108 protein-coding genes and 7 pseudogenes (2 of these 115 only partly in view) are annotated in these 115343 nt (G+C 53.4%); 41 read left to right on the top strand and 74 right to left on the bottom strand.

Annotated features, from left to right (window positions below):
* Positions 1–418 (top strand): annotated as a pseudogene (locus tag EDC52_RS11430) (integrase core domain-containing protein); its annotated part reaches 101 nt to the left of the window's first position; the annotation flags it as partial.
* Between the two features lie 591 nt (positions 419–1009).
* Here the strand turns inward: EDC52_RS11430 and EDC52_RS11425 are convergent.
* From EDC52_RS11425 to EDC52_RS11410, 4 genes are all read right to left on the bottom strand, one after another.
* Entirely contained in the window at positions 1010–1264 is a 255-nt protein-coding gene (locus EDC52_RS11425; RefSeq protein WP_131865447.1) for a DUF7683 domain-containing protein, read from the bottom strand.
* Entirely contained in the window at positions 1261–2838 is a 1578-nt protein-coding gene (locus tag EDC52_RS11420; RefSeq protein WP_131865446.1) for an S-type pyocin domain-containing protein, read from the bottom strand. The genes EDC52_RS11425 and EDC52_RS11420 overlap by 4 nt, the downstream gene beginning before the upstream one ends.
* Entirely contained in the window at positions 2838–3326 is a 489-nt protein-coding gene (locus EDC52_RS11415; RefSeq protein WP_131865445.1) for a PAAR domain-containing protein, read from the bottom strand. The genes EDC52_RS11420 and EDC52_RS11415 overlap by 1 nt, the downstream gene beginning before the upstream one ends.
* 130 nt (positions 3327–3456) lie before the next feature.
* Positions 3457–3726: a hypothetical protein gene (locus tag EDC52_RS11410; RefSeq protein ID WP_131865444.1), complete on the bottom strand. Its 270-nt coding sequence runs from the start codon at positions 3724–3726 to the stop codon at positions 3457–3459.
* A gap of 799 nt (positions 3727–4525) precedes the next feature.
* On the opposite strand from EDC52_RS11410, the gene EDC52_RS11400 reads away from it, so the two are divergent.
* Together EDC52_RS11400 and EDC52_RS11395 are read left to right on the top strand one after the other, a co-directional pair.
* Entirely contained in the window at positions 4526–5227 is a 702-nt protein-coding gene (locus tag EDC52_RS11400; RefSeq protein WP_131865442.1) for a hypothetical protein, read from the top strand.
* A gap of 101 nt (positions 5228–5328) precedes the next feature.
* Positions 5329–5796: a DUF4756 family protein gene (locus tag EDC52_RS11395; RefSeq protein WP_131865441.1), complete on the top strand. Its 468-nt coding sequence runs from the start codon at positions 5329–5331 to the stop codon at positions 5794–5796.
* A gap of 47 nt (positions 5797–5843) precedes the next feature.
* Here the strand turns inward: EDC52_RS11395 and EDC52_RS11390 are convergent, their stop codons facing one another.
* The 10 genes from EDC52_RS11390 to frmR all read right to left on the bottom strand — a co-directional run bounded on the left by EDC52_RS11390 (position 5844) and on the right by frmR (position 14449).
* On the bottom strand, positions 5844–6059 hold the full coding sequence (locus EDC52_RS11390; RefSeq protein WP_131865440.1) for an H-NS family histone-like protein: 216 nt from the start codon (positions 6057–6059) through the stop codon (positions 5844–5846).
* 235 nt (positions 6060–6294) lie between these two features.
* Complete coding sequence (locus tag EDC52_RS11385; RefSeq protein WP_131865439.1) at positions 6295–7437, bottom strand: Fic family protein; 1143 nt, start codon at positions 7435–7437, stop codon at positions 6295–6297.
* A 676-nt stretch (positions 7438–8113) separates the two neighbouring features.
* On the bottom strand, positions 8114–8686 hold the full coding sequence (locus tag EDC52_RS11380) for a hypothetical protein (RefSeq protein ID WP_131865438.1): 573 nt from the start codon (positions 8684–8686) through the stop codon (positions 8114–8116).
* A gap of 166 nt (positions 8687–8852) precedes the next feature.
* On the bottom strand, positions 8853–9464 hold the full coding sequence (locus EDC52_RS11375; RefSeq protein WP_131865514.1) for an alpha/beta hydrolase: 612 nt from the start codon (positions 9462–9464) through the stop codon (positions 8853–8855).
* On the bottom strand, positions 9464–10432 hold the full coding sequence (locus EDC52_RS11370; protein ID WP_131865437.1) for a glutathione S-transferase family protein: 969 nt from the start codon (positions 10430–10432) through the stop codon (positions 9464–9466). The genes EDC52_RS11375 and EDC52_RS11370 overlap by 1 nt, the downstream gene beginning before the upstream one ends.
* Positions 10433–10442: 10 nt before the next feature.
* On the bottom strand, positions 10443–10850 hold the full coding sequence (locus EDC52_RS11365; protein WP_131865436.1) for a DoxX family protein: 408 nt from the start codon (positions 10848–10850) through the stop codon (positions 10443–10445).
* Between the two features lie 97 nt (positions 10851–10947).
* Entirely contained in the window at positions 10948–11862 is a 915-nt protein-coding gene (locus tag EDC52_RS11360) for a LysR family transcriptional regulator (RefSeq protein ID WP_131865435.1), read from the bottom strand.
* A 482-nt stretch (positions 11863–12344) separates the two neighbouring features.
* A complete protein-coding gene (gene gfa / locus EDC52_RS11355; RefSeq protein ID WP_131865434.1) occupies positions 12345–12920 on the bottom strand; it encodes an S-(hydroxymethyl)glutathione synthase in 576 nt (191 codons plus the stop codon).
* Between the two features lie 77 nt (positions 12921–12997).
* A complete protein-coding gene (locus EDC52_RS11350) occupies positions 12998–14107 on the bottom strand; it encodes an S-(hydroxymethyl)glutathione dehydrogenase/class III alcohol dehydrogenase (RefSeq protein ID WP_131865433.1) in 1110 nt (369 codons plus the stop codon).
* Positions 14108–14173: 66 nt separating this feature from the next.
* Positions 14174–14449 (bottom strand): formaldehyde-responsive transcriptional repressor FrmR, encoded by a 276-nt coding sequence (gene frmR, locus EDC52_RS11345; RefSeq protein ID WP_131865432.1) that lies wholly within the window; start codon positions 14447–14449, stop codon positions 14174–14176.
* A gap of 290 nt (positions 14450–14739) precedes the next feature.
* On the opposite strand from frmR, the pseudogene tnpB reads away from it, so the two are divergent.
* The 6 genes and pseudogenes from tnpB to EDC52_RS11315 all read left to right on the top strand — a co-directional run.
* Positions 14740–14916, top strand: a pseudogene (gene tnpB, locus EDC52_RS11340) (IS66 family insertion sequence element accessory protein TnpB); the annotation flags it as partial.
* Positions 14917–15014: 98 nt separating this feature from the next.
* Positions 15015–15288 (top strand): annotated as a pseudogene (locus EDC52_RS11335) (IS66 family transposase); the annotation flags it as partial.
* 134 nt (positions 15289–15422) lie between these two features.
* Entirely contained in the window at positions 15423–16124 is a 702-nt protein-coding gene (locus EDC52_RS11330; protein ID WP_131865430.1) for a helix-turn-helix transcriptional regulator, read from the top strand.
* Between the two features lie 30 nt (positions 16125–16154).
* Entirely contained in the window at positions 16155–16511 is a 357-nt protein-coding gene (locus EDC52_RS11325; protein WP_131865429.1) for a RidA family protein, read from the top strand.
* A gap of 24 nt (positions 16512–16535) precedes the next feature.
* Positions 16536–17447 (top strand): pyridoxal-phosphate dependent enzyme, encoded by a 912-nt coding sequence (locus EDC52_RS11320; RefSeq protein ID WP_131865428.1) that lies wholly within the window; start codon positions 16536–16538, stop codon positions 17445–17447.
* A gap of 114 nt (positions 17448–17561) precedes the next feature.
* On the top strand, positions 17562–17774 hold the full coding sequence (locus tag EDC52_RS11315; RefSeq protein WP_131865427.1) for a hypothetical protein: 213 nt from the start codon (positions 17562–17564) through the stop codon (positions 17772–17774).
* A 217-nt stretch (positions 17775–17991) separates the two neighbouring features.
* Here the strand turns inward: EDC52_RS11315 and EDC52_RS11310 are convergent, their stop codons facing one another.
* A complete protein-coding gene (locus EDC52_RS11310; protein ID WP_131865426.1) occupies positions 17992–18876 on the bottom strand; it encodes a LysR family transcriptional regulator in 885 nt (294 codons plus the stop codon).
* Positions 18877–19024: 148 nt separating this feature from the next.
* Between EDC52_RS11310 and EDC52_RS11305 the strand changes: the two genes are divergently transcribed.
* Positions 19025–19774 (top strand): SDR family NAD(P)-dependent oxidoreductase, encoded by a 750-nt coding sequence (locus EDC52_RS11305; protein ID WP_131865425.1) that lies wholly within the window; start codon positions 19025–19027, stop codon positions 19772–19774.
* Positions 19775–19785: 11 nt separating this feature from the next.
* The gene (locus EDC52_RS11300) at positions 19786–20337 is read left to right on the top strand and encodes an SDR family NAD(P)-dependent oxidoreductase (RefSeq protein WP_131865424.1); all 552 of its coding nucleotides are present in this window, start codon (positions 19786–19788) and stop codon (positions 20335–20337) included.
* On the opposite strand, the gene EDC52_RS11295 is transcribed toward EDC52_RS11300, so the two are convergent.
* The 22 genes and pseudogenes from EDC52_RS11295 to tssB all read right to left on the bottom strand — a co-directional run bounded on the left by EDC52_RS11295 (position 20295) and on the right by tssB (position 48498).
* Positions 20295–21656, bottom strand: a complete 1362-nt coding sequence (locus EDC52_RS11295) for a VasL domain-containing protein (protein WP_131865423.1) — start codon at positions 21654–21656, stop codon at positions 20295–20297. The two genes, EDC52_RS11300 and EDC52_RS11295, sit on opposite strands and share 43 nt — an antisense overlap.
* Positions 21657–22089: 433 nt before the next feature.
* Positions 22090–22542, bottom strand: a complete 453-nt coding sequence (gene tssE, locus EDC52_RS11290; RefSeq protein WP_131865422.1) for a type VI secretion system baseplate subunit TssE — start codon at positions 22540–22542, stop codon at positions 22090–22092.
* Positions 22535–23071: a type VI secretion system lipoprotein TssJ gene (gene tssJ / locus EDC52_RS11285; protein WP_196237758.1), complete on the bottom strand. Its 537-nt coding sequence runs from the start codon at positions 23069–23071 to the stop codon at positions 22535–22537. The genes tssE and tssJ overlap by 8 nt, the downstream gene beginning before the upstream one ends.
* Positions 23052–24110, bottom strand: coding sequence for a type VI secretion system baseplate subunit TssG (tssG, locus tag EDC52_RS11280; RefSeq protein WP_196237763.1), 1059 nt, complete (start codon positions 24108–24110; stop codon positions 23052–23054). Before tssG ends, tssJ begins: the two co-directional genes overlap by 20 nt.
* Positions 24110–25873: a type VI secretion system baseplate subunit TssF gene (tssF, locus tag EDC52_RS11275; protein WP_131865419.1), complete on the bottom strand. Its 1764-nt coding sequence runs from the start codon at positions 25871–25873 to the stop codon at positions 24110–24112. The genes tssG and tssF overlap by 1 nt, the downstream gene beginning before the upstream one ends.
* Positions 25874–25893: 20 nt before the next feature.
* A complete protein-coding gene (gene tssA / locus EDC52_RS11270; RefSeq protein ID WP_131865418.1) occupies positions 25894–27489 on the bottom strand; it encodes a type VI secretion system protein TssA in 1596 nt (531 codons plus the stop codon).
* On the bottom strand, positions 27489–30908 hold the full coding sequence (locus tag EDC52_RS11265) for an ImcF-related family protein (RefSeq protein ID WP_131865417.1): 3420 nt from the start codon (positions 30906–30908) through the stop codon (positions 27489–27491). Before EDC52_RS11265 ends, tssA begins: the two co-directional genes overlap by 1 nt.
* Positions 30895–32049, bottom strand: a complete 1155-nt coding sequence (locus EDC52_RS11260; RefSeq protein WP_131865416.1) for a hypothetical protein — start codon at positions 32047–32049, stop codon at positions 30895–30897. The genes EDC52_RS11265 and EDC52_RS11260 overlap by 14 nt, the downstream gene beginning before the upstream one ends.
* Positions 32050–32100: 51 nt before the next feature.
* Complete coding sequence (locus EDC52_RS11255; RefSeq protein WP_131865415.1) at positions 32101–32319, bottom strand: PAAR domain-containing protein; 219 nt, start codon at positions 32317–32319, stop codon at positions 32101–32103.
* Between the two features lie 32 nt (positions 32320–32351).
* A complete protein-coding gene (locus tag EDC52_RS11250; RefSeq protein ID WP_165911701.1) occupies positions 32352–32585 on the bottom strand; it encodes a hypothetical protein in 234 nt (77 codons plus the stop codon).
* A 26-nt stretch (positions 32586–32611) separates the two neighbouring features.
* Positions 32612–33106, bottom strand: a complete 495-nt coding sequence (locus tag EDC52_RS11245; protein WP_131865413.1) for a hypothetical protein — start codon at positions 33104–33106, stop codon at positions 32612–32614.
* A gap of 147 nt (positions 33107–33253) precedes the next feature.
* A complete protein-coding gene (locus tag EDC52_RS11240; RefSeq protein ID WP_131865412.1) occupies positions 33254–34000 on the bottom strand; it encodes a hypothetical protein in 747 nt (248 codons plus the stop codon).
* On the bottom strand, positions 33997–35877 hold the full coding sequence (locus EDC52_RS11235; RefSeq protein WP_131865411.1) for a lipase family protein: 1881 nt from the start codon (positions 35875–35877) through the stop codon (positions 33997–33999). Before EDC52_RS11235 ends, EDC52_RS11240 begins: the two co-directional genes overlap by 4 nt.
* Positions 35874–38399: a DUF2345 domain-containing protein gene (locus tag EDC52_RS11230; RefSeq protein WP_131865410.1), complete on the bottom strand. Its 2526-nt coding sequence runs from the start codon at positions 38397–38399 to the stop codon at positions 35874–35876. Before EDC52_RS11230 ends, EDC52_RS11235 begins: the two co-directional genes overlap by 4 nt.
* 294 nt (positions 38400–38693) lie before the next feature.
* The gene (locus EDC52_RS11220) at positions 38694–39326 is read right to left on the bottom strand and encodes a hypothetical protein (protein WP_131865409.1); all 633 of its coding nucleotides are present in this window, start codon (positions 39324–39326) and stop codon (positions 38694–38696) included.
* Between the two features lie 11 nt (positions 39327–39337).
* Complete coding sequence (gene tssH, locus EDC52_RS11215) at positions 39338–41986, bottom strand: type VI secretion system ATPase TssH (RefSeq protein ID WP_131865408.1); 2649 nt, start codon at positions 41984–41986, stop codon at positions 39338–39340.
* 179 nt (positions 41987–42165) lie between these two features.
* Entirely contained in the window at positions 42166–42657 is a 492-nt protein-coding gene (gene hcp, locus EDC52_RS11210; RefSeq protein ID WP_131865512.1) for a type VI secretion system effector Hcp, read from the bottom strand.
* 4 nt (positions 42658–42661) lie between these two features.
* A pseudogene (locus EDC52_RS11205) lies at positions 42662–44387 on the bottom strand (OmpA family protein).
* Between the two features lie 3 nt (positions 44388–44390).
* Entirely contained in the window at positions 44391–45044 is a 654-nt protein-coding gene (tssL, locus tag EDC52_RS11200; protein ID WP_131865406.1) for a type VI secretion system protein TssL, short form, read from the bottom strand.
* Positions 45041–46378, bottom strand: a complete 1338-nt coding sequence (gene tssK / locus EDC52_RS11195) for a type VI secretion system baseplate subunit TssK (RefSeq protein ID WP_131865405.1) — start codon at positions 46376–46378, stop codon at positions 45041–45043. Before tssK ends, tssL begins: the two co-directional genes overlap by 4 nt.
* A gap of 18 nt (positions 46379–46396) precedes the next feature.
* Positions 46397–47944, bottom strand: a complete 1548-nt coding sequence (tssC, locus tag EDC52_RS11190) for a type VI secretion system contractile sheath large subunit (RefSeq protein WP_131865404.1) — start codon at positions 47942–47944, stop codon at positions 46397–46399.
* 56 nt (positions 47945–48000) lie between these two features.
* Complete coding sequence (tssB, locus tag EDC52_RS11185; RefSeq protein WP_131865403.1) at positions 48001–48498, bottom strand: type VI secretion system contractile sheath small subunit; 498 nt, start codon at positions 48496–48498, stop codon at positions 48001–48003.
* A 761-nt stretch (positions 48499–49259) separates the two neighbouring features.
* On the opposite strand from tssB, the pseudogene EDC52_RS20440 reads away from it, so the two are divergent.
* Positions 49260–49407 (top strand): annotated as a pseudogene (locus EDC52_RS20440) (IS3 family transposase); the annotation flags it as partial.
* Between the two features lie 7 nt (positions 49408–49414).
* On the opposite strand, the gene EDC52_RS11180 reads toward EDC52_RS20440, so the two are convergent.
* On the bottom strand, positions 49415–50332 hold the full coding sequence (locus EDC52_RS11180; RefSeq protein WP_131865402.1) for a LysR family transcriptional regulator: 918 nt from the start codon (positions 50330–50332) through the stop codon (positions 49415–49417).
* Positions 50333–50869: 537 nt separating this feature from the next.
* Here EDC52_RS11180 and EDC52_RS11175 point away from each other — a divergent pair.
* A complete protein-coding gene (locus EDC52_RS11175) occupies positions 50870–52045 on the top strand; it encodes an MFS transporter (RefSeq protein ID WP_131865401.1) in 1176 nt (391 codons plus the stop codon).
* 51 nt (positions 52046–52096) lie between these two features.
* Positions 52097–52549 (top strand): universal stress protein, encoded by a 453-nt coding sequence (locus EDC52_RS11170; RefSeq protein ID WP_131865400.1) that lies wholly within the window; start codon positions 52097–52099, stop codon positions 52547–52549.
* A 150-nt stretch (positions 52550–52699) separates the two neighbouring features.
* Here EDC52_RS11170 and EDC52_RS11165 read toward each other — a convergent pair whose 3' ends face one another.
* Positions 52700–53611: a LysR family transcriptional regulator gene (locus tag EDC52_RS11165; RefSeq protein ID WP_131865399.1), complete on the bottom strand. Its 912-nt coding sequence runs from the start codon at positions 53609–53611 to the stop codon at positions 52700–52702.
* 341 nt (positions 53612–53952) lie between these two features.
* Here EDC52_RS11165 and EDC52_RS11160 point away from each other — a divergent pair, with 341 nt between their 5' ends.
* Positions 53953–54636, top strand: coding sequence for a glutathione S-transferase family protein (locus EDC52_RS11160; RefSeq protein ID WP_131865398.1), 684 nt, complete (start codon positions 53953–53955; stop codon positions 54634–54636).
* 89 nt (positions 54637–54725) lie between these two features.
* Here the strand turns inward: EDC52_RS11160 and EDC52_RS11155 are convergent, their stop codons facing one another.
* From EDC52_RS11155 to EDC52_RS11140, 4 genes are all read right to left on the bottom strand, one after another.
* Positions 54726–55436 carry a FadR/GntR family transcriptional regulator gene (locus tag EDC52_RS11155; RefSeq protein WP_131865397.1) on the bottom strand — a complete coding sequence of 237 codons (711 nt, stop codon included), beginning with the start codon at positions 55434–55436 and terminating at the stop codon, positions 54726–54728.
* Between the two features lie 94 nt (positions 55437–55530).
* Positions 55531–56307 carry an SDR family NAD(P)-dependent oxidoreductase gene (locus tag EDC52_RS11150; RefSeq protein WP_131865396.1) on the bottom strand — a complete coding sequence of 259 codons (777 nt, stop codon included), beginning with the start codon at positions 56305–56307 and terminating at the stop codon, positions 55531–55533.
* A gap of 10 nt (positions 56308–56317) precedes the next feature.
* Entirely contained in the window at positions 56318–58456 is a 2139-nt protein-coding gene (locus tag EDC52_RS11145) for a heparinase II/III domain-containing protein (protein WP_131865395.1), read from the bottom strand.
* Positions 58453–59796, bottom strand: coding sequence for an alginate lyase family protein (locus tag EDC52_RS11140; protein WP_131865394.1), 1344 nt, complete (start codon positions 59794–59796; stop codon positions 58453–58455). The genes EDC52_RS11145 and EDC52_RS11140 overlap by 4 nt, the downstream gene beginning before the upstream one ends.
* A gap of 256 nt (positions 59797–60052) precedes the next feature.
* Between EDC52_RS11140 and EDC52_RS11135 the strand changes: the two genes are divergently transcribed.
* Positions 60053–61834, top strand: a complete 1782-nt coding sequence (locus EDC52_RS11135; RefSeq protein ID WP_131865393.1) for a sodium:solute symporter family transporter — start codon at positions 60053–60055, stop codon at positions 61832–61834.
* A gap of 164 nt (positions 61835–61998) precedes the next feature.
* Here the strand turns inward: EDC52_RS11135 and EDC52_RS20435 are convergent, their stop codons facing one another.
* The gene (locus tag EDC52_RS20435) at positions 61999–62163 is read right to left on the bottom strand and encodes a hypothetical protein (RefSeq protein ID WP_407924209.1); all 165 of its coding nucleotides are present in this window, start codon (positions 62161–62163) and stop codon (positions 61999–62001) included.
* Here EDC52_RS20435 and EDC52_RS11125 point away from each other — a divergent pair.
* Complete coding sequence (locus EDC52_RS11125; protein WP_407924213.1) at positions 62100–62507, top strand: LysR substrate-binding domain-containing protein; 408 nt, start codon at positions 62100–62102, stop codon at positions 62505–62507. The two genes, EDC52_RS20435 and EDC52_RS11125, sit on opposite strands and share 64 nt — an antisense overlap.
* 6 nt (positions 62508–62513) lie before the next feature.
* Here the strand turns inward: EDC52_RS11125 and EDC52_RS11120 are convergent, their stop codons facing one another.
* Positions 62514–62921, bottom strand: coding sequence for a winged helix-turn-helix transcriptional regulator (locus tag EDC52_RS11120; RefSeq protein ID WP_131865391.1), 408 nt, complete (start codon positions 62919–62921; stop codon positions 62514–62516).
* Positions 62922–63129: 208 nt separating this feature from the next.
* Here EDC52_RS11120 and EDC52_RS11115 point away from each other — a divergent pair, with 208 nt between their 5' ends.
* Positions 63130–64002 carry an SDR family oxidoreductase gene (locus EDC52_RS11115; RefSeq protein WP_131865390.1) on the top strand — a complete coding sequence of 291 codons (873 nt, stop codon included), beginning with the start codon at positions 63130–63132 and terminating at the stop codon, positions 64000–64002.
* 133 nt (positions 64003–64135) lie between these two features.
* Here the strand turns inward: EDC52_RS11115 and EDC52_RS11110 are convergent, their stop codons facing one another.
* Positions 64136–65062 carry a LysR family transcriptional regulator gene (locus EDC52_RS11110; RefSeq protein ID WP_131865389.1) on the bottom strand — a complete coding sequence of 309 codons (927 nt, stop codon included), beginning with the start codon at positions 65060–65062 and terminating at the stop codon, positions 64136–64138.
* 137 nt (positions 65063–65199) lie between these two features.
* Between EDC52_RS11110 and EDC52_RS11105 the strand changes: the two genes are divergently transcribed.
* Positions 65200–66222, top strand: a complete 1023-nt coding sequence (locus EDC52_RS11105) for a zinc-dependent alcohol dehydrogenase family protein (RefSeq protein WP_230468026.1) — start codon at positions 65200–65202, stop codon at positions 66220–66222.
* A gap of 324 nt (positions 66223–66546) precedes the next feature.
* Here EDC52_RS11105 and EDC52_RS11100 read toward each other — a convergent pair whose 3' ends face one another.
* On the bottom strand, positions 66547–68397 hold the full coding sequence (locus tag EDC52_RS11100) for a M48 family metallopeptidase (RefSeq protein ID WP_131865388.1): 1851 nt from the start codon (positions 68395–68397) through the stop codon (positions 66547–66549).
* A gap of 353 nt (positions 68398–68750) precedes the next feature.
* Between EDC52_RS11100 and uxuA the strand changes: the two genes are divergently transcribed.
* The 3 genes from uxuA to EDC52_RS11085 all read left to right on the top strand — a co-directional run bounded on the left by uxuA (position 68751) and on the right by EDC52_RS11085 (position 72061).
* On the top strand, positions 68751–69818 hold the full coding sequence (uxuA, locus tag EDC52_RS11095) for a mannonate dehydratase (RefSeq protein ID WP_131865387.1): 1068 nt from the start codon (positions 68751–68753) through the stop codon (positions 69816–69818).
* A gap of 57 nt (positions 69819–69875) precedes the next feature.
* Entirely contained in the window at positions 69876–71210 is a 1335-nt protein-coding gene (locus tag EDC52_RS11090; RefSeq protein WP_131865386.1) for a gluconate:H+ symporter, read from the top strand.
* Positions 71211–71317: 107 nt separating this feature from the next.
* Entirely contained in the window at positions 71318–72061 is a 744-nt protein-coding gene (locus tag EDC52_RS11085) for a GntR family transcriptional regulator (protein ID WP_131865385.1), read from the top strand.
* Here the strand turns inward: EDC52_RS11085 and EDC52_RS11080 are convergent.
* The 4 genes from EDC52_RS11080 to EDC52_RS11065 form a co-directional block, all read right to left on the bottom strand.
* Positions 72048–73028: a PfkB family carbohydrate kinase gene (locus tag EDC52_RS11080; protein ID WP_131865510.1), complete on the bottom strand. Its 981-nt coding sequence runs from the start codon at positions 73026–73028 to the stop codon at positions 72048–72050. The genes EDC52_RS11085 and EDC52_RS11080 overlap by 14 nt on opposite strands.
* A complete protein-coding gene (locus EDC52_RS11075) occupies positions 73015–74043 on the bottom strand; it encodes an ADP-ribosylglycohydrolase family protein (protein ID WP_131865384.1) in 1029 nt (342 codons plus the stop codon). The genes EDC52_RS11080 and EDC52_RS11075 overlap by 14 nt, the downstream gene beginning before the upstream one ends.
* Before the next feature lie 12 nt (positions 74044–74055).
* On the bottom strand, positions 74056–75330 hold the full coding sequence (locus EDC52_RS11070; protein WP_131865383.1) for a nucleoside permease: 1275 nt from the start codon (positions 75328–75330) through the stop codon (positions 74056–74058).
* 200 nt (positions 75331–75530) lie between these two features.
* Entirely contained in the window at positions 75531–76286 is a 756-nt protein-coding gene (locus tag EDC52_RS11065; RefSeq protein WP_131865382.1) for an SDR family NAD(P)-dependent oxidoreductase, read from the bottom strand.
* A gap of 158 nt (positions 76287–76444) precedes the next feature.
* On the opposite strand from EDC52_RS11065, the gene EDC52_RS11060 reads away from it, so the two are divergent.
* Both EDC52_RS11060 and EDC52_RS11055 read left to right on the top strand, forming a co-directional pair.
* A complete protein-coding gene (locus tag EDC52_RS11060) occupies positions 76445–77323 on the top strand; it encodes an AraC family transcriptional regulator (RefSeq protein ID WP_131865381.1) in 879 nt (292 codons plus the stop codon).
* A 55-nt stretch (positions 77324–77378) separates the two neighbouring features.
* The gene (locus EDC52_RS11055) at positions 77379–77579 is read left to right on the top strand and encodes a Csu type fimbrial protein (protein WP_131865380.1); all 201 of its coding nucleotides are present in this window, start codon (positions 77379–77381) and stop codon (positions 77577–77579) included.
* Positions 77580–77684: 105 nt separating this feature from the next.
* Here EDC52_RS11055 and EDC52_RS11050 read toward each other — a convergent pair whose 3' ends face one another.
* The 3 genes from EDC52_RS11050 to EDC52_RS11040 all read right to left on the bottom strand — a co-directional run bounded on the left by EDC52_RS11050 (position 77685) and on the right by EDC52_RS11040 (position 80093).
* Positions 77685–78719 carry a hypothetical protein gene (locus EDC52_RS11050; protein ID WP_131865379.1) on the bottom strand — a complete coding sequence of 345 codons (1035 nt, stop codon included), beginning with the start codon at positions 78717–78719 and terminating at the stop codon, positions 77685–77687.
* A gap of 698 nt (positions 78720–79417) precedes the next feature.
* A complete protein-coding gene (locus tag EDC52_RS11045) occupies positions 79418–79591 on the bottom strand; it encodes a DUF2382 domain-containing protein (RefSeq protein ID WP_131865378.1) in 174 nt (57 codons plus the stop codon).
* Complete coding sequence (locus tag EDC52_RS11040; protein ID WP_131865377.1) at positions 79575–80093, bottom strand: hypothetical protein; 519 nt, start codon at positions 80091–80093, stop codon at positions 79575–79577. Before EDC52_RS11040 ends, EDC52_RS11045 begins: the two co-directional genes overlap by 17 nt.
* Before the next feature lie 350 nt (positions 80094–80443).
* On the opposite strand from EDC52_RS11040, the gene EDC52_RS11035 reads away from it, so the two are divergent.
* Positions 80444–80671, top strand: coding sequence for a hypothetical protein (locus EDC52_RS11035; RefSeq protein WP_131865376.1), 228 nt, complete (start codon positions 80444–80446; stop codon positions 80669–80671).
* Between the two features lie 6 nt (positions 80672–80677).
* Here EDC52_RS11035 and EDC52_RS11030 read toward each other — a convergent pair whose 3' ends face one another.
* Positions 80678–81262 carry a CGNR zinc finger domain-containing protein gene (locus EDC52_RS11030; protein WP_131865375.1) on the bottom strand — a complete coding sequence of 195 codons (585 nt, stop codon included), beginning with the start codon at positions 81260–81262 and terminating at the stop codon, positions 80678–80680.
* A gap of 161 nt (positions 81263–81423) precedes the next feature.
* Here EDC52_RS11030 and EDC52_RS11025 point away from each other — a divergent pair, with 161 nt between their 5' ends.
* Complete coding sequence (locus EDC52_RS11025) at positions 81424–82314, top strand: alpha/beta fold hydrolase (protein WP_230468025.1); 891 nt, start codon at positions 81424–81426, stop codon at positions 82312–82314.
* Positions 82315–82341: 27 nt separating this feature from the next.
* Here the strand turns inward: EDC52_RS11025 and EDC52_RS11020 are convergent, their stop codons facing one another.
* Positions 82342–83247, bottom strand: a complete 906-nt coding sequence (locus tag EDC52_RS11020; protein ID WP_131865373.1) for a LysR family transcriptional regulator — start codon at positions 83245–83247, stop codon at positions 82342–82344.
* Positions 83248–83519: 272 nt separating this feature from the next.
* Here EDC52_RS11020 and EDC52_RS11015 point away from each other — a divergent pair, with 272 nt between their 5' ends.
* Positions 83520–84260, top strand: a complete 741-nt coding sequence (locus EDC52_RS11015; protein WP_131865372.1) for an SDR family oxidoreductase — start codon at positions 83520–83522, stop codon at positions 84258–84260.
* Here the strand turns inward: EDC52_RS11015 and EDC52_RS11010 are convergent.
* Positions 84241–85038 (bottom strand): YdcF family protein, encoded by a 798-nt coding sequence (locus tag EDC52_RS11010; protein WP_131865371.1) that lies wholly within the window; start codon positions 85036–85038, stop codon positions 84241–84243. The two genes, EDC52_RS11015 and EDC52_RS11010, sit on opposite strands and share 20 nt — an antisense overlap.
* A gap of 165 nt (positions 85039–85203) precedes the next feature.
* Here EDC52_RS11010 and EDC52_RS11005 point away from each other — a divergent pair, with 165 nt between their 5' ends.
* The 7 genes and pseudogenes from EDC52_RS11005 to EDC52_RS20430 all read left to right on the top strand — a co-directional run.
* Entirely contained in the window at positions 85204–86166 is a 963-nt protein-coding gene (locus tag EDC52_RS11005) for a VirK/YbjX family protein (RefSeq protein ID WP_131865370.1), read from the top strand.
* A gap of 304 nt (positions 86167–86470) precedes the next feature.
* Positions 86471–88567, top strand: coding sequence for a TonB-dependent siderophore receptor (locus tag EDC52_RS11000; protein ID WP_131865369.1), 2097 nt, complete (start codon positions 86471–86473; stop codon positions 88565–88567).
* Positions 88567–89541: an ABC transporter substrate-binding protein gene (locus EDC52_RS10995; protein ID WP_131865368.1), complete on the top strand. Its 975-nt coding sequence runs from the start codon at positions 88567–88569 to the stop codon at positions 89539–89541. The genes EDC52_RS11000 and EDC52_RS10995 overlap by 1 nt, the downstream gene beginning before the upstream one ends.
* 1 nt (position 89542) lies before the next feature.
* Positions 89543–90292 carry a class I SAM-dependent methyltransferase gene (locus tag EDC52_RS10990; RefSeq protein WP_131865367.1) on the top strand — a complete coding sequence of 250 codons (750 nt, stop codon included), beginning with the start codon at positions 89543–89545 and terminating at the stop codon, positions 90290–90292.
* Complete coding sequence (locus tag EDC52_RS10985; RefSeq protein ID WP_131865366.1) at positions 90293–91315, top strand: FecCD family ABC transporter permease; 1023 nt, start codon at positions 90293–90295, stop codon at positions 91313–91315.
* A 206-nt stretch (positions 91316–91521) separates the two neighbouring features.
* Entirely contained in the window at positions 91522–92646 is a 1125-nt protein-coding gene (locus tag EDC52_RS10980) for a dienelactone hydrolase family protein (RefSeq protein WP_230468024.1), read from the top strand.
* Positions 92647–92725: 79 nt separating this feature from the next.
* Positions 92726–92875: pseudogene (locus EDC52_RS20430) on the top strand (helix-turn-helix domain-containing protein); the annotation flags it as partial.
* Between the two features lie 15 nt (positions 92876–92890).
* Here EDC52_RS20430 and EDC52_RS20345 read toward each other — a convergent pair.
* Complete coding sequence (locus EDC52_RS20345; RefSeq protein ID WP_329955556.1) at positions 92891–93385, bottom strand: LysR substrate-binding domain-containing protein; 495 nt, start codon at positions 93383–93385, stop codon at positions 92891–92893.
* 18 nt (positions 93386–93403) lie between these two features.
* Positions 93404–93664, bottom strand: a complete 261-nt coding sequence (locus tag EDC52_RS20340) for a LysR family transcriptional regulator (protein ID WP_329955555.1) — start codon at positions 93662–93664, stop codon at positions 93404–93406.
* Here EDC52_RS20340 and EDC52_RS10965 point away from each other — a divergent pair.
* Positions 93632–93844 (top strand): annotated as a pseudogene (locus EDC52_RS10965) (MBL fold metallo-hydrolase); the annotation flags it as partial. The gene EDC52_RS20340 and the pseudogene EDC52_RS10965 overlap by 33 nt on opposite strands.
* Before the next feature lie 459 nt (positions 93845–94303).
* Positions 94304–96259 carry a hypothetical protein gene (locus EDC52_RS10960; protein ID WP_131865364.1) on the top strand — a complete coding sequence of 652 codons (1956 nt, stop codon included), beginning with the start codon at positions 94304–94306 and terminating at the stop codon, positions 96257–96259.
* A gap of 80 nt (positions 96260–96339) precedes the next feature.
* Here EDC52_RS10960 and EDC52_RS10955 read toward each other — a convergent pair whose 3' ends face one another.
* A complete protein-coding gene (locus EDC52_RS10955) occupies positions 96340–97233 on the bottom strand; it encodes an NmrA/HSCARG family protein (protein WP_131865363.1) in 894 nt (297 codons plus the stop codon).
* A 94-nt stretch (positions 97234–97327) separates the two neighbouring features.
* On the opposite strand from EDC52_RS10955, the gene EDC52_RS20260 reads away from it, so the two are divergent.
* The gene (locus EDC52_RS20260) at positions 97328–97741 is read left to right on the top strand and encodes a winged helix-turn-helix transcriptional regulator (protein ID WP_131865362.1); all 414 of its coding nucleotides are present in this window, start codon (positions 97328–97330) and stop codon (positions 97739–97741) included.
* Positions 97742–97890: 149 nt separating this feature from the next.
* On the opposite strand, the gene EDC52_RS10945 is transcribed toward EDC52_RS20260, so the two are convergent.
* Positions 97891–98499 (bottom strand): TetR/AcrR family transcriptional regulator, encoded by a 609-nt coding sequence (locus EDC52_RS10945; RefSeq protein WP_131865361.1) that lies wholly within the window; start codon positions 98497–98499, stop codon positions 97891–97893.
* Between the two features lie 150 nt (positions 98500–98649).
* Here EDC52_RS10945 and EDC52_RS10940 point away from each other — a divergent pair, with 150 nt between their 5' ends.
* Positions 98650–99405: an SDR family NAD(P)-dependent oxidoreductase gene (locus tag EDC52_RS10940; RefSeq protein WP_131865360.1), complete on the top strand. Its 756-nt coding sequence runs from the start codon at positions 98650–98652 to the stop codon at positions 99403–99405.
* On the opposite strand, the gene EDC52_RS10935 is transcribed toward EDC52_RS10940, so the two are convergent.
* The 5 genes from EDC52_RS10935 to EDC52_RS10915 form a co-directional block, all read right to left on the bottom strand.
* A complete protein-coding gene (locus EDC52_RS10935; RefSeq protein WP_131865359.1) occupies positions 99383–100630 on the bottom strand; it encodes an epoxide hydrolase family protein in 1248 nt (415 codons plus the stop codon). The two genes, EDC52_RS10940 and EDC52_RS10935, sit on opposite strands and share 23 nt — an antisense overlap.
* A gap of 203 nt (positions 100631–100833) precedes the next feature.
* Entirely contained in the window at positions 100834–101574 is a 741-nt protein-coding gene (locus tag EDC52_RS10930) for a class I SAM-dependent methyltransferase (RefSeq protein ID WP_230468015.1), read from the bottom strand.
* The gene (locus tag EDC52_RS10925) at positions 101507–102052 is read right to left on the bottom strand and encodes an Rrf2 family transcriptional regulator (protein WP_131865358.1); all 546 of its coding nucleotides are present in this window, start codon (positions 102050–102052) and stop codon (positions 101507–101509) included. The genes EDC52_RS10930 and EDC52_RS10925 overlap by 68 nt, the downstream gene beginning before the upstream one ends.
* Before the next feature lie 79 nt (positions 102053–102131).
* Positions 102132–103325 carry a winged helix-turn-helix domain-containing protein gene (locus tag EDC52_RS10920; protein WP_131865357.1) on the bottom strand — a complete coding sequence of 398 codons (1194 nt, stop codon included), beginning with the start codon at positions 103323–103325 and terminating at the stop codon, positions 102132–102134.
* A 109-nt stretch (positions 103326–103434) separates the two neighbouring features.
* Positions 103435–104214, bottom strand: coding sequence for an AraC family transcriptional regulator (locus EDC52_RS10915; protein ID WP_131865356.1), 780 nt, complete (start codon positions 104212–104214; stop codon positions 103435–103437).
* Between the two features lie 145 nt (positions 104215–104359).
* On the opposite strand from EDC52_RS10915, the gene EDC52_RS10910 reads away from it, so the two are divergent.
* Entirely contained in the window at positions 104360–105547 is a 1188-nt protein-coding gene (locus EDC52_RS10910; RefSeq protein WP_131865355.1) for an MFS transporter, read from the top strand.
* Here EDC52_RS10910 and EDC52_RS10905 read toward each other — a convergent pair.
* On the bottom strand, positions 105542–106087 hold the full coding sequence (locus tag EDC52_RS10905) for an NUDIX domain-containing protein (protein ID WP_131865354.1): 546 nt from the start codon (positions 106085–106087) through the stop codon (positions 105542–105544). The two genes, EDC52_RS10910 and EDC52_RS10905, sit on opposite strands and share 6 nt — an antisense overlap.
* A complete protein-coding gene (locus tag EDC52_RS10900; protein ID WP_165911700.1) occupies positions 106077–106874 on the bottom strand; it encodes a DeoR/GlpR family DNA-binding transcription regulator in 798 nt (265 codons plus the stop codon). Before EDC52_RS10900 ends, EDC52_RS10905 begins: the two co-directional genes overlap by 11 nt.
* A gap of 193 nt (positions 106875–107067) precedes the next feature.
* Between EDC52_RS10900 and EDC52_RS10895 the strand changes: the two genes are divergently transcribed.
* Positions 107068–108231 carry an MFS transporter gene (locus EDC52_RS10895; RefSeq protein WP_131865352.1) on the top strand — a complete coding sequence of 388 codons (1164 nt, stop codon included), beginning with the start codon at positions 107068–107070 and terminating at the stop codon, positions 108229–108231.
* A gap of 88 nt (positions 108232–108319) precedes the next feature.
* Here EDC52_RS10895 and EDC52_RS10890 read toward each other — a convergent pair whose 3' ends face one another.
* Both EDC52_RS10890 and EDC52_RS10885 read right to left on the bottom strand, forming a co-directional pair.
* Entirely contained in the window at positions 108320–109570 is a 1251-nt protein-coding gene (locus EDC52_RS10890; RefSeq protein ID WP_131865351.1) for an MFS transporter, read from the bottom strand.
* A gap of 360 nt (positions 109571–109930) precedes the next feature.
* The gene (locus tag EDC52_RS10885; RefSeq protein WP_131865350.1) at positions 109931–110257 is read right to left on the bottom strand and encodes a hypothetical protein; all 327 of its coding nucleotides are present in this window, start codon (positions 110255–110257) and stop codon (positions 109931–109933) included.
* 146 nt (positions 110258–110403) lie between these two features.
* Here EDC52_RS10885 and EDC52_RS10880 point away from each other — a divergent pair, with 146 nt between their 5' ends.
* A complete protein-coding gene (locus EDC52_RS10880; protein WP_131865349.1) occupies positions 110404–110700 on the top strand; it encodes a hypothetical protein in 297 nt (98 codons plus the stop codon).
* A 758-nt stretch (positions 110701–111458) separates the two neighbouring features.
* Here the strand turns inward: EDC52_RS10880 and EDC52_RS19875 are convergent.
* From EDC52_RS19875 to EDC52_RS10860, 4 genes are all read right to left on the bottom strand, one after another.
* The gene (locus tag EDC52_RS19875; protein WP_165911699.1) at positions 111459–112184 is read right to left on the bottom strand and encodes a cytochrome c oxidase assembly factor Coa1 family protein; all 726 of its coding nucleotides are present in this window, start codon (positions 112182–112184) and stop codon (positions 111459–111461) included.
* Positions 112185–112508: 324 nt separating this feature from the next.
* Positions 112509–112949 (bottom strand): alpha/beta fold hydrolase, encoded by a 441-nt coding sequence (locus tag EDC52_RS10870; RefSeq protein WP_131865348.1) that lies wholly within the window; start codon positions 112947–112949, stop codon positions 112509–112511.
* Positions 112950–113004: 55 nt separating this feature from the next.
* Positions 113005–114210, bottom strand: a complete 1206-nt coding sequence (locus EDC52_RS10865; protein WP_131865508.1) for an MFS transporter — start codon at positions 114208–114210, stop codon at positions 113005–113007.
* A 574-nt stretch (positions 114211–114784) separates the two neighbouring features.
* Positions 114785–115343, bottom strand: partial view of a 6-phospho-alpha-glucosidase gene (locus tag EDC52_RS10860; RefSeq protein WP_131865347.1) — the 3' portion only. The gene runs 764 nt beyond the window's last position; only the last 559 of its 1323 coding nucleotides appear in the window; the start codon falls outside the window, past its right edge; the stop codon is at positions 114785–114787.

The raw sequence follows: 115343 nt of genomic DNA, 5'->3' as shown, positions 1-115343 counted from the left end.
TAACCGGGAAGCACTGGCGATTGAAGTTGACTTGAATATACCGGCTCATCGTGTTGTGCGCATTCTGGAGCGGTTAAGTGCAGAACGAGGCTATCCGGCTTTTATCCGAAGTGATAATGGGCCAGAACTCACTGCCGCCGCCTTAGGCGAATGGGCAGAGATGCACGGCGTGATACTCGATTTTATTCAGCCCGGTAAGCCGATGCAGAACGGATTTATTGAGCGATTTAATAAAACACTACGAACAGAAATACTTGATATGTATCTGTTCAGAACACTGTCAGAAGTCCGCGTGCTAACAGAAGACTGGCGCACAGAATATAACGAAGAACGCCCGCATAGCTCACTGGGTGATATACCACCTGTTATCTATGCGAGGGAAAAACTGGCCGTAGATCCTCATTGGCGGTGGTACTAAAAACCGGAGGGACTACAGAACCAGCGCAGCGCCTGCCATAAGTAAGATTTTTTTCATCTTAATATCCCATCAATGTTAACGAACTGACTGTTCATGGCAGGAATGAAAGCAAAAGAGATCCTATTCTTAGCCTAATCACACCCGATCCAGAAGCAGTCTGTTTAACCAATTGATAGAATTGAATTATTTTTGATGTTCGTCATATCGTTTAAATCGATCGATAAAAAGCAAATGATAGCTAAAAACTATCAAATAAAGTATATCGATCGATTTGATCAATTAATATAACGATCAATAAATCGTTTTTTAATCGTCAGAAGCTATCAATATCAACATATCGATCTTTTATATCAATTGATTGTGGTGGTGGACGGCGGCTCGCCAATGTTGGTGTGCTTTGGCTGAATGTTCGAAAGGATAAGGAATGAAGCAGCACTACCGACATGTCGTGCTGCTTTGGGAAGATGGCCTAAGCAACGGATCAATGCCCCAATATTTATTGTCATTTATATAATTCCATTGATGAGAAGGGATAAAAGATGAAGCAGCACCCAAGGTATTTCGTACTGCTTCAGAGATATTTGTAATGTATTAGACACTGCCGCCTGAAATCTGTAGGGAGTTATCAGAGGAATAGAATTTTTTACATAGCAAGCTCTCTAATTTAATCGCTTGGTTTTCATTAATATTATAAACACCAATTCCTAATGAAAATTCCTTTTTATCCTCTTCACTCCACCCCATAATTTCAGCTACATCTGACAGTTTATTCTCCGGGATTTCAATTTCAAGAAGCAACGCCTCATCCACTTTACTATATACATCAATAGTATACGCTATCGTCATTTTTCCACCTTTCTTGTTGGGTCCGCGGGTTTTGTTTGCTCACCAGTGATATGATTAAATTCACCTAAATGATTGCGACCTGAACGATCATAAACTTCTACCGTGCCATGTTGAGAATCCCACTCATAGATTTTTCCTTTTGAATCTTTCCAACGATTACGTAGTTTCCCACCTCCCTTAACAGGTGTTTTAGCTTGCGCTTTTTTGGCATCAGGATACGCAGGTAGTGGAGGATTTTCTTTCGGCGGAGTGTAGTATTTATGATCCGCGTTTATATAAATATAAATCGGCGGAATATCCGATATAGGAAGAACAAGAATGTAATCCGCAAAATTCTTTTCCTCCGGCGCAGGGCTGGTTGTAGCATCAATACTGGTATTTTCCGGCAGCGGATCAACAATAACAGGGTTAGGTATTCTTACCGGGTTCTGGTTGCCTGTATTTGAAGGAACATTGACACCTGAACTGTCTGGCGTCCAGATGATGGTAATACGCGGATCTTCCTCTGTGGTGAACGTATACGCCTTACGGCTGCTGTCCCACTCCATTTTGCGCACACGCACCATATCTTTACCCGGTGGCGTATGCCAGCCATGAGGAACCGGATTACCTTTATCGTCTTGTTCCCATGTATAACGCACACGGCTTGGCGCTTCACGCATTTGCTCCAGCCTCATGCGGTCAATAAAATCCTGTTCACCGTCATTGAGCCTTCCGGGCATCATTCCCATCACGACTGCTGCGATAGGAGCACCGGGACCGCTGGCGGCTATTCTTCCAAGTCCTGTAGCCATCTCACCCAGTTTTACCGCCCACGTTCCTGACGTAATGGCACTTCCACCTACCAACCCAAGAACACTGGCACCTTCAACAGCCGTCTGGGCGTTAGCAGCACTTGTAGCAGCGGCTGTTGCCCGCTGGTATTCGATTTCTTCATGATTACCATTCAGCCATTTATACAGGGCGCTTCGCTTTTTCGGCTCTGGAATATCTTCAGCAGGTTTCTTTTTCTTGGCGGTCTGAGCATGTTGGGGAACATCAGTATCGGAAGCTGGATCAGCAGGTGGAACTGCCTGATAAAATGCCATTGCCGCAAAATTAGTATGAGGTTCCTGCTCTTCCCCGGCATCATTACAACCTTCACCACGAAGGCAGGATTTGGCAAAGACACGATTGCGGTCACGCTCTTCAGCCAGTTGTTTAGTTCTTTCTTCTTCTGCGGCCTTACGTTCAGCAACCAGTGCTGCAAGGGCTGCAATAGAAGGATCCGGGCCTCTGCCAACCCATTGTCCTGCTGGCGCAATAATCCAGTTAGACCCGGAAGGGCAGGCACAGCGCACGATTGAACCATCAACCGCCGCTATTTTTCCATTATTGGTATCACTGGGTTCACCGGATACGATAACCCCTACCTCACCACATTTAGGGCATGGGGTTGTTTTATCCCCAACACGAACAACTCTGCGCCCATGCTCAGTATCATTGGACATCGAGGCGATACATTGAGCACCCGTGGTTGTTTTATCGCCTTCCAGTGCTGTTCCTCTTCCATAGCAGTCAGATCGATTTCCCATTACGCCACCTCTACAGATAACAGGAAATCCTCCGGCATCTCTTCTCCTTTACGACCTACAATCATCGGGCCATCGCACAGAGTGCTGATAATTTCATCTCCGTTATCCAGACGACTGTTGACCAGCGCTACACCGCGACCATTTACCTCACTCATTTTACCCGCACCAGTGACAATTTTCGCCGTTCTCCCGTCAGGGTAAACAACGTCATCACCGACTAACGCAACATTAACCTTCCTGCCGTCTGAAAGTTCGATTTCGTTTCCATTGTATATAGCACGAACTGTTCCGCCTTCTCTGGTTAGACTGCCATCCACTGCAATACGGTGTATGGCATTAACAGGATGCTGGCGACAATATTCCTGCTGGTCAGAGATGAGCGCCCGCGTTTCATCGTTCATCCCGGACAGTTGTTCCGCCGTAAACGGTGATTGATCCATTGTTGCCAGCGCTTCCGGGGTCAATTCATTGTTGTATTGACGATCCATTTCCTTTTCCTTGTCATTTCTGTGGTTTAGTCGATGTAATACTAACCGATTTGCAATTTGACTTAAAAGCGATGTTTGTCATGAAGTTATAAAAACCAACGACAAAATCAACAATGATGACGTATTCAGCTTAGGGCATTAATGATGTTATCGTTTCTTCACTCATCTGGCCGAGTTCAGAAATTAACCTTCGATAGCTGTTTACCATTTGCTCCCTGTCCAAATCACCGTCGGCTTCTGACAGGAAGTAATAACCGTAATCTTTAATGCAAATGTTTTCACCATTTTCCAGCGTGAGGTTTATTTCTTTTTCATTTTCCTCCATGCTGGTGATCAAACAGGTCATAAAGGGAATGTTTTCTTTCGCTTTAAAGATGTTTATTATTTTTATAGCTTTCATTGTATGCTCCTCCTTATCTTATATAAAAAATACCATTTCCTGTTGATGAAAATCCAATTTAACTTACCCTTCAGAACAGGTTTACTGCCTGTTTATTACTCTCTTTTGAAAAGATATTTATCTTATGAGCTAACGCTCATGTGCTGCCGCACGGCTACGCCCTGACGCTGATATCCAATGGGATTTAATGGCTAACACATTTTCCATTATTTAATTGCAATATGGTAAGGATCCTTTTACCGAAGATTAGATCCGTTTTCGATATATAGCATTTATTCTTAAGTTTACAGAAAAACAATATCCACAGCAGCACTTCGTGATTGTTTTGGACAATCACATTGCTGAACAGGGTTCATCCCTGTTAATGATGGATTTATCCATGAAAAATTGCGGCGTAGCCGCTATAACGCAGAGGAAAAACAATTGTATATTTACTAAAAAATCAGCAGCGCTTCGTGATTGTATAAAACAATCATTTGCTGTCCATAACATCAAGTAAAAACAAAGCAGAAAAATAGACGGTGCCATTTAACCGGCACACTCCCCGTTAAGGTTATTAAACATATTATAGTATTAAGGAGGCGTAAGCTATTATATTTAAAATAGATTACACGAAAAAAGTTTCCTGTACGGAAATTTAAGTTTCTTCTGTGGAAACTTTTTTATAGTTAAAATTCCCAGAAAGAAGTGAACGCTATTTCGCAAAAGTGTATTATTTTTCCTTTTTTCACATTTATTTTTGACAAAAGTATATCCTGCATTATATAGAATAAACATAATAACAATAAAAGGATAACCGATGAGCATTGATTACAATACAATAATGACCTCCAGCAGTGAAGAAGTGGAAGAATATATAAACAGAAATCATTTTACAGACAAACAGAAACTGGAGATTTACAGTTTTTATAACAGAAACAGAAAAGATAAAATAACCTTAAATGTAAAAAAAGAGAGAAGTTCTGATATTCAACCGGGAATAGCCTATGTTCATGCTTTTCTTGATAATCTGGAAAAGCTCGGAAAAAATATGTCTGGTGCAGAATACGCAATAATGATCCGCTTATGTAAACTCATGCAGCATGGAAACCTCATTGCCAGTATATCTCCGTCGGCACTCGCAAAAGAGCTTAATATGAGCAAATCTAACGTGTGTAAATGCTGGAACAAGCTAATAAATAAAGGCATTCTGGTCAAAGAAGGGAAGCATACCATGATAAACGCAAATCTCTTTCTGAAAGACCAGTACAGAACATCAAATGCCACAAGGAAAGAATATGTTAAGAAGTCGCTGAGAACGACCAGTGAAGGTATAGAAGACGTATTCGTCACCCTTTATAAAGATACGGTACTTACAAACAACGCAGGAAAAACAATCGATAAAGAAGATGATAAACCTTTACTTTCTACTCCCGACGAAGATATTGACTGGGACTCTGTTTCAGAAGATGACATTTTTGTTGATTATCCTGAAGATGTTGATCAAGAAGAAAGAATATAGTTTTCATCTGAATATTATCATTCTTATTTCCCGGTTATATTTGACACTTACACTATATCTCGTAATATAAATATATTCACTATTTTATTTACGAGGTATATATGGGGAAAGTAAAATTAGACAATGATGATTTAATTCGGTATCTGAACACCATCAAAGCTTTAAAAAAATATCCAACGATGTCTGAATACAGAGATGAATATCGCAGATTAAGAACCGATGGTTCACCGTTGAGTGAAGCCAAGAAATTTAAATCGGCGCATACCGAACTTCTGAGATTAGACAGGAAGAAAAAATCACTGCTCGAAAAATTTATTGAAGAACTCAACCCTGTCAGTCACGCATCAGCCCTTGCATCAAGAAAGCTTGAAAAAGTACAGGAGTCCATTATCTACCGAAAGTCATTACTTGAGAAAAGCCCTGATGAACTCGTCGCTCTGGTCATAAAACAGCGCACGGAAGCGGCTCTTGAGTTCCAGCGTTCTGTTGAGCAAAGTCTTGAGCAACTTTCAGATATATCTTCTGATTTTAATGTATCAGCAACAAAGCGCCGAAAATTTTCTATCTAAAATAAATTACCATACTGGCAGTATATTACCAATATGGCGGTTTTATTTTATAACTCATGTGGTGATACACGATCACGCTCCATTTTTTTAAGCAACCGTTGTAATCTTTCTGCCCTTAGCTTTTGTGCCTGCTTCTCACCAATCTCCTGATAGCATTCTTCCCGACGCTTCGCAACAACTTTGCGAAACTTCCTCAAAAGCTGTTCCAGTGTTTTAATATCTGTTGCCGCAGCTTCGGCTTGGATTTTTTTATACATATACATCACATGAAATTCATCAATCTTTTTGGCTCCTGTTTTTATTTACTGGTGGTTAAGATACCCGCCATATGAAACTAATATTAACTTTGTACAAGTAGATGCGTTAGAATCTTGGTTACAAGAAAATTAATAGAATATTAATTAACATCTATTAAATTAAGGTGGTTTGGAAAATAACCACCTTAATATTTATAGAAGCCAAAAATATGGAGCCTGTAATTTAATTTGCTCATCAATATTATAGGTTAGGAATAAACCCTTCCTCCCGCAGAACCTTAATCACCCCACGGATCAGATACGAGTTAGAAAACTTCGCCGTATAGGTACGGGCCCCCTCTTCTACTGGCTGGAGCAATCCCCGCTCAATCAGCTTACCGAGCTGATAAGTCATTTGCGTCGGTTTCAGATCGGGCAAAACAGTGCGTAGATCGCCCGCTTTTATCGTCCCCAATTCAACAGCACGTTTCAGAACCTTTGATTCCAGCGGATTTATCAGCCCTCTCTCTGATGAAAAATCGATCGCCGGATACAGGATCTTTTCACTCAGGAAAGCGTGGTTTGTCAGTTGATCGACTTTCTTCAACTCAGAGGAGATCCCCGAAAGCACATATAAGCACCATTCTTCCAGCCCCTGCTCTGTTCCCTTATCGGCTAATGAAAGCATGGCATAATAGCGCTCACGATCGTTACAGAATACCGCTGTCGGATTGAGTACCCGCCCACCAGCCTGAACATTAAAACCATACTTGATAAGCAACGCATAGGTCAGCAGTCTGACCGTTCTGCCATTACCGTTGCCAAAGGGATGTATCCAGCCAAAGCGATGATGTACCAGTGCAATCTTCATCAGATCGTACTTTGGCTTATCGGCATGGTTAATGAAGGCGGTCAGTTCCGCCATATAATCAGCAACGCGAATGTGGTCCGGCGGTAAATGGTCAGACTGAGCGATGCTGACATTATGTTGTCGATATGCGCCGGGCGTTCTGTAGCCCTCCTGTTGCAGCCCGGCAACCGCCAGACTATGCAGCTCGCGGATAAAATATTCCGTTATCTCATCGCCGTCGCTCAGGAATTCGTCGATGTACTCCATCGCGGCTTCAATATTATTGATTTCTTTGAGCTGATCCGTCGAACTTTGAGTTCCCTCAACCTTGCTTTCAACATAGTCGGCAAGTGTGGTGTGGTTTCCCTCAATCCTTGCAGAACCGAGACTCTCCAGCATGTGGAAAACGGCCTTCAACTGCGCAAACAGGATTGGATGCACATCGGTTTCCAGCCGTAGGTGCCGAAGTAACTCCAGCTCCGTCAGTGCATCGACCAAAGGGGAGTCAAAGCTGGGATTCAGAAGCGAAAGTTCAAAGTGATTAAATTGGGCCATGATGTTTAGTTATCTCAACTGGTGCATGACGGTATCTCAAAAGTATTGCAAAAATACTAATAGAATCTATAAATTAGAAAGAACATCGCTTTTTATTATCTCAAAAATCTTTGTTCCAACATATCAAATGTAAGTTTGAACGATGTTCAATGCGAAGGGGGGATGGAGCTTTGCCTGCGTAATGCAGCATGGATTTTTTAGCGCCGCTATGTGTGGACCCCGAACCGTTATGTGTGGAGTTCCCCTCACTATATGTGGACCTCAGACCGTTATGTGTGAACCTAGCTCCACACATAACGAAGCCCCTACCAGTGCAATACTGTGTCCATTAGCAAAATGTCCAGCCTGACCAGCGCCACTGATTATTTTTGCCGTGCTCCCATCAGAGTAAACAACGTCATCCTGAGTTTGTGCGACGCGTTGACCCGCCCCCCGTTGACTAGTACATACCCTGATGTCAAATATGCAGCAGAATTCACGCAGTGCGATCCAGTGTTAAGTGCTTTCACCGGCAGCTATGCAACGGGGACGGACATCAGTTGTGGTTTGCAAAGGTACGGAATTGTCTAAATTGGTAGAGGTATTCCAATAGGCTTCATCCAGCATTAAAAAGTGCCGTACAATGGAGCCAGTATGATCTGCTAATCGCAGTTTTTTTGTTTTAAAAGGGGATCACTCAGCATTTCCCCCTCTTCATGCTTATAGCCTGAATGCTCAGATGATGAGCCATTTCCCGAATGAAAACTAAGTAAGCTACCTGTGTCAGTTCTTCTGGCGTACAAGCGCGGTCTGTATACGAAACACTATCAGCAAGTCGGTTGAATAGCGATTCAATCGCCGTATCAGTAATAAGATTAGCGCCGTTAAAATACCTGTTACTGAGTGCACACAACAGATCGTCGTGACTGGTAGCATTACCATTGACCGGCATGATCCTTTTATCCGCTTCGATAATTTCTTCGGTCAGATATATCATCATTTCAAGCGCATAGGAACTCAGCTGTGTGCTCGTGACTATTTTCTTTAAAACATCGTCGTAACCTGCCGCAGTCGTAATTGATACACCGGCGGATGCCCATAAAAACTGGGTCTGATGCGCTGAAACAGAAAATTCGAATTCATTCATAATGTGCGTCCAATAATCGAATTGGTAGATCGTTTTAGTTGGGCAAACCGGAGTATAGCCAGGAAAATAAACGAACTGGATTTTCATTGCGCCAAGGGATTCTGGTGAAAGAAGCTGAGCCAAGGACCACCACGCAGGCCTTCACGCACCGCTACTGTTGATAGTCGACCAGCGTCAACGGCGTTTCATCGCGCGCCGGCAACGATATTGAATTGCTTAAGTTGGGCCTGCATGGGCAGGAGACAGAGAAAGCATCCGGCGCGACCTTCAGTGCCATGCCGGATATTTATCAGGCATCCGGGGTGAACAGTTTATTAATGAAATTGGTAGCCGTTCTGATGCCTGCGACAGTAATGGTATGCGACACGTTTTCTTCAAGGCTGAGTTCGACCTTAACCCCTGCTGCACATAGTGCCTCAGCCGCTTTTTGACTTTCAGTCCAGCCGATCACCGGATCGGATTTACCATGAATCAGTAATGCCGTAGAACCTGTGATGGGCTGCAATGGCTGCGGGGATGCAAGTCGGCCCGAGAAAGCCACAACGCCCGCAAGCGGATAGTCTCCCCGAACTAACGCATCCATAGCCATTATCGCCCCCTGGGAAAAGCCTGCCAGCACAACGCGATCCTTAACAGGATTTATGCCCCGCTCCCTGAAAAGGTCAGTTAACGTTGCATCAAATGCTTCACGGGCCGCTGCTATACGCACCGGACGGCTCTCTTCAGTAATACCACTCACACTGAACCACTGAAAGCCTGGGCCCATATCAAAGGCCGACGGGCCATCCGGTAAAGCGATGAAGGCATGGGGCATCGCCTGCTGCCAGTGTTCCGCCACCGCCTGCAAATCACTGCCCCGGCTGCCCACACCGTGTAACAGGACAATCAGATCCCTGTTCATCATTTTTCCTCTATAGCGTAAGCATGCATATCAGGCCCTTCGGGCACGATACCGGCAGGGTTCAGGGCGCGAATTGAATAGTACCCCTGTTTGATATGGTCAATATTCACCGTGCTGCTGATACCGGGTATCGCCAGAACCCGACGGGTGTAACGGTCAAGATGAGCGTATTCCCTGAGCTGGCAAAGATTGCACTTGAACAGGCCATAATAAGCCGCGTCAAAACGGATCAGCGTGACAAACAGGCGAATATCAGCTTCGGTAAATATATCACCACATAAAAAATCTCGTCCGTCAGCAAACCGGAGTTCCAGCTTATCCAGCATACCGAACACATCCTTTACGGCTTCAGCGTAGCTGACCTGCGTGGTGGCAAAACCCGCACGGTAGACGCCGTTATTCAGTAAGGGATAGATTTCGGCGTTCAGGCTGTCAATTTCGCTCTGAAGTGACGGTGGACAAAGGTCAATGTCGGTTCGGGCGAGTTCGCCAAACCCGCTGTTAAACATACGCACGATATCGGCAGACTCATTGTTGACGATCGTGTGGGTTTTCTTGTCCCATAACACCGGAACCGTTGCCCGCCCGGTAAATGTGTCATCTGCCAGGGTGTAAAGCTGATGTATCCATTCAGCATTATTCAGCGTATCCCGGTCAGCGCCCGGATAGTCACCAAAATGCCAGCCTTCATCCAGCAGCCAGGGTTCGACAACCGATACGCTGACCACGTCTTCCAGTCCCTTCAGTTTACGGGCAATCAGCGTGCGGGAAGCCCAGGGACAAATCAACGCCACGTAAAGGTGGTAACGCCCGGGCTCTGCGATGAAGCCCGCTTCACCGGTGATACCTGCAGCGCCGTCTGGCGTTACCCAGTGGCGAAAACTTGAGGTCTGACGCACAAAGCCGCCTTTTTCATCGGTAGCCTGCACCGGATGCCATTCTGCCGTCCACTTCCCGTTAACCAGCATGGTGCCTTCCTCAGCCTTTGAATGGAGTGGGTTTTAACGCGTATTTACCATCACCGGTTAAGGCGAGCACAATCAGGCCAACAATCCAGAACGCAGGAAATTCCCAGCCGCCGTTCGGGTTAGTGAAGAAAAAGCCCGCCGGGCCATGTACCGTGGCGATAGCACCCAGTAGAACAGGGATCAGCACTACGGCAACCACGCGGGTATAAACGCCAAGGATCAGGGCAATGGCACCGACAAGCTCAACGGTCATCGTCAGGTAGGCAAGACCGCCGGGCAGCCCCAGGGAAGCAAAAAATGTCGAGGTGCCCGCTGGCGTAAAGACAAAAAACTTCAGGCTGAAATGTGCCAGAAACAGAATGCCTAAAGCCAGGCGCATGATGAGTGCTGCATAAGGTGTGGTGCGTTGATCGAACATAGTATATTCCTCTCGTTAGTTAGTGAGAGAAAGATACTACTTTTCTGATGTGGTGATTATCCTGCCAGAAAGAGCATATTTATTTCCAAAATGGAAATTATAGCCAGTTCTCTTCCCACTTTGGCTGGCCGGCAAATGACTCAGCCAGAAAATCGATGAATGCCCGGGAACGCTGCGCAAGATATTTCGCCGGCGGGTAAATAGCATAGAGGCCGAGCGGCGGGGCCTCATAACGGGAAAGCACCGGTACAACCGACCCGCTCTGCAGTGCTTCGCCAGCCACAAAAGCAGGCAGTCGCGCGATGCCCAATCCTTCAAGAGCTGCACGCAGGCACACTTCCGCGTTGGAGAACTTCATTCGCCCCCGGACTGGCTGTACATGCAGCGCCCGTTTTTCGTCGAGGAATGGCCAGACAAAGGGATCCCTGAAGTTGGTGTCCACTATGCAATCATGTTGAGATAGCTGGTCCCAGTGTGACGGGCTGCCTTTCTGCTGCAGGTAAGCTTTTGACGCGACCATTACGATGCGTATATTGCAGAGCTTACGTGCTATCAGGTTGCTGTCAGTGAGATTGCCGATACGCAGCGTCAAGTCGAAACCCTCGTTAACAACATTAACCAGGCGGTCAGCAAAGCTAACATCCAGCTCAATATCAGGATAACGGCGGGCAAAAGCAATCAGATGGCCGGTGAGCTGGGTCGAACCGAAGGTGACCGGGGCCGAGATCCTTAGTAAGCCAGAGGGGGTTTTAGAGGCGTTAAGAACGTCATCATTCAGCGCATCATATTCTGCCAGCAAGGGGCGAATACGTTCGTAATAGGCCAGACCAACTTCAGTGGGTTTTAAGGACCGGGTGCTACGGCTGAACAGGCTGACGGCCAGTTCATTCTCAAGTCGGGTGATCAGTTTGGATGCCTGGCCGTGGCTGGTCGACAGCCTTTGTGCGGCGGCGGTAAAACTGCCTGTTTCCATCACGGCAATAAACATGCGATCGCAGTCAAGTCTTTCCATCTTCCTATCCGCTGGGCGTCAAAATTCTGTCAGCTACCATAACAAATTAATAGGCAGGTCCTACAAAAAAGAGCTTAACAAATATAGTGTTTATAAAACCTGGCCAGTGCGCCTGTTTATCTCGTTACTTACTTAAGTAATTGAGGGTAGTTATATAAAGTAACCTGCATTTAATGATATATGACAGGCATTATGCATGGCTGGCAACTTACCACAGCGTACCCCCGAAGAACGCCTGCAAGCCCGGGTCGCTGAATGCCTTTTATCCGGTACATGCCGCGGTGCGGGAGGATTCAACGGGCACGTAATTGAACGCGGCAAAAGACACACTACGGCGCATATTTCATGCAGGCGTGCGTATATTCAGGGACATTCGTAATGCTGAAGCGCCTACCGGCGAGCAATGTTTCTCTTGCCCGGTTAAGGTAATCATGCCCGTCTCTATTTTAATTCCACTTTTCACCTGTTTTTATACAAAATTGTCAGGCGTGATATGTGCCTTTCTGTTTAGCCGTGTGCGCTGCCAGCACGTCCATTAATGCAGGAGACAGACAGTCATAGGTTTCCAGACCAAGCTTGTTCAGGCTGCTTCTCACCTCATTCATCTGTGATACCGGAGCACCACTTTCAATAATTGAAGAAACAAAGGCCGCGAATGCAGGAGCCGACCAGCCTGACTGTTCAGAAAGCTCAGTATGTACGAAATCCAGACCGTGGAAAGCATGGTCTTTATTTTCGATACGACCATACATGTGCACACCACATTCTTTACAGGCGTGACGCTGAATAGTAGCGCTTTCATCAACAATCTTGATTTTTTCCGGATTGGCAATAACACTCACTTTTTCGCGCGGAACTACCGCGATTATCGCGAAAGTCGCACCTGCAGGTTTCCAGCATTTGCTGCATCCACAGGCATGATTGTGCATCGTTTGGGCCTGAACGATAACTTCGACTGGATGACGGGCGCAATGACACTTCAATGTCCCACCAGAAAAGTTTTCGTCCGTTGGTTTGAAACCATGATTAATTGCAGGATGCAGGTTGATATGAGCCATGGCAGTTTCCTTATTGATAATATAAGAACGTGCTGCCGAATATAAGCCAGCACGCTTCAGCTCTGGGATAAAAGCGATTAGTAATGAATGACGGTACGGATTGATTTGCCCTCATGCATCAGATCAAAGGCGTCGTTAATCTTTTCCAGCTCCATGGTGTGTGTCACGAAAGGCTCAAGTTCGATGTCGCCTTTCATCGCGGCTTCAACCATGCCCGGCAACTGAGTTCTGCCTTTAACACCACCAAATGCGGAACCTTTCCACTGACGACCTGTGACCAGCTGGAATGGACGTGTTGAAATCTCTTTCCCTGCGCCGGCCACGCCGATAATCACGGACTGGCCCCAGCCGCGATGAGAACTTTCCAGCGCAGCCCGCATTACATTGACGTTACCGATACACTCAAACGAATGGTCAACACCCCATCCGGTCATTTCAATAATCACTTCCTGAATAGGCTTGTCGAAGTCGTTTGGATTCAGGCATTCAGTGGCACCGAATTTCCTGGCCAACTCGAATTTAGCCGGGTTGGTATCAATGGCAATGATGCGACCGGCTTTAGCCTGACGAGCACCCTGCAGGGCAGCCAGGCCGATACCACCTAAACCGAAGATGGCAACTGAATCGCCTTCCTGAACTTTTGCGGTGTTGTGAACCGCGCCGATACCAGTTGTGACACCACAACCAAGCAGGCATACGTGTTCGTGGTTGGCTTCCGGATTAATCTTCGCCAAAGAGACTTCTGCAACGACGGTATATTCACTAAAGGTTGAACAGCCCATGTAGTGGAAAATTGGCTGACCGTTATAGGAGAAACGTGTGGTGCCATCAGGCATTAGACCTTTACCCTGTGTAGCGCGAACGGCGACACAGAGGTTGGTTTTTCCTGATTTACAGAACAGACATTCTCCACATTCAGCAGTGTAGAGAGGGATAACGTGATCGCCAGGCACGACACTGGTCACCCCTTCCCCGACTTCTACCACCACGCCCGCGCCTTCATGACCCAGTACGGCCGGGAAAATACCTTCCGGATCGTCACCAGACAGCGTAAAGGCATCGGTGTGACAAACGCCGGTATGGGTAATTTTAACTAATACTTCACCAGCGCGAGGTGGCTCAACGTCTATTTCTACGATCTCGAGCGGCTTACCTGGACCAAATGCAACTGCGGCACGTGATTTCATAGGGGGTCCTTTAAAGGTTTAGGCACAGACAGGCTGCTTCTGCATCCTGTCCAGGATATTGATTAATTAGCGCAGATACGTCCGTATCAGTGAAACGGCGTCATCAATTGATGCATCTCTCGATTCTGCTGTGGAATTAACGCTGTTGAATTCTTCCCGCAGGTGACTTTCCAACACTCCCGCCATCAGACCGTTTACTGCGCCCCGTATAGCAGAAATTTGTTGAAGCACCGGACTACAGTCATCCCCACGTTCCAGGGCCAATTCCAGTGCTTCCAGTTGACCGCGTACACGTTTGACGCGAGCAAGGACTTTCTTCTTTTCTTCTGGTGTATGTGGCATAGGCGTTCACCTCATGGATAGTGGGAGGGAGTATACCTTTATACTGTAGGGGGGTATAGTATATTTACATTTCAATAAGATGAAAAAGTCTACTAGACACGTGCCTGTAAATTAATTTCTCTTAAGAAACAATCAGGAAATTTATTTGAACTGTCATTTACGGGCGCCATTTAGTAATGGCATGTGATTATTATATAAACAAATACGAGAAAAAGGATAATTGCGGAGTCAGGCGAACTGACGGGCTTCCGCGTTTCTGATGCGTCAGGGTGTTAGTAAGTCCGCTACACTGGTCCACCGGCGACGGTCTGTGCCTGCTGTCAAAACGCCTTGAGCGCGGGCGCTTTGCCTGGCCTTCGGCCCGGGAGGGTAAGGTGTTCCTTACCCCGGCGCAACTGGCAATGTTGCTCGAAGGCATCGACTGGAGGCAACCTAAAAGGCTTGTTAACTCCCTGTCTAAATTATAAAAATCGCTATCCCGGTACTATGCCGGGCATTTGAAATATCAACCTACCGACAATATTCATCCCCTTACACAGCAGTTGGCCGAACAGGGCCGGGTTATCCTGGCCCTGCGAGAGTCCCTGGACGAACGCGAACGCGAAATCGGCCGGTTGTGGGTGTATGTGCGCGACGATCGCAATGCCGGCTCGTCACAGCCGCCGGCGGTATGGTTCACTTACTCGCCGGACCGTAAGGGTATCCATCCACAGTCCCAGCTGGCCGGGTTCAGCGGTGTGCTGCAAGCTGATGCATATGCCGGCTTTAACGACCTGTATCACCCTGAACGTGAGGTCGGGGCCATCCGGGAAGCGGCCTGCATGGCGCATGATGGACGCTTACGTTTAACAGGCCTTTGATTCTTGATAAATGCCTGTATATCACACGCAGCGTTAATTTAAACATTGTGTTGGCCTAAGGCGATAAAAGCTCTAAATTATTCAACATATTGTTTAATTATGGTGCTTGCGTTATGACTGGTAACCGACCGGATGAGTCTTATGAGGAAGATGTGCTGCGTATACTCGCCGCAGCCGTCCGTGCTATTGGCAGCATCATTTCATCTAATACGGAGATTGTTCTTCATGACCTCCGCAGGCCGGAATATTCCATTGCTGAAATCGTGAATGCGCACGTTACCGGGCGGCGTCAGGGCGATTCCATACTTTCCGGCATGCGCACTGACAAAGCGTTTATCAGCGCGATGGAGGAAAGCCGGGAAGCCGTAACGCTTCTGACCGATTACGAGACGTTCAGCCGCTCAGGCGCACCCCTGCGGAGCAGCACGGCCATCTATCGGGGACGTAATGCACGGCCCTTTGCCGCACTCTGCATTAATGTTGACGATGAAAATATCCGTAAGGCCCTCAGCGTACTGCAGAATCTGACCGCCGCTATGCCATCACAACGTGAAGAGGCCATCCCGCAGGAGGAAAGCGGTGTGTCGCCCGACAACATTGAAGATCTGATGCGCGATATTATCAGCAGCGCCACGGCCCTCAGCCCTGGCGCCGGAAGAGCCGACGGTAAAAGGGCTAAACTTCTCGCCGTGCAGCAGATGCAGGAAAAAGGCATTTTCCTGATGAAAGGCGGCGTTGAAAAAGCGGCGGCGGCCCTCGGCGTCACCCGCTACACCATCTACAACTACCTTGATGAACTGAAAAATGCTGAATGACGGGTCACCCCTCTCAGCGCTGGATAACCGATGAAAAGATATCCCGGCTCGCTGCCATTTCCGTTTGCCCGTGCGGTGGAAGCCAACGGCTTTCTGTTTCTGTCCGGTCAGATGTCCATGAATGCGCAGGGCGAACCCGTACGCGGTACCATCGAAGAACAGACGCGAACCATTCTGCAGAACATAGCCGACACGCTTGAAGCCTGCGGGTCATCGGTCAGTCAGGTCGTGAAGGCCACCGTCTGGCTGTCTGATATAGCGCACTTTCAGGCGTTTAATGACGCCTGGCGGACAGGCTTCCCTGACGGCTTTCCGGCCCGCACTACCGTCGTCAGCCAGCTGGCATTCGGCCTCGATGTTGAAGTTGAAGTGATGGCGCTGGCCTGACGTTCATTTTACCGGAGTAAACCCATGACACTGAGTATCTGTACCCCGCTGCTTGAATCCCTCCCGCTGGGTCAGCTTAACGACACACGCGTATGGCTGAAAATGGAGGCGCTGCAGCCTTCCGGGTCGTTTAAAATCCGCGGCATCGGCTATGCCTGTGAACAGCATTTTTCCCGCGGTGCCCGCCGTTTTATCTCATCCTCCGGCGGCAACGCAGGCCTGGCGGTGGCCTATGCGGGTCGCCGGCTGGGTGTACCCGTCATCGTGGTGGTACCTGAAACCACGCCGGAGCGCGGCCGCCATCTGCTGCAGTGTGAGGGAGCAGAGGTTATCGTTCACGGAAAAATGTGGTCTGAAGCCAACGAGCTGGCGCTGTCGCTGCTGACCGGCGAAGACGCCTTTCTGCATCCTTTTGATGATCCGCTTCTCTGGGAGGGGCATGCCTCCATGATCGATGAGGTGGTCGCCGCAGGCGTCCGGCCGGATGCTGTAGTGCTTTCGGTGGGCGGCGGCGGGCTGCTGGCCGGCGTTGACGAAGGGCTGCGCCGCAATGGGCTTGCGGACGTGCCGATTTATGCCGCTGAAACGGAAGGTATGGCTTCCTATGCCGCCGCGCTGGACGCGGGCGGTCCGACGGAAGTTCCCGTACTGACGGGCGTGGCAACTTCACTTGGTGCCTGTCAGGTGTGCCTTCGGGCGTTCAGGCTTGCCAGTGAAAGAACTGTTGTACCGGTGCAGGTGACCGACGGCGAGGCGGTAAACGCCTGTCTGACATTCCTGGACGACAATCGGGTTCTGATCGAGCCCGCCTGCGGCGCGGCGCTGGCTCTGCTTTATGGCAAAAAAATTCCTGCCGACAGCCATAAAAACTTTTTGGTGATTGTGTGTGGCGGATCGACGGCCACCATCGACTCTCTTAAAGGTTTTACCGGCTGATTACTGCGGCAGGTTCCGCATTACCGGACCGCTCCTCCCTCAACCTTAAGCAAAATCCTGTCTGTCCGGCGGCCAGCCCTCCGACCGGGGAACCATCGTCCCGGGGAGGGACGCGTGGTCTTTGAGCCGCTACGCCTGCCAACGCCGGTGACCGCAGAGGATTTTGCCCGGGGCGTGTCAGAACTGGTTAACCAGGCGCTGCCCCGCCATCATCAGGAGGAAGGGGGCAGCCGTATGATCACGTGGGGCGATTTGCCCGCGTATGCCTGCGGCGGCACGCATGTGCTGCTGACATCCGACGTGGGCGAGGTTCAGATAACGCTGTAAAGGAGAAGAAAGGACATCTCTCGGTACAGTATAAGTTGGCTGAACGGTAAAAACGTAACTAAATACTGCGGTGATAACGTCCGCTTCTGGCTGTGAGTTCATCAGTAACCCGTTTCAGTTCCTTCTGGAGCCGTCGGATCTCAACCTGAGCATCAGACTGTTCTTGGTTTTCTGTCGCGGCCGGACTATCCTTTATTACCCGCTCTGTTTATTTATCTCAGATAATATCGGGCCGTCCTGCCATCCTACCAGCGTAGTCCTGCATCGCAGTGCGGATATGTTCGCAGAGAAGCCGCACGCGCTTCGTCTGCCGTGTCTCACTGTGGGTCAGCAGCCAGACGTCGCCAATGCGCGCGACCGGTCCTCCGGGTACACGGGCGAGCACCGGATCGACATCGCCGAGAAAACAGGGCAGAAGTGTGATGCCCATGGCCGCGCGCGCCGCCTCAAACTGAGAGCGCATTTCCGCGAAGCGGATTGGCGTGGCTGTCATCCTGATCCCCCCTTCAGGCAGCCATTCGGACGGAACGGCCTCGCCGGGTCCCAGCAACCAGGGTATAGACCCTGAAGGGGCTGCTAAAAGAGTTAAATGGCCGTAGTATCCCGTATAAAACTCACACAGTTTCATGCCGTAAAGATTGCCTGGCGGCGTGGTATCCCCTGTGACCACGCGAAGGGCGACATCCGCCTCACGGTTGCCCAGATTGGCGATGGTGCCCGACGCGATAATCTCCAGCGCAATATCCGGGTAAGCATGCATAAAACCCGCCAGCGTAGGCATCAGCAGGTCGGTTGCAAAAGAGATGGGAAGCGTAAACCTCAAAGGCCCGGAAACACGCTGATCCCTGCCGAAAACTCTTGCTTCAATCTGAGATGACGCTGTCGCCATCTGCCCGGCAAGTTCGACGATGTCGGTGCCCGCGTCCGTCAGCCGGTAGCCGGTTGCCAGCTTTTCAAACAGCTTGCTATTAAGCTTGTTTTCCAGCCGACCAATGCCGCGAATGATGGTGGCGTGGTTGACGCCCAGCGCGTCAGCGGCCGCGCGTACCGTACCGCCTTCCGCCACGGCAAGAAACATGCGAAGTTCATCCCAGTGGTCCATTGGTGCGTTTTCTCACAAGTATTGTGCAATTTTCGCCAGTTTAATTCTGGCTCAGCCTCAATCATACTGAAAATTCGATAGCCATGGTGCATTTTTTCACCTGGCAGACAATCGACCTGTCAATGAATTCAATGTAAGTGAGGAAACTATGGGCAAACTGGACTCTAAAATTGCTGTTGTGACCGGCGGCTCCAGCGGGATCGGTTATGCGATCGCCAGGCGCTTCATCCAGGAAGGGGCGACGGTTTATATCGCTGGCCGCAGACTGGCTGAGCTTGAAGCGGCGGCGGCTAAGCTGGGTAAACAGGCGAAAGCGATCCAGACCGACATCGCCTCCCCCGACAGTCTGGACCGGCTGTTTACCACGGTGCAGCAGGAAGAAGGTGGGCTTGACATCCTCGTTGCCAATGCCGGCGTCATTGCATCGTCGGCAATCGGTGAAGTGACGGAGCAGCATTATGACCAGATGTTCGACATCAACGTTAGAGGCACATTCTTTACCCTGCAGAGAGCGCTTCCGGCGATGCGCGAAGGGGGTTCGATTATTCTCGTCTCATCCTGCCTGGCGACAAAAGGGCTGCCGGGCCACAGCGTCTACAATGCCACCAAGGCTGCGGTGCGCTCCCTGGTACGGACCGCGGCGGCGGAACTGAAAGCACGGCATATCCGGGTGAATACGCTGAGTCCCGGCCCTGTCGATACGCCTATTATTGACGGGCAGGTTGGAACGCCGCAGGAGGCCGAAGCCTTTCGTCAACAGGCCGCGGCCATGGTGCCCCTCGGGCGTTTAGGACAGCCGGATGAACTGGCCGCCGCCGCTCTTTTTCTCGCATCGGAAGAAAGCAGTTTCTCCACCGGAACCGATCTTGTCGTCGACGGCGGCATGACACAGCTGTAAGGAAGTTATCAATGAAAAGACTGGCAGGAAAAACGGCTATTGTTACCGGCGCTTCAAAAGGGATCGGAGCGGGCATCGCCCGGGAACTGGCGCGCCAGGGGGCGCGGGTGGTGGTGAACTCTGCGTCTGATCGTAGCGGAGCCGATAAGGTTGTCGCAGCCATTGAGGCAGAGGGCGGCCAGGCGATTGCCGTTCAGGCCAGCGTAGCAATTGCGGCTGATGTAAAGAGGCTGTTTGCCGAAACCAGGCGTGCATACGGGGAACCTGATATTCTTGTGAACAACGCCGCAGTCTACTCCGCTACCAAAGGCGCTCTCGATGCTCTGACCAGGGTGCTTGCAGCTGAACTTGGTTCACGAGGCATCAGAGTCAATACCCTGGCGCCAGGAGGGACCCATACCGAAGGCATTATCAGTGCCGGATTTATTGGCAGCCCGTTCGAAACTGACATGATCGAACGCACGCCGCTCGGCAGGCTGGACCAGCCGCAGGATATTGCGAAGGTGGCGGCATTGGCAATTCAGCGGGCTTTTTCATCTGTCCCTCTGTCCAACAGGGCATAGCGCGCCAAGAGTTGTTTCAGGTGCTGCGCGGTCTGCGCACGTAACGCGACCGGGTCAGGTTTGTCAGCCGGCTGGTGCGCCAACTGGCGCAGTTGCTCTTCGACCGGTACTGTTTGGTTAAACGCCTGGGTGATAGCAAATACCTGCGATTTCAGCTCGCTGACCGTCATGTATTTCCCCTTCTGACCGTCCAGATGATTCAACTGATCAGCCAGCTGTTGCAGTTGCGTGATACCACGCTGCCAGCCTCCCAGACTGTCCGGGGAAGCGGCGGAAGCTTCCAGCTGTCGTTGCCATTGCTGCGAAACAGCCTCAGCCACTGCAGTGTCGGGCCACAACATCTGCACCTGGCGAACCAGCGCCGTACCCTGTGCCAGTGGCCAGTCCGGCGACATCGCGGCCAGCTGTTCCAATTGCTGTTGGGTCTGCTTTATCCATTGCGTATTTTCTTTCAGCCACGGCGGGCTATGCTGATGCAACGTCAGCAAAGCCTCTTCCGACAGTGGAGCGGGCAGCTGCGCCACTGACGCCATCAGCGCTTTCTGCTGTGGGTGGTCGGTCAGGATGGTGTGCCCCCAGCACAACAGACCGCCCGTCAGTAACATGGTCAGCATCCCTGCAACAAACGATCTCCAGGGTTTTCTTGCCCGGGCAGGAACCACGTTAATCCAGGACTCCGGCGCAGGCTGCACCACATACACCCACCGGTGCGATGGGTCCCCTTCATTTTCCCGTAGCGCGATCGCCGCCGGTATCAGAATCTCAGGCGATGGGGAGGGGCTCTCGGCATCGCTGGTGTTGTTTTCCAGGCGAACTGCCGCAATGTGAAACTGCTGGCGGAGGGCATCCAGGCCCGTTTGATGCTTCAATTCCAGACGCTGCAGAGCTTCATTGATGGCTGTAAGGCTTTTTTCAGCCTGATACAGAGCGCCCAAATCGCTGTAAACCAGCGCCTGCGTACGCTGGAATTGCTGCAGACGCCGACTCAGCCCTGCCAGTATTTCGATGCGCGCATGGACCGGCTGCGGCCACAGGTTTCCCCATTGACCAATCAGCAGAGCTTCCAGAATGAAGAGCCCTTCGTTTAAACCGTGCAGTCCCGCAATGTGGGTGCGGGCCAGCGTGTACCGGGCAGCAGTCTGAAGTTCGACGCCGTTATGTTCAAACAGACTGAGACAGAGTTTTTCCACATTTCGCCAGTTGACATCCGGGCGCGCCGGATGCGTCAGTTTCCCCATTTCATCCCGCAGCGCGGTGAAGTCAGTGAACGACCGGGGATCCCCTCCCGTCCGGATATATCGTGGTTCAGTGCTTTGCATTGTGGCGTTATCCCCGAACATGCAGGTAAATAAAAAAGACCCAGATCCTTATAACAACCCTCCTGCCCGTTAAGGCAGCAAGGGGCACTTCCACACACCCCGTCACGCTCTGCCCGTATAAAAATACCGCAGTGAATTTCACCCCCCGATTTTCATCATGAAGTTTAAAGTAGGGAACCGTGAATGCGCTGTTGCTGATAAGCATTTCCGTTAGGGCGCAGTGAGGGTTGATGAGCGTTATCCCGGTTTGCGCCAGCCAGGTTTCGATGCTTTCCTGCAGTGCGCCCAGTCACTGACAAAACGCGGCCAGGTCAGCCTGGCCTTTACTTGCATAGGGATCTGGGCGCGAATGTTTACCCTGAAGTTTTTGCAGGAACCGTGCTTTTGCTGACATCGATAGTGCTCTGACCCGGTGGTAGAGGATTGTATCGCGCTAAATCCGGGCCTGGTGGCCAAGAAAGTTTTGCTGTTTCATATGGCGTATCAGCACGCGGCCTTCGGGCATAAACTCCGTGCCATAGCGCACCAGTCCCACGCCTTTCAGCTCAGCATCAATGGCATAGCGCAGCTCGCCAGGCGTTGTCTGTTGCTGGATCACCACTGCGATTTTTTTCAGCCGGGGCTCATACTTCAGCAGCACCCCAGAGAGGGTTTTCATCAGTTCATGCTCGATACCCGGCAGCCCATTGATTACCGAAGTCATATCCGGCAGTCCGTAGTCCGGCAGATGCGTGAGCGTACCGGCGTGGCAGTTGAGGATACGCTGCATATTGTCCAGTACCGACATAATCACCTGGTTTTGCTCACTGACCTGATGCAGGTCGAGCCCGCCGGTGAAATTGCCAAAGAGGGTCTCATACAGCGACGGACGCGGGGCCTCATTCATCTTTAAGCGCCTTCAGCGTCAGCCGGTTATTACCCGCCTCAATTATCCTCGCCTTGTCCGGATCGAGATCGTCCCGCTTCAGCACCACCCGCCAGGTATTGTTTACCTGATCCGGTGACATAAACATCCCGGCCACCGCCACATACTGCGCATTCTCGTCCATCGGCATATCGACCATCACGGCCCCGCCCGGCTGCAGACGAATGTCTTTCTCCGCCACCAGGTCCGCTTTGAGGGCCTGACTGTCGGCCTTAAACAGGGACGGGTAATCCGTACTGTCGAACGTCCTGCGGTCCTTCAGTTGATAAACCCTCACCACCGTGGACAGCGCCACCCCACCGGCATTGTTATTGATGGCTTCACGGGCATGAATATCAAGATGCAGGGTTTTCACCTGCTTATAAAAAACAGCTTTGGTCACAGCTACTGTGCCGTCCGTGACTTTCTGGGTCAGGCCACAGCCTGTCAGCATCATCGCGATGCCCGACGCCAGAGTAAGTAAGGTGGTTTTACCAGCGGTAATCGCCATCTTCATCGGTCTCCCTGCGGTGAATATTTTCCTGAACGCGCTCATAGCGGCCAAGATTGATGATCATTGTTTTGGGGTGTGTAGTTGTCTTCGCTACATTCAGCGGTCGCATCACGGCGGTGCGGCCCAGCTGTACCCCCCCTGCCTGAGGTTCACTGCTCATTGTCGCGTCAGGCAGCAGGCTGCGGTCCACACACAACTGCAGCCGCACATCGAGACGTGACCCGAGATACACATGCAGCAGTGCCATTAAATCCGCGTGGAGGTCGCCCTCGGGCAACCAGCCCTGCACTTCCTCCGGGTTTGCGGTGGACAACCTCATCAGCACCTGGCTGTTCACATCGGTGGCATAGTTGCCCATCACCGGCCGGTTCTTGAGGGTAACAGGCTGACACACGCTCATGGTCAGCGGCTTTTTCAGCGGAACACGACGTTTATCGTGATGCCAGATTTTTGTCTGCGTGTCCGGGGCCAGTAGACGCACCAGAGAGGCCAGGCCTTCCGCGGTACGCCCCGGGAGTAACATCACCGGTAACAGTGCCAGAAAGCGTGAGGCGGGTGCCGCGATACTGTCCGTACAACCGTCAATCCCGAGCCCCGCGAGCCCCAACAGGTACTGCGATATATTGTCCCTGCCGCCCGCTTCGAAGCTCGCCGGATACGAATATTTACGCCAGATACGGTAGTACTGGGCAATCAACCGATGGTTGAAGATATCGAGAAAATCAGCGGTCGCTTCATACCCTTCCCGCCGCTGGGTAATGTCATCGATATAGTGCGTCGGCAGCGGCGACTCCACGCCATAGAGTCCCATAAAGGTGATACGCACCGTGGGCGGCAGGTGTGGATGTTCCGCCGGCTCCAGCGCTTTAATTTCCGAGGCCGGGAACCCCATCCCCGGATGGGGTCGGAAGCGCACCGGTTCATGACGCACATGCCAGGTGCTGCCGGTTACCGGCTGATTCGGCTGACTCTGCTCCAGGAGCTGGCAGAAACGGTAAAAGTTGATATAGGGCAGCCGGTCACCCAGCTGCGCCATTAACCGGGCAGGCGCGGACTGTGATTCTCTTTCCACCGGATGCACTTTCCTTCTGGCTGAACAATAAGGGTGAATTGGTTAAACTGGTTCATGTCGGCATAGAGGGCAAAGAACCGGTTGAGCATTTCGCCAAACAGGTGAATGTCCCCTTCTCCTGTGAAACCGTTGCTGTCGAGGGTGACTTCGATATCCAGCCCCCGCAGTAGATACCCCTGCACAAAACGCTGCAGACGGTGATGCGTAACATGCTGAATGGCCTCAAGCCGGCGGTTATTGAGCTCATCTTCCTGCCAGTTATAGAGCGCCAGCGTCCCGCGCAGCACTTCGGCAGAGCTCATCATATTGAGAAAGCCGGAGCCGAGATGGCTCAGCACCCGCCAGTGAAAGCGGTCTTCGGCAGGGGGATAGACCGGCAGCGTGGGCTTACAGAGATTTCTGACCGTTAACGGGGCCTGCACCACCTGTTCACAGCGGTCAAGCAGCGTACTCTGAAGCGCCCGGCGCGGTAACTGACCGTTAGTGCCGGTGATTTGCAGTGAGACGGCTTCACGCTCAAATAACCGGTCATCTTCCCACTGGTGACCGCCCAGAATAAGCCAGGTGTCATACAGCCCGGTGACACTGCGTTTCACCCGGGTATGGTAATAACGCGGTGGGGCCTGGCGGCGCATCATGCCGCCTTTATGCCGGAAGCTGCTGAACGGCACGTACTCCGCATCACGGGTCCGGTTCGAGCCCGTGACTGAGTCGACGGCATAAATCTCGGTGTGCCCGTCCTGCAGTCGTTTCGGTCGCAGCAGGTATTCGCTTTCAAGCCCGGTGATGGTGAGCGGGTCCGCTTCCAGCGTGAACAGGTTAATCACCGGCACGCAATGCAGGCGGACGGCATCATCGGTGACCGGTAGATCTGACGGCCACGGTGTACTGAACACCACCTCAATATCGAAATACTCCGTCCCCAACGGCGGCGTGATACCGTCCAGACCATTGAGGTGAACAAACATAAACTTGTCGCGGAAGGTGAAGTATTCCAGCAGCAGCTGATAACCACTGAAGGCAGTATCGCCTTTTGGCCACAGCCCGTCCTCTTCAGCAAAACCGCCCGGGGAGAAGTACCCGTCAAGGCGGATACGGTCAGTCTGTCCAGGCAGACGCATATACAGCGCCGCCTGTCGCTTGGTCAGCATCAGGTGCAGCTGACTACTGACGGGCGCATCAGCGCCAAGATATAGGCTCAAGTGACTCAGGTCAGCATGTGACCAGTCCGCCTGCGTACTGCAGGCAAAACGCATGCGCAGGAGCGAACGTCCGTCGGTTTCGGTGGTTATGGTGACACCCGAAATACTGAGCGGATTGAGCATCACATCCTGGGTCGTGCGGTAGCGACAGACCGTGTTCTTCGGCCCCACCGGTCGGGAGTACACTTCAAGACCCGCGGGCATCACTTCCGCCATTTTCACGGCCTGAAGCGCGGGTGTGAACGCCACCACCGAGAGTGATGGAATGGTACGCAGGTAGTGTGGCCAGAGCATGCTGACCAGCCCTTCGGTCAGTTCCGGCAGGTCGTCGTCAATCTTCTCCCGCAGCCGTCCCATCGAAAAAGCGAAGCCTTCAAACAGACGTTCAACATACGGATCGGGCGTGCCGGCCTTATCGAGGTCCAGCATGGCGGCGCGATCGGGATGGGTCTGAGCAAATTCTTTGGCGGCTTCACGGAGGTAACGCATTTCCGCGTCGTAATAGCGCAGGGTCAAACCTTCCATTTATTTCTGTTCCTGTGGATTTAACCGCAAAGCACGGCAGCACGGGCTGGATCGACTGCGATCAGCCCGGCAAGTAACTGGTCCATCATCGGCGTGAGACGAGCCTTGTCAGCCTCACTGCGCCCGGCTTTCAACCGAAGGAGTTTCAAATGGCGGGCCTGAACTTCAAACAACAGCTCAGGCTCCCATTGAGTGAGGGAGACTTCACTGGCACGTGCCCAAAGCTCCGCAAACAGATGCACCGCCAGCTCATTTTTACCGTACTGCTCAGCAATACGCCCCATCAGCAGACGCAATAACCATTTCTGACGGTCAGTAGCCATGCCAGTCCGGTTCTGTAACCAGCCCAACGCAGCATCCGGACCTTCGCTGTCGGCCAGCGCCACAGCTTCCGGCTCTAGCGCCAGAATGTCATCGTGACCGGCAGCCATCTGTGCGGATGGCATGTCATGGCCCCACCCACTCGTCGCTTCCAGCACATGTTGCTGGATCCAGTTCAGCGTTATTTCATCCGCAAACGGCGTACCGTCACTGAAGGCCAGTGTTTCCAGGCCTGACATGCGGCTCAGCAGCCCTTTCAGGTCAGCCGCCACAATGTCGGCCAGCGTTACCTGACCGGACTTCATCAGGGCCTGGTGGATATACCACTGCAAATCCAGCCACAGGTGATTGGCACCGCGGGAAAAGGTACTGTCTGCTGTCTCGAGCATTTCAGCCCAGTTCTGCTGCAGGTAGAGGCGTTTGAGTAACGCGCGTTGATCCGCCCTTGGCGGCTCGATGCGTGTACGCCCCTGCGCATCCGGTGCCGGGATGGCCCGCAGGGTGTCGTGACGCAGGCTCTTCATCAGATGGTGTGCTGACAGCCAGCCATCTGGCTGCTCGCGCAGGTATTCGGTGAGGGTGCGGGCCTGAGCCAGCAAATCCTGACCGGACGTGATCCGCCCGATGGCCGGGGCATCGCTGTGACTGGCAGCCGAAGGGGTTTCGCTGGTACTGGCGTTCTGCGGTACCACCGCATCCACGCCGCCCGCTTTCTGCAGACGACTTTCCAGCGCGCCGTACAACGCGTTGAACTGCGGGCGGGTTTCATCGGGCTCATTATCTGTTAGCTGCGCAATCAGCAACAGTGCACCAATGGTACGCACCGCCTCTTCCCTGACCACTTCCGGGTACAGCGACAGACTGTCGGTCATGCGCGAACCGGCCAGCCATTCCAGCGCCGCCTTGCGGCTGCGGTCACGCTGCGGGTGCAGTTGCGCGCCGAAGCGCTCCAGCAGGCCGGCCAGCAGTTCGAGCCCTTCCGCCAGCCCCTGCTCACCTTCGCGGTGCAGCTTCGCCCAGCAGTAGTACGTTGCCACCCGAATGTCTTTGGCCGTACCGATGAGCAGTTTCTCCGCCAGCCGGCAAATGAGTTCCGTGTCAGCCCCGGAAAGTTTATTAACCTCTTCCCGCATCTGCTGGAAGTCATCGTCATAGCCCGGGTCGTCCCCGACGGGGGACGCCTCTGACAGCGGTTGCAGCCAGCCCTCCCACTGCGCCACGCGTTCAAGGGTGGCAGCAAGCAGTGGCGTTTCCTCTGACTGGCAGGCGCTGAGTAATGCATTCAGCGTACTCATCAGTCATCCTCCCCGGCGTCGTTACCTGCACTGGCAACCGGGTCTGACGGTGCCGCACCAGTCGTGCTGAAGAGGGTCTCCGGCAGACGGAAATTACGCAGTTTCAGCAACGCCAGCGGCCCCTCTTGCGCTTCGGTTCGCAGGGTGTAATTCAGAGGGCGTCCGTCCTGCGCTTTCCAGCTCAGGCTGTAGCTGCTGCCGACGCCCGGGTAAGCCTTGACCGTCGCTTTCTCGAGCAGGCGTATCCAGCCCCAGGCACCGGGGATATCCGCATACTGACGGGTACCCGCCTGCGTGCTTATCCAGCTCAGGTTAGCGCCAGGCGCCTCAGTATCCGCAGGCCAGGTGAAGCGCTTCCACGCCGGCAACTGATTTACATAGGTCAGTTTCTGGCTGTCGATAATCATGTCAGTCTGCATCACGCCGGCGGCGGTGCCCGGACGTAGCTCGAAATACATTCCGGCGTTGCCTTCGGTGAACACCACATCCGCGATATGGCTCAGGGTATTGATGGCGTTGAGGAAGGCCGGGTTAAAGGTCAGCCCCTGCGCGTTAATGCTGTCCGGCACCCAGTGAGTCCCTTCCTTATGCAGCACGCCCTTAAGACAGGTTTGCAGGAACTGCGCAATACGCCCGGAATCGGCATTGAGGTATTTTGCCAGCAGCGGCAGGGAGACCTCACTGCTGATATTGCGGAACGGATAGCGCCCGCCAAACGCACTGTTCCACTCGCTAACCACCGCCTGCTGCCACTGGGCATTGAGGCTGTCTGCCGCCGGGGTCAGCACCTGCTGCCAGGCCTGCTCCATCGGGCTCACAAATACCGTCTGACCAAAGCCGCTCCACTCCTGGCCGAGGCCGGCGGCAATCAGGCTGCCATAGTCGCGGGTTTCGGTCAGGTCGACGGCCTTGCCCTGGAATACCGTCTGGGCAAGGGTCTGGGCCATCGCCTGCGGGTCGGCCGCGTTGGTCACCTGCTGCAGGCGCAGACGCACCTGGGTGACACGGGTCAGATATGACTGGAGGCTCTGGGCCTGCGTGCCGGAGCGGGCTTTGTCCATTAGCGCCAGCACCGGGCCAAAGGTCGCGTCCAGCGGGCCGTGAACGCCGGCGCTCTGGTCAATCGCATCCTTATTGTCCCCACCCAGCAGATTCTTCGCCGACTTCACCAGCGAGTCAGAAATCGCTTCGCCGGCCTGGCCGGTAAGCCCCTGCACGTTCAGGGTGTTCATCAGCGCCACCAGAGGCGACTGGCGCACGTCGGCCATCAGGATCAACTGGTCAATCGAGTCCGACAGCGTGGCGGCCCGGTGAAGCCGCAGACTGTTGAGGAACGCCAGCCAGGCCCCGCCAAAGTCCGCAAAATAGCGGTCCGTCAGGCGCTGCTTCAGCACCTCCGGGGACGCGTCATCCCGAGAGGTCGCCTGGCGTTTGCTGTCGGTGAGCACCCAGTCGAGCTCGTCCCGGCGCGCCTTCACCGCTTTCTCGATGGCCGGCTGCACCGCCTGCTCCCAGGCCTGGCGGGTGAACATCCCCGGCACCACCTCGGTAGTACTGAACAACCGCGCCGCGTCCGTGTCGCCGGTCATATCATCCAGACGCATATCGACATACAGATGCGCCACCTGAGAGAGCATCTTCTGATACAGGGAGGACTCGCTGTTGCGCACGCCCATCAGGCGAACCAGCAGCGAACGCGCCTGACTGACCATGGCCTCATCTGCGGATAACGTCCATTGTGGATGGGCTGTCAACTGCGCACCGTAAAACGACAGCAGTGACGGGGCCATGCCCTGCCAGACGCTGTCTTTCACGCCTTCACGTTTCGGCCAGTTATGCAGCAGCGCGCTGCTGAACCAGGCCGCATCCATACGTTCCGGGCGGTCCAGCATCAGGTAGAGTTTGAGCTGGTCATAGGTGGTTTTTGCCATCTGCTCGCGCAGCGGACTGCCCGGCGGTAACGCGTTAAAGGCACTGACCTGCTTCTGCAGATGGCTGGCTGCCGCATCACGCAGCAAAGGCAATGCGCTGGCCTGATAGCGTGGCCAGAGCGCGGCCAGCAGCGCGTTATTCTGGCTCATCCCGGCCTGTTCATACCATGGCACGCCGTGCCCGGCGCGGTACTGCAGGCGGGCCAGGGTTTTCTGCAGTTCAGACAGGGCATGCAGACGCTGCGCCAGCGGCTGGTTTGACTGTATGGCAAGCGTTGCCTGCGACTCTGCCCCGCCAATCTGGCTGCGGTTAGCGACATAGGCAATGCCCATCCAGACGGCCCAGCCCACCATCGCCAAAGCGACAACAGACGCCATTACCTTCCGCCACGGAATGCCGGGCTTATGTGGCCGCAACGCCGCAGGCAGGGAACGGACTGAGTCAGGCAGGACATCCCAGCGCTTATCCATCCCCCAGTGATGTTTGACAGCGCGCTCAGCACCGGCAGAGGGCTGACTGAACACAAGCCCGGCCAGCGGCAACGGACGGTACGGATTGAGCATCACCGACAGCGGAATGGTCACGCTCTCCGGTTCACGGATAAGCTGGTCCGCCAGGGCCAGCAAGAAATTATGCTTCACGTCTCCACAGGTTTGCTGCAGACCCTGAGTGGTCAGCTCCGGCGTCAGGGCGGCGAGCTGCTCTGCGAGCCCCTCCGCGCGACACCCGGCAGGCAGCAGGCAACCCGTCGCCTGCACAATGCGCCCTTCCGGTTGACCGGCGCGCGGATGCAGGGACCAGACGTACAGCGGGAGTGTCCAGCCCAGCACATTCATACGGTCACTGATGGCATGGGAAAGGGAATCCATAGTGCTTTCAGACGGGACCGGTGAAGGTCGCTCCAGCCCGGGCGCTGACAGCTGGTCAAAGGTCGAGGTGACCCACACCAGACCATCCACCGGACGACGGCGCAGTTTACGCAGCGCGGTCAGCCAGGCACTATCTGCCGGCGTATTGAGGTCCCCGCCCCACAGCAATAGCGTTCCGCGATCTTCCTGCCAGAGCTGATCTGTCAGGCCAGGGGTCAGCAGCTCGACCTCAGAGGCGGTGCCAGTGACCAGCAGGATGCGTGTTTTACGCCCCCAACGCCGACCGTAGAGGTTACGCATGGCGAGGCGGATGATGTCGACGGTGACGTTGCGTGGTGCGGTCTGTTTAACGCGACCTTCATCGACGGGCAGCACATTTTTACGCTTTGCCTGAAAACGGTGCCATCCTTGATTGATGGCAAGACTAATTGTTTTGCCATGACGAAGCATCAGTAACAGCAATAAAGCACCGGCAAGCGTCAGGCTTTTCAGAAGCGTAGTGTGCAGCCCAATCCGGTCGCCAAAGTGCCAGATTAACCAGGCAATCCCGCTGGCTAAAAGCGCGGAGAAGCCCAGTCGTCCCCAGCTTCCGCGCCATGCTGAATCACCCATTGTCATCGTTTCGGTTCCCTGTTTGCACTGTATTAATAAATATCTGCTCACCATCTGCAGAAAGCATCAGACAGTCTGATTTTTGTATATTCACGATATCGCTGGCTACTGCGGCCATTATCCATGGAGAAAAGGGGCCGCTGAGCCCGGCATATTTTTCCAGCCAGTGGAGCTGTTCAGATTTCCAATGACCGCCATAACTTTGTGCTGCTTCAAGCAGACCGGAGAATGCATTTCCCCATTCCACGTTGTCGCCAACAATACTGGCGGTGGAACAGGCCTGAGTTTGCGTCGAGAAAAACGTATCCAGTGACTTTTCTGAAATCGCTATATCAAGTGCCATTGGACGCAAAAGACGGGCATTAAAAGAGAGCTTATATTTTGCGGCCACATCATCGGAGGTCAACAGCAGGACGGCTAGGGCATCACTGTACGCATCTCGCCCCTGAGTCTGGTGAATCAGGATTAAATCCACATCCAGCGTCGGTGATTTAATTCGCCCATCAAGTGAGAGGAAGGACTTTGACGTAAGAATGGTCAACTGTGGCACCAGACGATCAGGAATGGCTGTCTGCCAGGCATGTGCAAATGCATCCTGCAATGCTGGCAAATCATCGTGAGAGTCGGTCAGCAGTGTGACGGCGGGTACTATATCTGAAGACAACTTTGCCAAAGCCGGGTTTAACCCTGCAAGCAAAACAGAAAAATGAGCCTCATGACCGTGCAGACAAATTCGTTGGGTCAGAGATGTGCTTTGCTCCAGCGCTGACGGGGCAGCCAAAAAATTTTGAGATGTCAGATTTGCAGGCAGCATTACACCGCTGTGCAGTACTGTAATATTGCGACCAGCCCAGTCCATCCACTGTTGTTGTGCAAATTCTGCTTCGCCGGCTTCAAATTCGTGTTTGTCCACCGCATTGTTATAGAGCCAGCCACGCAGACAGAGAAAGAAAAACCAGATAACTGTAGGGAATGCGGTGACAGCCCAAAGATTAAATGTTTGAAGTGGTCCTGCCAGTTGATTGGCATGCAGGACAAACAACAGTACGCCCCCGACCAGCGCGAGCACCCCCAGCAGCATCCACAGGATGAATGAAGGTTCTTCGGGTTTAGCCGATATCGTTGATTTCTGACGCTCCCAGCTCATTACTTATCCTATTACACAATCCGGTGCACTGGAGATCACCTGACAACCACACTAACAATGGCAACCATCCACAACTACGGCTTTACCATCAGAGGTCCATTCAGATGATCCTTCAATAATGGCATTAATATCATGCCCATTTTTGGGGCAACTGATTTTATCGCCAACGAGGGCAACCTTTTTGCCACTTACAACCATTGTTGATGAAGCAGAAATAACCTGGCCGCCGTGCGTGGTTTTATCACCAATCAATACAAATCCTTTAGACACATGCCCCTCCCATAACAGCCATTAATAATGTTTTAGCGAGATTTCTGTTTTACAAATTCATACTTCGTTTTTTCTGAATTTGAGAAGTAACGATCTATTATTTCATCTCCATTAGGATAAATAAGCGTATATCCACCACCTTTCTTCTTTGGAGGAACAGCATTAACAACCATATCAGAGTGAAATATGGGTTCAAATACAATGCTATTTGCGTCATGGACACGATAAGTCAACATTGGCTGGCCTTGTACGCTAAGAACTAACATTTCCTCATCTGTATTCTTTTTTCTAATTAAAGGATAGTAATTTTTTTTATTTCTATAACACCGTAGACATCATCATAATGCCCATCTCCCCTAGGGGGTGCATTTCTATCAAAAACAAAAACAATATCACTGGGTATACTTCTCTTAACCCCTGCCCCGAATTTCTTCATGTTATGATATTGAAAATCAAATTTTATATTGCTTAATTTCCACTCACACTGGCCACCACCATCAAGAGCAATATTGTTACTCACTCTATCGCTCCCTTTTTCCGGATTAAAAGGAACAGTCAGCAGATGATAGCCAGCTCGAGAGTTTATCGCTCCTGTCGAGGTAAATATTTTATCCCTGCATTTCTCTGAGCGATAAATCACATCCATCGGCAGAATATCGACATCCGCAGGTTTAACAACGGCAACTTTTACGGTTTTACCATTTGGTGGCGGAGAGAGGTTTTCACTTAACGCGCAGCCGCTAAGTGCTAATAACGGCAGCAGGTATAATACATTAGCCTTTTTCATTCATCGCATTCCTGTTTTGTCTTGCAGAAAAGCTCCCGTATATTCCCTTAGGAATCCAGTTCAACAATCTCATACTTCAATCACTAGGCATGGTCAAATATTAAAAGCAGGACTACAACTCACTTACAAAACAGTAAGTTAACATACTCATTTCATTTCTTTGAGTCTTTTAAAGTCGAGTGGGTAAGAACCTTTTTTCTTGATAGTTTGAGTTCCATCCGGATAAATTGATAATGTGTTATCACCAATTTTTTCCGGACCTAATATTCTTATAAGCCTATCGGAATGTACATTAGGTTTGAAAAATATACTTTTCACATTGCTAGCTCGAAAAGTCAACATTTCCTCACTTTCAATGCTAAGAGTTTTAGCATGATCAATAATACGATCATATACTACCAAAGGGTAATAATCACTCTCTATTTCTATAGCTCCAGAAACATCCTTATAATGCCCATCCCCACGTGGGGGGGAGTTTTTATCAAAGACAAAAACGATATCATTAGGAACATTCTTTTTAATATCAGCACCAAATTTTGCCATATTACTGAACTTAAACTGGAAACGGATATTGCTGAGCTTCCACTCACACTGACCACCGCCGTCCAGCGCAACGCTGTTGCTCACGGTATCACTACCCGGTTCTGCCTTAAAAGGAACAGTCAGCAGATGATAGCCAGCCCGGGAATTTATCGCTCCTGTCGAGGTAAATATTTTATCCCTGCATTTCTCTGAGCGATAAATCACATCCATCGGCAGAATATCGACATCCGCAGGTTTAACAACGGCAACTTTTACAGCCTTACCATTCGCTGGCGGAGAGAGGTTTTCACTTAACGCGCAGCCACTCAGTGCTAATAACGGTAGCAGGTATAATACATTAGCTATTTTCATTCAGCATATTCCTTTTTTGTCTTACGGAAACGCTCCAGGGCGGGCTTCCCTTCAGGCATTTGTTCCGTTACTTTCAGGGTTTCCACTACCAGACGCTGCAACGCGGCAAACAGTCGATTTCTTTCCTTTTCATTATCCGGGATACCGGCATCTGATAACTGTTTTTCGAATGCGCCCCTGCTCTCTATACGTTTCAGAGGGGCATCGGGGCAAACCAGTTCCACCAGTTGGTCATTAATATACGGCAGATAGGCGGCGGGCATAAAATGGTTGCGCGGGTCGGTAAGTATGGAGTCTAAATCCGGGTTTGTGTTTTTGGGAAAAAATTGCTTCATGCTGTCGGGTGTTAAAGAGCGAATAAATTGAATATCCTGATTTTTTGCAGAAATGCTTTTCTCTTCCGCCAGGGAGGGGATTAAATAATATTTCGTTTTTTTAGGCAGACGGTACTTTATCCTGCGGCATTTAGGGGCGCTCATTGAGCCTTCGCATTGCAGGCTTTCCACCACCTGGGTGGTATAATAGAACAGCACAATATCTCCATGATGCCAGAAGCAATCCCCCACGGTAATGCCGGTGATTTTTTGTGAGAGCAGTTCCGCTACAGACCATGTTGTACCCAGTACGCTACCAACCGGACCATAAATCTCATAAAACCAGTTATAGAGATTTGCATCCATTGGTACGCTGGTGATGGTATCCGAGTCATTAACGTGCCGGTAATGCGTAATACCCGTAAGCTGCAGGACGGCGTCGGCAGTAAACACCCTCGGCATACCGTAGGTGTAAAGAAGCGGTTTTATTGATTTTAACTCTGCGGCATAAATTAATGCCAGCGCTCCTCCTAAGCTGTGTCCGCAAAGGAATAGCTCTCTTTGTTCAATTGTGATTAAATTTTTTATTTCTTTAAAACTATCTTGTGACTTATCTTTAGCATACTCAAAAGCATCTAAAAAACCCTTATGAATTTTACCCGTGGGGACAAGATAGGACGGACACGCCTGTGGACTAAAGGTAATATCCGTTACCCAGTCCCTCACCTCCTGCGTACCACGCCAGGCCACAATGACATGTTCATCATTAGAAACATAAAATAACTGAGTATCATGCTGAATAATACTTCCGGCGGTGGTAACAAAGCGTGGATTGATATAGCGCTGGCTAAAGGGGACATCTTTAACCACGGCGTAATAGTCGTGCTCATCACTTAATTTCGGTGCAGCGGAGAGATCGACACATTCCTGCTCGAAATATCGAATAATTTGCTCTTCCGCAGAGTAAGAAAGATCGGCCATTATTCCCAGATTGTAGGCATTAACTATCGAATAATCCGTTTGATGATGCAACATTAATGACCATGCGCGAAATGGGCAGACTTCAAAAACATACCGGCAGTTAAGTTTTTTTATCGTCTGTCCGGTAAACTGGGCGTCCGGGAAATGGTATTCAGGTGGATTCGCTTTATCTTTCCATTCCGGCATCATCTCCGGAAGAGAATCGCACAGCTGGCCTATTTTCAGGTAACGATATTCGTATCCTTCAACAGCTGCTTTAGGTTTTACAGTGGAATCATCCTCACTGCGCCCAAAGGGCCTCAATGCTCTTTTTTCCATCTCATCCGCAAGCGGTTTTGCTTCAATATGCAAAATAAGCTCAAGAGGATGTAGTCCTTCTATTCGAATTATACCACTGGCGTCGCTTTTGCCGGTATAGGAAGCACACTGGCTACGAGTCGCTGCATTCTCAGCCACATATGGCATATCAGGGATGGGAGTTTCGCGTTCATCCATGAGCTGAATCTCAACCCAGTACTTTTTTTGTTTACCGGTCCAGGCATCCGGGTATTTACATTCCAGGGATGTAGTAGCTGTACTCATTGCTTTTCTTCCTTGATATCAGACAATTCTTCATCCGGGAATTCAATTTTTAGCGCTGATGGCATCGCGGTGAACACTCGCATTGTTTTTCCATGCTCATCAGAGACGCCCTCATATACCTCACCTTCTCCAGTTGTGATTCTGAAAAACGTAAAAGGTTGAATCTCCCCACTATCAGGATCTTTTAATGTGAAACCCTCGCCGTACCCTTTCGGGAATGTACGCGGCGGAGTGTTCAGCGAGGCTGGTCCCATTTTCTGCGCATTGGTACATTTCAATAAAATATTTCCCGGTGCCCCCAACTCGATATTACCACCACTGAGTTTGATATAGGCTCCGCCACAGGTGATCGACAATTCCTGACTGGCGTTTATGGACACTTTCCCTTCGGCACTGCTTATCGTGATGTCCTGTAGTGCCTCTACGTTAAGCTCTCCTTTCTGGGCCTGGATATCCATTTTTCCTGCGCCAGCAACCAATTGCATCCCTTCTCCCTGCGCAAATACGCTGACTGTTTTGGTTGCAGCAAGCGTAATTGACTCCCCGGCGCTAATGTCCGTATTTTTACCTGACATCAGTCCAACACTTGCGCTCCCCGAAGCCATGCGTACCGATTTAGGGCTAACAATTCCTATCCCATCAGGCGCATGGGCCAAAATACCTGCCTGCTTCAAATCTTCCAGCGCATTATTAAGCTCTTCCTGGGAGCCTGAATCACTTCGTGTAGCTCCAGCTTTTTGAACAATTCCGCTTAAGCTTTTTGCCAGTGATAGTGCGTTTTTAAGCTGCCGAATTGCATCCTCCATGTCCATCATTCGACCTTGTGCACCTTGTTGTGCATCAGCCGAGATGAACACCCCTTTTCCCCCCCGAACAGCCACCCAGTCATCCGTTCGCAGTTCAGCGCCCTCGCCCCGCGGCAGTCTGTCATCGTCAACATTGTGGCCTAAATTGAGTTGCGTCTTGCCCCCGTACTCCGTACTGAGTTTGACATGCTCCTCACCGCGCTTGTCCTCCATCCGCAGCTTGTTCAGGCCCGCGGTACGGATGACGTTGCGCGTGCTGTTGGCTTCGGTAACGTGGTCCACATGGCGGGAATCATGCAGGGCGTGGGCGATATATGGCCGGTCCGGGTCACCTTCATGGAAGGCGATGGCCACTTCGGTGCCCTGAATCAGCGGGAAGTGGAAGCCGTATTTATCACCACCGTAAGGCTTGGCAAAGCGCACCGGCATGCTTTCCATGCCCTGACGTTTGTCGTCACGGTCGGCATCAAATTTCACCCGGTACAGGCCCGATGCATCCTGCCAGGCGTAGATATCGTTGTCTTTGGCGCTGGTCACACGCGCCATCAGGGTACCGCTGATCACCGGGCGTTTTTTCGCAGCAGGACGCCAGCAGCGGTTCTCGTAATACGGCATCGCCGCCCACGCCACCTTCAGGGCGTTCTGACGACTGGCGGTGTAACCGGCACTGATGATGATGAGCCCGTTTTCGGTTTCGCGGGGCAGGGTCGGCGCGATGGCCGTTTCGGTGAGGGTCAGTACCTGAGCCGGGCCGAGGGTGTGGTCGGTGCTGCTGCCGGTCACCGTCGTCTGGTTTGACAGGAAGCGTTCATGCTCCAGACGCGCCCAGAAGTTGGCGGTTTCCGCCGTAGGGGTAATTTTGTCACCCCGCTCAATATGCCGCGGCCGATGGTGATACACTTCCCCGTAGGTGATGTCCTCCCCGTCACCGCGGGTCATGTCTGCCGGCACCGAGGACAGGACGTTCTGGGCTTCCCGGTGGTTGTAGTCACTGGCCGTGACAGTGCGCTCCACCACGTTATGCCAGACATGCACGCCCCACACTGAATCCACCCCGTTGTCATTCGTTCCTGACGGGCTGTTCAGCGGCAGTTTTTTACCGAACGTCCAGGCGCTCTGCTTGTCCGCAAAGTGCACCACTTCGGTCTGGGTGTCCGGCTGCAGGGTGAAGAAATAAAAAATCCCCACCTCCGCCAGCAGGCGTTCGATAAATGCGAGGTCATTTTCCTGATACTGGTTAATCTGTTCGCGCTTTGGGTAGTCAGCCTTGAGGGTGAAGTCATATTCCCAGCCTTGCAGGCCATGCTCCTGCAGTACCTCCTCGACCACTTCCGGTACCGATTTGTTGACGAAGAAACGATGGGTACGGAACTGATTACCGAGCAGCGCCAAGAATGGTTCGATAATGATTTCATACTTAACCTGATCGCGTGAACCCGTAAGGCGTCGAAAATGTGTTACTACTCCATGTACGACTTTACCTACTACCGGATTCAAAAGCTCGCCCACGCCCATATTTAATGTAACGGATTTACTCAACATCATATCGGCAGTGAGATCCGGATAAAGACTGGTGAAACGGATAGTGTAATGGTAGAGAACACTCATCTGTTCCAGACCTTCAAAACCCTCTACATCCAGTGGATAAGGACAGGAAGGAATATTTAAACTGTAGCGATTAAGCGTAGCACCTGTTATTTGAGATATATTATTCATTTTTTAATCTTCTGTCAGGTTGAACAATACGACCAATGCAGGATAGTTAATTAAAAATAGATTATTACCTTCAGTAGTAGTCATCCCATTTCCTTCGGATATGAGGAAATGCAAAGCGATAAATTAAGTAACCAATATAGATTATTAAAATACCACCACCTCCCCAGTAAAACTTGTTATCATCACTTGAAACAAAAAATGACCATGCAGACAAAAAAATCCCAAACATCGCCAACGTGGCTCCTGTTGCACAGATGATATAAGCTGACATGACCACAAAAACTCTCTTTATATTCATAAGCCACCAAAGAAGTGCTCACAGATTTTATTAAATTTACCAAGATCAACCTTATCTATCTCACAGGCTTTTTCAAATGGTTTAACCGTGTCTTCAACAAGAAAGTAAAGAAGGTCTAAATCACCCATATTTTTTAGCCTATAATAAATAATATGATTTCTTTCCCGTAAATATCTGGCAGTGTAGATCGCTCTTGATGATTCAGAACCAATGGAAAGAAATGAACCTATGATTACGCCTGAAAAAAGTGCTGTTACAGCACGAGTTGAGATAACAGCACCTAAATTAACGCCTGTTAATTGAGAAAAAAATACTTTCCCGGCAACACTTCCACCTACATTCTTGGCGATTAAAGGAATATTAATACGGGATGAAAAATCATCCATAAATACCTTAATGATTTTTTCAATCACACCTCTATTAAAGGTCGTCCTTTTAACTAATTCAGCCAGCCTGAATTTATCATCTTGGTTCTTTCTACGATGCTCCGTATCAATAAAATCATATCCCAGATAACCAAGGCTAACTGGATATGAGATTAATCCTTTCGCCACTGCACCAATAAAACCTGAGCCATCAACATTGATGGCTTTCAGCATGTCTCTGGCAATATCTTTTGCACTGTCCATACAAGCTTCCTTTAATGTGCGACGGAGTCATCAAATTCCAGTCCGATTCCCTCTTCATCACTCCATCCGAGCGTCAGTGACTGCGGCTTCTGCTTCGCCGCCATATGGATGAGCAATTGTTGGCTCAGCACTGGCAGAATTTGCTGGTTAAGCAGGCTGTCGACGTTACGCGCCCCGGTATCCGGCAGCAGGCAGGCGGCCGTCAGGGCGTCATACAGGCCCTCATCAATATGGGTTTTCAGACCATAGTGGCGGTGCAGGCGTTTGCTCACCTGGGCCAGCTTCATTTGCACGATGGTACGCATCGTGGTTTCTGCCAGCGGGCGATAGATTACCGTCTGGAAACGGGCCAGCAGCGCGGGCTGGAAGTGGTCACGCAGAACGGGTCGTAGCAGTTCGTGCAGGTCCCCTTCGCTGGCGTCCGGCCGTTCATCCAGCAGTTGCATGAGATGGTCGCTGCCGAGGTTGGAGGTCATCAGGATAACGGTATTGCGGAAGTCGATTTCCCGGCCTTCGCCGTCGCGCATAAAGCCGCGGTCAAACACCTGGTAGAACAGGTTCATGACATCACGGTGCGCCTTTTCCACTTCATCGAGCAGGACCACGCTGTACGGGCGCTTGCGCACCGCTTCGGTGAGAATGCCACCCTGACCGTAACCCACGTACCCCGGCGGTGAGCCCTTCAGCTGCGACACGGTATGCGGCTCCTGGTACTCGGACAGGTTGATGGTAATGAGTGACTTCTCGCCGCCGTACAGCACATCCGCTAGCGCCAGCGCGGTTTCGGTCTTACCGACGCCGCTCGGGCCGACCAGCAGGAACACGCCCTGCGGGCCGTTTTCAGAGGTCAGTCCTGTTTTCGCCGCGCGAAGGCGCTGGGCAATAGCCTCAAGGGAAACATCCTGACCGACGACACGGCGGCCGATTTCATTTTCCAGCGTCAGCAGTTCAGTCTGCTCGTCTTTCATCAGGGAAGACAGCGGTACGCCGGTCCAGTCAGCAATCACATTGGCAACCGTACGGGTGTCCACATCCACCTGTACCAGCACGTCGCCCTGCTGCGCCTGCTCCAGCTGCTGCTGCAGGTCGGAAATTTCAGCCTGCTGACTGATGTCCTGGCGGCTGGCCATCAGTTGCTGTGCCAGCGCCTTTTCATTGCTGAAACGCGCCTCTTGCTCCTCGATACGCGCTTCCAGTTCATTCCGCTGCTGCTCAATGGCACCCAGGCGGTCACCATGACAGTTATTGCCGGCGGCGATATCTTCCAGCAGCGCCTGCTCTTCCAGTCCCAGCGCAGTCAGCTGCGCTGTCAGGCGCACAATTCGTTCAGGCACCGTATCGAGGCTCATCCGAACGCGCGCGGCGGCAGTATCCAGCAGATCAACAGCCTTGTCCGGCAGCTGGCGCCCCGTCAGGTAACGACGGGACAGCGTGACCGCAGCACGCACCGCATCGTCGGTGATGTGTACGTTATGGTACTCGGCATAGCGGGATTTCAGGCCACGCAGCATCAGACACGCCGTGTCATCGTCCGGCTCGTCGACCTTCACCATCTGGAAGCGACGTTCCAGCGCGGCATCACGCTCAAAAAACTGCTTGTATTCGGACCAGGTGGTCGCGGCAATGGTGCGCAGTTCGCCGCGGGCGAGTGCCGGTTTCAGCAGGTTGGCCGCATCTGCACCACCTGCCTGATTGCCGGCACCGATGATGGTGTGGGCTTCGTCGATAAACAGCAGAATCGGCACAGGCGACTGCTGCACCGCATCGATGACGTTTTTCAGGCGCTGTTCGAACTCACCTTTCACACCTGCGCCCGCCTGCAACAGGCCGAGGTCAAGGGTGCGCAGGATGACCGGTTTGAGGGATTCCGGTACGTTGCCCTCGGCAATACGCAGCGCCAGGCCTTCGACCAGCGCGGTTTTACCGACACCCGGTTCACCGACCAGGATAGGGTTGTTTTTGCGACGACGCGAGAGAATATCGACCATCTGGCGGATTTCGGTGTCACGGCCGAACACCGGGTCAATCTTGCCCTCTTTCGCTTTGGCGGTGACATCCAGGGTGAATTTATCCAGCGCGTTCTGCAGGGCCGTGGTCAGTTCGCCTTCTTTCAGCTCTGCCCCGGCAGGACAACCGACAAACGCCACCTCACCGCCGTGGCTCTGTGCCAGTTCGGCATCCTCCTTCACATCCGGACGCTCATCTGACTGTGCGTCCAGCAGCGGGCGAAGACGCTCAAGCTGACTCTGACCGAGAGTCAGCAGCGGCCACATGCCATCACAGCGCGCCAGTTTAGGCTTATCGACCAGCGCCATCAGCAGATGCACACTGCGGATACTCTGCTCTCCGGCAAGCGAGGCCAGCATCCAGGCTTCCTGCAGCAGTTTCTGGATATCGGCGGATAGCTGCGGACGGTTGCGTACCGAGCGCGGCTGTTTATCAAGCCAGCCGAGTAAATCCTGCCACAGCGCATCCATATCCCACTCGTAGCGGCGCGCCAGCACCGTCAGGTCGCCCTCCCCCTGTTCAAGCAGCTTCAGCAGCCAGTGCTCTGGCAAAATTTCCGCATGGGCACGGGTCTGGCAGAGCGAAGCCGCCCCTTCCATCGCACGGGCACAGTAAGGGTTCAGACGTCGCAGCAGGATGGCTGGATTTTCCATGAATCTCTCTCTTTGTCGGTTCCTGGACACGCTACCGCCCATCGCTGTTTCCTGCTGTTCAGGAGACCAAAGCGCATGCGGTCGGGTTGGCAGTTTGTCGGTTTTTTTGCTCAACGCCCGCACGGGCAGACGCTCAGCAAAAACAAAAAAGCGGACAGAGGGAACTGTCCGCTTGTGACTTACGCGGTGGCGCGTTCGTTCCAGGAATCGGAATGAATGATGTTGCCGTCTTTGTAGGTCCAGGTGATTTTTTCGTAACGCAGTTCAATGCGCTCAAGGTGGTCATGCTTCTCTTTAGAAGGATCCTTGATGTCATACATTTCAGGATTGACTTTCACCACCTTCACGTTTTCTAACTTCGTGTTGAAGTACTCCACTTCCTGGCCCGCGTCGTTGATTTTGTACCACTTGAATTCCGCAGACTTGAGGGTCTGACCGGTGGTCACCGCCTTGTACAGGTACGGGCTGGACGAGTCGATTTCCTTGGTGAACAGGAACGGGGTGTGGATACGAGTCCCGGTCAGCTTGCCGGTGTTGTTATCGGTCGGGATGTACAGGTTATGCTCCTGAGCGACAACTTCGATGCTGCCTTCACGATCCTGAACGTCCACAGAACCTTTAATGTCCGCGCCGCCGTCGTCTTTCAGCCAAAGATAAACAGGAATTGCCATGGCATTACTCTCCATTGTGTTGTGATGCGCCATCATCCTGCGATGACGCCTGGGGTGTGGCCCGGTATCTGGCAGGCATTGGCCTGCGGTACCAGACTGATTTCGACACGGCGGTTGAGCGCGCGCCCATCCGAGGTGTCGTTAGTTGCGATCGGACGGCTTTCGCCATAGCCCTGCACCGCAAAACAGCTTTCCGGCACGTCACCGGTGTCACGCATCCAGTCACGTACCGCTTCGGCACGTTTCAGGGACAGCGTCTGATTGAGTTTCGGGTTACCGGTGTTATCGGTATGGCCGGACACGACAATCAGCCAGCCCGGCCTCGCCTTAACGCCGACCAGCGAGTTCACCAGCATTTTGGTGGACCCGGCTTTCAGCGCCGATTTGCCCGAATCAAACAGCGACATGCTGTCGAGGCGAAGGGTTTTCGGACCCTGAATGATTTTCTTAATGACCGGTGGAGGCGGTGGCGGAGGTGCCCAGTCGCTGACGGCGGCCTCAACAGGCGGAACCAGGCGCAGCCCCTGATACAGACCCAGGCGATAACGCAATGGCTCCCCGCGACGCTGCCAGTCGTCAAGCAATGCGCCATCGGCCCTAAGGCGCTGCTGCGCACGCAGTTTCGGTGCAACAGGCTTACCCGTCAGCTGGTGATATAACGCAAGGTGATCGCCAACATTACGGATGAGCCGCTGGTTGTTCATCCAGGACGCCAGCATCGCCAGCGCGAGGAAAATCCCGCCCAGTAATCCGGCGTAACGCCAGAACACCATTCTGCGGCTCACGCCACGTCGCCGCGGTAACGCCGGTAGCAGCAGTTCAGGCAGCGGCAGTGGCTCTGTGGTGACAACGGCATCCGGTGGCAGCGCCGTCACGGAAGTGATGTGCTGTTGCCAGAGATTGCCCGCGATGCCGCTCACCGGCACCATGCACATACCCTGCACGCAGGGCATCATCACCGGAAGTTCGCCCTGCCGTACCGACAGCAGGTCATTCACCGCGCGGCTCTGCCAGGCAAGCAGACTGTCCAGCCACAGGCCCTGGCTCAGACGCGAAAAACGCGCGTCTGAGCCGGTCTCCCGGGTCCATTCCGTCAGTGACACATTGCCCTGACCGGGCTGATACACCTGAATACCGCTTCGCTGGCTTACCGTGGTAAACCAGACGGGTTCAGCCTGCGCGCAGGCCACCGGTGGCGATAGCCAGATCACGGTCCACAGCGGGGGCAGAGTGCCAAGTGCCGCACGGCACTGGACGACAGCACGCTGCCAGCCCCGCAGGGACTGCGTAAAATCATCACTGGATGTGTGCTGCTCAGGCACCACCGCCAGCATGACGGAGATTTGCGACACCAGGGCCGGGCGCACCAGGCTCAGGTGCTGTGCAAAGAGAGGCAGCTGTTCCGCATCCTTCACACACAGATACCAGCCCTGCCGGGTTTCCCGGTGACGGGAACCGGACACAAACAGCGGGGTGTTGTCGCCACAGACGAGGATAACCGCCCCCTGAAAATCTTCCGGCGGCAGGGTTTCATCCACCATCTCACGGACAGCGGTCGCCCGCGCCTGAGAAGCCCGAAGCTGGCGCCAGAACATCACCCCGGTCACCAGAACAACCAGTAGGCTGAGTGCCACACGGCTGCCCGTGGACAGTGGCCAGAATCCCAGAACCAGCCACAGCGCCAGTAGGGCACCCAGAGCAGTTAACCGACTTCGGTACGCCTCCCGCATCGCTTACCCCGGCCTGACGGTCTGGCTTACCAGTTCGGTAAGCGAAGACGAAAGGAAGAACCAGAGTGCGACGAGGGCGACAGCGGCCACAACCCAGGTCAGCCAGTACCAGCGACGGCCGCTACGCAGGCGGGGTGCCCGGGCAACAATGGGGGCGTCCGGTGCCAGCGTAAAGGCTGGCACCCGCTCACCTAACGCCCGCACCACATCTTCACGTCGTTGATCGTCTTCGGCCCGGTATTGGCCAACAAAGCCCAGTTGCAAAGTGCGGTACATACAGGTCAGCACCGCGATGTCTGGTGCCGTTTCTTTGAGCAGGTTGCGAATACGTTCCCACAACTCTTCGCCTGCATTCAGCGTGCCAAAAAAGTGCGCCTGAAGCGGGTCACGCCGCCAGACCAGATACCCGTCATCGGTCGTCCCGCGGTTAAGCACGCTCTCATCGAGCAGGGCGCACAGGGCGTACACTATGTGGTCACGGCTGATTTCGCTGTATCCCGCGTCGGTCAGCGCAGTACGGGCATCCTGCACCAGGCGACAGGCCCGGCGGTAAAGCTTTTCCCCTTCCCGGACTTCCTGACCACCACGAAGCTGGCTGGCCATCAGCCAGCCGGGATAGAAAATACGTTCAATCTCGCTGATATCGGATTTGGTCATGTACGCAGCACCGCAAAGAGTTCCAGTTTCACATCACCGAGTGAACCCGGGGTGTAGAAGGTACAGCTCCCCGCCTCCAGCATCGCCCAGGCAGCTTCGGTCGACAGATCCAGCGAGAAGTACTGGTTTTCCAGACGCAGCGGAATAGCCGCCGGCACATGGGTGAGCGGTTTGATCACCATGCCACTCAGCGCCACGTTCACCACATCGGAGACATCGTCGAAACTACCGGCCTTGCACAGCAGCGGGAACCTGACCTGCAACTCGTGATTGGGCATGGTTGAACGCACGGACAGGTAGAAATCGGCTCCTTCACGCAGGCGTGCATCATGCAGGGAGCCTTTCCAGATCTGATCCTGATGGTCAAGATGGATGCTCACCACCCGTGACGGCAGGCTCGCTTCAAGGAGTTTGTCCAGCAGGGTCAGTAACGGCGGAAACACCTGTTCAGGGGCAGCGTGCTGATACGCCGGAATATCAACGACATCGTGCTCCAGCGAGAACGTCAGCAGGCTGCCGGCCAGGCGGGTCAGTTCCCGGTACAGCAATTCCGGATGGCGGGACGGCGTCTGTAACAGCTCCGCCAGGACCGGTTCGGCACTGTTCAGCGCATTGAGCAGCCAGAACAGCGACACGTCGGCCACTGCAAAATCGGCCATACGTTCATTGCTCTCACGGCGCATGGCCATCAGTCGGCGACGACGGGCCTCTAGACGCACCAGGATATCACCCAGCTCAGTGACCAGTAACGGACTGGCGGAAAGCGAAAGCATGGGCGGGACAAATGACCGGTCACGACTCCACTGCCCCTGGGCATTGCGTACCAGACGGGTTACCGGACAGGTCAGATAGGTGGTATTTTCCTGGCTGGATAAGCGCAGCGTGATAGCGTGGCGCAGAATGGCAAGCTCACCGCTTTCATGCCCGGCGAGCTCCTGCACCACCACCCGCTCGGCTTTCCAGCGGCGGGGACGTTCGCTGTCCTGCCCGTTATCCAGATTGCCGCCACTGGCACTCAACAGCGGCAGTGCGGCGACGACCTCAACGGCATCACTTCCGGCCGCTGAAGACAGGTCACAGACTGGCGGAAGCGTGTCCGCCAGGTCCGTATCCACAATCGTGCCATCCTGAAACCGCAGCACCAGTCGGGTTGTATTCAGTCGGGACAGCGCGAGGGCCGCATCATCAAACTCCGCGGCCACCACGCCCCAGGGATGAGAAATCCCCATCCGGCCCACGGTGTCAGCAATGTGTGCACTCCAGCGGGCCTGCTGCTGAAACTGTTGCGGGGCCAGTGCGGCCCCGTCCTCCCAAAGTGGGCGATAAATTTTCATCCCTGATTTCCCCTCGCCTTACGATTTAGCTTTCGGCATCTGAGAAACCAGTGACAGGTTGACGTCCATGCCTTCCACCTGGAAGTGCGGGATGGCGAACAGTCGGACGCGGAAGAAGCCCGGGTTATCTTCGATGTCTTCCACAATGACTTTCGCATCGCGCAGCGGGTGAGAAGCCTGCAGCTCATCACCCGGGTCAGTCATTTCAGTCACCAGACCACGAACCCAGGTGTTCAGCTCCAGCTCAAGCAGACGACGGTCCTTGGTGGTACCGATGTTTTCACGCTGAATCAGCTTCAGGTAGTGCGCGATACGCGACAGCAGGAAGATGTACGGCAGACGGGCATTGATGCGGCTGTTGGCCGTCGCATCCGCGGTGTCATACAGTGCAGGTTTCTGGGCCGAGTTCGCCGAGAAGAAGCACGCGTAGTCGCGGTTCTTATAGTAGGACAGAGGAATGAAGCCCAAATTGGCGAATTCAAATTCGCGGGTTTCCGGGATCATCACTTCTGACGGGATCTTCACCTGATTACCGGTACCCAGGTCATACAGGTGAATGGGCAGATCCTGAACTGCACCGCCGGCCTGTGGGCCACGGATTTGTACGCACCAGCCGTTGTTGATGAAGCTCTTCACCATGTTGGCCGCGAAGGCGAACGAGGCGTTAGTCCACAGATATTTGTCATGATCCGGGCCTTTCACTTCTTCGACGTAGTTGAAGCTGCGCACCGGTACGGTGTCCGGGCCATACGGCAAACGACCCAGCACACGCGGCATTACCAGACCGATATAGCGGCTGTCATCGGTTTCGCGGAAGGATTTCCATTTGATGTACTCAGCGCGGTCAAAATAGTTGCCAATATCTTTGATGGCCGCGACCTGCTCCATGTTGTCTTTTAAAAAGAACTTCGGCCCGGCAGAGCCGATAAACGGCATGTGGGCAGCGGCGGAGACTTTTGATATATTACGCAACAGCGCCACGTCCTGCGCTGACGCATCAAATTCATACGCAGAAATCAGCGCGGCAATCGGCTCTCCACCCGGGCTGTCGTACTCTGCGGTATAGGTGTGCTGGTATAATCCGCTGTGAATAATCTCCGGCGCGTCTTCAAAATCTTGACGCAAATCGTCTTTCGACAGGTCAAGCAGCTCGATTTTGACGTTCTGACGGAAGTCGGTTTTGTCGACTAAAGACTTCAGCCCACGCCAGGTGCTTTCTGTTTGCTGAAATGCCTCATGATGCATGACCGCATCCAGCTGGCGGCTAATCTGGTAATCAAGCTCAGCGATATGGTGGTCAATCAGCGTTTTATCCAGTTTTTCGACTTTTGAGCCCGATTTAGTCAGACATTCCAGAAAGACCTGCATGCCGGCGGTCAGCCGCTCGTCAGCCGTGGCATCGGACATCGCCTGGCTATCCTGCCAGATAGCCAGTGAACTCAGCTCAGAGACCGGGCTCAGATTGATTTTTTCAAACAGGGAGGCATACACACCCCCGGCTTGTGGGCGTTCCAGTACGACACTCTCAGCCGCGGCAGCATTTTCATTTTTTACAGACATCAGCATTCCTCAATTAATCCGTTAAGCATCACGACCGTTTAATCCGTTAAGCATCACGACCGTTATGGCTGTTTCGGTGCCAGGGCAGACAGTTCACTGCGCAATTCAGCGCTGAGCGTCGGGTCAAGCAGGATTTTTTCCAGCTCTTTGCGGAAGGTCGCGTTGTCCAGCAGGTTAGCCTTCAGGTCGCGCAGCAGATTGCGCATGGCCAGCATCGCCTTCAACTGAGGTATCTGAGCGGCCACCTGTTCAGGCTCGAAGGCTTTCATGTCATTAAAAGAAAGGCTGACGTTTTCTTCGCTGCCGTCGCCGGCCAAGGTATTTTTAACGGCAAGGTTTACTGAAGGTGAGAATTCGAATAACACGTTGTCAAAATTGTTTTTATTGATGCTGACAGTCTCACGCTCCGACACCGGACGAAGCTCGGCACCGTTGCTGTAATCTCCCACCACCATCAGTTTGAGGGGCAATTCGACTTTTTTCTGCGCGCCTCCCGTATGCAGGCTTAACTGGATATTAACGCGGGCCTTGGGGATCTCGGACTGATAGGAATTAGACATGGCTGTCCCTGTTCTAAGAAATAATAGAAATGGTCAATGCCACTGAAAAATTACTAAGCAGGCTAACCCTGCCAAGGTTATAGCCCCACTTACGTCACCCGAAGACCCAGACAAAACCGACGTCAAAAGCGGATAGATTCCATTCACCAGCGAGCATGACTCGTGTTTTGAGTATTTATCTGAAACTGAAAATTTTCGGATAAATACCTATAGGCGGAGTGTAGAAAGGTTAGCTAAGCTATTGGAAATATAATTATGTAACAAAAAAATACAATTTTTAGAATTTAATTAAAGTAGTTCATCAAATTGATTTATATGAATTTTCATGTAATACACTCTACGAGCCTTATGGAATAAGGGCGTGTGACAAATGATCAATTTGACTTAAGGTTTTAAATCGTGCAAAACACAACCAATTACTGGAACAATCTGGTTTTTGTTTTTTTTTTTAATAATGAGAAAAAACGCGTGGCTGAGTAAGTGGTAGATATCCACATCCTGTAACTATTTCAAAAATAATTATTTATTCAGAATATCCCGCAACAGCGCCCTACGCTTTACCATAATAACGATCATCTCGAAGCATTGGGCCAATCCCTCATTGCTAACAGTACAACCACATCACAGACCCAATAGTCATTGATTGTTATTCAGGCTTCAATCGCCGTAATTGATAAACTTGGCGTACCTTATATGTTCAATCGAATATAATATTTTTATTAATTTAATCATGATTACGCCAGGCCGAGTAATTGCGCATTGCAACGCGGGCTCACCGAATCTATCGATTGTTTTAATACAATTCGGCGCACAGGAAGAAAATGCTTACCTAACAGGCATCCGCCGCTGTCGGTGGTGCTACATAAAATGCACCCCTGTAAATCAGTAGATTTTATGAGTGATGCCTTGGTAGCCTTTATTGCATGCGCTGGGAAAGTCGTTCCGCCAGAAAATCGACGAAGGCCCGGACCCGAGCCGGGGTGTTTGATCCACCGACGAATACAGCGTTTACCTCTTCGGCATCGCCCGGATTGAAATCCTGCAGAATCGGCACCAGCCGACCCGCCAGAATGTCAGCACCTACCAGAAATTCACCCAACCGCACTATGCCCATTCCAAGCATGGCAAGTTGCCTCAGAGTTTGTCCACTGTTTGCTTCGATACTGCCCTTTATCGGCAGCCATTCGACGGTCCCATTAACCCTGAATGGCCATGACGTCTCGGTTCGATGGAAATTGAAATGCAGGCAATTATGAGAAAGCAGCTCCGCCGGCCGTGTCGGCGTGCCCCAGCGCGCCAGGTAATCAGGTGAAGCGGCAACCACGCGTTTCTCTTCACCCAGTTTACGCGCCGTCAAGCTGCTGTCAGGCAGTTTACCGAACCGCACAGCGATGTCCGCCTGGCCGCCCGCAATGTCGGTAATGGTGTCGGTCAGAGAAATATCGACCAGAATATGCGGATAGAGCGCCGCAAATTCTGGCAGCAATGGGACGATATGCAATTGGCCGTGCGAAAGCGAAGCGCTGACCCTTAACCGTCCTCGCGGGAAGCCTTGATCCGCAATCTGTTGCTCAGAATCATCCAGATCCTTGAGGATCCGTCGGGCGGCTTGCAGGTAGGCTTGACCTTCTGCGGTAAGCGACAGGGATCGCGTGGTTCTCAACAGCAGACGCACCCCCAGTCTGGCCTCGATCCGATCTAGCGTTCTACTGATAGCAGACGCGCTCAGGTTCAGCACCCGGCCCGCGTGGGAAAAACTGCCGTGTTGCACTACGGCCGCGAAGACCGCCAACTCGCGAGCGCGGTCCGTTGCAACCCTGTTTTCTGCGTTCAACCAACCCTCCTGCAATATTGCGCCCGATGGAGGGTCATCAGGCAGCGCTTTAGTGCATTATCCACTAGCAGCGCAAAAATCCTCTATCGATGATAGCGCGTTGCTGCCGCTGCGTCGCGCAACAATGCGCGCCATTGTCGGCCAAGCATACCCCCAGCGGCAGCTGCTGCCAAACCAGGCCGTGACATTGCGACAAAGCGCAACCAATTCATCAGTATACTGCAGTCTTATCCCGTTATCCCCGGCGCAACTTTTACCATATTGGGGAGTTCAGCAAAAGCATGACCCGCCTATTCTGCCGCAACTGGGCGGGTGATCCGACGCCTGGGCGTCATATACTCTGCAGCAGGGAGCACCACTACGCTTTTGCGTCCAACGCAAAAGTGCGTGGCCTTGGCACCGGGTTATCAGGCTTCATTCTCCACGGTAAGCTATCTAGCCTTCGAGACATCAACGGAATTATGGCGCGGAGTGTTGGCTGAGCACAGCTCAGCCAGGCGCGCTTTTCTTTATGCTTATCTTTATAGAGGTGGTGAGATGAAGCTCAACTTGGGGCTTTTGGCGCTGGCGGTGGGCGCTTTTGCGATAGGCGTTACAGAATTTGGACCTATGGGACTGCTGCCTGTTATCGCTGGCGATCTGAATGTATCCATTCCGGCTGCAGGTATTGTGGTCAGTGCCTATGCATTTGGCGTCATGATTGCGGCGCCGCTGGTAACGCTTAGCACCGGCCGCGTACCGCGCAGAACGTTACTGATGGCAATGTCTGCGATCTTTATCCTCGGCAGTATCTTATCCGCGCTGTCAACCAGCTACGAGATGCTTATCCTGTCGCGCGTCTTCACATCCATTAATCATGGTGCGTTCTTCGGCGTCGGCTCTATTGTCGCGGCGGGCCTGGCGGCGCCAGAGCGTCGAGCCGCCGCCGTCGCCACGATGTTCATGGGGCTGACGCTGGCAAACATCATTGGCGTGCCGGCCGCAACGTGGGTAGGACAATATCTGGGATGGCGGGCGGTCTTCTGGGGAATTGCTGCCATCGGCGTGGTGCAGTTGATTGGGGTCCGCCTAGCGCTGCCCGATCTTCCAGGCAACAAGACTGGCAACGTGGGTGCAGAACTTCGGGTCCTGATGCAAAAAAATGTTTTGACCCCACTGTTATTGACCGTGATGAGCAACAGCGCGGTGTTCACGGTCCTCACTTATATCGCGCCGATCCTACAGACCGAAGCCAATGCATCCATCAACTTTGTCACAATCATACTGCTGACCGCCGGGGTTGGAATGACCCTTGGCAGCTGGCTTGGCGGCAAGTTCGCTGATATCTCGGTTGATAGAACCATTATCGGTTCGCTCTGCATCAACGCGATCATGCTGGGCGCCTTCGCTCTGTTCATGTCCAATATCTATGTCAGCGGTTTAATCATCTTTGTGTGGGGGGCGGCGAGCTTTGCTCTGGTCCCCCCGATTCAGGTGCGGATCATGTCGGCTGCGAGCGGAGCGCCAAGCCTGGCTTCAGCGGTAAATATCGGGGCGTTTAATCTTGGCAATGCGATCGGGGCGGTGCTTGGCGGATGGGTGATCGACGCAAGCCTGGGCTACCCGGCTGTCGCCTTTACCGGCGCCGCTATAGCGGTGATTAGCTTAATCATAGCCGTGTTCTCACGCGGCCATACGCCATCGGCTGATCCGCGCCCCATCATAGGTCACTAACTGGCGCGGTGATCCGTTCAGCTAAAAACGTCTAACATCAAGGAAACGCGCATGTACCAGCACATTCTTCTTTCGACCGACGGTTCAGACGTTGCCCAGCAGGGCATCGACCAGGGACTGTCACTGGCACAAAAGCTCGGTGCCAAGGTAACGATCATTACCGTCACCGAACAGCTTCATACCTATGCCGGACCGGCCGGAGGCGCTGGCTGGATCCCGGCACCGGATGAGATGGTGGCATATGAAGCCGGCCGAAAGGAGGCTGCCGAACGGGTTCTTGCTAAAGCAAAGGCCGCAGCCGGCCGGCTCGGTGTCGAGGCCCAGACCATTCATCGACCTGACGCGCTACCAGCCGAAGCGATTATTGCGACGGCCAGGGAACGCGGCTGCAACCTGATCGTGATGTCCTCCCATGGTCGCCGCGGCCTTGATCGTTTGCTGTTGGGAAGCCAGACCTCGGAAGTCCTGGCCCAAAGCCCGATACCGGTGTTGGTCATTCGCTAAAGCGACTGTGCGAACCCAGGAAGCCGGCGGTCATTGATGAGTATTTCGTGGGTTCGGTCGCATGGGTGAAGCGTAGAGTGAGCACCGGACAGGGCCTGCTCAGTGCCCCCTTATTCAGGGCGAATCCGACGCCGTCCGCTCCACGACCGACTAACCGCCCGCTAACCTTAACTCCGGCTCCTCGGCGCAAATCTGAGCAAGAAAATCGATAAATTGCCTTACCCGGGAGGGCATACGCCGTCCGGCAACGGTAATAACGTGGATCGGAAACGGCGGCGGCGCATGCTGCTCCAAAATACGCACAACCTCGCCAGAGGCCAGCACATCCGTAAACAACCAACTGGCGTGGTGAGCGATGCCGAGTCCGGCGAGGACCGCGCCGCGGACATGCTCGGCGTCGTTCGTACGGAAGGCTCCCCCACCATCGACCGTAACCTGACGGCCGTCAACATGGAAACCCCACCCGACGACATCTCTTTGGTAGACATAGCTTATACGCTGATGGGTGCGGAGCTCGTCTAACGTTTGCGGCGTCCCGTGTTGGGCAATATAGGCGGCGGAAGCCAGAGTTATCATCCGCATGTCGCCGATGCGCCGGGCGACGAGAGCTGAATCCACAAGCCGGCCGATACGGATCGCGACGTCTATTCCCTCTTCGATCAGGTCAACGTGCCGCCCGGAAACCTCCATCTCGATCGCGACGTTGGGAAATCGCTTTCTGAATGCAGAGAGCCGGGGAATGACGAACATCCTGCCGAAAGCGGGCGAGAGGGTCACACGAACCAGCCCCGAAGGAGCCGACTGCCCTTCAAGGACTCTCTCTTCGACGAAGTCGAGATCTTGAAGAATGCGGACGATGCCCTCGTAATAGTCCTGTCCTGCTGACGTCACGGCAAGGGCACGAGAATTGCGCGCGAGGAGTTGTGTCCCCAGACGCGCTTCAAGCGCAGCAATCTGTTTACTGACCGTCGGTTGTGTGACGTTCAGATCCCGCGCGGCCTGAGAAAAGCTTCCGCTTTCGAAGACGCGCACGAACGTCCGCATTGCGTCTAATTTATCCATCACTTTTATTCCACACACGAAGAGAAAATATAGCAGTTTCCGCTTTCATTCGATTGTTCGAAGACGCGAATTCGTGGTCTTCAGCATGCCTTTAGGACCCGTGCGAGGGCTTGTTGGATACCCTTCGAAGCGGTCGTAGGCATCGTTGGCTGTTAACGTTTTTTATTCCAGCTGGGAGTCATTGGGGTTCACTGACGAGATACAGTCCCCGGCACGAATATCGCCATAAATTCCCTTCAAGAATAGATGCTATTCGATAACTGTCAATATCATTCCATTATGGAATATGCGAGTCTTGATTCTACCGGCCGCTCGCAGGCCATTAACTGATAGGAATACTTATGGCAATTAAGATTTATGGCGATCCCGGTTCTGGTAGCCGGCGCCGCGTTATCTCTGCAGCAGCGATCATGGGCATCGACATCGAGCGCGTGAATATCGATCTTTTCAAGGGCGAGAGCCATACGGCCGAATTCCTGAAGCTCAATCCCCATGGACTGAGCCCGGTGATGGTGGACGGCGATGTCGTTCTCTACGAGTCGTCGGCGATCAACATTTACCTCGCCGAGAAAGTCGGATCCGACCTACTCGGCGCCTCACCTGCTGAGCGCTACCAGATATTGCAGTGGATGTTCTGGTCAGGCGAGCAGTGGCGGATATTCGCGACGCTCACGTTCGACGAGCGAATCGCGAAGCGCTTCATGGGCCAGCCCGAGGATGACAGTATCGTCCAGTTGGCGTTCGACAAGATCCGGGCCGCCGCCGCGGTGCTAGACGCCCATCTAGCAGAGCGTCGGTTCATCGTTGGCGACCAGTTGACGCTGGCCGACATTGACATCGCTGCGCCCTTTTCGCAGTCGGCACGCACCAGGGTCCCCTTCTCACTATTCCCGAACCTTGTCGCGTGGCAGCAGCGACTGCTCGATACCGTGCCGGCCTGGGCGGAGACGAAGCGGGAGGTGGACGCGCGTATCGAGAGCGCGCTGGCCGGTGCAGGAATAGAACTGAAAGGACGGGAGGGTTGACGATGGATCATGAACTGTTCTGGATTAGCGGCAGCCCACGTCCCTGATGTAATGGTAGTTCGCCCCACCAATTCAAGCAGTCAAAAGTGCTACTCCTTATGCAGCCGGTGCTTATGCCCTTTCATCAGACTCAGCGACGCTGAATACGCCGCACCTTCGTCACCGGCCATGATGGCTTCGTAGATCGTTTTATGCTCATTCAGGCACATGCCGCCTTCTTTTGAGGAATACTCAAAGAACCACTTGAATATGGTGGTCAGCACATTGCCGAACGGCACATAGAAACAGTTGCCCGAGGAAATAAAAATCATCCGGTGAAACTGCGTATCGATATCGACCCAAAGCTTAGGATCGAAGTTTTCCGCCACATGGCACATCTGGCGGTAAATCCGGGACAGTTCAATCCGCTGATCTTTGCTGGCATTCACTGCCGCCAGCGCAGTGGCGTGCGGTTCTATCGCCTTGCGAAATTCCAGAAACTGGTGATAGATATCTTCCGTCGCTTCCATGCCCTGCATCCATTCCAGCAACTGTGGATCCAGCATGTTCCATTGCGGGCGTTCTTTGACGCGAGTGCCTATTTTCGGCCGTGACTCCAATAATCCTTTGGAGGTCAGCAGCTTCAAGGCTTCTCGCAGCGCGCTGCGGCTGACGCCAAACTGTTCACCCAAATCGACTTCACTCGGCAGGATTGCACCTGACGCCAGTTCACCCGACAGAATTTTGCGTGCAATGTCGCGGGAGATATGGGTACTCAGGCCACGGGTCATGCCTGCGGCGGTTTCAAACTGCATCGTCATGCTTTGCCCTTTTTCCTGTACAGATTGCCGACATCATAGTGCAGACGACGGCGCGCTGCATGCGCCCGTCGCACTGAGGCCACCGATTTGTGCGCTACGGCGCCATCTGGCCGCCGTTGACGTCCAATATCTGGCCGGTGATATAGCCACTGCAGGCATGAGAGGCGAAAAACAGATAAGACGGCGCCAGTTCCTCAGAGGTGCCGAAACGGCCCATCGCAATGGAGCCGGCGATTTTATCACGGACTTCCGCGCTCTTGTCGGCATGGAATACCGTGTCGATGGTGCCGGGTGCTATGACGTTGAAACGAATATTGTCTTGGGTGAATTCCTTTACCCAGTTACGGTTTATGTTGTGCAGCCAGGCCTTCGAGGCCGCGTAAAGGCTGGCTCCCGGCCCGCCGCCTTCGCGTCCGGCAATCGAACCGGTGCTGATAACCGAACTGGTTTTGCCGCGTTGTTTGGCCGCCTGCCGTAAATGCGGGATAGCGAATTTAGTGACCATCAGCGCCGAACGGGCATTGAGGTTCATCACCTGATCATAAAATTCGTCGTCGATATTCTCCAGCCCCTGACGTCCGCCCAGCCCCCCGGCGTTATTGACCAGCACATCAATGCCGCCAAAGCGAGCGACAAATTTCGCCACCAGCGCCTCACACTCGGCGGATTGGGTCACATCGGCGCCAAAATAGGCCACTTCGCCAACGCTGATGGCGATGTCTGCCGCCAGTTGGTCGTGGGCGGCATCGTGACGATGGCCGTTGATACCGACCTGGGCGCCGGCGGCGGCAAAGGCCTTGGCCGCCGCCAACCCGATACCTTTGGTTGAACCGGTGATCAACACCCGCAGACCTGCCAAATCGTTAAACATGATGACTCCTTTATGATTGAGGGATATTGAGGTGAGAGACGGATTGCCAAGCCACACTGAACGCATCTTCCGCTGCCGGTGCGTCGCCGTTATTAATGCAAACGCTTAACGTCCGGTTGCCGGTAAAGAAAATAGCCAGTTCGGTTTGGCATGGGTCATGACTGACCACGCGGATGCGTTCCACCTGGCCGCGCGCATCAATCGAGGTTTCTGTCGCTTCATCGAAATAGCCGTGGGTTTCAAACGCGCTGGCAAAAATGGCGTCGGTGCCGTGAGTCCGCAGCAGCAGTGCCGGTTCGCAGCGCAAGTTGAAATGCGGATCGCCCGCACCGGTACGGGCGACAATCAGCTCACCGCCGGCGGGAAAAGCGCTGACCAGCGTCTGGTAGCTGTCGCCGTCGAGCCAGCTGAATAAAGCGGAATCACCCGGGGCAATTTTGGCCCGCGCGCAGTCCCACAAATGCTGATAGCCGTGATCTGTACCCAAGGGGGTGAGCTGTGCGGCAGCCTGCAGCGCGGTATCGCTGGCCATAAACTGCCCCAGATGATGCAGGCAATAATCGTACTGGTGCGGCTGCGGGCTGGTCAGGCGAAACACATCGACAATCAGCGGCGAGGGTAATGCCGGCACGCTGAGCATCAGCACGGTGCGTTGCTGTCCCACCCCGGGATAATAGCCGGTCAGCCGGGCGCTCATGCCCTGCATGGCCGGATTGCCGGTGACAAAGAAATGCGGTTCGCCAAAGCGTTGTTCCGCCTGCAGACTGTCGCCGTTATTCTGACTTTGACCGTCCACCACTACCGTATTGTGCGCCACCGTCTGTTTGCAGTAACTGTGGTTTTCCGCAATGTAGCGACCGCCAAATTTCGGTTCAATATTTACCCAGCGGCCAAAACCGTAATCCCGCAGGAACTCACGTCCGCGACTGAACAGGCTGAGATGCAGCCCGTCGAAGTGTCCATGATTCAGTGCCGAATGCAGTCGCGGAATGCTGCCGTGCTGGCCGTAGTACATCAACGCCATAGCCGGGTCTGCAGCGTCATGGCGTAAAATGCCGATCCCGCCCTGGCTGCCTTCCGGACCATCGCGCAGTTCGACGCTGCCCCAGTTCACCGCTTGCGCGGGCAGAGCCTGTAGCGCGGCGGATAATTCCAGGGCGGCGGCACTGACCCACAGGGTGCGCTGCTGTTGCGCGACAGCGGCCCACTGCGGCGACTGATCATAGCGGAAGTAGCAAACGCTGGCGGCAATCACGGCGCCATCATCACGAATATTGATGGTTTTAGAGGCATCATTCAGCGCCGGCCAGGTGCCGTCGGGGAAAGCCGTCTGCAGGAGGGCTTCACAGGTTTTACGGATAATCTGCCCGCGAAACTGATAAATCTGCAATGCCGGCTGACGCCGTTCAATAGCTTCCGCCAGCAACAGCAGCGGGCGCAGCGCAAAGCGGTGATAATACGGACCTTCTATGTAGTAGCCATCAGGTGAAAACAGCTGGCTAAGCTGGGCGAAGAAACCACCACTTTCACTGTCGCCTCTCAGGCCGTACAGGGCTTTTTCCACCAGGGGTGCATCCCCCAGCACGTAGCCGCTGATGGCCGCCGCCGCCACCGACCAGATACCGTGGTTATGCACGATATCGAAATCCCCGGCGTGTCGGTTCAGCGCGTCAGCCGCCATCACACTAAAAAGATGATCTTCGATATTCTGACGCTGGGCCGCGTCAAGCGAGGGTATCAGGCAGTGATAGCCTTCGACCGCATACAGCCAGAACATGTTTTCATTCAGCGTCTGATGGAACAACCGGCCGGGCGCGTTGCTGTCTTTGCTGGTGGCGCTGCCGAGGGCGGGATAAATAGCGGCATAGCCGTTCAGTAGCGCCAGCGCGTAATCGTAATAACGCGGTTCACCGGTTATCAGGAATAAACGCCCGGCCAGATTGATAGCCAGATAATTTTGCTTGTGCTGCGTATGCTCCGGACCGCCCCCTTCGCCGTGACCGGGAATGCTCAGCGGTTGGGTGATCAGTGTTTCAAGCGTGGCGATTTGCGCTCGCAGGGCTGAGCCTAACGGGGAGTTCGCTTCCAGCTGTCCGCGCAGTTTTTCCGCTTCGCTGACGCTTATCAGCAATGGCTGCCAATCATTCATTTTTTAGCCTCCTGGGTGTGGGGCGCGACATATCCCGCCGCAAACGACGGCAGTGACAGCAGCCAGGTTTCGCGTTCAGCTTCCATCACCGCCCCGCGGGTGACCCGTTGGTCATAGCCGTCAGAGGTCGGTTTAGCCACAGACGGCCAACTGAACGTCGCGCTGCGGATGTGCTGCTCATAACGGTTTTCACCGATGGCGTTGTCCGCCCACGAAAGTAATGGCACCGGCCGCACCCGGATTTCGTCGAGGGCTTCATACGGCCATGGCACAAAGGGATCGGTATAACGCGCCATAAAATCGAGCGAAGCGAGTATGCTGCCCCCCGACGGCGTTGTATAATGCCAGAGGTCAATACCATTTTTTTGCGCCAGCACCGCCAGCAGGCTGACCGCCTGTAAGTTGAAATAGCTGTAATGAAAAGAACGGGTGCGCGCCAGTTCTTCAGGCTGCGTGCCGTCAGCGTTCAACTGCACATCCAGCTTACTTTTCGTAAGCTTAGCCATCTCGCCAATCACCGCTTTATCACCGAGATACCAGGCAATGCCCGCCACCTGCGTTGCATACCAGTTGCCGTGGTTGTTTTTGGTCTGGCTTTCTTTGATGGCGAGTTTGTTGCTCTGCAACCAGTGCAGGTAATCCTGCATCCACGCCCGCAGCTGTTGCTGGTCGTTATCGGTCCAGGCCGGATTTCCCTGCAGCAACACCAGGGAATCGACAATGCGGGTGGAAAAATAGCGACCGTCCAGCACGCCCGCGTTGCGCCCCGGCGATATGCCCGGTACGCCCTGGGCGAAGTTCAAGTTCGGGTTCATGCGGGTCTGGGGCGTGATAAACCAGGTGCGTAGCAGGCTGGCGGCTTTATCGGCGTACTGCTGCTCACCGGAGAAATACCAGGCCAGTGTCAGGTGCTGCACCCGGGCGGTGAAATCCGCCAGCCGCACGCCGTCACTCTGATTGTTTTTACTCGCCGGGTTAACCTGGCCGTCTTTGCGAGTCCACGGCAATCCGTCGGATTTGCTGTCATCAGGCCACCAATAAGCGCTCAGGCTAAGGTAATCATGCTTCGAGCCGCTTGGCGGCGTCATGCCTTTATCGGTCACGCTCAGGGCCGGTTGCTGCAGGGCCGAATCCGCTGCGGCCAGTAAATGCCGATAGGCCTCTAAGGTTTGCGGCGCCGCGCTGTGGTTCTGCAGTTGCTGACGGACAACCGCCAGCTGGGCACTATGCAAAAATGCCGGCTCCGCCGCCAGGGCGCCTGCTGCACCGGTCATCAACGCCACTATCAGCAAGCTACCTGGGGTGATTCTTTTTCCGTTACCAGACCCTGTTGACGTCATATTTTCTCCCGGCTGAACGCCGTTATCGCGATCGGATCTCCAGCTTTAGTCATACTAATAAAGCAATGAACCGTCAGTTTAGCCAGCGGTAATTGCCACAATAGCCCGTTAAAAGCCCAACAAGTGACAATACTCACAATTTCATAACAAACTAAGCATTTCTTATTTGTCTGACTATTAATTTCAGTTCACTCTTCTACTCTTGCTCAATACATAACCAAAAACACCTCACCCTACCAACGAGAGAGTCACGACAATGGATATCAACGTTCTGGTCATGATCGGTTACTTCGTCTTGATGATTGCCATTAGCTATGCCTTTAAAAAAATGGCTTCCGGTTCCTCAAGCCACTATTTCCGCGGCGGTGGTCGAATGCTCTGGTGGATGGTCGGCGCAACCGCATTCATGATCCAGTTCAGCGCCTGGACATTTACCGGCGCCGCCGGCCAGGCTTACCGCTATGGCTTCAACGTCGTCAGCGTATTCGCCGGCAATGTGTTTGGCTATCTGGTCGCCTGGTGGTGGTTTGCCACCCGTTTCCGCCAGCTACGGGTTGATACCGCCACCGAGGCCATTAACCATCGCTTCGGCAAAGGTAACGAACAGTTTTTCACCTGGATGATTATCCCGCTGAGTATCCTCAGCGCCGGCGTGTGGCTTAACAGCCTGGCGGTGTTTGCCAGTGCGGTGTTCCAGCACGACATCACGCTGACGCTGTGGGTAACCGGCATCGTGGTGCTGGTAATCTCTCTGCTGAGCGGCGCCTGGGGTGTGGTGGCCAGTGACTTTGTACAGACGCTGGTGGTGGCGATTATTTCCATTGCCTGCGCGGTAGTGGCGCTGTTCAAGGTCGGCGGCCCAGTGAAACTGGTCACCGAGTTCCCTGCCGGGTTCTTTACCGGCCCGGATGTCGGCCCGCATTATATTTCCTTGCTGGTGGCCTGCTTCCTGTTTTTCTTTATAAAAAATGTACAAAGTATCAATAACCTGCAGGATTCCTACCGTTTCCTCAATGCCAAAGACAGCTTCAATGCCAAAAAAGCGGCGCTGTTCGCGCTGGTACTGATGCTGATAGGCACCGTCATCTGGTTTATTCCGCCCTGGGCAGTAGCGATCCTTTATCCGGACGCGGCAACCGCCCATCCGGAACTGGGCAAAAACGCCACTGATGCGGTGTATCTGATTTTCGCCGAACGGGCGATGCCAATGGGCACCGTCGGCCTGCTGATGGCCGGGTTGTTCGCCGCTACCATGTCTTCCATGGACTGCGCGCTGAACCGTAATTCGGGGATATTCGTGCGCAGCTTCTGGACGCCGATTATCAACCGCAACAGCGAACGCAGTGACACATACCAGTTGCGCGTCGGCCAGCTGGCCTGCGTGGTGAACGGTGTGCTGGTTATTCTGGTGGCGCAATACATGCACACCATGCAGACGGTCAGCCTGTTTGACCTGATGATGAAAGTCGGCACCCTGATGCAGGCGCCGATTATAGTGCCGCTGTTCCTCGGGGTGTTTATCCGTAAAACGCCGGACTGGGCGGCGTGGGTAACCGTGCTGTTTGGCTTATGCGTGTCTTACGTGGTGGCGAACCTGTTCACCGCCCCGGATGTCGCACGTTTGCTGGGCATGACCTTGACGGCGCGTGAGCTGCTGGATGTGGCGATCATGTGGAACATCTTCGCCCATCTGGTGTTTACCGGCGGGTTCTTCTGCCTGACCAGGCTGTTTTATCGCGAGCAAGAAACGGCCAGAAACGCCCAGCGCCGGCAATTCTTCGCCGATATGGAAACGCCGGTGTATGCCGATGATGAACAGGATGAGTTTGACCGGCTGCAACGCGACAAAATCGGCCGTATTTCGATGTACATGGGCGCGGGTTTGTTGCTGATGGTACTGGTGCCTAATCCCCTGTGGGGCAGAGTGCTGTTTTTGCTGTGCGCCTTGTCAATTCTGCTGTTCGGCTGGGTTTTGCACCGCAGCGCAGAAAAAGGGATGAAAGCAGCCCAGGCGGCCAAAGCAGTAAGAGGCATCTAGCAACGTCATGGGTACCGGATGGCAAATGCAGGACTTGCGCTAGGCAGTCCTGCATTTTTACCGGCTGATAACCCGCGTCGGCTGCAGCGTTTTGCGCCGTTATCCCCCCATCCGTATACGGCCAAGGGTCGATGTCCTCTTATTGCCGAAGCGGTAACGTCACGCTACCGGCAGCGAAAGCCGCTATTTGAGCGCCGCAGCACCGGCCTGGGCAATGTCTTCATCATGCTGGGGCGGCGAGCCTTGCCTGGAGCCAGTTCGACGCCTGCCGGCACGGCGGCGTTATCCATGCGCACCAGAACGATGGGCGCACCGGCACTATCGACCACGGCGATCACGCACGGCCAGCGAGTCGTTTGTCATCCCCGAGCAAGTGCTTGGCCTGCGCGAGGTGGCCAGGCGCGGGAGATTCGATCCCCATATTATCTCGTCGCCCGGTTCGCTGGTTGCGGTGCTGACCCAGGTAGCGCTGGGTGTAGGTGTTGCCGTTATTCCCAGTGTACTTATCAACACCGTTCAACTGCCGAATGTGGTCTTCAGGGAGATTGCCGGGCCCGCCATTATCTCGGAGGTCGCGGCTCTGTTTCGGCGCCATGAGCGATTGCCGACGGTGCGCAACCTGATAGACCAGTTGCTTGAGACCAATGCCAATGCGCCATTTCAACCGCAATGAATGGCCTCACCGACCAGCATCGGCAGTTGCTGCTTGGCCGTTATGGTCCTGCTGATCAGACTGGCGCGCATTGGGACGGCGACGCATGACGATTTCTTCAATCTCCTGCATATGCTCGGATCCCCATTGGCATAAAGGGGCCAACGTCGCGGCCAGGGTCTTGCCGAAATCAGTTAGCGAGTATTCAACCTTAGGGGGGATCTCACCGTAGTCGATGCGTTTGACAATCCCATCCAACTGTAATTCTTTGAGTTGCTGAATAAGGACCTTGTCGCTGATTCCTCCTACCGCCCGCCTCAGCTCTCCATATCTACGCGTCCCCTGTACCAGATGGTAAAGCATCGTGGGTTTCCACTTACCGCCGAGCACGAACAGCGCAGCTTCAATACCGCAACTAAACGGGGTCTGTTTCATGGTCTCGCTCCAGAAGAATTTGGCTACTTACCAAAAGGTGCATACTAGCATAATGGAAAGTTCGTCTATATATTTGCAGCCATGGCAGATGGTCTTTATTGAGGGATGCAAGAACGGCTTTCCGTTGGTGCATTCCGGCAACCAAATATCCGCTCATATAATTTCGCGCCCCTGTTCTGCCTAAATCCTTAATCCACAGGAACTCAGCATGGCAAAAATTCTCGTTACCGGCGCAACCGGACATATCGGTAGTAAAACGCTCCAGCACCTTTTGAAACGCACCCCCGCCAACAGTCTGGTCGGTCTTGCCCGCGACCCCGCCAAGGCAGCCAGCCTCGCCGCCGAAGGCATTGAGATTCGCCAGGGGGACTATGTCGACTATCCAGGGCTGGTGGGTGCCTTTGCCGATGTCGACAAACTGATGATGGTCTCCGCCACCGCTTTTAGCGATCGCAATCGCCAGCACCAAAATGTTATCAACGCCGCCCGGCAGGCTGGCGTCAAGCACATTGTCTTTATGCCGATCATCCACCCTACGGGCTCGGACTTTTTCCTGCCGCAGGTCACTGAGCAGGATCTGTTCGTTGAGCAGGCCCTGCAGGCTTCCGGGCTGACCTATACCCTGGTGCGCCATCCGCCGTTTTTTGACAGCATAGAATTCTATATCGGCAGTCAGGCCCTGCAGACCGGGGTCTACGCGCCGTCTGGCGAGGGTAAAGCGAGCTATGCCAGTCGTGATGAACTGGCAGAGGCGCATGCGGTGGTGCTCAGTGAAGCGGGCCATGAAAACAAAAGCTACTCGCTGTACGGTAATTCGGCGGTTTCGCTTGCTGATATCGCGCAGATCCTGTCGGCGATAAGCGGCAAGCCAGTGCCATTCATCGCCTGCCCGGAACAGGACTACTTAAACCGTCTGATGGCCGCCGGCCTGCCTGAACCGGCCGCCCATTTCGCGCTGCAGTGGCTGCAAGCCATCAACGCCGGCGAATTCGATGGCCAAACGGGAGACCTGGAAAAACTGCTCGGCCGCAAACCGATGACTGCGCAGGAATTTCTGCGACAAAACTATCCCGCTCGTTAAGCAAAAACCGCGCTATGGCGTCGCTTGGTCGCAGCAGCGCTTCCGGTGTCGAATGGCTTCGGACAGAAGCGATGCGCAATCGGTGTAGGCCATTGAGATAACAGGTGTAAAATAATTATAATTAACATATTTATCAATCAATTAAGCCCTTCGGCATCAATAAACCCGGTTCGCCAATTTTCAGGAAGTCAATGAACGCACGCAGCGAAGCAGGCATGTGAGTGCGTTCAGAATAATAGAGGTAAAATCCCGGAAAAAACTGACACCACGGTTCGAGAACGCGGATGAGCTGTTTGTTTTCCAGAGCTGACTCGACCAGATCCTCGACAAGGCAGGCCAATCCCAGGCCCCTGCAGGCCGCCAACAGCAGCAGATCGGTGTCATTTAAGGTAAGAACATTATTCACTTCAACATCGAATACACTGCCGCCATTGTCGAAGCGCCATTGAGATAAGGCCCCGGTACTTTTCCATTTGTACGTTAGGCAGAAGTGATCTTTCAGCTCAGCCGGGACCTGGGGTGGCGGTCGATCGGCAAAATAGGCAGGCGCACCGACCACCGCCATTCGAAGATCGGGGGTAATGCGCACGGCTACCATATCGCGACTGATTTGCCCGCCAATCCGCACGCCGGCATCGAAACCTTGAGCAACCACGTCCGTAATGTCATTGTCTATCACCAGATCCAAGCGAACTGCCGGGTAAGCCAGACGGAACTGCTGTAATTTGGGCAGGACCGCTATCCGCGCGGCGATACTTGGCAAATTAATGCGAACCACCCCCATCGGCGTTCCTTGATAGGCCTCGACCGCCAGTACCGCTTCATCCATCCCCGCCAGCATCGGCTTGATGCGTTCATAAAGAACCGCTCCGGCCTCAGTCAGTCCGACACTTCGGGTTGTACGATTTAGCAGGCGAATGCCTAGTCGGCTCTCTAAAGAGCGCACCGCACGGCTTAGGGCTGACGGCGATACTGCCAGCCGCTTGGCAGCGCGTCCAAATGCTCGCTCATCACATACGGTGACAAAAGCCTTTAACTGGGTGAATTCCATCCCATCCATTATGATCTCCAAACGCAATACTACATGCCAGATTATCACCATATTAAAACATAATTGCTGGCTGCATACTGTCCTGAAAGGCGGTAAAGCGACCGGTATGGTACCGTGAAGCTGCTTACCGTTATGCCAGGAGTGAAATAATGAGCTTGATGAAACGTTGGGAAATCAACTCTATAGGCATGCAGCACCTCAGATTGAACCACGTCGCGACCCCGACAGCCGGACCGGGAGAAGTCCTGGTCAAAGTCAACGCAGTCGCGCTGAACTATCGCGATAAAATGGTCATCGAGACCGGCCGGGGACTTCCTCTCAGGTTCCCATTTACACCCGGATCTGATGTTGCGGGAGAGGTGGTTGCTGTCGGTAAGGGCGCATCTCGTTTCGAGGTGGGTATGAAGGTTATCTCCACGGCCACTCCCGACTGGATCGACGGCCTGCGTGCAGGTACCGCCCGAACGCCGGCCTATCAGACCTTGGGAGGCTATTATCCAGGCGTACTGGCCGAGTATGTTGCCATGCCGGAAGACTGGCTTGTCTCGGCACCCAGCACGCTGGAGCCTTGGCAGGCATGCACATTGCCGGTGGCTGGCCTCACCGCCTGGTTTGCGCTGGTCGAGCGGGCAGGCGTCAGAGCTGGCGATACGGTGTTGATTCCCAGCACCGGCGGGGTCGCTCTTTTTGGCTTGCAGATAGCCAAGGCAAACGGGGCTAAGGTCATCGTCTGCAGTCAACCCGCCTACGAGGCGCGCGCGCGCGCACTCGGCGCAGACCACTTTATCGACGTCAACAGCGATTGGACCGAGGCGGTCTATCAGCTCACTGCCGACCGAGGAGCAGACATCATTTTGGAGGTTATCGGCGGTAAGCATCTTGGTCAGTCGGTTCAGGTCACCGCGGTTGGCGGCCATATCTGCCAGATTGGCGCACTTGACGGCTGGGACATTATCGCGCCGGCAATGCCTTTGATGTTGAAGGACATCACCCTGCATGGCATTGGCACAGGCAGCCGCACGGCACTGGAACGATTTATTCGTGCAGTCGATCAAGCGCGCATCACGCCAGTGGTCGATTCCCGCTATTCGCTAGGCGACCTGCGGGCAGCTTTCGAGCATTTGAAAAAAAGGCCATTCGGCAAGATCGTGATTGACGTTGCCGGCTAGTTGGAAGACATTTTAATTTGGGTGATGAAAGTGGGTCATCAGCGAGATCCTCACGGGTTAATCCCAAGATCGAGTCAGGCAGCCTGAGCTGACAGGGGGTTTGCTTTGCTGTCGAAACTGACGTCTTTATCACATCAGGTCATGGCGACCCAATCCGCCGTTTTCAACGCATCGCGCTTTGGCGAGCGACCCGGCAACATCCGCCACCACCGCGCTGGATTACGGTTAACGGCGGTGTGGTGCGAGATAATCCCCAGGTCAACCAAACCATCGCCGACATGATTGGCTTCGGTTTTATCACCTCTGCAACGTTACGGTAGATATTTACGTCGCACTGTACTGCGCTTGATCCTCCAGCGCCCGCACCGTCTGGTGGCGCTGCCAATAAAGGCCCAAGATATGTTTGAAGCCGTCGATGTCCTTTTTCAACCCGGGCAGCCGGATCTCGCTGCGCTTTTTGCCCTGCGCGTTTGGCTGGACATGCTGCAGGTACAGCACGTCGGTACCAAATCGCCGGATTACATTGATATTCTTGATATTATCCCACTCAAGTGGTTCAGTCGTTTGCGCCGTCACCACTCCCTGATAGGTAATCTCAACCTGCTGCCCATCTTTCAATGTATAAGCCACCGGGGGGAAATACTTCAGGACCAGCGCAGTCTGTTCTTCGCCGGTGGGTAGATAGCGCCAGGCCAGGCTTTCTTCATGCACCGACGAGAAGTCGCTTTCGTATTTCTGCCATAACTGTTGTTCAATGGTATCTGCAACCGGCATCAAATCCACCCAGCTGTCCGCCGGTAATTCGGCCGCAATCGCTGCATAGCGATGTTCTTCAACAGAGTGACCGACGTTGCGCATCCTGTCGGCCAATGGCGGATGTGAGTCAAACGGATGGGGTATATTCTGCTCCCGCATCATGCTGATAAAATCCGCTGAGCTGACATGCTGCGGCAGGCCGGCGGCAATCGCCTTACTGATACCCAGCTCTTTTTCGTGCAGGGTTTTATGTTCAAACAGGGCGTGTTCTACTTCACCCCGATAGCTGGCATAGGCAGAAATTTTAATCAGTGATTCGACAATCGCCGCCGGCGTCACCAGCGTCGCGGCGCTGCGGTCGGCGACGAACTCGCGTTCGCGGCTGTTACGCTGCCAGGCAAGTTCAAACAACATGCGGTACAGGCACAATGGGTAGAATACCACCAGCGTCGATACATTCTGCCCCATCAGCTGAGTATACAGATCGAAGCGATGCAGTTTCGGTCCCAACAGGGCGCCTGAAGCGGTATCGCCCTCGTGCAGGTGGGTAAGCTCATGCACCATCACCCCGTCAGCCTGAGCCGAGGTCAGTTGGCGCAGCAGTGGGATACTGACATAAAGTTTTCGCCCCTCCAGCATTTGCCCGTTGACCTCGAGCGGTGCTTCGGTCACATAAAAGTTGGTATCAATACCGGCAATGATGTGGTCCGGCGGTGTGGTGCCCAGTTTCGCCGCCAACGAATCAATCCGCTGCCACAGCGCCGGAGCCGCTTCCCGGGTCACCACTTCACCTTCAATGCCCTCTTCAGGCGGCAGCTTTTTGAAAATACCTTTGAAGATATAGAACATGCCGCCCAGAACCATGATACCTACAGCAAAAACCAGCTTTGGATAATAGGTTTGGGTAAAAAAAGCCGTGCCCCAGAAGGATAGCCAAACCAGCATCGCTCCCTGCGCCGCGACTTCCAGCACACTGGCAATCATCAGGAACGGGCGCGCCAGCGACAGGCTCAATAACTGCCCTTGGCGGTTTCTAAAGGCCAGTGCGCTGAATAACAACACCATCAACAGCACCACGACACTGGCGACCAGTGTCCAAAAGGCCAGCTTAGCGATCATATGGAACTGCCACAGTTCGGACTTCCTGGCGCAGACCGCGTCCTGATAATCGAGCATATCTGCCGATACGGCGCCACAAACGCTGGAAGGGGGATTCTGTTGCAAGAACGCGTTCAGCTTATCGACGTCTTGGTTTTGTCCGCGCGCGTCATTAATAAAAATGTCAGTATATTCCTGGTCGAGCTGATTGCTGCCGTATTGCGCAAATACCAGCGTAATGGCCGGAATCAAAAAAAGCGTGAACAGAAGAGAGAGAGAGACTTTCGCATAACTTTTTTTCAGTGCCGTTAATTTATTCAAAATATGAAACTCTAAAGTTGTCTGTTGGAATCACAGGCTGTTTATATCAGGCAGTAGCCAAATACAGAGCTCCCAGCGTTTGAAGTGGCATGGAATCCCTGCATGCATAGTAAGATACGTCGCCTGTTTATGTTAATGCAATGTTAAAAAATACGATAGTAGAATATGCAGGACAAGTGAATATTCTTTTTATTTGTGTGTATAACCCTAAGGCCACGCGCAAAGCGTGCTTTAACCTGCGTAGCCAATTCAGGCCAATTATGTGATATGCCTCCCAAAAAAAAGTCTGGATAGCCTCTATTATCGATACTAGTATGGTAGATGACACTTTTGATGATGAGGCAAGAATAAACATGCAAATGACAATGCGCTGGTTTGGGCCAGTAGAAGATAAAATTCCGCTTGAGCATATTCGCCAGGTACCGGGGGTCGAAGGCGTAGTGGGCGCACTGTATGACGTTTCCGTTGGCGACGTGTGGCCAAAAGATAAAATCAAAGCCCTCGCTGACCAGGTTCACGGGGCAGGTTTGAAAATGGAAGTCATCGAAAGCGTCAACATCCATGATGACATCAAACTTGGCGTTGCCAGCCGAGACCAGTACATCGAGAACTATAAGCAGACCATCCGCCACCTCGCTGAAATTAGCATTAAAGTCATTTGTTATAATTTCATGCCGGTGTTCGACTGGATGAAAACAGACATGAATTATGTCCTGCCAGATGGTTCCCTGACCATGGCCTTTGAGAAAAAGGATATCGATAAAAGTCTTGATGAAGTGGTTAAAGAAGTACTGGAAAATTCCAACGGCTTCGCCCTGCCCGGCTGGGAGCCTGAGCGCCTGGCGAAAGTGCAGGAATTATTCGCCAAATATAAAGATGTCGATGACGAAAAACTGCGTGAAAACCTGGTTTATTTCCTTAAAGCAGTGATTCCGGTGTGCGAAGAGGTTGGCATTAAAATGGCCATTCACCCGGATGATCCGCCCTATTCTATCTTTGGCCTGCCGCGCATCATCAAGAACCGTGACGATCTGGACTGGCTTTGCAATGCGGTCGATTCTGAAGCTAACGGCATTACGCTGTGCACCGGCTCTATCGCCGAGGAGCCTGCTAATGACGTTTATGACATCCTGGCTGAATTCACCCGACGCAAGCGCATCCACTTTGCCCATGTCCGTAATATCAAGATCATAAAAGACAAAGATTTTTATGAGTCCGCCCACCTGTCGCCCTACGGTTCGCTGGACATGTTTAAGGTGATGAAAGCCCTGCATGACAATGGCTTTGATGGCTATATCCGTCCCGATCACGGACGGTTTATCTGGGGCGAAACCGGTCGGCCGGGCTATGGTTTATATGACCGAGCTTTAGGCGCTAACTATCTTCTCGGGCTCTGGGAAGCACTCGAAAAACAACGCTAAGCCTCCAGGCCGGCGGCATCGCCGGCTTTTTATTTGGAAAAAAAACAAGGCACTGACATGTCCCCGTTTATGGCGCTTTTCTGGGTTCTGGTAGGTATCGCGCTTTTAGTGATAATGAACCTCAAATATAAATTCCATAATATATTTGCATTGCTTATCGCCGGTATATTTGTCGCCGTAATGGAAGGTATTCCCCTCGATAAGATTGTTGCTGTTATCCAGGAGGGCCTGGGCAGCATCCTCGGGCATCTTGCTCTTATTATTATATTCGGCGCAATCATCGGCAAATTCATGACCGAATCCGGTGCCAGCCAGCAAATAGCAGATACCGTTATCGAGCGCTGCGGCACCCGATTTCTGGCCGTGGGACTGATGTTCATCGGCGTTATTTTTGGTATTGCCATGTTCTATGAAGTGGCAATCCTGATTGCGATGCCGCTGGTATTAAACATCGCCAAAAAAGCCGATATTCCTTATATGAAACTGGTGGTGCCCACCGTGGTCGGCGCGACCATGGGACACAGCCTGTTTCCGCCACAGCCGGGGCCGGTGGCCTTAATCAGCGCCTTTAACGCCGATATTGTCCAGGTGTATATGTTTGGTGTTTTGGTCATCATTCCGGCGTTGTTCTGTGCGGGTATTTTGTTGCCAAAATTCCTGCCCGGCATCAAATCCATACCGCTCAATTCATTAATCAAACCGGTAGAGGAGAAAGCGACCCACGACCTGCCGTCCTTTGGCATCAGCATGTTGATCCCGCTTATTCCGGCGGTGCTGATGATCGTGGCATCCCTGATCAAAGGCATCATGGGCGCAGAATCCCAGTTGACAAAAATCTGCACATTCCTCGGCAGTGCAGAAATCAGCATGCTGCTGGCAACCTTTGCCGCGATCTGGTTCCTGGGCGTCAAACGTGGCTTGTCCCCTGAAGGCATTACGCATAATGTCAGCGATGCCATTGCCAAAATCGCCAACGTCCTGTTTGTTATCAGCGCCGGCGGGATCCTGAAGCAAGTCATTATCGTCTCAGGCGTCGGCGGGCATATCGTCGATATTATGAGTGATGTTCCATTATCGCCGTTTATCGTGGCGTGGATTATTACGGCGATTATTCGCATATTGACTGGGCAAGGCGCTGTCGCGGCTATCACCTCAGCCGGAATTGTCGCCCCGATGGTGAGCGCATTTCATCTTAATCCGGCGCTGATGTGCCTGGCTGTTGCCTGCGGCAGTAATACCATTACCTTAATGTATGACGGTGGATTCTTGCTGTTCAAAGAGACCTTCGGCATTTCAATGAAGGACACCTTTAAAACCTGGGGTTTGCTGGAATTGATTAACTCGGTCGTCGGCTTGCTGATGGTGCTGCTGCTTAGCCTGTTCATTGCCTGATTTTCTCCCCGCCAAACTGCGAAGATAGCCGAATAAGTTCAGCCAATGACCGCTAAAATCCAGTATTATAGCGGTCATTGCTTTGCATTGGATAATCCTTTACCCCTATGTCAAATAATCACGCCAGCCTGTTGAAACGCCTCGAGCAGAGCCTATCCGATGGCAGCCGCACGCCGCTTTACAAACGCTTTGTCAGCGTTATAAAAGAAGCGGTCAGGGAGGGATTGCTCACTCACGAGGAGATCTTGCCGGGGGAAAGGGAGTTCAGTCACGCGCTAGGTATTTCCCGCATAACGGTACGCAAAGCGATGACGGCATTGGAAATGCAAGGCGCGGTAACCCGCTCGCGTGGGTACGGCACCCAGATCTGCAGTCAGTTCGAGTATTCGCTTAAAGAACCCAAAGGACTGTCTCAGCAAGCGGTATTGACCGGGAAGAAACCCGATACCGTCTGGATTGATAAACAGCTGGTCCACTGTGACCAGGGGATTGCACTAAAACTGGATCTTGAACCGGGAAGCGATGTCTATCACCTTCAGCGTATCCGCTACGTTGATCAGTTGGCGGTGTCGGTTGAAGAATCGTGGGTACCTGCGTCGTTCATTGTTGATGTCAATGACATCGGTATCTCACTGTATGACTATTTCCGCTTGCATCAAATCACACCGGTTATCTCCCAGAGCCGCGTCAGTGCACGCATGCCGGATAGCGCTCTGCAGAAACACATTTCCCTGCCGGATGATATACCGGTACTGGTGATTAAGCAGCTCGCGCTCACCGCACAGGGAAACCCGCTGGAATACAGTATCAGTTACTGCCGCAGCGATATGTACGTCTTTATTGCTGAGTAAGGCGTTTTTGCCAGAAATCCCTCAGTTCAGCGCCATCGGGAGCACAATCCCCCCCGCGATGGGAGACGACATAAGAGGCCACCGCATTACCAAGCGCCACTGACTGGCCAAGTGACCAGCCTGACGCCAAGCCCGCCAGCATGCCACCGGCATGGCTGTCCCCGGCGCCAATGGTATCGACGACCGTGGTCGGCAAAGCGTTGATCCACGCCATATGAAGCTCATCACAAAACCCCGCCCCTTCGCGATCAAGCCTTACCACTAATGGGCACGCAAATCGCGCACGCCACTGTTGCAGCAGCTGGGTGGAGTCATACGAGGTGGTTTGCCCCAACCTTTCCCGCCACAGCAGTGCGGCCTCCTCACGATTGACCGTTACCAAGGGTTTTAGCGCCATCACCCGGGCAAACATGTCGTCACTGAGGTCTGCCAAACGCGGACCAAAATCCAGCAGCAAGCGATAAGGCAGGTCCAATTGCTCCAGCCAGCAAACCAGGACGTCCCCGCTTCGACTGGTCAGTTGATAGCCAGAGAGATAAATCCAGCTGTCTGCCGGGGGCGATATAGCCGTCAGCATCTGAGCGTCCCACAGATTCTCGACCCCACTTACCGATAAAAAGGTGCGCTCGCCATCAGGCTCTACCAGCGCCAGGCACCAGCCGTTATCTCCTTTAGTGGTCTCAGTGACGCTGATTATCCCATACTCGTTGAGCTTATCACGCACGATGCTCGCCCAGACGCCCTGCCCCATCGGCAAGGCGTTGACGCTGTTGATGCCAAGGCGATGCAGCGCGATAGCGACATTCAGGGCGCAGCCGCCGACATTCACTCCCTGCTGGTGCAGTTCCACATCGCTGCCCCGATGCGGCAGGGTGTATGCATCAGCGATCACATCCACGACGGCGGCGCCAATGACCATCACCGGTACGCGATTGGCTAGACTCTGGAGCGCATCAGGCGTCAGCATAGGCTGCCTCTCGCTGCTGGCGATAGTGCATGAATGGCACGCTGTAATGGCTGAAATCCATGCCATTGGCCTTATCCAGTTCTGCCTTCAGCGCTGGATCGATGGCATCGACGCCATGCAAGGCACCACATATCGCGACGGCCATCGCACCGATAGTATCAGTATCGCCCCCCAGATTGGCGCAAAGGATGGCACAACGGTTTGGATCGGTAGCCGACAGTTCAACCATCGCAATCGCCGCAGGTACCGATTCAATCGTCGCCGTTCCGGTGCCCACCAGGTCATAGATCGCCTGCATGGTTGACTCTACGCCACGCCCCTGCTCAACCACCGACAGGGCCAGCTCGATACGCGAACACATCGCGGCACTGAAGGTCGTGACGCGTTTTTCCTGCGCCGCGCGGGCTACGGCCGGAAGTTCATCACGGATCGTGGCCCAGGCTGTACCCTCGATCGCCCGCGACACCGCCCACGCAATCACCGTGGCACCTGCAATGGCGACATCAGACTTATGCGTCGGACTGGATGCCAGGGCGACCGCCTGAATAAATCCGTCCAGATCGCGCGCCGGCAATAGGCAACCCAGCGGGGCGATGCGCATTGCCGCTCCATTGGTCATGCCATTATTCTCAAGGTCTGCGACCGGCGTTCCCTGTTTGAGCGCATTAAGCGCAATTTTAGAGGTTGGCCCCAGCACATTTTTGCTGAAGGCATCGAATCCTTCAGCCCAGCGTAAGATATTGGCGCCTATGGTTTCAGCGACGATTTCCCCGTCATGGGCCAGGATGGCATCTGCCAGCGCCAGCGCCATTGACGTATCGTCAGTAAATGTTGCGCGGCTAAAATAGCAGGCGGCATTATTTTCAGCGGGTCCCGGCAAAAACCGATCGATCCAGCCAAAATGCTGCTTAACCCGACTGCGTGGCCATAGCTCTGACGGCATGCCCATGGCATCGCCCAGGGCCTGGCCATAGAAAGCGCCTAAAATTCGTTTTTCCCGCTGGTCAATCTTCATTTTTTCACTCTCTTAATGTTGTCGGTCAGCAGCGGCCGGTGCTTCAAATGCCGCCAGCTGGTCACTGCGTTTTTTGCCGTCACGGAATAACGCGATAAAAACAAGTGTAATCAGTCCTATCATCACGCTGCCGAATAACCACATCCCGGACCAGTTAAACGTCAGCCCATGCTGCGGTGGGTTATAGGCAAACATCTCCTGCATCAGGTAACCGCCCAGACGGTAGCCAAGTAGACTACCAATCCCCTGACAGGCCAGCGTAATCAAGCCTTGGGCGGCATTACGCATGGCAATCGGCGCTTTCTTGTCGACGTAGATATACGCGGTCACAAAGTAAAAGTCATAGCTGACGCCGTGGAGCAAAATGCCCATAAACAGCAGACCCAGAGTCAATAGGTTGTCGTCTGATCCGAAGATAAAGAACACATAACGCAATGCAGCCGTCACCAGTCCCAGCAACAATACCTTGCCAATACCAAACCGTTTGATGAAGAAAGGCAGGGCTAACAGGAAGAAAACTTCTGATACCTGGCCGAGCGTCATCCAACCCATTGCATGCGGCAGACCGACCTCGGTCAGATAGCCTTCGGCAAAAATGTAATAGAAGGCCAGTGGCATACTGAACATAAATGAGCAAACAAAGAACACCAAGAAACTGCGGTCCTTCAAAAGATGCAGCGCATCAAGACCCAGTGCGACACGCAGGCTGAATTTACCGGTACTTTTCGGCTCGGTAGCGGGCAGGGTCAAGGCAAATATTCCCAGCAGCAGTGAACTGGCCGCGGTAATCAGTAGGGGGACGTTACTGGCGGAGATATCGCCAAAGCCTAGTACCGACGGCAGGAAACCGCAGGCAATACCTGATGCTATCCAACCTAGCGTTCCCATAACGCGGATACGCGGATAGTCACGTTCGACATCTCCTACGTGCGAAAATGCAATGCTATTGGTCAGCGCGATTGTCGGCATATAGGTCAATGCATACATCAATAGCAGGGGGAAGAATGAACTGAAGTGCCGTTGTTGCGCGGCAAAAAACATCAGCCCAGCACCCGCAATCATCAATAACGACAAGACCTTTTGAGCCTGGAAAAAACGATCGGCGAGAGAGCCAACCAGTATCGGTGAGAGAATGGCCGCTATCGAGGTACAGGCATAACACCAGGCAATCTCAACCGGCGTAAACCCATTCTGGGAGAGAAACGCCCAAAGCGGTACAAACCATGCCCCCCAGATAAACCATTCAAGAAACATCATGCAGGACAATTTCGGAATTTTTGATTTCATTTAGCGATGACTCCCTGATGTTGGAAACACAGGCTAACATCAAAAAATAATACCTTTATAATACCTTTATGCCAATATTTGACTTCAGTCGCAAAATTTGGACTTGAAGGTGATATCAGAACGGGATTAGCTTGTGGCCATAATAGAAAAGACGCCACCTTATAGTGGCGCCCTTTGCTTTTGAGTAACGCCCTCTGGCATCAGATGGTCTGGCCACCTGAGACTTCAATACGCTGGGCTGTAACCCAACGATTGTCATCAGCCAGTAAGCTGGCCACCATCGGGCCGATATCGTCGGGCACACCGACACGACCCAATGCCGTCATGGCGGCGAACTGGGCGTTGACATCGGCGTTGTCTCGCACCAGCCCGCCGCCGAAATCGGTTTCAATCGCCCCCGGCGCTACGGTATTCACCGTTATACCGCGCGGACCCAGCTCACGGGCCATATAGACGGTGAGCATTTCTACCGCCGCCTTTGCCGCTGAGTAGGCAGAAAAACCAGGGTAGGACACCCGGGTCAGGCCGGAGGAGAAATTGATGATGCGCCCGCCAGCAGCCAGCAGCGGGGCCAGCGTCTGCACCAGGAAAAACACGCCCTTGACATGCACATCGAACAAGCCGTCGAACTGGGCTTCGGTGGTCTGTGCAATCATCGCAAACTCGCCGTGACCGGCGTTGTTGACTAAATGATCGAACGTATCGCGTTGCCAACCCTCTGACAGCTGTACGCGCAGGTTTGCGGCGAATGTGGCAAAGCTCGCGGTCTGCGCCATATCGAGCTGAAGCGCGACCGCCTTGCGGCCCAGGGCACGGATTTCAGTGACCACCTGTTCAGCCTGCTCTGCATTTCCTCGGTAGGCGACGATGACATCGCCCCCGCGTTTGGCGATTGACAGGGCGGTGTTACGGCCGAGACCGCGATTGGCTCCGGTAACGAGTGATAGTTGACTCATGATAGGTCCTTGCTGTTTGGTGGTCCCACTACCTTACGGCCATCAATACCTGCTGCATTGCCCAATTCTGGCTATTTTTTGCCTGTTTCTATTTCCATGGCCAATGGCAGGGTCAGTTAAGGCATACTATGCCCACAAGACTTGCCTGAAAGGATGCCATGCGCGACACTCTGCTCGATCTCTGCCGGCGTTATGCCGATACTCATGCCGACCATGACGGCGTTGCCGCCACCGGTGTGCCTGGCTTAACCATCGTCCGCTCCCTGCATCCGGGGGAACTGCAGGCAGCGGTTTCCAGGCCGCTTATCGCCATGCTGCTGCAGGGACGCAAACGCGTCACTACTCGCCTGGACAGTTTCGAATATGGCCCTGGAGAGACCATGGTGATCGCCGCCGACGTACCGACGGTCAGCCAGATAACCCAGGCCAGCATTAGCGCGCCTTATTATTCATTGGTAATGGAATTTGATGTTGCGATTTTGCGTGAGCTGCAGGGCGCTGCGCCAGCAGGGCCGCAGTACTCTGCCAGCGTGTGTATTGAGCCGATGGATGCAGACGTGATGGATGTCGCTTATCGGCTAGCAAGACTGTTCGAGCAACCAGCGGCTCTGAAGATCCTGGGCGAAGGATTACTGCGGGAAATGCATTACTGGCTGCTCCGCAGTGTGCATGGGACGGCTATCCGCGCCCTTGGCGCGGTGGACAGTCATACTGAGCGGGTCAGCCGGGCGGTGGCCATTCTGCGTAAAGAGTTTATGCGCTCCATCAGAGTGGAGGAGCTTGCCGACGCGGCCGGCATGAGTGTGTCGGTGTTCCACCAGCATTTCCGGGCGATCACTACGCTCTCCCCCCTGCAGTTCCAGAAGCAACTGCGCCTGATTAATGCCCGGCGGCTGATGTTGACGGACGGCGTGGGTATCGCGCAGGCAGCTTATGCTGTCGGCTATGCCAGCGTATCGCAGTTTACCCGTGAATATGCCCGCATGTTTGCGGCTCCTCCTGGGCGCGATGTCCGTATGGCAAAGGTGAGCGCCTGATCGCGGCCGCAGGCGCGATAAGCGATTCTACGCTATCTGTACCGGCTTGGCGGCTGTGGCGAATGTGTGCCTGGCGGCCAATGCGCAATCAGGCACGGTAGTGGTACCGCTGACCGTGACGCTCACCGTGACTAATGACTGTATCACCACAGTGGCCAATGACTTACGTTTCGGCAGCGCTGCCCCGATCCTTCAACCTAGTGGCGAAGATCCTGCTGCCTCAGGATACGCCGCCGGTGGGCGTCTATCAGGATAATTAAGATGCCGACAGGATTTTTCTTGGCCGCGCCAGGCCGACCCTTTTGACGGAATAAAAAAGGGGAGATAATGATTATCTCCCCCAGTTACAGCTTAACCAGCGTTAGACGGTGCGTTGATCTACAACCACCGTGGTGGGCTGGGTCCGACGACCTACCATGCCCATTACGCCCGCCAGTATGGCTTCAACAATCAGCATAACGAAGGCAAACCAGCTGGCTTTAGCCGTGGCTGCAGCCGCTTTTTCGCCTGCCTCACGGGCTTGCTGTTCTGCCTGCTGTTTCAGCTCTTCAAATTTCTGACGTGCCTGCTGGTAGCTTTTTTCTGCGTTATTAACGATTTGTTCCGCTTCCTGATCGCTTTTCCCGGTACGCGCCTTGATGATGTTCTTGAGCGCGTCACGATCGGCTGCCTGGAAAGTACTTTCATTGCGCTGGATTAAGCCGTTAATAAACCCGGCCACTTCGGTATCAGCTGCCTGAGGATTTGCCTGTGGATTGGTGGCGGCCTGGTCTGCCTGGTTCTGTGCATTATTCACTTCACCTTCGGCTTTATTCTGCAGATTTTCGGGCTGCAGTTCTGGCTTGCCGGTTTGGCGTAAAGTGGTTTCAAGCTCATTCTGCAGGTTATCCAGATTGATATTGTTTTCAGCCAACTTGTCCTTGACCATTTGTGACACCGAGGGTGCCGCAGCGCCAATGCCGTTGCCTAACGCTTGAATACCGGTACCCGCCACGCTGGCTGCGCCGCTCACAGCGCTGTTAGCGATGACGACAATAAACCAGGTACAAATCAAGGTATTGACGCCAAACATCAGCAGCCCATGCAGGGCCCCTTCGCGCTGGGCCAGACGTCCACTGGCATAGGCACCTGCTGCGATGGCAATCAACATGCTGGCCCCGGTCCAGATGGCGGCACCGGTGCCCAGATTCTCGAATGGGTTGCCTTCCTTAAGCGGGTCGATGGTGCTGGCGCCGATAGCAGTGCCTAATATTGCCAGCAATAAATAAATAACCATAGAAATTATTACGCCGGCAAATACTGCACTCCATGAAATACGTTTTAGCGGCACACCCGCTACCGGCGCAACCCATCTTTCATTATGATTGTCAGCCACGGTTGTTGTTTTTTCTATCATAATGACATCTCCATTATTGTTAGCCATTACTCTGCTTCGAAACTGAAGCCGGATTGTTTATGTAAACCCTACCTGCTAAATCTCACCCTTCTACACTTTCTTAAAACGTAATTTATGTTTAGCCACATATCAGATTAGCTAAAGTAAGGTTAGTCATACAATCGCATTTGCACCAACAAATCTTTACGTTATTTTCATCGGCATGCTGAGTTGGCCTATAAAAGAGAGATACCGTGTTAAGGATCAGTCCTTTATGTGTCTGGCACAGCAGTTTTAAAGCATTCATTAAATAGTTTCCGGTGGCCATTCCCCACTAATTCACGCTAGATGACACGCCAGGATCAAAAAGGCTGCGCAGCAGTGTGCCGATTATTCGTGCAAAAATATGTTATTAATTTTCAATGAGTATCGGAGACGATCAGATGGCGACTAGGCGCCAGAGAGGGTTGACAGGCAAAAAATAGGCATAATCTGCTAAGCACATGCTCATTTCCTTATAAATTACTACAGCAAAGTTGCCTATATTGAATTTTATAATAAAGCATGAATTAAATATGAGGTACGGCTGTATCCTATGCGCTTTGCATTGCGATCTACGGAATCCTTATTGTTTGTCGTGACCCTGGCAACGGAAAAATAACAATGGTGCCCCCTACGACACCCTTAAGCTTTATTCTGACAGGGGGCGCCTTGGCGAATTATTTCTTAAAGGGTGGTGTCTTATCGTCGAACGTATGTTGAGCACCACCGTCCTTATCAACTTCGACCTCCTGGCGACGCACGGTATCACGCACCGTTTCAACCCTCTCGGTCACTTCGCTGCGGATACCGGCCTCCTCTCGGATACGGGCGGTTTTATTTACCACCGGCATGCTGATGGTACAATGATACGTCTTTGGCTACTACGCCAGGTGTGTTACCGGATACAACACCTGCACCACCCGTGACAACACCTGCCCCGCCGGTTGCGCCAGTGACAGTTCCCGCAGCGGTTGTCCCGGTCGGGGTAGCGCCGGCAGTCGTAGTAGCGGCAGCATGCCTGTGGTTGCCATCGGCAATATCAGCGGCGGCACGTTTGTCGAATGTATCGAAGGTGGCATAATCGGTAGATTGCTGATCCAGCAGGGCTTCAATCCTGTCGGCATCATCTTTATCAACACGGACAGTCAATAAAACACCGCCGGTTTTAATGGCGCGATTATACTCAGTGGCGTAATCGTCATCGATGTCGTCGCCAAATAACCGACGCCAGAAACTAGGGTGGCGAATTTCCTTATCCTTTACCCGTAGTCTTTCACCCGATAAAATATCGATATTATCTTCTGCAATACCTTGTGCGAGAAGTTTCTTTTTCGCCACTTCTGCCGATTGCAATTGCTTAAAGGCAGCAACAAGTTTTTCATGGGCCCTATGAGAATCCTCTTCGTTTTAAGGTTTACGGTTTAAGGTGGATTACTCCTTGGTTACCTATCAGCAAGATATGATTATTACGTTTTTTATGCCTATTTCCAGATTGGACATAGGATCGAATATGAGTTAGCCACGCTGAATTATATCTACCTTCGCCTGAATTTCAGCATAATCAGTCAGCCTGTTATGCTTAATATACTGATACTGTCATTTATACATGCCCGTAGGATTAACCCGATGTCTGATGGAAAATTACCTATAGTGCTGCTACCTGGTTTTATGCTGGACGGAACCCTGTGGCGAAACCCTGTGGGATGAATTCATTTATTGCTTGTACTGATGATCACCATTTTGTTCGCGCCACGCTAACCCAGAAAATAGATAAACAACATGCAGCCCGAGCAACGATCGGCGATAACTTCCGCAGCCTGAGCCGCCAGGCTATCAAGCGATCGCTGCATCCGACCAAAGGGGAAGATCACCTGCTGGCGGCAACGGTTTCGATGAAGTTGCCGGCACCCGCGTCGAGCGTCTGCTGGTAATAGATATTAATCCTGTTTTTTACGAGAGCGAAATGCCGCCACTTTCATGCGGTTGCCGCAGGTTGACATGCTGCACCAGCGGCGGCGGTGTGATTTGGTCAAGTCATGAAAAAACAAGATGCAGTCGGGGGCTTCGCATTGCCTGACCAAATCGAATTTATCGCTTATCAACAGCTTGGCCAGCGATTCGGCAATCGGCTCGAGCAGCGACATCGGTGTGTTGCTGCGTAAACGCCTGACGATATTGAATTTCCCATTTCCGCCATTCCATTCGATTTCCCTCACCGGCCGTCCCGATTCCAGCACGCGGTTAAGCGCAGAAAGTTCCGGCCTGGCGCCATGCATAGCGGCCAACACCACCTGTTTTGCTTCGTTGCGAAACGCCTGGGCCTGGTCAAATAATCCTTCCGGCACCTGGTTAAAGTCCTGAGGTAGCTGACCTGCCTGCTTCAGCCATGCAACTACACTTGAGTCATCGGTTAAGCAATCCACCAGGCTGTCCGCCTCCTGGTGCTCAGTGTTGATGAAATCAAGCGCCACATTGTCGGCAATGAACAGCGCCTCTGCCGGAGTTTTAGTCGTTAAAGTCATGAGCAATTGTAACCCGTTAAATATTTATTGACAGGTTACATTAAAAACCTGTAACCTTCAAATAGACATTTAAACGGTTACAAAGGAAAATTATTATGACGTCCAAAAAATTAATCGCCAATGCAGGCCTGGCCGGAGCGTTAATCGCTGGCGGCATACAGATGGCCAATGCCGATGAACAGTCACGTTTGACTCAAGTCCATTTTCATTATGAGCAGGTCGGCGATGTAAAAGTGTTCTATCGTGAGGCCGGCGATCCCCAGGCTCCGACCGTTTTGTTGATGCACGGATTTGCAGCGTCCTCATTTATGTACCGTGATGTGATACCGGCACTGGCAGACCGCTATCACGTCATTGCGCCTGATCTGCCCGCATTTGGCTTTACCGAATCCCCGGCACGGGGCAACTATTCCTATACCTTCAGCCAGCTTGCCAAGACCATGGGCCAGTTCACTGAGCAGCTCAAACTCGATAAATACGCGCTGATGGTCCATGATTACGGCGCTCCGGTAGGCTGGCGTATGGCCGTTGCCCATCCAGAACGCGTAACCGCCATTATTTCTCAGAATGGCAATGCCTATGAGGAAGGCCTGGGCGCAGGTTGGGCGCCCATCCAGAAGTATTGGCGCGAACCGACCCAGGAAAATCGCGATGCGCTGCGGGATTTCCCAACGCCTGAATCGGTAAAATGGCAGTATCTTGAAGGCGTGGCTGACCAGAGCCTGGTCTCCCCAGACGGATATACGCTCGAGGGCCGCCAAGTCTCACGTCCCGGCAATGCTGATATCCAGCTGGATCTGGTGCTGGACTACGCCTCCAACGTAGCGATGTATCCAGAGTTTCAACAGTATTTCCGTCAGTACCAGCCGCCGCTGCTCGCCGTATGGGGCAAAAATGATCCGTTCTTCCTGCCGGCCGGTGCTGAAGCCTGGAAACGCGACATGCCAAAAGCGGATATCCGTTTTTACGATACCGGCCACTTTGCGCTTGAAACCCATGGCAGAGAAATCATCCCGGTCATTCGCGCGTTTCTGGACCGTAGCGTTAAATAACCTGACGCCGGCAGTCCAGCTGATGCTTCACTTTAGCCGTCCGCTATCCACCGTCACAAAACGCCCACTTAGCCAGTGGGTAAACACCCTGACCCGGGCCGAAAGCTGCCGGTTGTTCGGATACACCACCGAAATTGGCATCGGCGGCGGCGGCTGGTTGGGCAGCACCACCTTAAGCTGGCCATCGGCGATTTCACGGGCGATCCGATAGCGGGGTACCTGTACCAACCCCAATCCTGACATCGCCGCCCCGGTATATAAGTCGGCACCGGTTACCGAAATCTTTGCCTTTAGCCGCTGCTCTACCCGCTCCTCGCCAACCATAAAATCCAGGCTGGTCGGTCGCCCGGTAGAACTGGAGATGTAATCCACCGCGAAGTGATTTTCAAGACAATCCAGGCTGGTTGGTAGCCCGTATCGTTGCAGGTAGGATGGGCTTGCCACGGTGACCTGTTCCAGCAGGGCAATTTGCCGGCCAATCAATGACGAGTCCTGCAACACGCCGGCACGCAACACACAGTCCACTCCTTCTCTGACCAGATCGACAAGTCGATCGTCCTCCCCGACATGCAGGGTGATATCCGGATACTGGTTCAAAAATTCGCCCAGGCCCGGCACGATAAAATACTTGGCCAGCGTACCCTGCAGATTCACGCGCAATAATCCCTTGGGCGACGCATTTTTAAACGCACTTTCCGTTTCCTCAAGATCAGCCAATAAACGAACACAGCGGTGATAATAGGCTTCGCCTTCGTGGGTCAGACGGACTTGGCGGGTGGTGCGTTCAAGCAGTTTCACGCCGATGCGTTGCTCCAGCCGCTTGATAAGGTTAGTCGCCGTTGCCCGCGGGATCTGCAGGTCTTCACACGCCAGGGAAAAGCTGCTGCGATCGGCGATGCGCACGAAGATCTGCATTTCCTTGAATCGATCCATAGGCATGAACAGTTTGGTTAAATGGAATAAGTAGTGATTAATATAACCATTGTTGCTAAGGAGGAACAATGCACTTGGCTTTTAACGCCCATAATAACGGTATTCCGGCCATCCGCCTGCGGCCTTACAACAGACTTTGCGCCACAGGCCACACTGCACCTATTTGCCCATTGTTAGCGTAAATGGAATTGTGATGGCCATTTAGAGGTAATTATCTTCTTTGGAAACTAGTCCAGAATTCATGTTACATCTTACCGAGAAGGATTAATGCCATGACGACTTCATCTCATAAAGTAGCACTGATTACCGGCGCATCACGCGGCATCGGCGCCACCCTGGCTCGACGTTTAGCCGCTGACGGCTTTGCCGTTGCCATCAACTATTCTTCCAGCGCCCGCGATGCCGAGGCGCTGGTGGCAGAATTGACCCAGTCCGGCGCATCTGCCATCGCGGTGCAGGCCGACATTGCCAAAGCCGACCAGGTTAACGCGCTGTTCAAGGCTGTTGAGCAACAGCTGGGCAATATCGACGTATTGGTCAACAATGCCGGGATCCTGAAGCCCGTTCCCCTGGCCCAGACCAGCGATGAGCTGTATGCGCAGACCTTCGCGATTAACACCCAGGGCGTGTTCAACACCCTGCGCGAGGCGGCGACCCGGTTGAATGACGGGGGCCGGATCATTAACCTATCGAGCACCACCCTGGCGCTTAACATGCCCGGCTATGCGATTTACAACGGCACCAAAGCCGCGGTGGAAGCATTTACGCGCGTGTTTGCCAAAGAACTGCGCGGCCGCCAAATTACGGTTAATGCCGTGGCGCCCGGGCCGGTGGCCACTGAACTGTTTCTCAACGGCAAGACCGATGAGCAGATTCAGACCTTTGCCAACATGCCGCCGCTGGAGCGTCTGGGCCAGCCTGAAGACATCGCCGGCGTGGTCTCATTCCTCGCCGGCAAGGATGGCGGCTGGGTCAATGGTCAGATAGTGCGCGCTAATGGCGGTTTGGCGTAGTCCTCTGAGATCTCTTCAAGGCGGCATAGCAATTATCGGATTCAATATGTTCCCAGGCAGACATGACGGCCGCTGGAATAGCGACATGGCCAATAAAACCTTTCCCCAGCGGGCCATACCCGTCGGGGCCATCTCTCAGGCGTTCCATTTCTCCGAGCGCCATCTCGATAAAGCGTTCAATAGTCCAGTGTCCCGCCGACTGCACGCCGGTAATCATGACTTTTCCGGCAAGCATCACCAACTGCGGCACCAAAACCGGGCAGTTGATAAAGCGAGCAGCGAGCGCCTTGGTTCTCCAACTGAGTTCAAAGGTTTCACGGGTTCTTCGTTGCATCAGGGGATCTTGTGACAACAGTATTCTCTCGGCATTGAGACCCTTGCGGGTAATCAACTCCCTGGAATAATCCGCGTTCTGCCCACTGTTGGTAGAACGGTCTTCAACATACAGTCTGGACGGGCTGATAGCGAATATGTCAGTCGCAATACTGTAGAAAATGTCGGCCTCACTCTGCTGTTCAAAGACCCTCGATCTGGTTAACGGATTTTCGTTCAGTCCCTGTTTGAGCAGGTGAGTTGAGTGCCCCACCCCGCCGGTAAAAAGCACCGGAACATCAGTTTCGGCGGCCAGTTTCATCACCCCCAGGATGCCGGGAACGACCGCATGCCCGGCCAGAATGATCAACTGCGGATCCACACTCCCGGCCCCAGGCAGTTCATCAGCCGCCAGCCAACGGGCAATAGTATTAATATCTCTGATAATGCTTTCTTCGATAACCACGCGTTCACCTCTGCGGTAAGCCAAACGGCTTGCGAATAAAGACAGCCCTTAACATTGACAATACCTATTACAGTTCAATTTAGCTAATCCCCGCACTATTAACCTGCCGTTTAGATTTAGCGCATTAAGATAGCGTCAACTTCGAACTATATCTCAAATAATAATATGACAATGGTAAACACCGCCCATCCGATGTCAGCTAGAACTGCCGCATCGTTATTTTTTCATTTGATCTGCGGCACATTTGTACCTGATAAACTGTGGTTGTGCCGGCGATTCAGAACAAAATTCCTCCTTCGCTCACTGTTATTCCCAGCCACCACTTTCCGCTTTCTGCAGTCGCTGGCAAGATTACCTAGCATGGGTATTGCCCTTGATAAGCAAGGCTTGTTACCGGCGAAAATCCATCGACCTTACCTGCTGGCCGGACTGAGTGTGAGCGCACGGGCCAGGGCATTAACCGATCACTATCAGTTTACCCAGTCCTTAAAGAATCCGGCATTGCGTCAGTTACTCCAGGCCAGGGAAGAGGCCACCCTGGTCACCTTCACCGGTAAAAATGGAGAATATTTCGACATTGGTTGCTGCTCCGGTCATTTCGACAGAGAAGGTGAAGTCACGCTGGTAGTGAAATATAATGATGTAACTCTTGCAGCCTTGTCATTTTCGGTGATTCAGAAAGCGGGGTTAACTTCGGTGGTGATCGGCGGGCTGCAAGGGCCCCGTAAAGACATCAGCAACGATATTATTCGCGAAGCGACAAAAGCCAGCTTCGGTTTATTTCCAAAGAGGGTGTTGATGGAGGTGCTGTTTATTCTGGCAGGACAGTGCGATATCAAACAGATATTTGCAGTAAGTGATGATAATCATGTATTTCGCAGTTTGCGGTACCGCCACAGCAAGAAAGATCATTTATTTGCCAGCTACAGTGATTTCTGGTCATCGCTCCATGGCACACTTTCCAACGACGGTCTTTATGCGTTGCCTTTAGCTATGCCACGTAAAGAGCTGGAACAGATTGTCAGCAAGAAACGTTCAGAATATCGTCGCCGTTATGAATTACTGGACAACATGGCGGCTCAATTGCTGCAGACCGTTAACAGCAGCACGCCGGTGCAATCAGCGTAACGGACTTGACCTGACCGATTACCCGGTGCCGCCTGCGAAGCGCCCATCGTCTATCACTGCCTGCAGCGGCGGATCCGGGTTTTTAGTTGTTGCATAGGCGATACCACATCGCTACTGCGCTGCGCGCTGCCTGTAAACACCGGTTGCCCCATGAGCAGGGGACATGGTCGCACCGGTAAGCGATGCGCTTAGCCATGTCAGCGGGCGGATGAGATCTACAAAGCTGCACCCCGGACGCTTTGTGCTGGATCGTTAAATTTTTATGTTATAACATAACAAAAAATTTAAGCAGAAATGTCCCCCAATGAAATCATCTTTTTCAATTGCAGCAGTGGCTATTGCGGCCAGCCTGTCCTCGAACGTCTTGGCTGCAGCCGAGGAAACGCTGCTGGTGACCGGTAGTGAAGCACGTCATTCCCCTGCCGTCTCTGACGCCGCCTTACTGGCCGCCGGCACCGGTTCCCGTCTGGGACTCAGCGATAAAGAAATCCCTCGCCATACCGAAACCATTAGTCAGAACAACATTATCACCATGGGCAAACGCACACTGACCGAGGTGGTCGAAAGCGCGCCGGGAATGTCGGGCGCGACGTCGCCAACCTTGTCCAATAGCGTTTCCCTGCGCGGATTTACGCCTGTTTCCTGGCTTTACGATGGCGTGACGGTGCCGGGCAGCACCCTTCAAGGCGGCGATCCTGTTCATTATCAGAGCATCGATGTGCTGTATGGCACCGGCTCGGTTATCAATGGCCTGAGTTCAGCCGGCGGCAGCATTAATCTTATCCCCCGCCAAGCGTCCTTTGGTCCGCACCCCATCGAGCTGGACTATGGCTGGTCAAGCTTTGCCAGTCACCGGGTTCACGTCGGCACCGGAGGGACGCTGGTGGATAAGCTGGCCGCCGGCCGCCTTGACGTCAGTGCCTCCAGCACCGGCAGTCAGGTCGAGGGCGAGCGGCAACGCCCCCAGCGCATGACGGGTTCTCTGCTGCTGACGCCGACCGACAACACAATGCTGACTTTCAACATTGACCGTATGATGAGTGATACCCATAACCCGTATTTTGGTACCCCGCTGATTGATGGCAAGACTAAAAAGCGTTTGCGGCACACTAATTTCAATAACCTGGAAGATGCCTGGATCCGCAGCCAGGCCACCTCTATACAGGCCACGCAGTCATGGTTCGCCTCGTCTGAACTGACTTTTGAAAATAAATTGTATTATTACAGTGGCTTTCGCGAATGGCATAATGCGGAACGCTATTACCCCGCCGCCTCGCGCCCAGGCTATATCACCCGGGATTCTTTCGGTGATATCGCCCATGACGATAAGCTAACGGGAAACCGCACGACGGTCACCCTGGATAAACCTGTCGGTGGGCTGGATAACCGCGTGATAGCCGGCATGGATTTGAGCCAGCGCGAGTTTGCATATTACTCCAACGGCTTTGCCGGTGAAGATAGCGTGCCGGTTATCAACTCGCCGAAAACCCCATTCAGCAGCGGCAACGCGCCGCGCCGCGCCCTTACCCGCCAGGTGACGCAGAACCAGTACGCCCTGTTTGTCGAAGACAAGCTGAATATGACTGACGCCATTGCCGTACTGGCCCAGGCCCGCTATTCCAATCTGGAGATGAAATGGAATTTCCGCCAGCAAAATCAGGCTGACTATCGTAGCTATGACTTCATTACGCTGGCGGTGGGTCCGACCTGGGATATCACCGATGACATCACGGTCTATGCCAACTACGCGACCGGTAAAGAGCCCGGAAACGATATTTTCTTTATCAGCCCGGCTCAGACCTCCCTGCCGCTGACCAACGTGCAGCAATATGAGGCCGGTGTAAAAGGCACCTTCTGGCACCAGCGCGGCGAAGTAAAACTGGCGGTGTATGATTTGCAGAAAAAGAATCTTTATCAGCAAGATGCGCTACAGACTGATATCTGGAATGCCGTAGGCAAACAGACCTCCAGAGGGGTAGAGCTGAGTGGGTCAATCCAGCCCTGGGATAGCCTGACCCTGGCGGGCAATGCCGCGTATACCCATGCCCGCTTTGATGCGTATCAACAAGGGGGGCAGGATCTTGCCGGTAATACGCCCCGCTATGTTCCACAATGGACCGCCAATCTGTCAGCCCGCTATAGGGCAACGCAGCAGTTAGGCCTGGGCGCGCAACTGCACTATGTGGGCAGCAGCTACAACAACGATACCAACAGCGACAGAATGGCGGGCTACACCACGATAGACCTGAGCGCGGACTATGAAGTGCTGCCGGGCATGACTCTGGGTACCCGCGTGCGTAACCTGACGGACCGCTTCTATAGCTGGCAGCGTACTTATGCCACTCAGGAACTGATCGCGCCAGGCCGAACGTATGAAGCGTTTGTCAACATACGCATCTGATGATCCGTGCGCTGGCTTTATCTACCGTTATGCTGGCGGCCAGCGCTGCCAGCCTTGCCAGTCCGCTGACGCTTGCCAACTGTGGCCAGCAATGGCGGTTTGAGCATGTGCCCGAGCGGGCAATCGTGTATTCCCATTCCGCGCTGGAGAATATGTTAGCCCTGGGGCTGGCTAGCTCCATTATCAGCGTTGTCGGCTACAGCAAACAGCAGGACAGTACGCCTGCTCCATGGATGGATACAGCCAGTCTGAAGGCACGCTTTGACCGCTCACCCTGGTCGGGAGAGGCGGTGCTGGCCGCGCGGCCGGATTTCATCTATTCCGGTAGCTTTTATTGGTTCAACAGCCCCGAAACACCAAGCCGCCAGCGTCTTCAGCGCTGGGGGATAGCAACCTGGCTGAGCGAAAGCCTCTGTGATGGGCTGCAAACCGACTCAAAAAATTCCCTCACTTTTGCCGACATTTTTGCAGAAGTTCGCACTATAGGCCGAATTTACCACGTCCAATCCCGGGCGGAACAGGTGATCCGCGCACTGCGCCAGCAGATAGATGGGCAAATAGCACAGGCCCGTGAATTCCCCCGCCGGCGCCTCGTCTGGTGGTATACCGGCACTGATACCCCCTATGTTGCCGGCGGCCATGGCGCACCGTCTCTATTGACCCAGGCCATCGGCAGCGAAAATGTGTTTGCCGATAGCCCGGCACTGTGGCCGACGATGTCCTGGGAGGTCATCGCCGAGCGTGATCCCGATATCATTGTCATCGGCGATCTGCACCGCGGCGGGCCTGGCGACAGCGCGGCGGACAAAATCGCTTTTCTCGAACGCCATCCGTTAACGGCTGGCATGACTGCGGTGAAGAACCGTCGCTACATCATTTTATCCGGCTATGACATGGACCCTTCGGTCCGATCCATTCCCGCCCTGAAGCGGCTTGTGGAGCAGATGCAATCCATCATTAACAAGGAAGACTGAAATGACTTTTCCAGCCCGTGATTTACTGAACAACTGGGACACCCAGCAAAGTGCCTACATCGCACATCGTGAGGCGCGCTTTGAAGCGGTGCTTGATGTGCTGGCTTTAACCCTGGGCGATGAATTTCATGTGGTGGACCTGGGCTGCGGTCCGGGATCGTTCAGCATGCGCTTACTGAACCGTTTCTCCCAAGCGCGCGTGACCGCCATCGACCTCGATCCGCTATTGCTGGAACTTGCCCGGCACGCGCTGGCGGAACACCACGATCGCATTGACTTTATGCGCGGCGATATTGCGTCTGCCGACTGTTTTTGTGCCCTAAAGGACCGACCGCAAGCCGTGGTTTCCAGTACGGCCATCCACTGGCTGATGCCGGAGCAGCAGACCACCCTGTATCGCCATATCGCCGAATTACTGGCAGAGGGCGGTATTTTCTTGAATGCGGATCATCAGCGTTTTGATGGCCGCAATCCTCGTCAGAAAACACTGGCTGAAAACCATGACCTATATACCCAGGAGCTAGCATGGAAAGGTGGCGCGCAAGATTGGGACAGCTGGTTTGACGATGCGCTGCAATACCCAGCGCTGCAGCAATGGCGAGTCGAGCGAGAACAGCTATTCAGCCAACGGCCGACGCCACTGCCGACGACCGTTGATTTCCAGCTTGCGTTATTACAGCAGGCCGGCTTTGCCGAAACCGGCACTGTTTGGCAGTTTCTTGATGACTATGTGGTTGCCGGCTGGAAGTGAATGAGCGGACAAACGCTGAAATCACTGACCTGCCGCCTTTTCCTGCTGACGCTGGGTCTTGGTCTGGCCGTCTGTTTGGCCATTATGCATGGGCCAGTCAACTTCTCGGTAAAGGAGGTGATGAAAGCTTTGCTGGCGGGATACTGGCACGGCGATACGTCCGGCACCTTACATCAGCGGATTGTCTGGTCTTTACGGCTACCCAGAACCCTGCTCGCCGCGTTGGCCGGCGCGGCGCTGGCGCTCGCCGGTACGGTTTTGCAGTCATTGACCCGCAACGCCCTGGCCGATCCCTGGGTACTGGGGATCTCTTCCGGCGCAGGCACCGGCGCGGTGGTGGTTATCACTGCCGGCTGGAGCATCGGCTGGGCGACCGTTCCCGCCGGCGCTTTCAGCGGGGCAATGCTGGCGTTCGCAGGGGTACTGGTACTGGCGCGCCATTCCCTTTCAAGCCAGTCCAGCCACTTGGTATTAACCGGCGTGGCGGTAACGCAGCTGCTGTCGGCTCTGACTTCGCTTATCACGTTATGGAAAACGGATGCGGATACCACCCGGGGCATCATGTTCTGGCTGCTGGGTTCGTTTGCCCAGGCGGACTGGCTCCAGGTCGGCCTTTGCGCCCTGGTATTCGCGCCGGTGTTTTCGATGTTTTACTGGCGGGCGATTGAACTGGACGTGCTCTCTTTTGGCAGTGTTACCGCCCAGTCGCTGGGAGTGGATGTCGGGCAAACCAAGCTGTTGATGTTCTGCCTGACGACCTTGCTGACAGCGGTTGTCGTTGCCTGCTGCGGGGCCATCGGTTTCATTGGTTTGACCGTCCCCCATATAGCACGCATGTTTGTCGGCCGCCGTCATAGAGGCCTGCTTCCGGCTGCCGCGCTGTGCGGGGCTATCTTCACGGTTATGGCGGATACGCTGGCGCGTACCCTCTTCGCCCCGCGGGAATTGCCGGTCGGCATCTTGACCGCCATCCTGGGTGTGCCGGTATTCCTTTATCTGATAGCCCGTAACCCATGCAGATAACGAAAACAGTGACCTTGCTGTTGACCCTTTAAAAAGGCGCCGGTGTTTCTTGATGATAAAAACAACAGTTGGCCTTGGTAACGATTGTAATAACGATCACAGTTTCATGCACTTAATGCTATAAAATCATCATCTATATTATTAAAACGATGTTTCAATAATGAGGCTGGATGATGAACAATACCGCCAAGGGGTTTCTGGCACTGATGCTATCCGCAGCCAGTGCCACACACGCGTCGACAGTCCCCCAGCAGGGGATTGTGGAAGGCAACCTGCCGGCCAATTATGTACAGCGAAAAGCGCAGATGACCTATCCGGATTCCTGGCTATCGGGACATTATGCTGATTTCTCGCAGTGGCGGTTGCATGCCCGACAGCTTATACGCAACGCCTTGCTGACGCCGGACTCGCACAACGCCTTCGCGCCTGAGACGCTTAACCAAGAGGATCGCGGCAGCTACACTGCCCACAAAATAGCGCTGAATATCACCGATGATAACCGGATTAACGCCTTGATGCTGACGCCGAAATCGCCAGGCCCACATCCGGCCATGGTTTTGCTGCATGACCACGGTTCAAAGTTTGATATCGGCAAAGAAAAAATGATCCGCCCCTGGGGCAACCAAGACCAACTTGCCAGTGCGCAGGCATGGGCCGATAAATTCTTCAGTGGTCGTTTTATTGGCGATGAACTTGCCCAGCGTGGCTACGTGGTTATTGCTATCGATAGTCAGGGCTGGGGCGATCGCGGTCCGATGATCTATGAGCAGCAACAGGCGCTGGCGAGCAATTATTTCAATCTGGGGCGCTCGCTGGCCGGTGAAGTCGCGTATGAGGATAAACGAACGGTAGACTTTCTCGCCACCTTAAACCAGGTCGATCAGCAACGCATTGGCGTGCTGGGCTTTTCAATGGGGGGATTTCGTGCCTGGCAACTGGCGGCACTGTCAGAGAAGGTTGCCGCCACCGCCGTTATCTCCTGGTTTGGTACTTATCAAGGGCTGATGCAGCCGGGTAACAATGTGCTGCGGGGTCAATCGGCTTTTTATATGCTCCACCCCGGCCTGCCTGCACAGCTGGATATCCCGGATATCGCCAGTATTGCCGCGCCAAAGCCGATGCTCATTTTCAGTGGCGGCCAGGATAAGCTGTTTCCTGCCCAGGCCGTGGATCAGGCGTTTGCCAAAGTCCATCAGGTCTGGCGCTCGCAAAACGCCGCTGATAAGTTAGTCACTAAACGTTGGCCCCAACTGGGCCACGTTTTTTACCGCGAACAACAGGATGAGGCCTTCAGCTGGCTGGATAAATGGCTCATGCCATCAAGGCCATAATGCACTTGGCATATTGGCCGCGCTCCCGTTAGGCATTCATTAGAGATACGACCTAGCGCAAGCGGCCGACATCGCCGGCATGAGCCGCTCTACTTTTCATCACCATTTGAACGCTATCACGACGCTGAGTCCGATTGAGTTCCGCACTCAGTTACGCATGCAGGACGCGCGCCGGCTGATGGTAAGTGAGGCAATGAACGCCGCCAATGCCGGCTTTACCGTCGGCTATGAAAGCCTTTCCAGTTTAGCCGTGACGATGCGCACCTTCGGCATGCCGCCTGCCAGACATGCCAGACATGCCAGACACGCCAGACACGCCAGACACGCCAGACACGCCAGACACGCCAGACACGCCAGACACGCCAGTCTGATACGGCAGTGAGGAAAAATGGGGTGAAACGTACCGTACGCGCCTCTTCAGCCCTTTTTGTTCGAGCGCCGCATCAATATGGCTGCGGGTTGCGCCACGATAAGAGACCAGCAGATGCTGATGGGCGACATAGTCCTCAAGCGCCAAGGGGGCGGTCAGCATCAATTGCCGTGGATCCCACAGCGTGCTGAACGGCATCCGGACAACATTCTGGCGCACCACGCCCGCCAGGGCTTGATCGTTGACCGATATCGCCAAATCCACCTTATCCAGCTGCATCTGCTCACCATCCTGGAACGGATCGCTGGCGATAACCTGCAGATCAACGCCCGGCGCTTCACGGGCAAGCGTCGAATAAAACCCCGGCATCAACCAGCTTTCGACCCATTAGCTCATCCCCAGCCGGAATTGGCGCGTATCCTGGGCGGGGGAAAATGCGGCAGGCTGAAACAGGATCTGCTGCATATGTTCCATCATCGGCAGCAATTCTCTGACCAGGGACTCAGCCCGGGGCGTGGGCACCAGGCTTTTGGACGATCGCACAAACAGCGGATCGTTGAACATCACCCGCAACCGGGCTAACGCACCGCTTAACGCGGGCTGTCCCAAATGAAGGTACAAATGCCCGACCCTCGCGTTGCAATCCATTTTGACGTCAATCAGCAGCAAGCGGTTAACACCCGTCAGCAGGTGTTGGCCGATACCGCCAGGCAAGGAGTCTGGGTGGCAGCGGCGCATATTGCTTTCCCGGGGCTGGGACACGTCCAGCGTGACGGCCAGGGCTACCGCTGGGTGGCGGCGAACGACTCTACCCAACTGGCCCGGTAAACTCGATGGCACCCCGCAAATCGGCGTGGTATTTTCAGACCCGTACGAAGGTTCATATACCTTAACGCCGGTAGCGGATCAGCATGGTGGTGTCGCTGTCAATGACCCTTATGATGAGCCTTATCAATACGGGAATATAACGGGAGACAACGGCCCCAAATTCAAAGTATATCCAGGCTCCGCCAAAGAAATTGTATTTAATGATATAGACTGAATCAACGGATAAATTGGTTCTCTCTGGAGAAGAAGCTTAAGGTTGCTTCTCTCTGAGAGCCAAATGTAAAAATCAACGCTTGAGAACAGCGACAATGGCTGACTTCAGGCCGCACCGATTAAAAATGCCTGAGATGTTAAGAATTCATATACCCCGCCCCTCCTATGATGGAGAACACTCTTATATATTCTCTGGAAATATATAACAACCACGCATAACGGTTAAAAACCCACTCAGGAGGAACAATGCCTATTTATTCCGAGAGTCATCACAATAGGGCAATAGGGTCGCATTACCATTATTCAGTGAACCTCAAGAAGAAATCATCAATCAATAAAAACCACACTATTGAAAATAACGACCTATTGCGGGAAGGAAAAAACATACAGGGACTTATCCTTGCCAAAAATAGTCAATTTCCAGTTTGGCCAGATCACCGCATAACTGACAAGCAAATAAAGCTGCTTATGTGGTTTAATGTGACATTATTGATTACGTCAATTAAGCCCCCTAGCAGATTCATCGGTCCAGCGGAATTGCCGATGGCCGCGCATCGTTCAGATGCTTTACAGGATAAATTTCATTCGCTGGGTGTTGGGGAAGCCATTGCAAGCCAATCGGCGGTAAACCATTTCACCCTACCAGGAACGCACATTCGAGTGAAACGAGCCACCGCCTGCACCTGCGAAGCCCCGGAAAAATCAAAACCTAAAAAGCGGGCCAAAGCCCAGCGGGCTGAGGAAAAGCGCGTAAGAGCTCGGGAAAAGACCACCGCGCGGGCCGCGATAAGGGCCGCAGTCAGGGCGGAGTCAGCCGGCAGTACAGTCAATCTCGTCGGCAGCGCTGCAGGTACTGCCACAGGGACGGCCGGTAAGATATTGATCACCGGAGGCTCGATTGGCATTGGCCTCGGTGCGGGCCTGGGCGCCGGGATTGCGACCAGCAACCGCGACACTGTCGCTGCGCCTGCGGGTGAGGTCAGCCAGGGCCATCCGGCACAGCGACCACGAATACCGGCGGAAAAAGAAAAAAACCGGGCGGCGGCTATCAGCGGTAACACAAAAAATGAAGGACGACTTATACAATCTGAAATAAACCGCATGGATGCGTTTTATCGACAAAATACCCCTCAGTCAGTTGATGAAAATGCCAACGTTCAATCTGTTGATATCAGTCATATACCTCGACTCACGAAATTTGTACATCCGATGAACTTCTATCGCTGGCTGTTCAAGCATGAAAAGACGGACCAATTCATGGCGATAAAACAATCGATTATTAACCATTATAGGACCGATAATGTCTATATCCATAGGCTCGGTGATTCTGAAGAGAATATCCCCATCCAATTCAGTTATCTTAAAAACAGCATTGGTACGTTAAAGACAGAAATAAATAAAGCACAAAACCTGTTGAATCAAGCACTGCATAAATTTCAACATACCACGATCAGAAACGATCTTGATATTTTACAATACCCGCCAAACAATAGCATAAAGAAATACTTTAGGGGAGCCTTAGGCACCAATAATGAAAGCATCCTTTATGAAGCCATGGTAAGGTTTGAGTATTATCTTTTACAGCTCAATGAATTTTTCCATCATCATAAAGATAATATCCTTTTTGCTACATCTAAACGCGAAGGAGTTGAATATATCCACAACCCTGAGTGCCCAACCGGATTTGTCATGCCCCTGGATTCTGGTAATAGAATCGTCATCATGGCTGATATTTTTGCCAATGATATGGTGCTGAATAATAGATTAGACCTCACGACGCTTCATGAGGCCACTCATATTCAGGCCGGTTCAAGGGATTTTATTTACTCACCGAATACACGATCAGTAGGCGACGCCAGCGAAATATTAGAAGTATTCAATGAAGCCATTTATGCTCACGGCTATGAGGCAATATCATGCGATGAGCTATTTTTACAAAGTTACGAAAATTTTCTGGATATAAGCATCAGCAGCGAACAATTCATTGAATTAATCAAGAGCGATATCATGCTGCAAAAAAATATCATGATGGATAATGCCGACAGTATCGCGCAGTACATCGCCGATATAGCGCAATCCCGCGCTTACGACCATGATTATCACCGTCGGCGCAGAAATGGAAAACAGTTTGAGAAGGCCAACAGCCCCTATTTACAGCGTAGCATTTTCAAGCTGTTGATAAAGCATAGCGGCCTGGCCTGAGCATTTGATTGTCATGCAGAAATCTTGTCGCTGAACGGTGCTGATATCCTATCTAGCGCCGTTCCTCCCTACTCACATGTTTAACGCGCCCAGCGGCGCCGACCAATGGCTTCTTCAAAAGCTTGATAACCTTCAGCTGCTAGCCAAGAGCGGAAAGAGATGATCTGCGGATTAATTTGACGCATCAGACGAAGGTCGACGTGATCCGAAAGAGGCCCGGCTTCCAGGCTCTCCGCCATATGGGCAAGCTCAGGACTGGCGGCGAGAAACTCATCGGTATAGCGCTGATACTTGATCGGATGCCCGGCAGCTTCGCTAAACAGGGTTTCCAACTCACGCCCGGTGACGGTATCGCTGGCAATTTTCAGCGTTTTACCGGCATAACGTTTTTTATCTGCAAAGACAGAGGCAACAAACTTACCAATGTCATCGACAGCGATAAGCTGCATTGCCTGGTTTGGTCTCAGGAAAAAGCGATATTGGCCTTCCTCTAAACCATATCCTGGCCTTACCAGCATCTCCATAAATATCATCGGTCTGATGATCGTAGAGTTGACTGACAACTGACGGATATACGCTTCAATCTGGGGTTTTGCGTCAAACCGGGCTATGCCGGTAGGCTTATCGCCGACGCTGGCGCCTGAAGAATAAACCAGATGTTCAATCCGATTAGCTGCAGCCAGGCAGGCAATCATCTTACCCAGCCGGACCTCTTCTGCCTGGGGCAATGATCCCGGTAGCATACTAAAAACACCATATGCTCCCTGCATGGCCTGACCGACCACCTCAGTATCGGCGAAAGAGCCGGTTATCAGGTCGACGCCCTGCTCAGTGAGGACAGCCGATGCCGCCGAGCGGGGATTGCGGACCAGTGCACGAATGCACCAGCCAGCCTTAAGCAATTCCCTTACCACTGCTCCGCCTTGATGGCCGGTGGCGCCCAAAACGAAAATAGTCCGCTGAATGTCGTTCATTGCTGTACCTCGCATTCTATTCGATGTGGTCCTAATATTACTCTGTGTGAATAATGCTAGTAAGACGGCACATTTTTTAACGTAGGGCACACCAATGATACCTTTGAACAAAGCGGTAACTGAAAACGCAGGCGAAGCATTGGAAAATGATTCATCCTTCAGGCCATTACCATCCAATGGCATTTGCACCCGCCTTGGCGATAAATGGACAGTTCAGATACTGTGGCAACTCTCTATCGTCAGTGGCCGCCGGCTGCGTTTTTCGGCGCTTAACAGACATATTGACGGGATAACCCAACGAATGCTGACCATGACGCTAAGGAACCTTGAACGGGATGGTCTGGTCGTTCGTCATTATTATCCAGAGATTCCTCCACGGGTGGAATATGAACTGACCGAACTGGGCAGCGGCATCTTAGTTGCCTTGGAAAACCTCAATCTATGGCTAAGAACAAATATGCATTATATCGATGAGTGCCGACGGGCTTACGATAAGGCGGCAGTCTGATGTTGGGGATATATTGCCTATGGGTGGCCGCAGGCGTGCCATAACAAGTGGAATTGGCTCAGCCCCATCGCAGGATATTCTGCTGCAACCGATGGTATACGCGGCTCCGACGGTCAGCGGTGTGCTCGGGTAACCGGGTATTCCTGATATTACGGGTTGCCTTTGGACTGATCTGACGTTGAGGGCCAAGTCGACAAGGCCTGCAGGATTACGCCTTTCAGGGCATCCCTGCTGGATCCGGCCCTGGCCTGAATCGCCATGCCCTGCAGCACCGCGCAGATGAAGGCGGCCAGCGCAGCGCAGTCGGCGGTTGCCGGCAGATCACCTTCCTGCTTCGCTCGTTCCAAACGTTGGCGCAGCAACGTTTCGCCGCTGGCTCGAGCATCGATAAGGGCACGACGAACCGGCTGGGCATCGTCTGAACCGGCCAATGCGCCAAGTATGCCAAGACAACCGGTTCTGTCTGGGTAACGGGTGTGCAGCTCAGCCGCTCGGTAAAGGATATGCGAGACCACCTCCAGTGAGGTCGGCAGTTCAAGCGCCAGCGGGAAAAAATCAAGATAGTGCGTACGATAGCGCTCCAGCGCCAGACGGAACAGCGACTCCTTATTGCCGAAGGCCGAATAAAGCGCCGGGCGTTCGACACCGGTCGCCTGCGTCAGGTCGGTATAAGAAGCGCCTTCATAGCCCTTGCGCCAGAATACGCAAAGGGCCGCCTCCAATGCCTGCTCCAGGTCGAATTCACGCTGACGTCCCATTACACTGCCTCAGATAAATTCATTGGAACCCATATTAATCAGCTTGACAGCCGCTGTCCAATTTCATAACGTTCATTATCGTAATGACCATTACGATATAAGAATCTGCCTTGCAATCCATGCATCAGGGCATCACACAGGGGTTTTTTAATGCAAAAATCATTGACGGGTAAAGTCGCTCTCATCACCGGCGGGTCGCGTGGACTTGGCGCAGCAATTGCGGAAGATCTGGCTGAAAAAGGGGCAGACGTAGCGATAAGCTATCTGTCTTCGGCCGATAAAGCAGCAGCGGTGGTCGAGAAATTGAAAGCCAAGGGCGTGCGTGCGCTAGCCATTCAAAGCGACCAGGCTGACATGGCCGCCGCTGGACCATTAATTGATGCGGTAATTGCTCACTTCGGCAAACTGGATATCCTGGTGAACAACGCTGCTATCGCCGTGCAGGGTAAGCCGGTAGGAGATCCTGAACTGGACACCGATGGTCTGGATCGCCAGTGGCGCATCAATGTGCTCGGCACCGTCGCCACAACGCGCGCTGCGGCGCTGAAACTGATCGATGGCGGACGTATTGTGTTTATTGGCTCAGGGCTTGGCAGCCGAGTGGCCTTCCCCGGGGTAGCTGACTATGCCGGCACCAAGGCAGCAGTCCTTGGCTATGCAAAAGGCGTAGGCCGCGATCTGGGGCCACGTAATATCACGGTGAACGTGGTGCAGCCTGGCATCATGCCGACCGATATGGCTGCCGGCGTTGCCGACCACTTGCCGGACGCCATGATGGATCTGCATGCCATTCGTCGCGTTGCAACGGTTGAAGAAGTGGCTGCAGCAGTCGGCTTTCTGGCCGGGCCGGATGCCAGCTACATCACCGGTGGCGTGCTTGATGTCAGCGGCGGCTACCAGATTTAACCGCTATCTGCCTGCTGGCATAGCCCTGGCCTGGGCGGATGTTGCGCCGCAGGCCATAAAACGGCCTACTGTCTTCCGCTAATCGATATGCGCGGAAAAAAGCCCGGACATCGTCGGCAAATAGCTCTGGCTCTTCCATTGATGGGAAATGGCCGCCGCGCGGCATGTTGCTCCAGCGACAGATATGATAATGCTTTTCAGCAAAGCTGCGTGGCGGCGGGAGAATATCGGCCGGGAAACACGCCACGCCCACCGGCACAGTGGACTTTTGCAACGGCGGCAGGGAAGACAGGTTTTCACGGTAAATATGGGCTGAAGTCCCGATAGACTCCGTTAACCAGTACAGCGTGATATTGGTCAATACTTCATCGGGAGTGAAACTGTTGAACAGGTCACCGCCACAGTCGCTCCATGAGCGGTATTTTTCGGCTATCCATGCCGCCAGTCCTGCCGGCGAGTCATTTAGTCCATAAGCCAGTGTCCAGGGTTTTGTTGACTGGATGGACATATAACCCCCTTCCTCGCGGACCCATCTGGCGGCCGATTGACGATATGCCTGTTCTTCCTCGGTAAGGGTTTCCGGTTGGGGATGAGTCATCAGATCACGGATGATGCCCACATCGGTAAGATGTATCGCGGTAAGATGATCCGGATACAGAGCGGCCAGATAGCGGGTCACGCTTGAACCAATATCCCCGCCTGCGGCACAAAAGGATTGATAGCCCAACCGGTCGGTCATTAGCTTGAACCACAGTTTTGCTACCCGGGCGTTATTAAGGCCCGCTGGGTGGGGGCATGACGAGAAACCAAATCCCGGAATCGAAGGTATAATGACATCAAACGCATCTTCTGGTGAACCGCCGAATCGAGCCGGATCGGTCAGGTAAGGAATAACTTTCTGATATCGCGTAAATGAGTCTGGCCATCCATGGGTAAGAATAAGCGGAACAGGCGTCGGGCCCTTTCCTCGCTGGTAGATGAAATGGATATGATATCCGTCAATTTCGCTGCGATAATGAGAGAACCGATTGAGTTCTGCTTCCTGCTCACGCCAGTTGAAGTCGTTCCGCCAGCTATCCATCAGTGACTTCAGAAAGTGGCTCGGTACTCCCTTCTGCCAGTCCTCATCGGCAGCCAGTGTAGGCCAGCGGATGTGTTCAAGCCTGCGGCTGAGATCATCAAGCGGTGATTGGGGAATATCAATCGTAAATTGCTCTATGGTCATTATATCCTTCCCGGCTGGTGTTTCAGAATACCCTGCCAAAGCGTTGACGCACTATAAGAAGCAGAAAATTGCTGCGACGCCTGCGACTCCTGTAGCTCCTGCAATAAGTTTATAAAAATTGGGCTTTTTTAACAAAGCCATCTACAGTCTCGGCGCGCTGGCTGCCTTTTTTGACAAAGAAGCTGAACTGCCCTGATAAGCCATTACTTCGTGGCAATCCATGCATGAATCAATAGAGCCTGAAAAAAGTGATAGGGTTGATTAAAGCCGGCCTTAACCATCAATAGCTCGGTTTCTGCCGGGGGTAATATCCGCAGCTTCTGATTGAACTGAGCTCTTATTTCCTCAGGATCGTGCGTAGTCTGGCTGGCCACTTCATGCATCGCCGTCCAACTGAGCAGCTGCTGCTTAAAATCATCTGCCGCCATATCTGCCGCAATCTCGGCAATGACCAGCTTTCCGCCCTGTTTCAGCCTTGCAGCCATCTGCCGGTAAATCTCCTGACGCGCCGGCTCGACAATAAAATGCGTCACCAGCATGCAGATTACCGCGTGATAATTCTCACCAGCGGGTACGTCATCGATAACGCCATTGATCAACGTACAGCGAGCACTGATACCCGCCTGCCGTAATTTTTCACCACAGACCCTGAGCATATCTGGCGACGGATCGACCCCGGTAAAATGCCAGCCCGGATGAGCTTCGGCCAGGTTGAGCATCTCTTTACCAGTACCCGCTCCTATACAAAGCACGTTTGCATCGTCAGGCAGAACAGCCAGTAACAGCCCGGTGAGCGAATACAGGTTATCGCCAAAAACAGCCAAACGGCTGTTATAGGCATCATAGCGACGAGAAAAATCATCATTGAAAATACCGTTAGTGCCGTTCACGTTTGGCTGCCTTATCTGCTGGGTCATCGACGTCATGGGAGTCATGCGAGTCATAGAGCTCATGGAAGTCATGGAACTCATGAGCTCCATGTGCGTGATGGGGATGATGAGTAGAAAAATGCTGATGAAAATCAATGGATAACTGAGCGAGGGTAACGTCCCCCAGCCGGGCTATCAGTAGCGCCTCAGCCTCCTGACTGGCTTTATTGATTGCACGATTGACGGCTTGCTCAACCAGGCAAGCGGGGGCATCAGTACGGTTCGAGAGTGAAATTAAAGAGGTTTCGCCGACCGCACGCCAGATGTCCAGTAATGTCAGCTCGGCGAAATTGCAGGTCAGTCGCCACCCTCCGCCATGCCCCTTCTCTGAGCTGACAAAACCCCGTTCGCGCAGGCCCGCCATCAATCGACGAATGACGACCGGGTGGGTAGCCATGACCTCGCTCAGCTTCTCTGAAGTCACCGGGGCGTGGTATTCGGCCATATGGAGCAATACGTGCAATATGCCTGATAATTTACTGTCTCTTTTCATGTAACTTACAGTATCACATGAAATGTATTAGTCGATTTTTTTTTGCTGATCGCCAGAGTGCAGCCGACTATGCTCCGCGTTAAACAACAGTAAAACCCGGATCGATATTCGCCGCCGGCGCAATCGCCAGATTCGGTAATCCGAGCCAGGCCGCCATCAGGCGCAGCTCCTCATATAGCCTGTCCAACGTTGATGCCGGCGCGTCGGGCTCAATATGCGCCCGCTGGACCCGCAGCGTGGCTGCCTGGCGATCTGCCTTTAGATCGACACGGGCGACAAGCCGGCCATCCAGCAGGAAGGGCAGCACATAATAGCCATGCTGGCGTTTGTGAGCAGGGGTGTAAATCTCCAGGCGGTAACGGAAACCGAACAGCCTTTCGGTGCGCGGACGATGCCAGATAAGCGGATCAAAGGGTGATATCAGTGCTGCGCCCTCCATTTTGCGGCCGGCACGCGCATCCTGATGCAGATAAGCCGGTTGGCGCCAACCGCGCACCCGTACCGGGCAAAGGGTGCCTTCTTCCACCAACTGCGCTATCGGCAATCTCACGTCTTGCGCCCCGAGGCGATAGTAGTCGCGCAGATCATCCGCGGTGGCGATGCCCAACGCCCTGCCCGCCCTGGCAAGCAGCGCTCTCCGGGCGTCTGCGCCGCTGGGGGTGGGAAGGTTAAGGAGGGTGCCGGGCAATACCCGTTCGGGCAGATCATAGACCCGCTCAAAGCTGCTGCGCCGGTGCGTCGTCGCGATAAGGCCGGCCCAGAACAGCCATTCGAGGGCGTGTTTGGCCTCGCTCCATACCCACATCCCCTTCGAGGCACTGCTGCCCGCTACATCGGAGGCGGCCAACGGCCCTTCGGTCCTGATACGGTCAAGCAAGGCATCAGCTTCAGCCCGGCGCTCGCGGGCAAAGGGTTTTAGCTGCGTCCAGATGTCCTGTCCGTCGAGCGCCCGCGCCATGCGCCAGCGCAGCAGAGGTTGGCAGTCAATCGGCAGCAGCGAGGCTTCATGTCCCCAGTATTCAAATAGCCGTTTCGGCCTGGCTGCGATAACAGCATCCAGCAGAGTACGCTCATAGGCGCCTAGCCTGGAAAAAAGCGGCAGATAATGGGCACGGACCAGGACATTGACGCTGTCGATCTGTAGCAGGCCGAGCCGATCAATTGAGCGCTTAAGCTGCGCCGCACTCATCGCACCCTGGCGGCGAAAGCCGTTAAAGCCCTGCGCGGTAAGCGCGAAGCGCCTGGCCTCTGACACCGAGATCTCCGCCTTCATCGATGCTCTCCCGCAACTGTGGCGATAATGGTCCGCCGGTTAACCCCTTTATCCTGCATCTAACGATAGCTCCTTATTAGCGGTATCCCGATACGCTCGGGTGAGTGGTTTATCTTTCATCCAAAAATCGACCCGGCGTTTTTCCTAATGCTTTTTTAAACATGGTAATAAACGCGGTGACAGAGTCATAACCCAGTTCATAGGCGGTAGTCTGTACCGAGGACCCGGTGACCAGCAGGCGAATGGCGACCAACAGATGCAGTTGCTGTCTCCAGCGACCGAAAGTCATCCCGGTTTCCTTTTTGATAAACCGCTCGAAAGTGCGTTTGCTCATGGCCAGACGATTGGCCCATCTGTCCAAGCTGCTTCTGTCGCCAGGATTTTCCATCAAGCTATCGGCCAGCGTTCTTATTTTCGAATTATCGCTTATCGGCAGGCTTAGCCGTTCAACCGGCATCAGGGAGAGTTCGTGCAGCATGATCTGGGCGAAATCGGCATAATAGGTTTTTTTTGCATAATCCTGCGGGAAATCGGCAAAGTGCTTAATCATTTCTCGCAGCATAACGCTGATATTCAGCGTACAGCACTCTTGGGGCAAACCCGGGACATCAGGCTCGATATATAAAAACAACACATGGGCATTAGCAGTGACCCGATTGCTGTGTGGGACACCGGCAGGCATCCAGGCAGCACAATTGGCGGGCACCATCCAGTAGGCATGGGGGGCAAGGCAGGTCACCCCGCCCTGCAGCGTCAGGATAAGTTGCCCCTTCCGGTGAACATGAAAAGGCACGTCTTCCTGATTTTCAGTGGAGGGAACTTTTAGCGCGACGACCGGATTCGGGTTCAGGTCGATATCAAAATTTTGCAGTGAACTGAGCAATGACATGTCAATTCCCCTCCAGGCCGATCAGGGGGCCAACAGCGCGGCAAGGCTATTTTGGCGTAATTTAGCGATTGATTGCTGTTATATCGATATCAAGTCACAAACACAAGCCTATATAGTGTCACCTGTAATGTGAATCAGAGCATAAATGATGCCAGTCATACCCAGTACGTCGAAAAAAACCACGCTGCTCATTGTGGGCATTTTACTTATCGCCGCCAACCTGCGGGCCCCGTTTACCAGTGTAGCGCCGTTGCTGGAATTGATAAGGACCAGCTTTGGGCTGACTACCGCCCAGGCAGGCCTGCTGCAAACGCTGCCCTTGCTGGCATTCGCCGTTTTCTCCCCCCTGGCCGCCGGCTTGGCGCGCAAGGCTGGCATGGAGAGAACCCTGTTGCTGGCCTTAGTGGCCATCGGTGCAGGGATCATTGTCCGTTCTGGTACCGGCTTGGGAGGATTATACGGCGGGACGTTGCTTATTGGCCTGGGCATTGCCTTTGGCAATGTGCTGTTACCCGGCATCCTGAAGCGGGATTTGCCCCACCGGGCGGCCAGCCTGACCGGGCTCTATGCACTGACCATGGGCCTGGCTGCGGCGCTGGGATCGGCGGTGATGGTTCCGGCGGCAAACGGCTTTGACGGCGGCTGGCAACCGGCGTTATTGTTGACACTGCTGTTGCCGGTAGTGGGTTTGCTGGCCTGGTTGCCGCAGCTGTTTACGCATCAGTCACCGATAGTACACCACAACGATCACCACCGGCGCTCGTCTACAGGCGTTTGGCGTTCTGCCCTTGCCTGGCAAGTATCGCTGTTCTTTGGGCTTAACTCGCTTATCTATTACATTATTGTTGCCTGGCTGCCGGCCATTCTTCAGAGCCTGGGCTTTAGCGAAGGTGAGGCCGGATCGCTGCATGGCGTGCTGCAGCTGGCTACCGCGGTTCCCGGCTTTTTTATCGGACCGCTACTGACCAGAATGGATGACCAGCGGGCGATGGGCATCGGTTTTGCTTTGCTGGGTGCGCTTGGCCTGGCAGGTCTGCTGTTTGTTCCGGCATTGGCCACGCTCTGGGTAGTTTGCTTAGGCATTAGTAGCGGAGCAGGCGTTATCTTGGGACTGGCGTTTATCAGCCTGCGATCCGGCAATGCCACCCAGGCAGCAGCGTTATCCGGCATGGCCCAAGGGGTGGGCTATCTGCTGGCAGCCGGCGGCCCGCCCGCCATCGGTCTGCTGCGGGACAGCATCGGCGGTTGGGCAGTCCCCTTGGCAGGCTGTACCCTGCTGGCTTTGGTGTTATCGCTGCTGGGTTATATGGCCGGCAGAAATCGCTATTTATGACAGTAACCCTTTCTCTTTTGCCAACAAAAAAGCCGTGACCGAGGTGGCATCGGTAATCCTGCCTTCGAGGATTAATCGGTTAAAATCACTGCTTTTCATTTTCCTGGCGGTTAAGCCGTATTCCTCGGCATCCAGCTGCTGTCCGTGGTAGCTCAGATCGTTGGCAATGTAGATATGATAGCCTTGGGCTGAATATCCCTGGGCCAGCTTCTGATAGCCGACATAGTCGAGCGTTCCTGCCGAAAGGCCGGTTTCCTCTCTCAATTCTCCCGCGGCTATTTCTTCAGGAGGCGCTGAGGGTGACAGTTCCCAACTGCCCTGGGGCAATTCGATGGTGCGTTCTTTTAACGGATAGCGATATTGTTCAACCACAAAAATGGCGTCATCCTGGACCGGTATGATGACCACGAAATCGGTTTTTTCAATCACGGAGTAGATGCCTTCGCTGCCGTCCGCCCGCAGGATGTGATCTTCTTTCAGGGTCAGCCACCGGTTGCGATAAATCTCACGTGACGCCAGCGTTTTAATCTCATCGGCCATTGCGGAACTCCTTAACCAGAGGGGCGGTATCAGCCAGCATGACATTTACCCCTCTATCGCGGAATTGCTCGATAACGTCAGGCGGGGCATCGCTGTCGGTGATGATATCGTTGATTTCGTTGGCTGATGCATAGGAGAACGGCGAGTGCTTGCCCAGCTTTTCACCGGAAACCACACAGACGCTGCGCTCCGCGGACGCCACCAGCGCACGTTTAACCTGGACTTCATCATAATCAATGCTGCTCAAACCGGTGGCGCTGTTGGCGCTTGTTGCGCCGACAAAGCTGATATCGAAAGCCATGGCGCGTAATTCTTCGCACACCTTATGACCTACCATATCCATGGCGGGTTTGAACAGTTTCCCGCCCAGCACAATGACCTCCACCGCTGGATGGATGGCGAGCGCCAGGGCAGCGGGCAGATTATTGGTCACAACGGTGCAGCGTAATCGAGCCGGAATGGCTTCGGCAATGGCCAGGGTGGTCGTGCCACCATCAAGCGCTACCACATCATCCATCCGGATCAGTGAAACGGCCATTATGGCGATGGCCTGCTTTGATTCACCGGTTCTGCCCAGTCGGTCCTGATGGTAGAGCGGTACCGGCGATCGAGGTATCGCCCCTCCCCTGACCCGAGTAAGCATACCGGTGGACTCCAGCCTGATTAAGTCCCGGCGGACGGTATCTTCCGATATGGACAGTTTATCCGCCAGCGCTGAGGCCTGCAGTTCACCGTGCCGGCTCAGTAAATCCAGAATTTTCTGCCTACGTGATTCGGCCAGCTTCATGTTACTTGCGCCTTTCTGCATTTATTGTTGCGTTAATATGCGTCATTATGCAGAATTATGCAAGTAGCGGGTTGCAAGTTGCCATGCCTGTTGCAGGTTGCAGGTTGCCGAAGCAGTTAATGTGATATGGGCGTTAAAACTGAAATAACCAGACTCTATATTACAGCTTAGCGTCATTAACAGGTTGAATAATATGAAAAAATCGTTATTGGTACTGGCCGCGGGCGCATTTATTTCCCAAACCACAGAATATTTACCGATAGGATTACTGAAGCATATCGCGACGCAATTATCGTTGCCGGCCTCTCAAGTGGGCCTACTGATCACGATTTATGCATGGGTCATCACCTTATCTGTCATACCGATGACACTTTTGACGCGTAGCTATGACCGAAAACAGTTGTTCACGTTTTTGCTGGGTTTGATCGCGCTGTGCAATGGACTGGTCATGCTGACCGACAATTTTGCCCTGTTGGTTTTATTACGAATTGTGGCGGCGCTGGGCCATGGTGTGTTCTGGGCAAACATCGCCTCATATGCCATCAGCATCGCTAAAAATATGTCTGCCAGCAGAGCCACCGCTATCGTTTTTTCCGGAATATCGCTGTCTGTGGTGCTCGGCGTGCCGCTGTCTACCGCGCTTGGAAATCATTATGGCTGGCAAAATGGATTTGGCATGTTCGGTCTGCTTTCACTGATCATCATGTGTTTTGCCATCACATGGTTACCTCATGTTCAGGCCAAGCCTATGCAGACAGAGGCACGCGGGCGGCGAAACATCGCCTTGTCTGTCCCGCTCTGTCTGGTCATTGGCATTACGCTGTTGCTTATTACCGCGCACTTCAGCAGCTATACCTATGTAACGGCATTTCTGCAAAATATACCGGCGGTAGACGCTGATAGGCTGACGTTGCTGATGTTTGTTTTTGGCCTTGGGGGCGCCTCGGGAACCTTGCTGGCCAGTTGCTTCGTATGGAAACCCGCCATGCTTACCCTTGTTGGCGGGACAATCATCATGCTGGGACAATGCCTGCTGCTGGCCGGTATATCAGGCCCGCTGACCGCCGGCGGCGTGCTGTTTATCTGGGGGGCGGCCATCTCGCTGGTTATCGTCGGCCTGCAGTCCTGGGTTATCGAAACGTCGCCTGGAATGGCGGAGTTAGCGTCAGCCCTGTACGTGATGGCTTTCAACGTTGGTATTGGCGCTGGCGCAGCGACCGGCGGGGTGTTGATCGGTGTCGGGGATAATAGTCGTCTGTATCTTTTCAGCGCAGTCGCTTGCGGTGCGGCATTAGTGCTGGCGATCGTAGCGATAGCCACAGTGGATAAATGGCGGGCGCCACAGTCCAGCAGGTAACCCATCCTGAATGTCGGGCGGCGCAGTCCAGCGGCTAATTAGCAGTCCGGCTTATCCGTCCGGACTGCCTATTTTCAGGCGCAGCGAATCACAGGTGCAGCGCCGGACCGGCCTCTGCACCGTATTTTGGCGCTTCAACCCGCACCCGCAGCGCAATCAGCAATGCTGCAAGCAGCATCAGAATACCGGCGGCGATATAGACCCCGGTTATGCCACTGAAGCTGAACATCAGTCCACCCGCTGCCGCACCGGCGGCGATGGAAGACTGTACTGACGCCACCACCATACCGCCTGCGCTTTCTGCCTGATCGGGCACCGCGCGCGCTACCCAGTTCGACCATGCCACCGGAACACCGCCGAAAGCCAAGCCCCAGAGTGCAACCAGCAATGATTGAACCGTCAGTGATGCCGGCAGCAGTACCAGCGCCAACGCCGCTACGCCGACCAGCGCCGGCATCAGCACCATGGTGCCGCGCGGGCTGCGCTCAAGCAGCCAGCCGGTCAGCAGCGTGCCGGCGAAATTCGCCACGCCGAAGCCAAGCAGTAATAAGGCCAGGCCATTGGAACCGATGCCGGTGGTGCTTTCCAGGAACGGACGAATATAGGTAAACAGCGCAAAATGGCCAGTATGCACCAGTATGCAGCCAAGCATGCCGACAGCGATGCCCGGGCGCAGCAGCACATCAAGAATGGTGCGAAGTTTGGCGGTCCTGCGGGGTTCCAGACTCGGCAGGGTAAACAGCTGGAAAACCAGCGTTACCAGACCTACCGCCGCTGCGGCGTAAAACGCGCTGCGCCAGCCGTACAGTCCACCCATATAACTGCCGAGCGGTACTGCCACCACCGTCCCTATCGCAATGCCGCTGAAAATAATCGATAGCGCGCGAGCGAGCAGAGCCGAAGGCACCAGCCGCATCGCCACTGCCGCCGCCATACTCCAGAAGCCCCCTAAAGCAATACCCAGCAGGATACGCATCACCAGCAACACCGCCAGGCTGGAAGAGATGGCCACCAGAAGATTGGACGCGATCATCAGGGTAGAAAAGGCCAGCAGCACGATCCGCCGGTCGATGCCTTTGGTCAGGCCCGGCACCAGTAAGCCGGCAAATAGCGCCACCACAGCGGTTACGGTCACCGCCTGCCCTGCCAGCGCTTCCGATACGCCCAGTTCAGCGGCCATCGGTGTCAGCAGACTGGCCGGAAGATATTCCGCCGTCAACAACCCGAATACCCCCATCGCCAGCGAAAATACCGCCATCCAGGCCGGCGTTTCAGGCTCTACATCGGCGATAATGCCGGGGCTGGCACTGGATACGGTGTTATTTACACGGTTACTCATGGCTAACGATCCTCAAAATTTCATCAAGACCGGAACTCTAGACAGAAAAAACTGGATGGTCTATGACGGAAAGTCTGTATTTTTTGACCAAAACACCTGAAATGCGCGTATCGCCGCTCTTTGACCGGTGTCATGCAGATAAGCGTACCGCAAGCGGGCGGAGACGGGCATGCAGCCGACCCTGTCGGCTGCTGAGGCGAGACGTTATGACCGGGCTACATCACCGGTGATGTCTATAGTCCTGGCAGCAATTATTCGGCAGGGATCATCGGGCTGGGCTCATGTGGCTGGGCTCATGTGGCTGGGCTCATGTGGCTGGGATCAGTGGCTGGGCTCAGTGGCTGGGCTCAGTGGCTGGGCTCATTTGGCTGGGCGGGGCTGCGGCGGTGCGGACCAGGCGTCGGCTTGATCGACATACGCTTGCTTACTCTTTTTATCGTACAGGCACAGTTTAGCCGTTGAGGACCCGCGTGTCCGGTCTTCTACCAGCATGGCGACCACCCCGACGCGATCATCAAAGCCAACGATAGTAGAGGGACGGGCTTGCTGGATGCCGCTTGCCGCTATGCATGCGCGAGTCACATCCTGGTCAAACGCGGCCCAGGCATCATCGCTGGATGCATGAGCAGCGCCGCTGGCGACTGACAGTAAAAGGGCTAGCGGGCCAATAAGTGTCGTAGTGCGCATGGTTTCTCCTGTTATTGGCTATCACTGGTCATGATAACCCTCGTTTTCAACAATTCTCACGCACCATTATAGGGCATCGGCAGACCGAGCACCAAAAACCCGACGCTCAATTGTGAGGCTTAGCAGACCAAATCGAACTGAGGCGGTTGAATACCGGCGAACAGGGCCTTATCTGGTTGGCGATGTTCCTTATTTACTGTCTGTGTAACGATGCCATGCTGGGCGCGCAAACGGCGATGCTGTCGGAGACGTTCCTTCCCCATATCCGCATACCGGCATGGCCGGCAGCCTTGAGTTGGCGGGTGCGATTGCCGGCGGCACCTTACCGTTTATCGCTGTCGCCCTGCAAAGTAGCGCCGACGGAGATGATCCTGCCCCCATTGACCATCAGCAGTGAAAAACGCAAAGTTAAAAGCCCCAACTCGAAGAGCTGGGGCCTTTAAGGTACTACTGACTTGATTTTCAATGTAAATCAACTTATTACGTCGTACTACTCAGGATACTGCTTGTAAAGATGTACATGTGTATCACAGGATATATCAACTTCTTATATCTTACTATGTCCTCCCATTGATTGCCTGAAAGGTAATAATTAACTTAGCGCTGAACAGATAGAAACCGGCTAAGTCTGTACAGTACATCCCCCCTCGCGATTTAGACTCTTTGAAGCGTGATTTTACAGCTGCCGCGATATTTTCAAACTACTGTTCACTAACATCTATCGCAGACAATAAAATTTACTCAAAAGCCTTAATTCATCGCGTATTGCAACTACTTGTACTAACTACTTCTGTGCGATCATCAAGATAAACTGCAGGGCCTTAAATCTCGTCGCCGGAGTATAATGTTGACTCTCGCCTGCGACCCATCGAAAATAGATTTCGTGGCCTTTATCGCACTCATACTAACTACTAACTACTAACTACTAACTACTAACTACTTGACATGTGTTTCTTTTTTTCACCACCAGCTCAACAGAATTTTTTATATCTTGTTGCGCTGGTGTTGTATATAAATCTAGCCCATCCGACGTATAAGTCAATACTGTTTTTAAAGACATGTTTTAATACGCAGTAAATAAAGGTCGACTTGATGAAAAAACGTAAATGAAATATCCCAATGGTCAGGTGAAAAGGCAAAGAAATCAGGCATGAATGAAACTTGCACCAACAGGCTGATCCTGATGGTGCCGTTAAGGCTGTTATTCTGCTCGCGGTGCCAGCAAGTCGATATCTTCATCCGCTGTATGCAATATCAGTGTTTCATAGTGCCAGCGCCCAGCGATTTGGCTTGCCCGCACATAAATCTCTCCACGGCCTTTGCTCCCTGTCAGCGGTATCTTCAAATTTGCGGTGCTGTCGCTGACTTCTCCCGACACAAAAAAAGCATCATCAATATCCGTGCCGATTTTTTCACTAACGCGTGGCGAGGCCATTGCCGTGGCCACGGCGTTTTTATAGACTTCGCTGCCCTTTAATATAGACATTACGCCAAGAATAATGACCAGCACCAGCAAGACAATAGCGGCGGGTAAAGCCCAGCGCCAATGTCTGCCCAGCCAGGTTTTTTTGCGGGTATGGGCTGTTGCAGCCGACAGGTTTTCAGGATTATTACGGGTGGCGATCGCGGTATCCTCAGTAAACCAATCCTGCGCGAATACACCATTCTTGCAGCGGTAGGCAGAGAGACCAAACCTGAGTTCTTGGCCGTTTTTATCCTTGATGAACCCTCTCTCTTTACCCAATGAGTATAGAAATGCGTCAATCAGCAGTAGGGCTGAATCTATAAACCACCAGATTCCTAACCCACCCAGCGTGATAAGTTTCAATATTGCCGTTTTGGTCTTACCCAGATAAAAGCGGTCAATGCCAAAAATACCTAAGAAAACAGCCAGTAATAAAGCCACAATTCTGTTCTTTCGCGCCATGTGAATTACTCCATTTCTTCACAAAAAACATTTAGCAACACACTATATCCAGAGAAGCTTATAAATGTAACTGTGTTTAATAATTGTCACTGCGTTTAACTGGCAGAATTGGTATTGCACATCGGCACTGATTAACAGAAAACGATTCTGCCAGCGGGATGTTGGCTTAAACAGCACAACAAACACGTTTACAGCGTGTTTGTTGTTTTATATCGTGCCACTTAAGCTCCGGCGATGATTCATTTTCAGTGTATATCATCTATAGGTCGCAAGCCCGGCTGGTGGGTTAAAAGTGGCGTCGTTGAGGTTTGAAACCGCGGATCATTAATTATTCACAAAATCGACCACCAGCGGGTTGAGTTGCGGTGCACATTCCTCCGGCAACCAGTGTCCGCAGCCAGGCAATACATGTCCCTCAACCTGGGTCGCATATTCCTTCATCTGATCGACCTGGAACTGCCCCATCCCGCCATGTCCGCCGCCACCGCTGGCCATGACCGGGATGGCGAGTTTGGTTTGGTCCAGTTGCCTGTTTTGCTCAATGGAGGTGTTCAGAGCGCGGTAATACTTAAATGAGGCGGTAAAGGTGTGGGGTTTGGCATAGGATTTTGCATACATATCCAGTAAAGCCGGGGTAAAAGCCTGCTTATTGGTGGCTTGCTCTTTAATAAAATGCGTCAGGAAATAGGTTTCCTTTACTTTAAGTGGCCGCCTTAAAGCGGTGCTGAGTAATGCACCGTCGAGCATGTTATTTACCATGGTCATAGCTGACTCCATTGGGAGAGAGGATCGCTACTGCCGGCTGGTACAGCTTGAAAAGTCAGTTGCTGATAGGTTGAGTAGAGCGGCTGTTGGTTGCCGGGAACCCCTGTTCCCCACGCACAGCAATCGCGAATGCCACCAACAACAGGATGAGGAGGGTCCAGGGAAAGGATTGGCTGCCGGCATGATCCAGCAGTACCCCGCCGACCATACCGCCCAAGGCGATAGCGCTGTTCCAGGCCACGACATTCATCGACAGTGCAACATCGGCATGCTCACCGGCGGCATCTGCCAATGCGGTCTGGAGCAAGGTTGCAGCCCCGCCGAACGTCAATCCCCATACGGCGATACCCGCATAAATGACCAGGGGAGAAGTGGCGTCGATGCCCAATACCAGCGACACGGCGGCAAAAACGGCCAATGACAGCAATACCGCTTTGCGCAAATGGGTATCCACTATCTTGCCGGTGATATAAATCCCGCCCAGGGCCGCCAGGCCAAACACCAGCAGCACCAGATCTACCCTGGCGGCCAGGCCGGCAGGCGCGATAAAGGGGGCGATGTAGGTATAGAGAATGTTGTGCGCCAGCATCCAGGTCAGCACAACCCCCAGCACGGACCGAACTCCAGGAAGGCGTAATACCGCACCGAGCTGCATGTTCTGTGCGGCGGACTGACCTGGATAATTGGGCACAATCAGCACTATCCAGCCAATAAGGACCACCGACAGCGCCGACATGACGGCAAAAGTGAGACGCCATCCCAGCAGGGCGCCCAGCCATGTGCCGGCCGGCACCCCCAGAGACAGCGCGATAGGTGTGCCGACCATGGCCAGGGCTAGAGCCCTACCCTGCAATGACGGCACCACCATCCTGCGCGCATAGCCGGCAATCAGGCTCCATGCCAGACCGGCCGACGCCCCTGCCAGAAACCGCGCGATTAAAATAACGGTGATATCTGACGACAGCGCAGTCAGGGTGTTAAACAGCAAAAATCCACAGACAGTGCTCAGCAGGACTGACCGGCGTGACCAGGTCCGGGTGAGTAAAGTGAGAGGGATCGCCGTCAATAGCGATCCGGCGGCATAGGCGGTCACCAGTTGCCCGGCCAGAGAAGGCGAGATGCTCAGTCCGGCGCTGATTGCCGGCAGCAACCCGGCGGGAATGGTTTCGGTCAAGATGCAGATAAAGCCGGTCATTGCCAAGGCCAGCAAGGCCAGCACCGGTAATCGTTGAGCCTCTTTGTTTTGATACTGTGCTTTCATCATTCCGCCTGTGAGTAAGTGTAACGCCTGGCGCAACAGCTATCGGTGGCAACGCACCGTACCTGTATGCCCATTAATGTATCGTTTGATATATATAATGAATACAAGCACCCAGGCATGTCAATTATTTATATATCGATCAGTATATATAAAACTGCAAACCCACTATCCTGACCAAGGGAATCGTGCCAGTTGAAGGTCGGGTGATAGCTATCGAACACGATCAGCCCAGGCCCGCATCGTCGGAAAGATCGAATAGCTGTGGCCGGTAGGATTCAGGCGCGAGCAAACCCGTGTTGCGCTAATAGATACGTACAGGGCTGCGGGCCAAAAAATGGCAGTGTGAAGTGGTGAAATGATGAAATGATGAAGTGGTGGAGTGGCGGAGTGGCGGAGTGGCGGAGTGGTGGAGTGGTGGAGTGGCGGAGTGGTGGAGTGGTGGAGTGGCGGAGTGGCGGAGTGACGGAGTGACGGAGTGACGGAGTGGCGAGATTATCAGCGCGCCAGTCACACCGTTAAAACCACTTTAGGGGGTGATGACGCCATCTTCAATGGGTAGATGGCGTCATCACTGCTATTCCACAGTCCAGTACTCCTGGTTGGCTTCAATTAAATCATCAAGAATCTGTTTAGCCACCCTGGCGCTGGGAATGGTTTTAGACAGGGTCAGTGCCTGCCAAAGTTTCTGGTAGGACTTTTCGATCCAGGCATCAACCACCAGTTTTTCCACCGAATACTGCTGGTACAGTAACCCACGCTGGAAGGCGGGAATAGCGCCAATGGTCAGCGGTTCAACGCCAAAACTGCCCACCAGGCATGGGACTTCTACCATGGCATCATCGTCAAAATTACTGATGGCGCCATTATTTGGCACAATCAGCAGCATCCGCCGTTTGGTATTAAAGGCAATCGCCTGCGCTAAATCGACGATATAAGATGCATGTTCGTCAATGGTCAGTTGAGTATTGACCGCCGTCCCCTCATCAATGATTTTCTGGCACTCGCTAAAGACAAACCTTTCCCTGCCGGCCATCACTTCATTGGCGCGTGAATAATCAGGCGAGGTGTGGGCGACCATATCATCACCGTAGAGATAATATTGCAGATAGGTGTTGGGAAAACTGCTGGGATCG

Source organism: Biostraticola tofi, from assembly GCF_004343195.1.
In the GTDB taxonomy this organism is placed as follows: domain Bacteria; phylum Pseudomonadota; class Gammaproteobacteria; order Enterobacterales; family Enterobacteriaceae; genus Biostraticola; species Biostraticola tofi.
This window is presented reverse-complemented; position numbering and strand designations above follow the sequence as displayed.

Bases quoted from the DNA above. Each gene is read 5' to 3' on its own strand.
- EDC52_RS11425 (WP_131865447.1), bottom strand. From the start codon at position 1,264: ATGACGATAGCGTATACTATTGATGTATATAGTAAAGTGGATGAGGCG.
- EDC52_RS11420 (WP_131865446.1), bottom strand. From the start codon at position 2,838: ATGGGAAATCGATCTGACTGCTATGGAAGAGGAACAGCACTGGAAGGC.
- EDC52_RS11415 (WP_131865445.1), bottom strand. From the start codon at position 3,326: ATGGATCGTCAATACAACAATGAATTGACCCCGGAAGCGCTGGCAACA.
- EDC52_RS11410 (WP_131865444.1), bottom strand. From the start codon at position 3,726: ATGAAAGCTATAAAAATAATAAACATCTTTAAAGCGAAAGAAAACATT.
- EDC52_RS11400 (WP_131865442.1), top strand. From the start codon at position 4,526: ATGAGCATTGATTACAATACAATAATGACCTCCAGCAGTGAAGAAGTG.
- EDC52_RS11395 (WP_131865441.1), top strand. From the start codon at position 5,329: ATGGGGAAAGTAAAATTAGACAATGATGATTTAATTCGGTATCTGAAC.
- EDC52_RS11390 (WP_131865440.1), bottom strand. From the start codon at position 6,059: ATGTATATGTATAAAAAAATCCAAGCCGAAGCTGCGGCAACAGATATT.
- EDC52_RS11385 (WP_131865439.1), bottom strand. From the start codon at position 7,437: ATGGCCCAATTTAATCACTTTGAACTTTCGCTTCTGAATCCCAGCTTT.
- EDC52_RS11375 (WP_131865514.1), bottom strand. From the start codon at position 9,464: ATGAACAGGGATCTGATTGTCCTGTTACACGGTGTGGGCAGCCGGGGC.
- EDC52_RS11370 (WP_131865437.1), bottom strand. From the start codon at position 10,432: ATGCTGGTTAACGGGAAGTGGACGGCAGAATGGCATCCGGTGCAGGCT.
- EDC52_RS11365 (WP_131865436.1), bottom strand. From the start codon at position 10,850: ATGTTCGATCAACGCACCACACCTTATGCAGCACTCATCATGCGCCTG.
- EDC52_RS11360 (WP_131865435.1), bottom strand. From the start codon at position 11,862: ATGGAAAGACTTGACTGCGATCGCATGTTTATTGCCGTGATGGAAACA.
- gfa (WP_131865434.1), bottom strand. From the start codon at position 12,920: ATGGCTCATATCAACCTGCATCCTGCAATTAATCATGGTTTCAAACCA.
- EDC52_RS11350 (WP_131865433.1), bottom strand. From the start codon at position 14,107: ATGAAATCACGTGCCGCAGTTGCATTTGGTCCAGGTAAGCCGCTCGAG.
- frmR (WP_131865432.1), bottom strand. From the start codon at position 14,449: ATGCCACATACACCAGAAGAAAAGAAGAAAGTCCTTGCTCGCGTCAAA.
- EDC52_RS11330 (WP_131865430.1), top strand. From the start codon at position 15,423: ATGACTGGTAACCGACCGGATGAGTCTTATGAGGAAGATGTGCTGCGT.
- EDC52_RS11325 (WP_131865429.1), top strand. From the start codon at position 16,155: ATGAAAAGATATCCCGGCTCGCTGCCATTTCCGTTTGCCCGTGCGGTG.
- EDC52_RS11320 (WP_131865428.1), top strand. From the start codon at position 16,536: ATGACACTGAGTATCTGTACCCCGCTGCTTGAATCCCTCCCGCTGGGT.
- EDC52_RS11310 (WP_131865426.1), bottom strand. From the start codon at position 18,876: ATGGACCACTGGGATGAACTTCGCATGTTTCTTGCCGTGGCGGAAGGC.
- EDC52_RS11305 (WP_131865425.1), top strand. From the start codon at position 19,025: ATGGGCAAACTGGACTCTAAAATTGCTGTTGTGACCGGCGGCTCCAGC.
- EDC52_RS11300 (WP_131865424.1), top strand. From the start codon at position 19,786: ATGAAAAGACTGGCAGGAAAAACGGCTATTGTTACCGGCGCTTCAAAA.
- EDC52_RS11295 (WP_131865423.1), bottom strand. From the start codon at position 21,656: ATGCAAAGCACTGAACCACGATATATCCGGACGGGAGGGGATCCCCGG.
- tssE (WP_131865422.1), bottom strand. From the start codon at position 22,542: ATGAATGAGGCCCCGCGTCCGTCGCTGTATGAGACCCTCTTTGGCAAT.
- tssJ (WP_196237758.1), bottom strand. From the start codon at position 23,071: ATGGCGATTACCGCTGGTAAAACCACCTTACTTACTCTGGCGTCGGGC.
- tssG (WP_196237763.1), bottom strand. From the start codon at position 24,110: ATGGCGCAGCTGGGTGACCGGCTGCCCTATATCAACTTTTACCGTTTC.
- tssF (WP_131865419.1), bottom strand. From the start codon at position 25,873: ATGGAAGGTTTGACCCTGCGCTATTACGACGCGGAAATGCGTTACCTC.
- tssA (WP_131865418.1), bottom strand. From the start codon at position 27,489: ATGAGTACGCTGAATGCATTACTCAGCGCCTGCCAGTCAGAGGAAACG.
- EDC52_RS11265 (WP_131865417.1), bottom strand. From the start codon at position 30,908: ATGACAATGGGTGATTCAGCATGGCGCGGAAGCTGGGGACGACTGGGC.
- EDC52_RS11260 (WP_131865416.1), bottom strand. From the start codon at position 32,049: ATGAGCTGGGAGCGTCAGAAATCAACGATATCGGCTAAACCCGAAGAA.
- EDC52_RS11250 (WP_165911701.1), bottom strand. From the start codon at position 32,585: ATGTTAGTTCTTAGCGTACAAGGCCAGCCAATGTTGACTTATCGTGTC.
- EDC52_RS11245 (WP_131865413.1), bottom strand. From the start codon at position 33,106: ATGAAAAAGGCTAATGTATTATACCTGCTGCCGTTATTAGCACTTAGC.
- EDC52_RS11240 (WP_131865412.1), bottom strand. From the start codon at position 34,000: ATGAAAATAGCTAATGTATTATACCTGCTACCGTTATTAGCACTGAGT.
- EDC52_RS11235 (WP_131865411.1), bottom strand. From the start codon at position 35,877: ATGAGTACAGCTACTACATCCCTGGAATGTAAATACCCGGATGCCTGG.
- EDC52_RS11230 (WP_131865410.1), bottom strand. From the start codon at position 38,399: ATGAATAATATATCTCAAATAACAGGTGCTACGCTTAATCGCTACAGT.
- EDC52_RS11220 (WP_131865409.1), bottom strand. From the start codon at position 39,326: ATGGACAGTGCAAAAGATATTGCCAGAGACATGCTGAAAGCCATCAAT.
- tssH (WP_131865408.1), bottom strand. From the start codon at position 41,986: ATGGAAAATCCAGCCATCCTGCTGCGACGTCTGAACCCTTACTGTGCC.
- hcp (WP_131865512.1), bottom strand. From the start codon at position 42,657: ATGGCAATTCCTGTTTATCTTTGGCTGAAAGACGACGGCGGCGCGGAC.
- tssL (WP_131865406.1), bottom strand. From the start codon at position 45,044: ATGACCAAATCCGATATCAGCGAGATTGAACGTATTTTCTATCCCGGC.
- tssK (WP_131865405.1), bottom strand. From the start codon at position 46,378: ATGAAAATTTATCGCCCACTTTGGGAGGACGGGGCCGCACTGGCCCCG.
- tssC (WP_131865404.1), bottom strand. From the start codon at position 47,944: ATGCTGATGTCTGTAAAAAATGAAAATGCTGCCGCGGCTGAGAGTGTC.
- tssB (WP_131865403.1), bottom strand. From the start codon at position 48,498: ATGTCTAATTCCTATCAGTCCGAGATCCCCAAGGCCCGCGTTAATATC.
- EDC52_RS11175 (WP_131865401.1), top strand. From the start codon at position 50,870: ATGAAGCTCAACTTGGGGCTTTTGGCGCTGGCGGTGGGCGCTTTTGCG.
- EDC52_RS11170 (WP_131865400.1), top strand. From the start codon at position 52,097: ATGTACCAGCACATTCTTCTTTCGACCGACGGTTCAGACGTTGCCCAG.
- EDC52_RS11165 (WP_131865399.1), bottom strand. From the start codon at position 53,611: ATGGATAAATTAGACGCAATGCGGACGTTCGTGCGCGTCTTCGAAAGC.
- EDC52_RS11160 (WP_131865398.1), top strand. From the start codon at position 53,953: ATGGCAATTAAGATTTATGGCGATCCCGGTTCTGGTAGCCGGCGCCGC.
- EDC52_RS11155 (WP_131865397.1), bottom strand. From the start codon at position 55,436: ATGACGATGCAGTTTGAAACCGCCGCAGGCATGACCCGTGGCCTGAGT.
- EDC52_RS11150 (WP_131865396.1), bottom strand. From the start codon at position 56,307: ATGTTTAACGATTTGGCAGGTCTGCGGGTGTTGATCACCGGTTCAACC.
- EDC52_RS11145 (WP_131865395.1), bottom strand. From the start codon at position 58,456: ATGAATGATTGGCAGCCATTGCTGATAAGCGTCAGCGAAGCGGAAAAA.
- EDC52_RS11140 (WP_131865394.1), bottom strand. From the start codon at position 59,796: ATGACGTCAACAGGGTCTGGTAACGGAAAAAGAATCACCCCAGGTAGC.
- EDC52_RS11135 (WP_131865393.1), top strand. From the start codon at position 60,053: ATGGATATCAACGTTCTGGTCATGATCGGTTACTTCGTCTTGATGATT.
- EDC52_RS11120 (WP_131865391.1), bottom strand. From the start codon at position 62,921: ATGAAACAGACCCCGTTTAGTTGCGGTATTGAAGCTGCGCTGTTCGTG.
- EDC52_RS11115 (WP_131865390.1), top strand. From the start codon at position 63,130: ATGGCAAAAATTCTCGTTACCGGCGCAACCGGACATATCGGTAGTAAA.
- EDC52_RS11110 (WP_131865389.1), bottom strand. From the start codon at position 65,062: ATGGATGGGATGGAATTCACCCAGTTAAAGGCTTTTGTCACCGTATGT.
- uxuA (WP_131865387.1), top strand. From the start codon at position 68,751: ATGCAAATGACAATGCGCTGGTTTGGGCCAGTAGAAGATAAAATTCCG.
- EDC52_RS11090 (WP_131865386.1), top strand. From the start codon at position 69,876: ATGTCCCCGTTTATGGCGCTTTTCTGGGTTCTGGTAGGTATCGCGCTT.
- EDC52_RS11085 (WP_131865385.1), top strand. From the start codon at position 71,318: ATGTCAAATAATCACGCCAGCCTGTTGAAACGCCTCGAGCAGAGCCTA.
- EDC52_RS11080 (WP_131865510.1), bottom strand. From the start codon at position 73,028: ATGCTGACGCCTGATGCGCTCCAGAGTCTAGCCAATCGCGTACCGGTG.
- EDC52_RS11075 (WP_131865384.1), bottom strand. From the start codon at position 74,043: ATGAAGATTGACCAGCGGGAAAAACGAATTTTAGGCGCTTTCTATGGC.
- EDC52_RS11070 (WP_131865383.1), bottom strand. From the start codon at position 75,330: ATGAAATCAAAAATTCCGAAATTGTCCTGCATGATGTTTCTTGAATGG.
- EDC52_RS11065 (WP_131865382.1), bottom strand. From the start codon at position 76,286: ATGAGTCAACTATCACTCGTTACCGGAGCCAATCGCGGTCTCGGCCGT.
- EDC52_RS11060 (WP_131865381.1), top strand. From the start codon at position 76,445: ATGCGCGACACTCTGCTCGATCTCTGCCGGCGTTATGCCGATACTCAT.
- EDC52_RS11050 (WP_131865379.1), bottom strand. From the start codon at position 78,719: ATGATAGAAAAAACAACAACCGTGGCTGACAATCATAATGAAAGATGG.
- EDC52_RS11045 (WP_131865378.1), bottom strand. From the start codon at position 79,591: ATGCCGGTGGTAAATAAAACCGCCCGTATCCGAGAGGAGGCCGGTATC.
- EDC52_RS11035 (WP_131865376.1), top strand. From the start codon at position 80,444: ATGAATTCATTTATTGCTTGTACTGATGATCACCATTTTGTTCGCGCC.
- EDC52_RS11030 (WP_131865375.1), bottom strand. From the start codon at position 81,262: ATGACTTTAACGACTAAAACTCCGGCAGAGGCGCTGTTCATTGCCGAC.
- EDC52_RS11025 (WP_230468025.1), top strand. From the start codon at position 81,424: ATGGCCAATGCCGATGAACAGTCACGTTTGACTCAAGTCCATTTTCAT.
- EDC52_RS11020 (WP_131865373.1), bottom strand. From the start codon at position 83,247: ATGGATCGATTCAAGGAAATGCAGATCTTCGTGCGCATCGCCGATCGC.
- EDC52_RS11015 (WP_131865372.1), top strand. From the start codon at position 83,520: ATGACGACTTCATCTCATAAAGTAGCACTGATTACCGGCGCATCACGC.
- EDC52_RS11005 (WP_131865370.1), top strand. From the start codon at position 85,204: ATGACAATGGTAAACACCGCCCATCCGATGTCAGCTAGAACTGCCGCA.
- EDC52_RS11000 (WP_131865369.1), top strand. From the start codon at position 86,471: ATGAAATCATCTTTTTCAATTGCAGCAGTGGCTATTGCGGCCAGCCTG.
- EDC52_RS10995 (WP_131865368.1), top strand. From the start codon at position 88,567: ATGATCCGTGCGCTGGCTTTATCTACCGTTATGCTGGCGGCCAGCGCT.
- EDC52_RS10990 (WP_131865367.1), top strand. From the start codon at position 89,543: ATGACTTTTCCAGCCCGTGATTTACTGAACAACTGGGACACCCAGCAA.
- EDC52_RS10985 (WP_131865366.1), top strand. From the start codon at position 90,293: ATGAGCGGACAAACGCTGAAATCACTGACCTGCCGCCTTTTCCTGCTG.
- EDC52_RS10980 (WP_230468024.1), top strand. From the start codon at position 91,522: ATGCTATCCGCAGCCAGTGCCACACACGCGTCGACAGTCCCCCAGCAG.
- EDC52_RS20345 (WP_329955556.1), bottom strand. From the start codon at position 93,385: ATGCCGGGGTTTTATTCGACGCTTGCCCGTGAAGCGCCGGGCGTTGAT.
- EDC52_RS20340 (WP_329955555.1), bottom strand. From the start codon at position 93,664: ATGGATTGCAACGCGAGGGTCGGGCATTTGTACCTTCATTTGGGACAG.
- EDC52_RS10960 (WP_131865364.1), top strand. From the start codon at position 94,304: ATGCCTATTTATTCCGAGAGTCATCACAATAGGGCAATAGGGTCGCAT.
- EDC52_RS10955 (WP_131865363.1), bottom strand. From the start codon at position 97,233: ATGAACGACATTCAGCGGACTATTTTCGTTTTGGGCGCCACCGGCCAT.
- EDC52_RS20260 (WP_131865362.1), top strand. From the start codon at position 97,328: ATGATACCTTTGAACAAAGCGGTAACTGAAAACGCAGGCGAAGCATTG.
- EDC52_RS10945 (WP_131865361.1), bottom strand. From the start codon at position 98,499: ATGGGACGTCAGCGTGAATTCGACCTGGAGCAGGCATTGGAGGCGGCC.
- EDC52_RS10940 (WP_131865360.1), top strand. From the start codon at position 98,650: ATGCAAAAATCATTGACGGGTAAAGTCGCTCTCATCACCGGCGGGTCG.
- EDC52_RS10935 (WP_131865359.1), bottom strand. From the start codon at position 100,630: ATGACCATAGAGCAATTTACGATTGATATTCCCCAATCACCGCTTGAT.
- EDC52_RS10930 (WP_230468015.1), bottom strand. From the start codon at position 101,574: ATGACTCGCATGACTCCCATGACGTCGATGACCCAGCAGATAAGGCAG.
- EDC52_RS10925 (WP_131865358.1), bottom strand. From the start codon at position 102,052: ATGAAAAGAGACAGTAAATTATCAGGCATATTGCACGTATTGCTCCAT.
- EDC52_RS10920 (WP_131865357.1), bottom strand. From the start codon at position 103,325: ATGAAGGCGGAGATCTCGGTGTCAGAGGCCAGGCGCTTCGCGCTTACC.
- EDC52_RS10915 (WP_131865356.1), bottom strand. From the start codon at position 104,214: ATGTCATTGCTCAGTTCACTGCAAAATTTTGATATCGACCTGAACCCG.
- EDC52_RS10910 (WP_131865355.1), top strand. From the start codon at position 104,360: ATGATGCCAGTCATACCCAGTACGTCGAAAAAAACCACGCTGCTCATT.
- EDC52_RS10905 (WP_131865354.1), bottom strand. From the start codon at position 106,087: ATGGCCGATGAGATTAAAACGCTGGCGTCACGTGAGATTTATCGCAAC.
- EDC52_RS10900 (WP_165911700.1), bottom strand. From the start codon at position 106,874: ATGAAGCTGGCCGAATCACGTAGGCAGAAAATTCTGGATTTACTGAGC.
- EDC52_RS10895 (WP_131865352.1), top strand. From the start codon at position 107,068: ATGAAAAAATCGTTATTGGTACTGGCCGCGGGCGCATTTATTTCCCAA.
- EDC52_RS10890 (WP_131865351.1), bottom strand. From the start codon at position 109,570: ATGAGTAACCGTGTAAATAACACCGTATCCAGTGCCAGCCCCGGCATT.
- EDC52_RS10885 (WP_131865350.1), bottom strand. From the start codon at position 110,257: ATGCGCACTACGACACTTATTGGCCCGCTAGCCCTTTTACTGTCAGTC.
- EDC52_RS19875 (WP_165911699.1), bottom strand. From the start codon at position 112,184: ATGGCGCGAAAGAACAGAATTGTGGCTTTATTACTGGCTGTTTTCTTA.
- EDC52_RS10870 (WP_131865348.1), bottom strand. From the start codon at position 112,949: ATGACCATGGTAAATAACATGCTCGACGGTGCATTACTCAGCACCGCT.
- EDC52_RS10865 (WP_131865508.1), bottom strand. From the start codon at position 114,210: ATGAAAGCACAGTATCAAAACAAAGAGGCTCAACGATTACCGGTGCTG.